Annotated in this window: 77 protein-coding genes and 1 pseudogene (2 of these 78 cut by a window edge); 26 read left to right on the forward strand and 52 right to left on the reverse strand. The window is 69.8% G+C overall.

Going from position 1 to position 115,343, the window contains the following annotated elements:
• The 6 genes from DMC61_RS17980 to DMC61_RS18005 form a co-directional block, all read right to left on the reverse strand.
• A protein-coding gene (locus DMC61_RS17980; RefSeq protein WP_125690239.1) for a cation:proton antiporter crosses the window boundary here: on the reverse strand, positions 1-316 show its 5' portion. The gene continues 1,034 nt to the left of window position 1, outside the view; the window shows 316 of its 1,350 coding nt (coding positions 1-316); it begins with the start codon at positions 314-316; the stop codon falls past the left edge of the window.
• A gap of 31 nt (positions 317-347) precedes the next feature.
• Positions 348-1,427 (reverse strand): alpha-hydroxy acid oxidase, encoded by a 1,080-nt coding sequence (locus DMC61_RS17985; protein ID WP_125690240.1) that lies wholly within the window; start codon positions 1,425-1,427, stop codon positions 348-350.
• Positions 1,424-2,476, reverse strand: a complete 1,053-nt coding sequence (gene hppD, locus DMC61_RS17990) for a 4-hydroxyphenylpyruvate dioxygenase (protein WP_125690241.1) — start codon at positions 2,474-2,476, stop codon at positions 1,424-1,426. Before hppD ends, DMC61_RS17985 begins: the two co-directional genes overlap by 4 nt.
• Positions 2,477-2,576: 100 nt before the next feature.
• Positions 2,577-3,767: a cytochrome P450 gene (locus tag DMC61_RS17995; RefSeq protein WP_125690242.1), complete on the reverse strand. Its 1,191-nt coding sequence runs from the start codon at positions 3,765-3,767 to the stop codon at positions 2,577-2,579.
• Between the two features lie 14 nt (positions 3,768-3,781).
• Complete coding sequence (locus DMC61_RS18000; RefSeq protein WP_125690243.1) at positions 3,782-5,518, reverse strand: amino acid adenylation domain-containing protein; 1,737 nt, start codon at positions 5,516-5,518, stop codon at positions 3,782-3,784.
• A complete protein-coding gene (locus tag DMC61_RS18005) occupies positions 5,515-6,345 on the reverse strand; it encodes an alpha/beta fold hydrolase (protein WP_125690244.1) in 831 nt (276 codons plus the stop codon). The genes DMC61_RS18000 and DMC61_RS18005 overlap by 4 nt, the downstream gene beginning before the upstream one ends.
• Before the next feature lie 248 nt (positions 6,346-6,593).
• On the opposite strand from DMC61_RS18005, the gene DMC61_RS18010 reads away from it, so the two are divergent.
• On the forward strand, positions 6,594-7,880 hold the full coding sequence (locus DMC61_RS18010) for a PLP-dependent aminotransferase family protein (RefSeq protein ID WP_016331884.1): 1,287 nt from the start codon (positions 6,594-6,596) through the stop codon (positions 7,878-7,880).
• Here DMC61_RS18010 and mpaM read toward each other — a convergent pair.
• The 20 genes from mpaM to DMC61_RS18110 all read right to left on the reverse strand — a co-directional run bounded on the left by mpaM (position 7,861) and on the right by DMC61_RS18110 (position 55,459).
• Positions 7,861-8,715 carry a daptide-type RiPP biosynthesis methyltransferase gene (mpaM, locus tag DMC61_RS18015; RefSeq protein ID WP_125690245.1) on the reverse strand — a complete coding sequence of 285 codons (855 nt, stop codon included), beginning with the start codon at positions 8,713-8,715 and terminating at the stop codon, positions 7,861-7,863. The two genes, DMC61_RS18010 and mpaM, sit on opposite strands and share 20 nt — an antisense overlap.
• 52 nt (positions 8,716-8,767) lie before the next feature.
• Positions 8,768-9,577: a PIG-L deacetylase family protein gene (locus DMC61_RS18020; protein WP_125690246.1), complete on the reverse strand. Its 810-nt coding sequence runs from the start codon at positions 9,575-9,577 to the stop codon at positions 8,768-8,770.
• A gap of 5 nt (positions 9,578-9,582) precedes the next feature.
• Complete coding sequence (locus DMC61_RS18025) at positions 9,583-10,809, reverse strand: class I SAM-dependent methyltransferase (protein ID WP_125690247.1); 1,227 nt, start codon at positions 10,807-10,809, stop codon at positions 9,583-9,585.
• 25 nt (positions 10,810-10,834) lie between these two features.
• A complete protein-coding gene (locus tag DMC61_RS18030; protein ID WP_125690248.1) occupies positions 10,835-12,061 on the reverse strand; it encodes a glycosyltransferase in 1,227 nt (408 codons plus the stop codon).
• Between the two features lie 52 nt (positions 12,062-12,113).
• A complete protein-coding gene (locus DMC61_RS18035) occupies positions 12,114-13,340 on the reverse strand; it encodes a glycosyltransferase (protein ID WP_125690249.1) in 1,227 nt (408 codons plus the stop codon).
• A gap of 55 nt (positions 13,341-13,395) precedes the next feature.
• Complete coding sequence (locus DMC61_RS18040; RefSeq protein ID WP_125690250.1) at positions 13,396-14,871, reverse strand: tryptophan 7-halogenase; 1,476 nt, start codon at positions 14,869-14,871, stop codon at positions 13,396-13,398.
• Positions 14,872-14,915: 44 nt separating this feature from the next.
• Entirely contained in the window at positions 14,916-16,136 is a 1,221-nt protein-coding gene (locus DMC61_RS18045) for a cytochrome P450 (RefSeq protein WP_125690251.1), read from the reverse strand.
• Positions 16,137-16,262: 126 nt separating this feature from the next.
• Positions 16,263-17,459: a cytochrome P450 gene (locus tag DMC61_RS18050; protein ID WP_125690252.1), complete on the reverse strand. Its 1,197-nt coding sequence runs from the start codon at positions 17,457-17,459 to the stop codon at positions 16,263-16,265.
• Positions 17,460-17,916: 457 nt separating this feature from the next.
• Positions 17,917-19,092 carry a cytochrome P450 gene (locus DMC61_RS18055; protein WP_125690253.1) on the reverse strand — a complete coding sequence of 392 codons (1,176 nt, stop codon included), beginning with the start codon at positions 19,090-19,092 and terminating at the stop codon, positions 17,917-17,919.
• Positions 19,093-19,179: 87 nt separating this feature from the next.
• Positions 19,180-19,389 (reverse strand): MbtH family protein, encoded by a 210-nt coding sequence (locus tag DMC61_RS18060; RefSeq protein WP_007034149.1) that lies wholly within the window; start codon positions 19,387-19,389, stop codon positions 19,180-19,182.
• Complete coding sequence (locus tag DMC61_RS18065; protein ID WP_125690254.1) at positions 19,386-24,962, reverse strand: non-ribosomal peptide synthetase; 5,577 nt, start codon at positions 24,960-24,962, stop codon at positions 19,386-19,388. Before DMC61_RS18065 ends, DMC61_RS18060 begins: the two co-directional genes overlap by 4 nt.
• Positions 24,963-24,982: 20 nt before the next feature.
• Positions 24,983-37,138, reverse strand: a complete 12,156-nt coding sequence (locus tag DMC61_RS18070; protein ID WP_125690255.1) for a non-ribosomal peptide synthetase — start codon at positions 37,136-37,138, stop codon at positions 24,983-24,985.
• A gap of 287 nt (positions 37,139-37,425) precedes the next feature.
• Positions 37,426-46,878, reverse strand: a complete 9,453-nt coding sequence (locus tag DMC61_RS18075) for a non-ribosomal peptide synthetase (protein ID WP_125690256.1) — start codon at positions 46,876-46,878, stop codon at positions 37,426-37,428.
• Positions 46,879-46,880: 2 nt separating this feature from the next.
• Positions 46,881-48,839, reverse strand: a complete 1,959-nt coding sequence (locus DMC61_RS18080; protein WP_125690257.1) for an ABC transporter ATP-binding protein — start codon at positions 48,837-48,839, stop codon at positions 46,881-46,883.
• Between the two features lie 139 nt (positions 48,840-48,978).
• A complete protein-coding gene (locus tag DMC61_RS18085; protein ID WP_125690258.1) occupies positions 48,979-49,824 on the reverse strand; it encodes a prephenate dehydrogenase in 846 nt (281 codons plus the stop codon).
• 151 nt (positions 49,825-49,975) lie between these two features.
• Positions 49,976-50,950: a ParB/RepB/Spo0J family partition protein gene (locus DMC61_RS18090; RefSeq protein WP_125690259.1), complete on the reverse strand. Its 975-nt coding sequence runs from the start codon at positions 50,948-50,950 to the stop codon at positions 49,976-49,978.
• 984 nt (positions 50,951-51,934) lie between these two features.
• Entirely contained in the window at positions 51,935-52,543 is a 609-nt protein-coding gene (gene vanX, locus DMC61_RS18095) for a D-Ala-D-Ala dipeptidase VanX (protein WP_125690260.1), read from the reverse strand.
• Positions 52,533-53,579 carry a D-alanine--(R)-lactate ligase VanA-Ao2 gene (vanA-Ao2, locus tag DMC61_RS18100; protein WP_125690261.1) on the reverse strand — a complete coding sequence of 349 codons (1,047 nt, stop codon included), beginning with the start codon at positions 53,577-53,579 and terminating at the stop codon, positions 52,533-52,535. Before vanA-Ao2 ends, vanX begins: the two co-directional genes overlap by 11 nt.
• 1 nt (position 53,580) lies before the next feature.
• A complete protein-coding gene (gene vanH / locus DMC61_RS18105; RefSeq protein WP_125690262.1) occupies positions 53,581-54,612 on the reverse strand; it encodes a VanH-AOV family D-lactate dehydrogenase in 1,032 nt (343 codons plus the stop codon).
• A 121-nt stretch (positions 54,613-54,733) separates the two neighbouring features.
• Positions 54,734-55,459 (reverse strand): alpha/beta fold hydrolase, encoded by a 726-nt coding sequence (locus tag DMC61_RS18110; RefSeq protein WP_125690263.1) that lies wholly within the window; start codon positions 55,457-55,459, stop codon positions 54,734-54,736.
• 69 nt (positions 55,460-55,528) lie between these two features.
• Here DMC61_RS18110 and DMC61_RS18115 point away from each other — a divergent pair, with 69 nt between their 5' ends.
• A complete protein-coding gene (locus DMC61_RS18115) occupies positions 55,529-56,188 on the forward strand; it encodes a TetR/AcrR family transcriptional regulator (protein ID WP_125690264.1) in 660 nt (219 codons plus the stop codon).
• On the opposite strand, the gene DMC61_RS18120 is transcribed toward DMC61_RS18115, so the two are convergent.
• Positions 56,109-56,573 carry a hypothetical protein gene (locus DMC61_RS18120; protein ID WP_125690265.1) on the reverse strand — a complete coding sequence of 155 codons (465 nt, stop codon included), beginning with the start codon at positions 56,571-56,573 and terminating at the stop codon, positions 56,109-56,111. The two genes, DMC61_RS18115 and DMC61_RS18120, sit on opposite strands and share 80 nt — an antisense overlap.
• 141 nt (positions 56,574-56,714) lie before the next feature.
• Positions 56,715-58,067, reverse strand: coding sequence for a hypothetical protein (locus tag DMC61_RS18125; RefSeq protein WP_125690266.1), 1,353 nt, complete (start codon positions 58,065-58,067; stop codon positions 56,715-56,717).
• A 207-nt stretch (positions 58,068-58,274) separates the two neighbouring features.
• Here DMC61_RS18125 and DMC61_RS18130 point away from each other — a divergent pair, with 207 nt between their 5' ends.
• On the forward strand, positions 58,275-59,438 hold the full coding sequence (locus DMC61_RS18130; protein ID WP_125690267.1) for an AI-2E family transporter: 1,164 nt from the start codon (positions 58,275-58,277) through the stop codon (positions 59,436-59,438).
• A 9-nt stretch (positions 59,439-59,447) separates the two neighbouring features.
• On the opposite strand, the gene DMC61_RS18135 is transcribed toward DMC61_RS18130, so the two are convergent.
• Positions 59,448-61,928, reverse strand: coding sequence for a LuxR C-terminal-related transcriptional regulator (locus DMC61_RS18135; protein ID WP_125690268.1), 2,481 nt, complete (start codon positions 61,926-61,928; stop codon positions 59,448-59,450).
• A 113-nt stretch (positions 61,929-62,041) separates the two neighbouring features.
• Positions 62,042-62,503, reverse strand: coding sequence for a hypothetical protein (locus tag DMC61_RS18140; protein WP_125690269.1), 462 nt, complete (start codon positions 62,501-62,503; stop codon positions 62,042-62,044).
• A 200-nt stretch (positions 62,504-62,703) separates the two neighbouring features.
• On the opposite strand from DMC61_RS18140, the gene DMC61_RS18145 reads away from it, so the two are divergent.
• Positions 62,704-63,210 (forward strand): DUF1269 domain-containing protein, encoded by a 507-nt coding sequence (locus DMC61_RS18145; RefSeq protein ID WP_125690270.1) that lies wholly within the window; start codon positions 62,704-62,706, stop codon positions 63,208-63,210.
• Between the two features lie 23 nt (positions 63,211-63,233).
• Here the strand turns inward: DMC61_RS18145 and DMC61_RS18150 are convergent, their stop codons facing one another.
• Both DMC61_RS18150 and DMC61_RS18155 read right to left on the reverse strand, forming a co-directional pair.
• Positions 63,234-63,488 carry a hypothetical protein gene (locus tag DMC61_RS18150; protein ID WP_233594849.1) on the reverse strand — a complete coding sequence of 85 codons (255 nt, stop codon included), beginning with the start codon at positions 63,486-63,488 and terminating at the stop codon, positions 63,234-63,236.
• Positions 63,485-63,829 (reverse strand): hypothetical protein, encoded by a 345-nt coding sequence (locus DMC61_RS18155; RefSeq protein ID WP_125690474.1) that lies wholly within the window; start codon positions 63,827-63,829, stop codon positions 63,485-63,487. The genes DMC61_RS18150 and DMC61_RS18155 overlap by 4 nt, the downstream gene beginning before the upstream one ends.
• 172 nt (positions 63,830-64,001) lie before the next feature.
• On the opposite strand from DMC61_RS18155, the gene DMC61_RS18160 reads away from it, so the two are divergent.
• The gene (locus DMC61_RS18160; protein WP_370456416.1) at positions 64,002-66,596 is read left to right on the forward strand and encodes a LuxR C-terminal-related transcriptional regulator; all 2,595 of its coding nucleotides are present in this window, start codon (positions 64,002-64,004) and stop codon (positions 66,594-66,596) included.
• A 186-nt stretch (positions 66,597-66,782) separates the two neighbouring features.
• Positions 66,783-67,022 (forward strand): annotated as a pseudogene (locus DMC61_RS41665) (potassium channel family protein); the annotation flags it as partial.
• Positions 67,023-67,109: 87 nt separating this feature from the next.
• Here DMC61_RS41665 and DMC61_RS18170 read toward each other — a convergent pair.
• Complete coding sequence (locus DMC61_RS18170; RefSeq protein WP_125690271.1) at positions 67,110-68,417, reverse strand: MFS transporter; 1,308 nt, start codon at positions 68,415-68,417, stop codon at positions 67,110-67,112.
• Positions 68,418-68,555: 138 nt separating this feature from the next.
• Here DMC61_RS18170 and DMC61_RS18175 point away from each other — a divergent pair, with 138 nt between their 5' ends.
• The 4 genes from DMC61_RS18175 to DMC61_RS18190 all read left to right on the forward strand — a co-directional run bounded on the left by DMC61_RS18175 (position 68,556) and on the right by DMC61_RS18190 (position 74,427).
• Positions 68,556-70,370, forward strand: coding sequence for a glycoside hydrolase family 15 protein (locus tag DMC61_RS18175; RefSeq protein WP_125690272.1), 1,815 nt, complete (start codon positions 68,556-68,558; stop codon positions 70,368-70,370).
• Between the two features lie 18 nt (positions 70,371-70,388).
• A complete protein-coding gene (locus DMC61_RS18180; RefSeq protein WP_125690273.1) occupies positions 70,389-71,267 on the forward strand; it encodes an AraC family transcriptional regulator in 879 nt (292 codons plus the stop codon).
• A gap of 160 nt (positions 71,268-71,427) precedes the next feature.
• Complete coding sequence (locus DMC61_RS18185) at positions 71,428-73,608, forward strand: RICIN domain-containing protein (RefSeq protein ID WP_125690274.1); 2,181 nt, start codon at positions 71,428-71,430, stop codon at positions 73,606-73,608.
• Positions 73,609-73,758: 150 nt separating this feature from the next.
• Complete coding sequence (locus tag DMC61_RS18190; protein WP_125690275.1) at positions 73,759-74,427, forward strand: VCBS repeat-containing protein; 669 nt, start codon at positions 73,759-73,761, stop codon at positions 74,425-74,427.
• 82 nt (positions 74,428-74,509) lie between these two features.
• On the opposite strand, the gene DMC61_RS18195 is transcribed toward DMC61_RS18190, so the two are convergent.
• The 4 genes from DMC61_RS18195 to DMC61_RS18210 form a co-directional block, all read right to left on the reverse strand.
• Positions 74,510-74,806 carry a DUF1540 domain-containing protein gene (locus tag DMC61_RS18195; RefSeq protein ID WP_016331847.1) on the reverse strand — a complete coding sequence of 99 codons (297 nt, stop codon included), beginning with the start codon at positions 74,804-74,806 and terminating at the stop codon, positions 74,510-74,512.
• Positions 74,807-74,890: 84 nt separating this feature from the next.
• Complete coding sequence (locus DMC61_RS18200) at positions 74,891-75,847, reverse strand: alpha/beta hydrolase (RefSeq protein WP_125690276.1); 957 nt, start codon at positions 75,845-75,847, stop codon at positions 74,891-74,893.
• 10 nt (positions 75,848-75,857) lie between these two features.
• Positions 75,858-76,745 carry a PDR/VanB family oxidoreductase gene (locus DMC61_RS18205; protein WP_125690476.1) on the reverse strand — a complete coding sequence of 296 codons (888 nt, stop codon included), beginning with the start codon at positions 76,743-76,745 and terminating at the stop codon, positions 75,858-75,860.
• 13 nt (positions 76,746-76,758) lie between these two features.
• Complete coding sequence (locus DMC61_RS18210) at positions 76,759-77,388, reverse strand: MSMEG_1061 family FMN-dependent PPOX-type flavoprotein (protein WP_125690277.1); 630 nt, start codon at positions 77,386-77,388, stop codon at positions 76,759-76,761.
• 67 nt (positions 77,389-77,455) lie between these two features.
• Here DMC61_RS18210 and DMC61_RS18215 point away from each other — a divergent pair, with 67 nt between their 5' ends.
• Together DMC61_RS18215 and DMC61_RS18220 are read left to right on the forward strand one after the other, a co-directional pair.
• Entirely contained in the window at positions 77,456-78,073 is a 618-nt protein-coding gene (locus tag DMC61_RS18215) for a TetR/AcrR family transcriptional regulator (RefSeq protein ID WP_125690278.1), read from the forward strand.
• Positions 78,074-78,114: 41 nt separating this feature from the next.
• Positions 78,115-78,357 (forward strand): hypothetical protein, encoded by a 243-nt coding sequence (locus DMC61_RS18220; protein WP_233594850.1) that lies wholly within the window; start codon positions 78,115-78,117, stop codon positions 78,355-78,357.
• A 1-nt stretch (position 78,358) separates the two neighbouring features.
• On the opposite strand, the gene DMC61_RS18225 is transcribed toward DMC61_RS18220, so the two are convergent.
• On the reverse strand, positions 78,359-79,174 hold the full coding sequence (locus tag DMC61_RS18225; RefSeq protein WP_125690279.1) for an oxidoreductase: 816 nt from the start codon (positions 79,172-79,174) through the stop codon (positions 78,359-78,361).
• 120 nt (positions 79,175-79,294) lie between these two features.
• On the opposite strand from DMC61_RS18225, the gene DMC61_RS18230 reads away from it, so the two are divergent.
• Entirely contained in the window at positions 79,295-79,969 is a 675-nt protein-coding gene (locus tag DMC61_RS18230) for a helix-turn-helix domain-containing protein (RefSeq protein ID WP_125690280.1), read from the forward strand.
• Between the two features lie 47 nt (positions 79,970-80,016).
• Here the strand turns inward: DMC61_RS18230 and DMC61_RS18235 are convergent, their stop codons facing one another.
• Positions 80,017-80,835 carry a peptidoglycan-binding protein gene (locus DMC61_RS18235; protein ID WP_125690281.1) on the reverse strand — a complete coding sequence of 273 codons (819 nt, stop codon included), beginning with the start codon at positions 80,833-80,835 and terminating at the stop codon, positions 80,017-80,019.
• Between the two features lie 255 nt (positions 80,836-81,090).
• On the opposite strand from DMC61_RS18235, the gene DMC61_RS18240 reads away from it, so the two are divergent.
• The 3 genes from DMC61_RS18240 (at position 81,091) to DMC61_RS18250 (ending at position 85,881) form a co-directional block, all read left to right on the forward strand.
• Positions 81,091-81,852, forward strand: coding sequence for an NBR1-Ig-like domain-containing protein (locus tag DMC61_RS18240; RefSeq protein ID WP_125690282.1), 762 nt, complete (start codon positions 81,091-81,093; stop codon positions 81,850-81,852).
• Positions 81,853-82,171: 319 nt separating this feature from the next.
• Positions 82,172-82,723: a YbhB/YbcL family Raf kinase inhibitor-like protein gene (locus DMC61_RS18245; protein WP_125690478.1), complete on the forward strand. Its 552-nt coding sequence runs from the start codon at positions 82,172-82,174 to the stop codon at positions 82,721-82,723.
• Between the two features lie 32 nt (positions 82,724-82,755).
• Positions 82,756-85,881 (forward strand): BTAD domain-containing putative transcriptional regulator, encoded by a 3,126-nt coding sequence (locus tag DMC61_RS18250; RefSeq protein WP_125690283.1) that lies wholly within the window; start codon positions 82,756-82,758, stop codon positions 85,879-85,881.
• Here the strand turns inward: DMC61_RS18250 and DMC61_RS18255 are convergent.
• Both DMC61_RS18255 and DMC61_RS18260 read right to left on the reverse strand, forming a co-directional pair.
• Positions 85,865-86,608, reverse strand: a complete 744-nt coding sequence (locus DMC61_RS18255; protein ID WP_125690284.1) for an ABC transporter permease — start codon at positions 86,606-86,608, stop codon at positions 85,865-85,867. The two genes, DMC61_RS18250 and DMC61_RS18255, sit on opposite strands and share 17 nt — an antisense overlap.
• Entirely contained in the window at positions 86,605-87,537 is a 933-nt protein-coding gene (locus DMC61_RS18260) for an ATP-binding cassette domain-containing protein (RefSeq protein ID WP_125690285.1), read from the reverse strand. Before DMC61_RS18260 ends, DMC61_RS18255 begins: the two co-directional genes overlap by 4 nt.
• A 133-nt stretch (positions 87,538-87,670) precedes the next feature.
• Between DMC61_RS18260 and DMC61_RS18265 the strand changes: the two genes are divergently transcribed.
• Positions 87,671-88,888 carry a cytochrome P450 gene (locus DMC61_RS18265; RefSeq protein WP_125690286.1) on the forward strand — a complete coding sequence of 406 codons (1,218 nt, stop codon included), beginning with the start codon at positions 87,671-87,673 and terminating at the stop codon, positions 88,886-88,888.
• Between the two features lie 51 nt (positions 88,889-88,939).
• Here DMC61_RS18265 and DMC61_RS41670 read toward each other — a convergent pair whose 3' ends face one another.
• Entirely contained in the window at positions 88,940-89,359 is a 420-nt protein-coding gene (locus tag DMC61_RS41670; RefSeq protein ID WP_233594865.1) for a hypothetical protein, read from the reverse strand.
• A gap of 523 nt (positions 89,360-89,882) precedes the next feature.
• A complete protein-coding gene (locus tag DMC61_RS18275; RefSeq protein WP_125690288.1) occupies positions 89,883-90,788 on the reverse strand; it encodes an EamA family transporter in 906 nt (301 codons plus the stop codon).
• A gap of 93 nt (positions 90,789-90,881) precedes the next feature.
• Between DMC61_RS18275 and DMC61_RS18280 the strand changes: the two genes are divergently transcribed.
• Positions 90,882-91,388, forward strand: a complete 507-nt coding sequence (locus DMC61_RS18280) for a MarR family winged helix-turn-helix transcriptional regulator (protein WP_125690289.1) — start codon at positions 90,882-90,884, stop codon at positions 91,386-91,388.
• 11 nt (positions 91,389-91,399) lie between these two features.
• Here DMC61_RS18280 and DMC61_RS18285 read toward each other — a convergent pair whose 3' ends face one another.
• Both DMC61_RS18285 and DMC61_RS18290 read right to left on the reverse strand, forming a co-directional pair.
• The gene (locus DMC61_RS18285) at positions 91,400-93,931 is read right to left on the reverse strand and encodes a phosphocholine-specific phospholipase C (RefSeq protein ID WP_125690290.1); all 2,532 of its coding nucleotides are present in this window, start codon (positions 93,929-93,931) and stop codon (positions 91,400-91,402) included.
• 428 nt (positions 93,932-94,359) lie between these two features.
• On the reverse strand, positions 94,360-94,773 hold the full coding sequence (locus DMC61_RS18290) for a hypothetical protein (RefSeq protein WP_125690291.1): 414 nt from the start codon (positions 94,771-94,773) through the stop codon (positions 94,360-94,362).
• Positions 94,774-94,958: 185 nt separating this feature from the next.
• Here DMC61_RS18290 and DMC61_RS18295 point away from each other — a divergent pair, with 185 nt between their 5' ends.
• From DMC61_RS18295 to DMC61_RS18305, 3 genes are read left to right on the forward strand one after another with little or no spacing between them, the layout of a single operon-like run.
• A complete protein-coding gene (locus tag DMC61_RS18295; protein ID WP_016331829.1) occupies positions 94,959-95,672 on the forward strand; it encodes a Crp/Fnr family transcriptional regulator in 714 nt (237 codons plus the stop codon).
• A gap of 58 nt (positions 95,673-95,730) precedes the next feature.
• Complete coding sequence (locus DMC61_RS18300) at positions 95,731-95,946, forward strand: hypothetical protein (RefSeq protein ID WP_125690292.1); 216 nt, start codon at positions 95,731-95,733, stop codon at positions 95,944-95,946.
• Entirely contained in the window at positions 95,946-97,748 is a 1,803-nt protein-coding gene (locus DMC61_RS18305) for an HEXXH motif domain-containing protein (protein ID WP_125690293.1), read from the forward strand. Before DMC61_RS18300 ends, DMC61_RS18305 begins: the two co-directional genes overlap by 1 nt.
• Before the next feature lies 1 nt (position 97,749).
• Here DMC61_RS18305 and fxsT read toward each other — a convergent pair whose 3' ends face one another.
• The 5 genes from fxsT to DMC61_RS18330 all read right to left on the reverse strand — a co-directional run bounded on the left by fxsT (position 97,750) and on the right by DMC61_RS18330 (position 107,064).
• On the reverse strand, positions 97,750-102,102 hold the full coding sequence (gene fxsT, locus DMC61_RS18310) for an FxSxx-COOH system tetratricopeptide repeat protein (protein WP_125690294.1): 4,353 nt from the start codon (positions 102,100-102,102) through the stop codon (positions 97,750-97,752).
• Between the two features lies 1 nt (position 102,103).
• On the reverse strand, positions 102,104-103,186 hold the full coding sequence (locus tag DMC61_RS18315; RefSeq protein WP_125690295.1) for a MoxR family ATPase: 1,083 nt from the start codon (positions 103,184-103,186) through the stop codon (positions 102,104-102,106).
• 13 nt (positions 103,187-103,199) lie between these two features.
• Positions 103,200-104,993: a hypothetical protein gene (locus tag DMC61_RS18320; RefSeq protein ID WP_125690296.1), complete on the reverse strand. Its 1,794-nt coding sequence runs from the start codon at positions 104,991-104,993 to the stop codon at positions 103,200-103,202.
• Positions 104,994-105,163: 170 nt separating this feature from the next.
• Positions 105,164-105,880: a trypsin-like serine protease gene (locus DMC61_RS18325; protein ID WP_125690297.1), complete on the reverse strand. Its 717-nt coding sequence runs from the start codon at positions 105,878-105,880 to the stop codon at positions 105,164-105,166.
• Between the two features lie 149 nt (positions 105,881-106,029).
• The gene (locus DMC61_RS18330) at positions 106,030-107,064 is read right to left on the reverse strand and encodes a CdaR family transcriptional regulator (protein ID WP_125690298.1); all 1,035 of its coding nucleotides are present in this window, start codon (positions 107,062-107,064) and stop codon (positions 106,030-106,032) included.
• A 96-nt stretch (positions 107,065-107,160) separates the two neighbouring features.
• Here DMC61_RS18330 and DMC61_RS18335 point away from each other — a divergent pair, with 96 nt between their 5' ends.
• Genes DMC61_RS18335 through DMC61_RS18350 form a run of 4 tightly spaced genes read left to right on the forward strand, consistent with a single transcriptional unit; the run spans position 107,161 to position 112,727 of the window.
• Entirely contained in the window at positions 107,161-108,063 is a 903-nt protein-coding gene (locus DMC61_RS18335; protein WP_125690299.1) for an alpha/beta hydrolase, read from the forward strand.
• Positions 108,060-109,802 carry an ABC transporter ATP-binding protein gene (locus DMC61_RS18340; protein ID WP_125690300.1) on the forward strand — a complete coding sequence of 581 codons (1,743 nt, stop codon included), beginning with the start codon at positions 108,060-108,062 and terminating at the stop codon, positions 109,800-109,802. The genes DMC61_RS18335 and DMC61_RS18340 overlap by 4 nt, the downstream gene beginning before the upstream one ends.
• Positions 109,799-111,499: an ABC transporter ATP-binding protein gene (locus DMC61_RS18345; RefSeq protein WP_125690301.1), complete on the forward strand. Its 1,701-nt coding sequence runs from the start codon at positions 109,799-109,801 to the stop codon at positions 111,497-111,499. Before DMC61_RS18340 ends, DMC61_RS18345 begins: the two co-directional genes overlap by 4 nt.
• A gap of 31 nt (positions 111,500-111,530) precedes the next feature.
• Positions 111,531-112,727 (forward strand): GNAT family N-acetyltransferase, encoded by a 1,197-nt coding sequence (locus DMC61_RS18350; RefSeq protein WP_125690302.1) that lies wholly within the window; start codon positions 111,531-111,533, stop codon positions 112,725-112,727.
• Here DMC61_RS18350 and DMC61_RS18355 read toward each other — a convergent pair whose 3' ends face one another.
• Positions 112,728-113,900, reverse strand: a complete 1,173-nt coding sequence (locus DMC61_RS18355; protein ID WP_125690303.1) for an MFS transporter — start codon at positions 113,898-113,900, stop codon at positions 112,728-112,730.
• Between the two features lie 177 nt (positions 113,901-114,077).
• A complete protein-coding gene (locus tag DMC61_RS18360; protein WP_125690304.1) occupies positions 114,078-114,572 on the reverse strand; it encodes a MarR family winged helix-turn-helix transcriptional regulator in 495 nt (164 codons plus the stop codon).
• Between the two features lie 186 nt (positions 114,573-114,758).
• Here DMC61_RS18360 and DMC61_RS18365 point away from each other — a divergent pair, with 186 nt between their 5' ends.
• Positions 114,759-115,343, forward strand: the start of a protein-coding gene (locus DMC61_RS18365; RefSeq protein WP_125690305.1) for an acyl-CoA dehydrogenase family protein. 621 nt of this gene lie beyond the right edge of the window; 585 of the gene's 1,206 nt are visible here — the first part of the coding sequence; the start codon lies at positions 114,759-114,761; its stop codon lies beyond the right edge, outside the window.

Below are 115,343 nucleotides of genomic sequence, written 5' to 3' on the forward strand. Positions count from 1 at the left end.
GGCCCATGTCCATCTGCATACCGGTGAAACCGACCAGGAGGATGACACCGATCTGCCCGACGGCGTCGAGAAGGTGGTACTGCTCGGTGACGGCGGGGAAAAGCCACCCGTGCAGCCCCGGTGCGGCCCATGCCAGCAACGACGGGCCGAGGAGCACCCCGACCAGCAGTTCGCCGACCACGGCGGGCATCCCGAACCGGGCGGCCAGCCGTCCGAAGACGACGGCGAGCAGGAGCAGCGAACCGACCTGCAGCAAGAACAGCAGGAGACTGTGGGCGGCGATCGGGGCGACCGGCGCCGGAAGCGAGAGAAGCACCTTCCTCCTTCGGGTAAGAATGGCAACGGCGTCAGCCGCGGCGGGAGACCCTCGTGCCCAGCCGCCGGGCCGCGTCCACCGAGTCGCAGCCCGCGAGGCCCAGGGCGTTCCGGAATTCGACGGTGAGCAGGTCGAGCACCTGCCGGACGCCGTCCTCCCCGCCCGCGGCGAGTCCCCACATGGCAGGCCGTCCGACCAGGACACCCGACGCCCCCAGCGCGATCGCCTTGAGGATGTCGCCGCCACCGCGGATCCCGCCGTCGAGCAGCAGTTCGCCCGGCCAGCCGGAAAGGGTGGCGGCGATCTCGCCCAGCATCTCGATCCCCGGCACGGCGCCGTCCAACTGCCTGCCTCCGTGGTTGGACACCACGATCCCGGCGGCGCCCGCGTCGACGGCGCGGCTCGCGTCCTCGACCGCCAGGATTCCTTTGAGCACCACCGGGAGATCCGTGTGCGCACGGACCGCTTCGACGGATTCCCAGGTCGCCGGGGCGAATTCGCGCGCGGTGTGCTCCGCCACCGCCGACCGGCCGTGAGTGCGGCGGTGCGCGGCCGCCCCGGCGTCGAAATTGGCCGCGGTCACGGAATCCGGCAGCGCGAAGCCGTTCCGCATGTCCCGAAGCCGTCGTCCCATCCACGGCACGTCGACGGTGAACACGATCGCCTCGCAGCCGGCGTCCTCCGCGCGGCGGACGAGGTCGAGCGAGCGTTTCTCGTCCCGCAGCCAGTACAGCTGGAACCACGGCCGTCCGCCGACGGCCGCGATCTCCTCCAGCGGGACACTGCTCAGCGTGCAGATGGTGTACGGCACACCCGCGTCCCGGGCGGCGCGTGCCGCGGCGAGTTCGCCTTCGGGGTGGAACAACCGCTGGTACGCGACGGGCGCGACCGCCAGCGGCAGCGCGGCGCGACCGCCGAGGAGTTCGGCCTCGACGGTGCCGCCGGTCAGCTCACGCAATACCCGGGGGATCACGAAGATCCGCTCGAGCGCGGCGCGGTTGGCCTCCAAGGAGGCTTCCGCGCCGCTGCCCCCGGCGAGAAAATCCCAGTTCTCGCCGGAGAGGACATCGCGTGCCGCGCGCTCGAGGTCGTCGAGACAGACGTGGGTCATCGACGGGCGGGGCCGAGCTTGCTCTGCCCGGTGCGCTCCAGCTCCACGGCTTCGTACAGGGCCTTGATGTTGGAGCTGCCGAAGGTCCCCGCGCCTTGGCGCTCGATGATTTCGAAGAAGATCGTCTTACGCGGATGCGTGGAGGCGGTGAAGATCTGGAACAGCTGGCCGCCGTGGTCCTCGTCGGCGAGCAGCTTCGTCTCGCGCAGATCGTCCAGCGAGTGCGTCTCCAGCTCGATCCGCTCGCCGAGCAGGTCGTAGTAGGCGTCCGGGGTCTTCAGGAATTCCACGCCGCGCGCGGAAAGCTCCTTGACCGCGCGGACCGCGTCCGGGCTGGTGAAGGCGATGTGCTGGACGCCGGATCCGTGGTGCTCCTTGATGAAGTCGTCGATCTGGCCGGGGTCGGCGGTCTTGTCCGGCTCGATCAGGGTGAGGGTGACCGCGCCCGACGTGCTCTGCACGACGGTGGAGTTCATCGCCTGCGCGCCGACCACGATGTGCTCTTCGAAGATCTGCTTGAAGCCGAGCGCGCGCTCGTAGAACGCCACCGTGGGGCCGAGGTCGCCGGCGTTGAGGCAGACCGCGAAGTGGTCGATCACGCCCAGCTCCACGCCGCCCTTGCCGCGCGGGGTCTCCTCGGCGGCGTCGCTCTGGATCAGGGTGTGCACGACATCGCCGAAACCGCTGACGGTGGCCGTGACGACCGAGTCCGCCCGCTTCTCCGGCTCGCGGACGGGTTCCGCGCCCGCCTTCACCGCGGCCTCGAAAGCGGCGGCGACGTCGGGGGTGCGCAGCGCGATGTCGGCCACCCCGTCACCGTGGGTCTGCAGGTAGGTCGCCCCGGGGTGCCGGTCCGACAGCGGCTCGGTCAGCACCAGCGCGATCGCGCTGTGCCGCAGCGTCACGCTCCGGTGGTCGGCCGACCGGTCGGTGGCGGTGACGGAGAAGCCGTACTTGTCCATCCAGCCGGACGCGGCCGCCTCGAGGTTGGCGACGTACATTTCCACATAGTCGATCTCGAAATTCTGCGTGCTTTCCTGAGAAGACAAGGCATTCCTCCGTGGAATAGATGTAACCCTCGATCAAAGGATGACCCGCATCCTTTTGCGCATCAATGGTGTCCGTTTGACACTTTCGTCCACATAGGACTCAGCGTCCGGTGAACCGCACCGGGAGTTCCCGGTACCCCTGCACGACGATCGCGCGCAGCCAGGCCGGTTCCTTCTCCAGCTCCACACGTGACACCCGGCCGGCCACCTCCCGCAGCACGACCGCCAGCTCGATCCGCGCGAGCGCGGAGCCGAGGCAGTGGTGCATGCCGTGCCCGAAAGCGATGTGCCGGTTGGGTTTCCGCCCCGGCCGGAACGTGTCCGGTTCCTCGAACACGGCGGGATCCCGGTTCGCGGCGGGCAGCCACGCGACCACCGGCGTGCCGGCTTCGAGGTCACGGCCGTTGAGCGTGACTTCGCCGGTCGTCACCCGCAGCACGTGCATCGCGGGCGAGGTCCAGCGCAGCACCTCGTCCACGACGGGGTCGACGTCGAGGTCGCCGTCCCGCACCCGGTCCAGAAGTCCCGGCACGGCGGCGAAAGCGTGCACCGCGCCGGTGATCGCGTGCCGGGTGGTCTCGTTACCGCCGATCAGCACGTTGTCGCAGTTGAGCACCACGTCGTCGATCGAGAGTTCGCCGTCGGACAGCAACGTGCTGACGAGGTCGTCGCCGGGGTTCGCGCGGCGAGCGCTGATCAGTTCGTCGAAGTAGACGAGGATCTCGGTGTGCGCCTGACGCGGCGTCATCCCGTCGAACAGCTCGTCCTCGCCGCCGAACGCGTGATTGGTCAGGTCGATGAGCATGTCCTGGTCCTCGGCGGGCACGCCGAGGATCTCGCAGACGACCGCGGCGGGGATACGCGGGCCGATCTCCGCGGCGACGTCGCACACCTCGCCGTCGAGCACCCGGTCGAGCACGCCGCGCACCTCGGTCCGCACCCGGTCCGACAGTTTCCGCGCCGCCGCCCGGGAAAGCAGCGGTCCCACCAGCTTCCGCAGTTTGCGGTGCTGGTCCTGTTCGGACACCACCATCATCTGGCCCCCGGAATTGTCCGGGTGCTCGCGGTCGAAGCCGATCATCATCCCGTACTCGGAGGTGAACGGGGCGGACGGGCCGAGCACCGCGGCGCACGCCCGGTGCGAGAACACCGACCAGAAGCCGCCGGGTGAACTGCCCGGCTCACTCCACACCATCGCGTCTTCCGCCGCGTACTCGCGCCAGCGGGCGTGCCGGTCGAGGGTCGTGTACAGATCGGGATCGCCGAGGTCGACGGTTTTCGTCGTCTGCATGAAGGTTCTCCAGGTCAGGTGAGTGCGCCGTCGAGCACCTTGGCGAGCTGTGCCACGGTCGGCGCGTCGAAGAAGGCCTGCACTCTCAGCCGGATCTTCAGGCTTTCGCGGATCCGGCTCACCACCCGGGTCGCGAGCAGCGAATGACCGCCGATCTCGAAGAAGCTGTCCTCGACCCCGACGCTGGCGACACCGAGCACGTCGGCGAACAGTTCGGCGAGAAGGATTTCCGTCGGTGTGCTCGGCGCCCGTCCCGACGCCGCGCGTTCGGCGCTCTCCTCTTCCGGGGTGGGCAGGGCGGTCCGGTCGACCTTGCCGTTCGGCGAGACCGGCAGTCTCGGCAGGCTGACGACCACGTCGGGGACCAGGTAGGACGGCATCCGCTCCCGCAGGGGCGGGAGGAGCTCTTCGGCCGTCACGCGTTCGCCCCCGGCGCCGACGACGTAGGCGACGAGCCGGTTGTCGTGCGCGGTCACCACCGCCTGGGCCACCTTGTCCACGGCGAGCAGGGCGGACTCCACCTCGCCCGGTTCGATCCGGTGACCGCGGACCTTCACCTGGTCGTCGACGCGGCCGACGAAGACGAACTGGCCGTCCGGACGCCGCCGCACCCGGTCGCCGGTGCGGTACATCCGCCCGCCCGGTTCGCCGAACGGATCCGGCAGGAACCGCTCCGCGGTCGCGGCGGGCCGCCTGAGATATCCGCGGGCGAGGCCGGGACCCATCGTGTACAGCTCGCCCACGTCCCCGTCCGGGACGGGCCGCAGCAGTTCGTCCAGGACATAGGTGCGCACACCGGTGATCGGCCTGCCGATCGGCGGGGTCTCCTCACCGGACAGCGGTTCGCTCGCGGTCACCGCCACGGTGACTTCGGTGGGGCCGTAGGCGTTGATCATCACGCGGTCCATGGACCAGCGTTTGGCCACCGGTGCCGGGCACGCCTCGCCCGCCACCAGGAGGGTCAGCCCGGCGGGCAGGCCGCCCGCCTCCTCCAGCGGCGCCAGCGCCGACGGCGGCAGCGTGATGTGGGTGATCCCCTGCTCGCGCACCAGTCTCCCGAGCGGCTCACCGGGGACCAGGTCCGGCGCGGAGGCCAGCACGAGACAGCCACCGGCCTGCCAGATCGGCCAGAACTCGGCGACCGCGGCGTCGAAGCTCGGCGAGGCGAAGGCCAGCAACCTGCTGTCCGGCACCAGTTCCTGGCGGCGCACGTAGTCGTCGGCCAGGTTCGGGATGCCGCGATGCGTGACCAGCACGCCCTTCGGTTTCCCGGTCGAGCCCGAGGTGTAGATGACGTACGCGGGATGGTCGTGCAGCAACGGGCCGAGGCGGTCCCCGTCGTCCAGGTTCGGCTCGGACAGACCCGGTTCCCGTTCCACGCTCAGGACGACGCCGTCCCCGGGCACGTCCTGCCCCGGCAGGCACAGCACGAGCTGCGCCGCCGTGTCGTCCAGCATGTGGCGTTTGCGTTCCTCCGGATAGTCCGGGTCGACCGGCACGTACGCGGCGCCCGCCTTGTGCACGGCCAGGATCGCGATGACGAACTCGATCGACCTCGGCATGGCCAGCGCGACCAGCCGCTCCGGGCCCACGCCGTGCGCCACGAGCCGTCGCGCGAGCCGGTTGGCTTCGCCGTTGAGTTCGGCGTAGGTGAGTGTGGTGTTGTCCATCGCCACCGCCGGGCGATCCGGCAGCACGGCTGCGGTCGCCTCGAACAGGGCCGGTGTCGTGGCCGCCGAAAGGACGGTCATGCGGTCTCCCCCAGTGTCTCGCGGGATTCGGTGCGGAGGAACCGGATCAGCTCCCGGTTCACCGCCTCCGGGTTCTCCAGGTAGCCGAAATGCCCGCACCCGGGAATCGTGCGGTGGGTCGCGCCGGGGATCGCGTCCGCCAGCTCGCGTCCGGCGGACGGCGGCGCCACGAGGTCGTGTTCGAACGAGACGACGTGACACGGCACCTTGATCGAGCGGTAGGCGTCCAGCCGGTCGGGCAACGCGCTCAGCAGCAGCTGCTGCCGCACACCCGGCCCCCAGGATCCCGCCGCGGCGAACAGGTCGAGCCAGTCGCCGGCGAGGTCGTCGTCGGCGAGGGTCGCGGGCCCCAGGTTGTGCATGGCCCGGACGGCGGCGAGGAAGGCCGGTGGCAGCTCGATACCTTGCTCGATCAGCTTCGCTTCGCCTTCCGCGAGTTCCCGCTGGACGAGGCTGCTCTTGCCGCAGGCCGCCATCAGCAGGACCGAATCCAGCAGTTCCGGGCGGGCGAGTGCCAGCTCCTGCGCGACGTACGAACCCATCGACGTGCCGATCACGCGGCACGGCACGGCGTCGAGGTAGTCGATCAGGGCCGCCACGTCCGCGACGAGGTCGTCGACGGTGAACCCGTCCGTGCCCTCGTCGCTCGGCGGGATCCCGCGGTTGTCCATGGTGATCACGCGGAATCCGGCGGCGCGGAGCACGGGAACCTGGTGCAGATCCCAGACGGAACTCGGCGCGCCGGTGCCGGTCAGCAACAGGACGGCCGGGCCGTTGCCCTGATCGTGGTAAGACAACCGGATCCCGTTCTCGGTTGTCATCAGCATGATGGTCCTTCCCCGCTCACCGCACAGCCACGGCGCGCAGCGACATGGCGGCCGCGAATCACCCGGGCCACCGGTTTCCGTCTGATGTGGAACGTGCGATCCCCGGCTACGCGGCGCACTGCGGTGACCGTACCTTCGGAGATCCGTTATCCGGAAGGAATCGGTACTGGACATGAAGGAAAATCGGCGCCGAATCGCGTCCACACCCTCGCTTGACACTTCGCCACCGGGTGGAAATCCTAGCATTTATGGATTCGAACGTTTTGTCCACCCATTTGGACATGGAAACGCTGCACGGATCGCTCACCGATCCGGCCATCTCGTCGATGAATCTGCTCAATGAACTGATCGACGAATACCCTGTGGCCATTTCCATGGCGGCAGGACGGCCATACGAAGAGTTTTTCGACATCCGGCTCATCCACGATTATCTCGACGCGTACTGCGAGCATCTCCGGCGCGACCGGAAAGTGGACGAGGCCGGCGTCACCCGCGCGCTTTTCCAGTACGGCACCACGAAGGGCATCATCGCCGACATCATCGCCCGCAACCTGGCCGAGGACGAGAACATCGACGCCGCCCCGGAATCGGTGGTCGTCACCGTCGGCGCCCAGGAGGCCATGTTCCTGGTGCTCCGCACCCTGCGGGCGAACGAGCGGGACGTGCTGCTCGCCCCGGCGCCCACCTACGTCGGCCTGACCGGGGCGGCGCTGCTCACCGACACGCCGGTCTGGCCGGTCCGGTCCGGCGAGAACGGCATCGACCCCGAGGATCTCGTCCTCCAGCTGAAGCGCGCCGACGAACAGGGCATGCGGGTGCGGGCCTGCTACGTGACCCCCAACTTCGCCAACCCCACCGGCACCAGCATGGATCTGCCGTCCCGCCACCGGCTCCTCGAAGTCGCCGCGGCCCACGGGATCCTGCTGCTGGAAGACAACGCGTACGGGCTCTTCGGCGCCGAGCGCCTCCCCACGCTGAAAGCGCTCGACCGGTCGGGGAACGTGGTCTACATCGGATCCTTCGCCAAGACCGGCATGCCCGGCGCCCGGGTCGGCTACGCGGTGGCGGATCAGCGGGTGGCGGGCGGCGGTCTGTACGCCGACCAGCTCTCGAAGCTCAAGGGCATGCTCACCGTGAACACCTCGCCCATCGCGCAGGCGGTGATCGCCGGGAAGCTGCTGCTCAACGACTACAGCCTGACCAAGGCCAACGTCCGGGAAACCGCGATCTACCAGCGGAATCTCCAGCTGACGCTGAGCGAGCTCGACCGCAGGCTCGGCGACCGCCCCGGGGTCCGCTGGAACACCCCGACGGGCGGGTTCTTCGTCACCGTCACCGTGCCCTTCATCGTCGACGACGAGCTGCTGGCGGACGCCGCCCGCGACCACGGTGTGCTGTTCACCCCGATGCATCACTTCTACGGCGGGAAGGACGGGTTCAACCAGCTCCGGCTGTCCATCAGCCTGCTCACGCCGGAGCTGATCGAGGAGGGCGTGAGCAGGCTCGCCGCGCTCATCACTTCGCGTCTGCCGTGACCTCTCGCGGGATCGCCTCCACCAGCACCATGTCGTCGCCACCCCCGCCGGCCTCGGTCGACGCGAACGTACTCTGGGCGTTCACGTCGAAGCCAGCCAGCTTCAGTTCCTCCACGACCCGCTCCACCGCGGTATGCCAGATGCGGTGCGTGCAGACGAGGAAGGGATCTGCCGTCTCGTCGGCGGGGTGGATGGTGATCTCCTGGGTCTCCTCCGCCGGGATGTCCCTCGCGTGCAGCACGTACCGCCTGCCGCTCCGGCCCGTGAACTCCTGCTTGCGCTCCAGCGACTCGGGACCGGGCCGGGCGGGCGGCGGCTTGGGCACGCCGAACAACAGTTTTCCGCCGGGCTCGAGATGGTCGCGGACCGACGCGTACAGGCCCGGTCTGCTGGAGCTCGCCAGGACGTTGACCGATCCCGCGCTGATGACCACCGTTCCGAAACGCTTGCCCAGTGAGAAGGCGCTCATGTCGCCCTGAACGATCGTGCACCGGTCCCGGACGTCCGACGGCGCCTCGGCCAGCCGGTCCCGGAAGGCGGCGATCACCGCGGTGGACAGTTCCAGTGCGGTCACCTCCCAGCCGAGATCCAGGAACGGGAACGTCAGTCTGCCCATACCCGCCGCGAGTTCGAGCACGGGTCCGGATCCCGGGCGGACGTGGGCGGCGATCGCCCGCGCTTCCAAGACACCGTCCCCGTCCTGCACCAGATCCCGGTAGATCTCCCCGGCGACCTCGTCGTAGAAGTCGCACAGCACGCCTCGCTCGCCCGCCGAAGCCAGCAGGACGTCGGCGTACGCGGTCCGCAACGGGCCACGCGTCAACTGATCACTCATGAGGACAACCCCCCTGATCGATGTACTTCTCCGGATTGGTCCGGCCCTTGTCTCAGCGAGAGACGACAGGCCAGGTCGTTTCGCCGTACCCGGACCGCACCCCGTTCTTCCCGGCGTGCCCGTCCAACTGCGCGAAAAGATCCTTGTCCGGCCCGTGGAGCATCCGCATCTGCGTCGGATAGCGCAGCAGGGCCTCGAATTTCCGCGCCCGCGCGTCCGCCTCGACCGAGGCGAATTCGGGAGCGCCGAGCCGGAACCCTTCCGGGAGTTCGGCTTCCCCTTGAGCGAACATCGCGTGCGGGAGGTCTTCCCACAGCCGCACCGGGATTTCCCTTTCCCGCGCGACGAGCAGCGTGGCGTCCCGGGTGATCTCGTTGTCGATATGTCCGCTGGCGGCCGCGCAGGTCAGGATCAGCGTCGGGTCGCACTCCTGGACGACCGACGCGATTTCCTCCTGCACCGCGGAGAACAGCGGATCGGCCTGCGATGACAGCCGTCCGATGGCCAGTTTCTGCCGTCCTGGCACGTTGTCGGCCATCCACCGGCCGTCCGCCGCCTTGCGATAGATGGCGTCGAGGAACCGGCTGTGCCGGTACTCGGCCCCCAGGTGGCCGAGTGCGGCGATGTCTTCGTCACGGCGGCGCAGCGACGCGTCCTCGTCCGGCGACAGCCCCCAGATCGAGTGCAGCCGGTCCGCCGCCGGTGAGAACGGGGGCGTCGCGGTACCGGCGAACACCGTGTGGACGGTCACCTTCGCGCCGTCCCGTTCCGCCTGGGCGAGGCCCGCCCCGAAGGACAGGACCGCGTCGTCCAGATGAGGGGAGATCGCCAGGATCCGGTCCGCGCCGAGGTCTCGGGTCATGGCGATCAGCTCACGTGCACGTTCGGCACGTACCGGATCCACTGCCCGCCGGCGTCGCGGAAGGCCTGCTCCGCGTTCATGATCTCGTCGGCGTGGTTCCAGGCGAACAGCAGCGCGTAGTCCGGGTGGTCGCCGGCGAACGCCTGGTACTCGCGAACCGGGATGTGCTGTCCGGGGCTGAGCCTGCCCTGCTTGGCCGGGGTGGTGTCCGAGATGAACTCCACCAGATCCGGGGTGATGCCACAGAAGTTGGTCACCGTGGCGCTCTTGGCCGTCGCGCCGTAGCCCACGACGCGCTTGCCCTCGGCGCGGAGCTTGGTCAGCAACGCGATCAGGTCTTCCTTGATCTGCTTCACGTTGGCGGCGAAGCGTTCCAGCGTGGCGTACTCCGCCAGCTTGCGCTCGGCCTCCCACGCCAGGAGTTCCGCCACGGCCGCGGACGGCTTACGGGCCCCGGCGAGGGCGAGGGTGTACCGGACCTCGCCGCCGTGCACCGGGATGCGCTCGACGTCCACGAGTTCGAGACCGTTGCGCCGCGCCATCTCCTGGACCGAGCGCGCGGTGAAGAAGAAGAAATGCTCGTCGTAGATCTGGTCGAACGACGTGCGCTCCACGATGTCGCCGAGGTACGGGTCCTCGAACACGAACACGCCGTTCGGGCGCAGCAACGTGGTGACGCCCTTCAGGATCGAGTCCATGTAAGGGATGTGGCACAGGGTGTTGGCCGCGTAGATCACGTCGGCGGGGCCGTCGTTCTCCCGGATGTCGGCCGCCGTCGCCTCTTCGAAGAAGTCCTTGCGGACGCGGATTCCCTTGGCCGCGGCCAGATCCGCGACGCCGCCGGAAGGTTCCACACCGAGCTGGCGTACCCCCGCTTCGGCCACGGCCTTGAGCATGATGCCGTCGTTGCACCCCAGCTCGACGATGAACGGGTCCTCGCCGGTCAGCTCCGTGGTCAGCAGGCGCTTGGCCAGTTCCTGGAAATGCGTGCGCATGACCGACGATCCGGACGAGTGGTAGGGGTACGCCTCGTGGAACATCAGGTCCCTCGGGACCTCTTCCATCAGCTGCACCATCGTGCAGGACTCACAGATCCCGGTGGCGAGCCGGAAGAAGAACTCCTTCTTCTCGTCGCCGGGAACCACGAACGCGTCCGAAAGCGGCTGGCGTCCGAGATCGATGAACTCGGTGACGGTGCCGTCACAGATGCGGCACCGGGAAGTGGTCGACATGCGGTCTCCTCTGTACTGGTGATGATCAGGCGGGAACGGCGGGCTGGTTCCCGGTCACCGCGGCGAACAACAGGTCCGCGGCCACCGCGGCCCCGTCCGTCTGGACCGTTTCCGCTACGGCTTCCGCTCGCACGCGCGTTTCCGGAGCGAGGGCCGTGGTGAGCGCCGCCGACAACGTGTCGAAGGTCGGGGTCGGGCCGTCATGCGCCACACCGACCCCCAGTTCGGCCACCCGGGCGGCGTAGTAGGGCTGGTCCGCGATCTGGGGAACCAGGATCTGGGGGACGCCCGCCCGCGTGGCCACGTGGGTCGTGCCCGCGCCGCCGTGGTGGATGACGGCGGCCACCCGGCGGAACAGCACCTGCTGATTCACTTCGCCGATGGCGAAACAGTCCTCCCGGTCGTCGGGCAGGACCAGATCGGCCCAGCCGCGGGAGAGGATCACCCGGTGGCCATGGGCACGGATCGCCTCGATGGCCACCTTCGCGGCGTCGGCGGGGGCGCGCAGGCTGCCGAACCCCAGGTACACCGGCGGTGGGCCGGCGTCCAGGAACGCCTCCAGCTCAGCGGAAATCGGTCGTTCGTCGGGCAGGATCCACGCCCCGGTCTGCACGGCGTCGAGATCCGTGGGTTGCAGCGGGGCCAGTACCGGGTCCGCCGCCATCCACGGGTGATCGGTGTAGCCGTGGCCGAAGATGTCCTCCACTGGCGGCAGGCCGATGGCGGCGCGCCTGCTGTTGAGCGGCTCCCCGTACCGCCGGTAGGCGCTCTGGTTGTTGCGCTCCCACAGCGCCTGGATGTCGGTCCCGTCCGGTGCGGGCGGCTCGCCGAGGGGCGGCGGAGGCGCATAGTACGGCGACGGCACATAGCTCGGGCAGTGGAAGCCATAGAAGTAGGGGATGCCCAGCTTTTCGGCCACCGACCGCACGCCGATGGCGGCGGCCAGCAGGCCGGTCGTCACCACCGCGGCGCATCCTTCGGCGGCCGCCGGAATCCGCTCGAACTGCGTGGCGATCGTCTCGGTCGTGAACCGGAGCATGTCCTCGGCCGTCAAGGGTTTCGCCTGCCCGGCCGACGGGCGCGCCGACGCACCGAGGGGCAGATGCGGCACGTCGACTTCGGCCAGCCGGTCCGCGCAGTCCGGCGGCGCGCACATCCGCACCTCGGCGCCGCGCTCCCGCAACCGCACCGCCAACGCCACCAGTGGTTCGACGTCCCCGCGGCTACCACACGTCGCCAACAACACACGCATCACGTATTTCCCCGTTTTCTCCGGTTCTGGCCGGCGTCCGGTCGCTGATGGTTCACGCGGGAACGGCGGGCTGGTTCCCGCCGACGGCGGCGAGCACCAGCTCCGCGGCCGCCGCCGCGCCGTCGGTCTGGGCCATGGCCGCCACGGCCCGCGCCCGCGCGCGCGTCTCCGGCGCCAGGACCGTGGTGAGCGCGGCCGACAGGGACTCGAAGGTCGGCGTCGGGCCGTCGTGCGCCACACCGATCCCCAGATCGGCCACCCTGGCGGCGAAGTACGGCTGGTCGGTGTTCCGGGGGATCACGAGCTGGGGGACGCCCGCCCGCGTGGCCACGTGTTCCGTGCCCGCGCTGCCGTGGTGGATGACGGCGGCCACCCGGGGGAACAGCGCCTGGAAGTTCACCTCGCCGATGGCGAAACAGTCGTCCCGGTCGTCGGGCAGGAGCAGATCGGTCCACCCTCGGGAGAGGATCACCCGGCGGCCGTGGGCACGGCTCGCCTCGACGGCGATCTTCGCGGCGGCGGCGATCCCCTTCCCGGACGAACTGCCGAAACCCACATGCACCGGCGGTGGGCCGGCGGCCAGGAACGCCTCCAGCTCCGGGGGAAGCGGCCGGTCGTCGGTCAGGATCCACGCGCCGGTCTGCACGGCGTCGACGTCCGGCTGCAACGGGGCGAGGACCGGGTCCGCCGACAGGATGGGCCGGTCGCCGTGGCCGTAGCCGAAGACGTCCTCCACCGGCGGCAGGCCGATCGCGGCCCGCCGTCGGTTGAGCGTGTCCCCGTACCGTTCCGCGAACCGGTGGGCACGCTCTTCCCAGAGTGTCCGGTGGTCGGTCACGCCCGGGGTGGTCGGCTCGTCATAGGGCGGCGGGAAGTGCGGGGAAGCCAGGTAGACCGGGCTCGGGACGGAGTAGAAGAAGGGGAGGCCCAGCTTTTCGGCCACCGACCGCACGCCGGTCGCGGCGGCCAGATCGCCGACCGCCACCACCGCCACGCATCCTTCGGCGGCCGCGGGGATCGCGTCGAACTGCATCTCGACCGTCATGGCCGCGAGCCGCCGCTCCTCCTCCGGTGGCGGCGGCGGCATCCCCTCCTGCAGCATCATGTGCTGCGGAAGGCCGACCGGCACATGCGGCACCTCGACCTCGGCCAGCCGCTCGGCGGCGGCGGGCGGTGCGCACATCCGCGTCGCGACGCCGAGCGCCTTCAGCCGGACCGCCAGCGACACCGCGATCTCGACGTCCCCGCGGGTTCCGCACACCGACAACAACACACGCATTTCGCTACCCCTGTTTCGTGCTCGACCACCGGCGCACCGCCGGCGTGCGGAGATTTCAGGCCGGGTGGTGAGGCAGCCACTTCATCCCGTCGGGCGAAGTCACCAGGCCGCCGGGGAACAGCGGCAGCTCGGGTTCGGCGTCCTCGCCGAGCAGCGCCTTCATCTGGACCTGGCCCGCTTCCTGCATCGCCTGCTTGACCACGGTCGACTTGAACATCGGCACCATGTCGTCGCCGTCGCCTGTCGCCATCTTGTCGACGGCGGCGGCGAATTCGGCGCTGTTCGCGGCGATCCGGTCGGCGGCCGTCAGCGCGGTCTCGCCGGACGACACCCCGCCGATCAGCTCGACGAACGACTCGATGTCGGTGCTCTGGTTCTGCGTGACCTTCTTGGCCTGCCAGAAGTACGATTCCTCGTTGACGTTCATCTGATAGAAGGAGACGAGGAACTCGTAGAAGACGCCGTACTCGCGGCGATAGCGCGCCTCGAACTCGTTCAGCGCGGTCTTCTCGTCGAGGTCGCCCGCGAGGACGCTGTTGATCGACCGGGCCGCGAGCAGCGCGCTGTAGGTCGCCAGGTGCACCCCGGAGGAGAACACCGGGTCCACGAAGCACGCGGCGTCGCCGACCAGGACCATCCCCGGCCGCCAGTAGCTGTCCTGCTGGTACGAGTAGTCCTTGCGCACCCGCAGTTCGCCGTACCTGCCGGTGGTCACCCTGGTCGCGTTCGAGAGGTACTCCGAGATCAGCGGGCATTCGGCGATCAAGGTGTTGAGGGCCTTCTCGCGGTCGCCCTGGATCTTGTCGGCGTCCTCCCGGCGCACGACCGCGCCGACGCTGGTCAGCGTGTCGCTCAGGGGGATGTACCAGAACCAGCCGCTGTCGAAGGCGACGCTCAGGATGTTGCCCGACACCGGCTCGGGCAGCCGTTTGCCACCCTCGAAATAGCCGAACAGCGCGAGGCTGCGGAAGAACTCCGAGTAGTTCCGCGAACCGCCGACCTTCGTGTAGAGCCGGCTCTTGTTGCCCGACGCGTCGATCACGAACCGGGCCGAGACTTCGTGCGCGTTGCCGTCCGCGTCGGTGTAGCGCGCGCCGGTGACCCGCTCGCCGTCCTCCACGACGTCGTTGACCGAGCAGCCTTCCCGCACGACGACGCCCTTGCTCTTGGCGTTCTTCAGCAGGATGTCGTCGAACTTCGCCCGCTCGACCTGATAGGCGTGCGACGTCGAGCCCGCCATCTTGGCCGAGATCCCGAAGTGGAACGTCCACGGCTCCGGACGGGCGCCCCAGCGGAACGTGCCGCCGCGTTTGATCGGGAACCCGGAATTCGCCAGCTCGTCCGCGACGCCGAGCATCCGGCAGACCCCGTGCACCGTGGCGGGCAGCAACGACTCACCGATCTGGTACCGGGGGAAGACCTCTTTCTCCAGCAGCAGGACCCGGTGTCCCTGCATCGCCACCAGGGTGGCCACCGTCGAACCACCCGGCCCGCCGCCCGCCACCACAACATCGAAATCTTCGACCGACATTTCCCACCATTCCTTTGTCGAGTGTCACTTCGCCGGGCCGGTCGTCACCAGGTGACCGGTACTTGATCGGGGCAGTCAACGAACGCGCTGCGGTACTTCACTTCTTCGACGGGCACGGCCAGCCGCAGCCCCGGGAATCGCCGCCACAAAGTCTGATAGGCCGTCCGCAGCATCGACCGGGCCAAAGCGGCACCGACGCAGTAATGGATTCCGTGCCCGAACCCGACATCTGAAACAGCGGTTCGGTTCGCGTCGAAAACGTTCGGATCGGGGGTCAGCGCTTCGTCCCTGTTCGCCATGAGAACCGAGCACAGGACATAATCCCCCGCTTTGATCAGCTGCCCGTCGACGACCACGTCCTTGATGGCGAGCCGGGGATTCGGCGCCTGCACGGGCGACAGATAGCGCACCAGTTCGTTGACGACGCGGTCGGCCTTTTCCGGGCCTTCGAAAAGCAACGGTATCTGGCCGGGGTGCTGGAGGAGGGCGAGCACGCCGAAGCCGATCATCCCCGCGACGGTTTCGACACCGCCGAGGATCAGCGCCGTGCACAGGCCCCGCAACTCCTCGTCCGTGACGTTGCCGCCGTACTCTCGCACGATCGTGCCGAGGAGTCCGTCGTCGGGCTCCGCGCGCTGCCGGGCGATGAGGTTGTCCAGGTACCGGTTGAACGCCGCGCTGTCGGCGGCCCGCGCCTTGAGGCCGCGGCTCAGATCGGCGTTCCGCCTGATCCGCCGGACGAACTCGCGCTGGTCGTCACGGGGGATGCCGAGCAGTTCGCACAGGGCGTGAGCGCCGACCGGATCGGCGAACAGGCCCTGGAGATCCGCGGGCGATCCCTCGGCCTCCAGCATGTCGAGACGATCGTCGACGAGGCTCTGGATCGCGGGCTCCATCCGGCGGATCCGCCGGACGGTGAACTCCGGCGTCAGCATCTTCCGCAACCGGGTGTGCTCGGGCGGATCGTAGGTCGAGATCTGCCCGACGAACTGGGCCTCGACATGCGCCCCGGATTTCGCCTGGGTGAATTGCGGGCGCGTCGTGAAATTCTCGTGGTCACCGAGGATCCTGCGCACGACGTCGTAGCCGTGGGCCTGCCAGACGAAATCCCGGCCGAGCTGGGCCGAGGAATCGCCGGCTATCCGGACGAGCGGGCCGTGCGCCCTCAGTGCGAAATTGTCCGTATGCGGATCGCAGTTCGTTCTCAGCTGAAAGTTCGCGGGCTCCTCCAGGAGTGGCGCGACCTGTTCGATACCGTGCCCCATCCGACTGGAACTCCTTGGTAGACCGGGAAAGTGTCTTTCGGCTTCGACCGCCCGAACACAGCGACGCCCAATTTGACCGGTAATCGGGCGGCACGTCCAGCGACCTCGCGTGGACGGAGCCGCCGATCACCAGGCGACCATCAGCTCGGTCAATCCGTACGCCGGGGTGGTCAGGCGGAACTTGGTGTCCTGCGCGGGATCCGCCAGCCTCAGCTCGGGAAAACGCCGCCACAGCAAGGTGAACACGGTACGCAGTTGGAGCCGGGTCAGCGCGGCGCCCAGGCAGTGATGGACACCGTGCCCGAACGCGACATGCGGCGCGGACTCGCGGGTGACGTCGAGGCGTCCGGGCTCCGGCACCAGCGCGGGATCCCGGTTGGCCGCCGGGAGGGAACAGATGACGCTATCGCCCTTTTTGATCGCCTGGCCCGCGATGGTGATGTCCCGCATGGCGATCCGGGGAGTCGGGGAATACGGGACCGTCAGGTACCGGATCAGCTCGTCGACCGCCCGTTGCGCCTGCTGCTCGTCGCCTTGGAACGCGGCGATCTGCCCGGGGTGCCGCAGCAGGGCCAGCGCACCGAGGCCGATCATGCCGGAGATGTTGTCGTCACCGGCCAGCATCACCTGCACGCAGAAGCCGCGCAGTTCCTCGTCCGTGGCTTCGTCGCCGTACTCGGCGACGACCGCTCCGATCAGCCCTTCGCCCGGTTCCTTGCGTTCCCTGGCGATCATCGCCAGCAGGTAGCGGGAGAACGCCTCACCCGCCACCGCGCGTCTCTTCTGGCTGCGCGAGGCGTCGAGATGCGCGTGACACAACTGCAAGAACGTGGCGCGGTCGTCCCTCGGCACACCGATCAGTTCGCACAGCACGGCGCCGGGGACCTTGTCGGCGACGATCCCCACCAGATCCGCGGGAGATCCCGCCTGCTCCAGCTCGTCGAGCCGTTCGGTCACGATCTGTTCGATGTACGGCCCCATCCGCTGCATCTTGCGCAGCGTGAAACCCGGGTTCAGCTTCTGCCGCAGCCTGGCGTGCTCGGGCGGGTCGTAGTCCATCAGGTTGCCGACCAGTTCCCGCGGCCGGAAGATGCCCTTCCCGCCGATCTCGTCCCGCGGGTCCCAGCGACGCCGGGTGCTGAAACTCTTGTGATCGCCCATCACCTGCCGGACGACGGCGTGCGCGGTGGCCATCCAATGCGTTTCGGCGTCCGCTCCGGAGCCGATGGTGACCCTCGTCAGCGGCCCGGCGGCGAGCAGTTCGGGTGCCGGGTCCAGCCCCTGTCTGCGAATGTGCAGCGGGCGCGGGTCGTCCTCACTCAACGGGAACTCCTTTGCGAACGTGTCATGCGCTTTCATGGGCGGGCCGTCCGCGAGCGTGTCGCGAAAGCCACTTTCGGGACATCACACGTCGCGAAAGTGGCTTTCGCGACACGCTCGGCTCCCGTCGTTGAGAGGGAAGGCGAAAAGGGTGACGTGCCGGGGCCGGCCGTCCACTGAGATGGTGATTTCCCGTGACTGGCCGGACAGCACCTGTGATCCAACGGACGACACGCGTGACTGGAGGGACGGCATCCAACACGGCCGATCCGTCCGCCTGAACGTGCTTGTCGTCCATCCAGTCACCTGTGTCGTCCCTCCAGTCACACGACAGCGGGCCGGCCCGACATTGCGAAAGCCACTTTCGCAACGTTGAAGGTTGCGAAAGTGGCTTTCGCAACGCAGTCCGCGGACCGGGCCGGCGCCGGCTTCGCCTTACCCGGCAACGGAACGGCCCGGGCTACCAGTCGAGCAGCAGGGATTCGACGTCGAACGGCGGCGGGCCCAGTTTGATCTCGCGGTCCGGTTCGGCCAGCCGGAGCTTGGGAAAGCGGTGCGCCAGGCCCGGGATCGCCGCCCGGAACACCATTTCGGCCAGCGGCCTGCCGAGGCAGTGATGGATGCCGTGCCCGAAGGTGACGTGCGCCGGCTTTTCCCGGGTGATGTCGAACCGGTCCTCCGGGTCGGGGAACTTCCGGCGGTTCGAAGCCAGCAGCGAGCAGGTGACGGCGTCGCCCTTCTTCACCAGCTGGTCACCGATGTACACGTCCTCCCGCGCGATGCGCGGGGTGGTCTTCTCGTCGCTGGTGAGGTACCGGGCCACCTCGTTCAGCCAGTCCGGGACGGTTTCCGGCTCGTCCCGGAGCACGGCGAACTGCTCGGGGTGCTCGACCATCAGCCACGCCCCCGCCGCGAGGAACCTGGCCACCTGGTCCCCGCTCGCCCCCATGACGAACGCGGCCACGCCCAGCAGTTCCGCGTCGGTGATGTCGTCGCCGTGCTCGCGCACCACGGCGCCGAACATGTCGTCACCGGGATCGCGGCGCGTCTTGGCCGCGATCTGGCCCATGTACGTCCAGTACTTGTTCCCCGCCGCCACACGCCGTTTGCCCGACCGTTCGGCCCGGCTGGCGTGCAGGGCGCGGGACAGGTCGGCCTGGTCGTCACGCGGGATGCCGAGGAAGTCGCAGATCACCGTCGTCGCCACGGGCCACGCGAACCGCGGCACGAAGTCCACCGGCCCGCCGGTGGCCTCGATGTCGTCCAGCGTGGCCTCGACGATCGCCTCGATCTTCGGCCGGAAGTCCTGCATGCGCCGGAAGGTGAACGCCGACGCCACCATCCGGCGCAGCCGCGTGTGTTCCGGCGGGTCGTACTGGTTGAGGAAGCCGGGCCAGATCCGGCCCGCCGCGGTGCCGCCGAAGAGCAGCTTGGCGCTGAACTTGTCCGAGCCGAGCACCTGGCGGGTTTCCTCGTACCCGGTGGCGAGCCACCCGGTCCGCCCGTCCGGGCCGTCTTCGGACTCCATCACGGACATGCGGCCCTCGGCCATCAGGGAGCGCAGTTCCGGCCCCGGATCGAAGCGCTCTCTCCGGTGGATCTCCGTGCCCCGGAGGGCGTTCTTCTCCTCGAACACTGCACAAGGTCCTTTCGCCTCATCCAGCCGGTGATCGAAGGTCGCGGCGTGTCCAACCGTCCGCGTTGAGCGGCTGGACACGCGCCCTCAGGCGCCCGCTTCCTGGATGAGGCTCTTCGGCCGGAGGTCGGTCCAGTTCTCCTCGACGTAGGCGAGGCATTCCTTGCGGCCTGCCTCGCCGTGCACCGTGGTCCAGCCCGCGGGCACCTCGGCGAAGGCGGGCCACAGCGAGTGCTGTCCCTCGTCGTTGACCAGAACGAAAAAGGAACCGTCTTCGTTGTCGAAGGGGTTGGTCATCGTTGTGTCCTTTCACCTTCCGGACGCTGCCGGAGTTTCTCGGCGACGATGGCTCCAATCTGGCCCAGCGCCGCGGTTTGCACCATGTCGTAGTGGTTGGACGGGACGTCGTGGGTCTCGATGGTCCCGCTGGTGAAGTCCTTCCAGCTGGCCTTCGCCACCGAAACCGGCAAATGCTCGGGACGGTCCACAGTGGCCACGAAGAGCAGGATGTCGCCGGCGAAGGGGGAAGAGACGTGGCGTGGCCCGACGTCCCAGAGGTTGCGCATGACCGCCTCCAGGCGGGCACGGGCGGCCTCTCCCTTGACCAGCTGGCCCGCGAGGTCGAGGTCCGCCTGGTTCCGCTTCGACAGCGCCTCTTCCTCGCTCGCCGCCCCGGTCGTCTTCCGTCCCATGTAGACGGGATAGGCGTCGAGCAAGGCGAGCAGGCCGACCTTCTCCCCTTCCTCCTCCAGCAGTTTGGCCATCGCCTGGGCGATACGGCCGCCGAGCGACCAGCCGAGCAGGTGATACGGCCCTTCCGGCTGCACGGCACGGATCTGCGCGAGGTAGTCGGCGGCCATCTCCTCGACGCTGCCCGGCAGCGGCTCGGTCCTGGCGAGACCGCGGGCCTGGACGCCGTAGACCGGCTGGTTCGGCGGGAGGTGACGCAACAGCGGCTCGTAGTTCCAGCTCAGCCCGCCGCTCGCGTGGACACAGAAGAGCGGGGGCCGGTCCCCGGCCGTCCGGAGCGGCAGCAGGATCTCGAAGTCGCCCGTCTTCACCGAAGAGCTCGTCCGCCGCCGCTCGCCGACGACGACCAGGGTCTTGGCGGGCGTCTTCCTGGCGAGCAGACCGGTCCGCAGCATCCGGTGCCCCTCCTCCCCGAACGGACACGGCACGGTCGGGAGATCGGCCGGTCCCTCGTCCACCGCGGGACCGGTGACGTAGAGCTCGCCGACGGTGCCCGGGGCGACGGGGCGCGACCGCTCGTCCAGTACGAGCGCGCCGAGCGGCCCGTCCCCGGCCACGCCGGCGACCACCTGCGGGACGGCCCCGGCCCAGCGCGCCGGCGCGATGGGCGGACGGGAGCGTTCGAAGTCGTCCAGGAAGAGGTCCAGCTCGCTGATCCGCCGCCCGGGATCCTCCGCCACCTGTTCGAGGACGCGGACCAGCCGCCGGGCCACCGACTCGGCCGTGGCCTCGTCGAACAGGTCGGTGGCGTAGCGCAGCACGCCCTCGAAGCCGCCCGGTTCGTCGTCGTCGTCGAAAAGCTCGGTGAGTTCGACCGACAGGTCCAGCTCCATGGCATCGACCCCACCGGGTTCGACACTGGTGCGCAGGGCGGGCAGTTCCGCCGCCGTCCAGCCGTCGATGTCCTCCTCGTCCACCCGCAAACCCACCTGGAACACGGGATGACGGGAGAGCGAGGCGGGCAGTTCGAGCAGTTCGACGATGCGCTCGAAGGGCACGTCCAGATGCTGTTCGGTCGCCTGGAAGGCTTCTTGCACCCGGTTGACGACCTCCAGATGGGTCGGATCACCCGAGAGATCCGTGCGCACGGCGAGCGGCCGGGTGAACGGTCCGACCATCGGTTCGAGGTCGAAGAGTTCCTCGTCCCGGGGCAGCGCCGAGCCGATCACCACGTCTTCGCCCGCGCCGTACTTGGCCAGCAGCATGGCGAGCGCCGCGTGCACCAGCCGCGACGTTTCCACGCCCGCCGACTCCGCGGCCTCCGTCAGCCGGGCGTGCGGGCCGGCGTCCAGTCGCAGCGCGACGGTGCCCGCCCGCCGCGACGGGACGGCGGGCCGCGGCCGGTCGAACGGGAGCACCGTCTCGCCGTCGATACCGGCCAGGTTCTCCCGCCAGAAGGCGAACTGTTCGTTGATCAGGCTGCCGGGTTCGTTCTCGTCTTCCAGCAGCCGCCGCTCCCAGAGCGCGTAGTCGGCGAACTGCAACGCCAACGGCGCCCGCTGCGGGACCCGGCCCTCACGCCGCGCGCCGTAGGCGGCCGCCAGGTCGCGGAAGAACACGTCCAGCGAATCGTCGTCCGCCAGGATCCGGTGCACCTGGAGGTGCAGCACGTGTTCCTTTTCCGAGAGCTCGAACAGATCGCACCGCCACGGAACCTCACGGGTGAGGTCGAAGGCGGCCTCGCGCCGCTCGGCGAGCAACCCGGGGAGGGCCTCCTCGGTCACCGGGATCGGGACGGGCCCGGCCGCCGGGGTGTCGTGGACGAGCTGGTGCACGCTCTGCGCGTCACCGGGGAAAGTCGTGCGGAGGAGCTCGTGCCGCTCGGCGACGTCGCCGAGCGCCGTCACCAGCGCGGGCACGTTCAGCTTGCCGTGCAGGCGAAGCGCGACCGAGGTGGTCAGGCCCGCCGTCTCCCCGCCGGGATCGGCCAGCAGCCAGGCCCGCAGCTGCCGGGCGGTCAACGGCACCCGGTCCGGCCGCTTGGCGGCTTCCAGTACGGGACGGGACTTCGCGGCCAGGGCCCTGGCCAGCCCCGCGGGCGTCGGCGAGGAGAACAGCTGCCGGATGGGCAGGTCCTCGCCGAGTTCCTCACGGATCCGCGCGACGAGCCGCATCGCCAGCGCCGAACTGCCACCGAGGTCGTTGAAGGCGTCGTCGACCCCCACCTGCTCGACGCTGAGGATCTCGGCGAACAGCGCGCACAGCACCTTTTCGGTCTCGCTCTCCGGCGCCTTCTCCGACGAGCGTCCCGCGAGGTCCGGGGCGGGCAGCGCCCGCCGATCCACCTTGCCGTTGGGGGTGACCGGCAGGCCGGGCAGTGCCACGACCGCGATCGGGACCATGTAGTCGGGCAGGACCAGGCCCATCCGCCGCCGGATCTCCTCCGGCCCGGCGTCGGTGCCGTCGGACACGAAGTAGCCGACAAGGCGCTTTTCGCCCGGCTGGTCCTCACGCGCCAGCAGGACCGCCTCGACCACTCCCGGCTGGGCGGCCAGCACGGCCTCCACCTCACCGAGCTCGACCCGGTAACCGCGGATCTTCACCTGGTCGTCGGCGCGGCCGAGGAACACGATCTCGCCGTCGCGGGTCCAGCGGGCCAGGTCCCCGGTGCGGTACATGCGCTCACCGGGGAGGAAGGGGCACGCCACGAACCGGTCGGCGGTCAGGCCGGGGTTGTTCAGGTAGCCGCGGGCCAGCCCCGTGCCCGCGATGTACAGCTCGCCGGCCACACCCGGCGGGACCGGGCGCAGGAAGGCGTCGAGCACGTAAATCCGGCGGTTGGTCATCGGGTGGCCGATCGGCAGCTCGGGGCCGAGCACGGCACCGGGTTCGATCGGCAGCCAGGTCGCGCACAGGGTGGTCTCGGTCGGCCCGTAGGTGTTGCGCACGCGCAGGCCGGGCTGGGCCCGCCGCAGGTTCTCCACCGACTGCAAGGGGACCACGTCGCCGCCGGTCCCGATCTCGATGAGGCCTTCGAAGCACTCCGGCGAGGTTTCCGCCAGTGCGCGGAAGGTGCCCGCGGTGAGGTGGACGTAGGTCGCGCCCCGTCGCACGGCCTGCCGGACCCCGGCCGCGTCCAGCACGCCCGGTTCGGTGAGCAGGACCCGGGCGCCGGAGACGAGCGGCACCCACATCGCGTACAGCGACGGGTCGAAGACGTGCGTCGCGTGCATCAGGACGCCGTCGTCCTCGCCGATCTGCCAGCCCGCGTCACCCGCCAACCCGGCGACCGCCCCGTGCGGGATCCCCACGCCCTTCGGCAGGCCGGTGGATCCCGAGGTGTACATGACGTACGCCAGATCGTCCGCGTGCGGCCGGATCCCCGGTGCGGCGCACCCGTCCACGGCAGCGCGTGTTCCGGGCGCGTCGAGCACGATCGCGTCCTCCGGAGCGACCGCCTTCGTGGCCTCGGTGCACAAAACGGTCGAGACGCCGGAGTCGGCGAGGATGAAGGCGACGCGCTCGGCCGGGTACTCGATGTCCACCGGCACATAGGCGGCGCCCGCCTTCCAGATCGCCAGGAACGCGATGAGCAGCTCCGGCGACCTTTCCATGGCCACGCCGACGCGGTCGCCGCGGCCGACGCCGCGACCGGCGAGATACCCGGCCAGCCGATCCGACGCCTGATCGACTTCGGCGTAGGTCAGGTTCGCGCCGCCGGCGTCGATGATCGCCACCGCGTCCGGCGCCCCGGCCACCCGCCGCGCGAACAGTTCGACGACGGAGTCCCCCGGCACCGGCCCCGCGGTCGCGTTGAAACCGTCCACCACCAGGGCGCGTTCGGCCTCGCTCGCGAGGGTCAGCCGGCCGACGAGGACGTCGGGCTCGGCGACCAGCCGCTCCAGCACCCGTGCCATCGCGCCGACGACCGATTCGGCGGCCGCGGGATCGAACAGGCCCCGGTCGTAGTCGAGGATGAGCGGCATCCGTTCGCCCGGGCCGGTGACGAGGGTGAACGGATAGTGCGAGGAGTTGCTCCCCCGCTTCAGCGGGAGCAGGTTCAGGCCGTCACCCGACGGCCGCCCGAGTCCCTTGCGGGGGAAGTTCTCGTAGATGACGAGCGTGTCGAAGACCGCCCCGGGGCCGGCGACGCTCCGCACGTCCTGGAGCCCGAGATACTGGTGCGCCATGAGCGCCGCCTGGCCGCGCTGCACCTCGTCGAACAGGTCGACGGCCCGCTTCGCGCCGTCGAGCCGGACACGGACCGGCAGGGTGTTGAGCAGCTGCCCCACCATCGACTCCACCCCGGGGAGATCGGCGGGCCGCCCCGAAGCGGTCGCGCCGAACACCACGTCGGTGCGACCGGCGAGCTGCGACAGCACGACGGCCCACGCGCCCTGCACGACGGAGTTCAGGGTCAGACCGTTGCCGCGCGCCAGCCGGGCGAGGCCGTCGGTCAGCTCCGCCGACAGCTCGACCACCGTGGTGTGGATATCCGGCACGCGCGCCGGATCGGCGGGAACGACCAAGGTCGGGGTGTCGAGCCCGGCGAGCTCGTTCCGCCAGGCCGCCTTCGCCGCTTCCTTGTCCTGCCGTCCCAGCCAGGCGAGGTAGTCCCGGTAGGAGACGGTGGGCGACAGCCCGGACGCGTCGCCTCCGGCGGCGTAGATCTCGGCGAGCTCGCGGTGGATGATCGGCATCGACCAGCCGTCGGTCAGCACGTGGTGCAGGGTGTGCACGAGCCGGTGGCTCTCCTCGCCCAGCCGGATCAGGTGCAGTTTCATCAGCGGCGCCGTTGCGACGCTCAACCGCTCGGCCACCTCCGCCGCGGCCAGCCTGTCGACTTCGGCTTCGACGGCGTCGGCCGCCAGTCCCGAAAGATCCGTCTCCCGCCACGGGATCTCGGCGTCCCGCGCGATGACCTGCACCATCTGCGCGCCGCTGACGTAGCGGAAACAGGCCCGCAACGCGGCGTGCCGGTCCACGAGCGCCTGCCACGACGCCTTCAGCCGTCCCGCGTCCAGCGGCCCGTCGATCCCGTAGACGGTCTGCACCGTGTAGGTGTCCGGCCCGTCCTTGTCGAGGGCGGTGTGGAAAAGCATTCCCTCTTGCAGCGGCGAAAGAGGCCAGACGTCCTCCACGCTCGAGCGGGGCTTCGCGCGAGTGTCGTCTACGGTCACGATCTGCTCCTTAAGGCGGGTCATTCGCCGGACAGCCCGGCCTCGAGTAGGTCCATCTGGTCAGGGGAAAGGGCGAGTAGCGTGCCGTCGGCGGGCTCCGGTACCGCGACGGGCGCGTCCTCGGCCGGGAGTTCCTGGACGAGCGGCGCCAGCCGTTCCGGCGTCTTCTCCTCGAACACCTGCCATGGGGTCAGTTCCAGCCCCTGACGGCGGGCCCTCGCCGACAACTGCATCGAGGTGATCGAGTCGCCGCCCAGTTCGAAGAAGCTGTCCTCGGGAGCCACCTGGTCGAGCCCCAGCACGTCCGCGAACAGCGCGCACAGCGCCGCCTCCGCGGCCGTGCGCGGCTCCCGTTTCGCCGACGTCCCGGCGAAGTCGGGGGCTTGCAGCGCCCGGTGATCGAGTTTGCCGTTCGGGGTGAGCGGCATCTTCTCCAGCGACACGAACGCCGCGGGCATCATGTACTCCGGCAGGCGTTCGGCGGCCAGCTCCCGCAGCGCGGCGGCCAGCGTGCCGTTCCCCTCGCCGGCGGCCGCCGACGGCACGACATAGGCCACCAGCCGCTTGTCGCCCGGCCCGTCCCGGCGGACGGAGACCGCCACCTGGCCGACCCACGGATGCTCCGCGAGCACGGCCTCGATCTCGGCGGGCTCGACCCGGTAGCCGCGGACCTTGACCTCGTCGTCGACCCGGCCGGCGAAGAGCAGCTGGCCTTCCCGGGTCCAGCGGAACAGGTCGCCCGAGCGGTACATCCGCTCGCCGGGCGCGAACGGGCTGGCGACGAACCGTTCCGCGGTCAGGCCGGGGCGGCCGAGGTAGCCGCGGGCCAGTCCGACACCGGTGATGTAGAGCTCGCCGACCACACCGGGCGGCACCGGCCGCAGGAACGCGTCGAGCACGTAGTGCCCCACGTTGTGGATCGGTCCGCCGAGCGGGACCTGGTCGTGTCCCGGGGACAACGGGGCGCTCATCGTCGAGCAGATGGTGGTCTCGGTCGGCCCGTAGGCCTGGATCACCCGGCGGCCCGGCGACCAGCGGTCCACCAGCGCGGCCGGGAGCGCCTCGCCGCCCGTCAGCACGGTCCGCAGCGTGTCCGGCAGGTCGTCCTCGCTCGCCAGCACACTCGGCGACACGGTCAGATGCGTGATCTCCGCCTGCCGGATCGCGTCGCCCAGCGTCACCTTCGGCGGCATGCTCGCCGCGTCCGGCAGGACCAGGGTCGCCCCCGCCAGCAGGGACATGTAGAGCTCGGAGACCATGGCGTCGAAGCCGATCGCGGACAACTGCAGGATCCGTGAGGACGACGTCACCGCCATCCGCTCGATATGCGCGTAGCCGAGGTTGACGAGACCGGAGTGGGTGACCAGGACACCCTTCGGCACCCCCGTCGAGCCGGACGTATAGATCACGTACGCCGCGTCTTCCGGCGCCGGCTCGGGCAGGGCGGCGTCCGGACCGGCGGCGGGCAGATCCTCCAGCACCAGCACCGTGCCCGCGAACTCCGCGGGCACGAACAACCGGGTCGCCTTCGTGCACACCAGCACCGCGGGCGCCGAGTTCGCGAGCATGAACTCGACGCGGTCGCGCGGATAGTCCGGATCGACCGGCACGAACGCCCCGCCGGCGAACATGACCCCCAGCAGGGTCACCGCGAGGTCGGCCGAACGCTCGACCAGCACCCCCACCCGGGCTTCGCGTCGCACGCCCGCCTCGGAGAGCAGCCGCGCCAGCGACTCCACTTCGCCGACCAATCCCCGGTACGACAGGCTTCGCGCCGCGTCCTGGACGGCGATCGCGTCCGGCGTCCGCTCCGCCTGTTCGCGCAGCAGCACCGGCAGCGTCTTCTCCGTGACCGGCGTGCCGGTCCGGTTCCACTCGTCCACCACCAGGCGGCGCTGCTCCGGGCCGATCAGGCCGATCCGCCCCACCGGCGTCCGCGGCTCGGCCAGCACCTGCTCGAGTGCGCGGAGGAGGGTCGCGACCGTCTCCTCGGCCTCGGCCCGATCGAGCACGTCCGGCCGGTAGATCACTTCACCGCGGACCGGACCTCCCGCCACGGAAGCACGCAGGGACAACGGATAGTGCCCGTCGTCGTCCGAGTTCCCCGCGGGGCTCAGGACGAGCGCGTCGGGGCCGTCGAGCCGGGGCGGCGGGGGCGGATAGTTCTCGAACACCAGGATCGTGTCGAACGCCGCGCCCCGGCCGGCCGCCTTGATGATCTCTCCCTGCCCGAGGTGTTGATGCGGCAGCAGATCGAACTGCCGCTCCTGCAGGTTCTTCAGCATGTCGACGACCGGTTCGGTGCCGATGAGGCGCGCCCGGACCGGCAGCATGTTCATGAACAGGCCGACCGCGGCCTCCACCCCGGGGATGTCGGCCGGACGCCCGGCCACCGCGGCGCCGAAGACCACGTCCCGCCGTCCGGTCAGCCTGGCCAGGTGCAGGGCCCAGATCCCCTGGAAGAGCGTGTTCGGCGTGACCCCGTGACGGCGGCAGAACTCCGCCAGGCGCCTGCTCGGCTCGTCGCCGAGGGCGAACCTGACGCGTTCGGGTGCGAGCGGGGTGAGGATCGACTCCGGCGGCACGATCTGGGTCGCCTCGTCGAGCCCCGCCAGTTCGGTCCGCCACGCCTCCAGCGCCGCCGTCTTGTCCTGGTCCGCGATCCAGGCGAGATAGTCGCGGTACGACGCCGACGGGGGCAGCGCCCGGGCGTCACCGCCCGCTTCGTACACGGCCAGCACGCCGGTGGCGAGCAGCGGCAGCGACCAGCCGTCGACCACGATGTGATGCGACGTGAAGATCAGCCTGTGCCTGCGTTCGCCGAGGCGCACCAGGTGCAGGCGCAGCATCGGTCCCTTGGCCAGGTCGAACCGTTCGGCGTGTTGTGCCGCGGCGAGCCGGTCGAATTCCGCCAGCGCCTCGTCCTCGGGCAGCCGGGACAGGTCGGTCTCCTGCCAGGGCAGCGTCGCCTCACGGGAGATCGTCTGCACGGCCGTCCCGGACGGGAGCTGGTGGAAACTCGTCCGCAGGGCGGCGTGCCGGTCGAGCATGGCCTGCCAGGACGCGCGGAACCGGGCGGCGTCCAGCGGGCCGTCGAGGGCGAGGGTCCGCATGCTCGCGTAGACGTCCAGGCCGTCCTCGCCGGTGGAGTGGAACAGCAAACCCTCCTGCAGCGGGGAAAGCGGCCAGATGTCGAGCAGATCCGGCACGGCGGCCTCGATCTGCGCCACCTCTCGCTGCGTCAGCGCGATGAGCGGGAAGTCGGACGGAGTGTGTCCCCCGGCGTCGCCGGCGTCGACGTGCGCGGCGAGGCCGGTCAGCGCGGCCAGCCACGCGTCGGCGAACGACTCGGCTTCGGCGTCGCCGAGGAGCCGGCGGGCCCAGGTCACGGTCAGGCTGAACTCGGGACCGTCCGCGCCGTCCGCCACGACGGCGTCGATCTCCAGGACGTGCCGCAGAGGCGTGGCCTCGTCCGCCGCGTCACCGACGATTCCCGTTATCCGCCAAGGCTCGCCGCCACCGTCGGCTCGTGAGGAGAACCGGCCGAGGTAGTTGAACCCGATCTCCGCCTTCGGCAGCGCCGCGAGGACCGGTGCCGTCTCCGGGTTGAGGTGGCGCAGCATCCCGTAGCCGAGCCCGCCGTCGGGCACCGCGCGCACGTTCTCCTTGACCTGCTTCAGCAGACGGCCCGCCGCGTCGCCGCCGGTCACGACGTCGGCCGGGTCGGCCCCGGTCGTGTCCAGCCGGAGCGGGTGGACGTCGGTGAACCAGCCGAGCGTCCGCGACAGGTCCATGTCGCCAAGGGGCTGTCGCCCGTGGCCTTCGACGTCCACGACGACGGCGGTGCCGCCGCGCCAGCCGGTCACGGCGCCGGCCAGGGTGGCCAGCAGTACTTCGTGGACACCGCAGTGGAAGGCCGAGGTCGCCTTGTCCGCGAGCGTGCCCGCCGGCAGGGTCCAGGTCCGGCGGCCCGCGGTCGACACGGTGTCACGCCGGGGATCGAGCTCGCCGAGCCGCCGCGGTGCCCCGTCGAGGATCTCCGTCCACGTCGCCAGCTCGGCGGTCCGGTTCACCGCCTCTTCGGTCAGCGTCCGCGACCAGCGCCGGAAGGAGACGTCCGGCGCTTCGAGCGACGGACGCAGGCCGGCGATCGCGGCCTCGCAGGCCGCCTGCAGGTCCGGCAGCAGGGTTCGCCACGACACCACGTCGACCACGAGGTGATGCGCGGCCACCACGAGCCGCCCGGCGTCCGCCAGGACCGCCCGCACCATCACGCCCCCGAGGGGATCCAGGCGTGCCGCCGCGTCGCTCGCGATTTCGTCGATGTCGCCCGCGACGGCCCGCTCGACCAGCGTCGCCGCGTCGACCGTTCCCCGGTCCGCCACGACCAGCCGGGGCTCCTCGCCCTCGGTCGCGACGATCCGGCTCCGCAGCAGGTCGTGCGTGTCGAGCACCGCGCCCAGCCCGGCCGCCAGCGCGGGCACGGAAAGGTCGCCTGGCACGTCCACGATCACCCACTGCGCCATGCCGCCGCGGGTCAGCCCGAGGGGGTCGCGTTCGAGCAGCGACCGCACCACCGGTGTCAACGGGACCTCGCCGACGCCCTCGCCGTCCTCGGCCCGCGTCCGCCCGCCGTGCTCGGCGACCGCCGCGATCCCCGCGGGCGTCTTGTGGTCGAACACCTGCTTCGCCCCGAACACGAGGTTCTCGCGGCGCGCGCGGGCGGCCAGCCGCATCGAGAGGATCGAGTCCCCGCCCAGTTCGAAGAAACCGTCGTCGGCGCCGACCCGGTCCAGCCCGAGGATTTCGGCGAACAGGTCGCACAGCACCTTTTCGGTCCCGGTGCGCGGTTCGCGACCGGCCGCCGCCGGGACGAATTCGGGGGCGGGCAGGGCCGCGCGGTCGATCTTTCCGTTGATGGTCAAGGGGAAACCGTCGAGCACCAGCACCACCGACGGCACCATGAACTCCGGCAGCCGGGCCGCGAGCTGCGCGCGGACCGCGCCGGATTCCAGTCCCTGTCCCGGTTCCGCGGTCACGTAGGCGATCAGCCGCTTCTCGCCGGGACGTTCCTCCCGCGCCACCACGATCGCCTGCGCGACGTCGGGGACCTCGGTCAGCACCGCCTCGATCTCGCCGGGTTCGACCCGGTAGCCCCGGATCTTCACCTGGGCGTCGGCACGCCCGCCGAACAGCAGCTCGCCCTGTTCCGTCCAGCGTGCCAGGTCGCCGGTCCGGTACATCCGCTCGCCGGGGGCGAACGGATCGGCGACGAACCGCTCCGAAGTCGACACCGGGTTGCCGAGGTAGCCGTGCGCCAGCCCCGCTCCGGCGAGGTAGAGCTCACCGGTCACGCCCGGGGCCACCGGCTGCAGGAACGCGTCGAGCACGTAGGCCCGCCGACCCGCCAGCGGTCCGCCGATCGGCAGTGTGTCACCCGTTTCCGCCCCCGGTTCGAGGACGAGCCAGGTGGCGCAGAGGGTGATTTCGGTCGGGCCGTAGAGCTGCCGGAACCGGACGCCGGGGCAGGCCCGGCGCATCCGTTCGACGGAGGCGAGCGGGACCGCGTCCCCACCGGTCAGGATCTCCCGCAGCCCGCGGAAGGAATCCGGCGCTTCCTCGGCCACCGCGCGGAAGGCACCCGCCGTCAGGTGGACGGTGGTCACCCCGCGGGCGATCGCCTCGCGGAGCCGCTCCGCGTCGACGGTGCCCGGTTCCGCGACCACCACGCGGGCCCCGCTGACCAGCGGCACCCAGAGCTCGACCAGCGACGCGTCGAAAGCGTGCGACGCGTGCAGCAGGACGTGATCGCCGGGGCCCTGCGACCAGCCCGGGTCGCTCGCCAGCGCCGCCACGCTTCCGTGTGGCACCGCGACACCCTTCGGCACCCCGGTCGATCCCGACGTGTACATGACGTAGGCGACGTCGTGCGCCCCGACCGTGACCGGCGGCGCCTCGTGCCGTGTCCCGTCGATCGACGGCAGATCCGCGACCACCGGCTCGACCCCGTCCGGCACCGCCTTGCGGCTCGCTTCGAGGCAGACCGCGACCGACACCCCGGCGTCGGCCAGCATCCGCTCGATCCGCTCCGCGGGGTAGCCGACGTTCACCGGTACCTGCGCGGCACCCGCCTTCCAGACCGCGAGCAGGGCGACGAGGAGGTCCGCGCCGCGTTCCATCACCACGCCGACGCGGTCACCGCGCCGCACCCCGGCGGCGGCCAGATATCCGGCCAGCCGGTCGGATTCGCGGTCGAGGCCGGTGTAGGACAGGGTGCGTTCCCCGTCCACGACCGCCACCGCGTCCGGCGAGGCGACGGCCCGACGCCGGAACAACTCCAGTACCGACGTCGTGTCGGCCGCGTCGCCCGTCGCGTTCCAGCGTTCCACCACCGACTCGCGCGCCGGTTCGCTCGTCACGCCGAGGCGGCCCACCGGCAGCGAAGGCCGTGCCACCACCTGGTCCAGGACCCGCACGACCTGCCGGGCGACCTCGGCGGCCGTTCCGGCGCCGATCCGGTCGGGCCGGTAGGACACGTTGATCCGCAGGCGGCTCCCGAGGCTGACGTTCATGGTCAGCGGATAACCGGTGCCGGTGCGGGTGACGACCGAGCTGATCGCGACCCCGCCGTCGTCGCCGAGACCGTCGGCGGTGTGCGGGTAGTTCTCGATCATGACGATGGTGTCGAAGACCGCGCCCGTGCCCACCGCCTTCTGGATCTCCGGCAGGCCGAGGTACTGGTGTTCGGTCAACGCCGCCAGGCGTCCCTGCAGCTCCCGGATCAGCTCCAGCACCGGCTGCCCGCCGTCGAGCCGCACCCGGACCGGGACGGTGTTGATGAACATCCCCACCATGCGTTCGACGTCCGGCACCTCCGCCGGACGGCCGGCCACCACCGACCCGAACACCACGTCCGTCCGGCCCGCGAGCCGCGCCAGCACCAGCGCCCAGGCGGCCTGCAGGATCGTGCTCGTCGTCACCCCGTTGGCCCTGGCCAGTTCGGTGAGCGCGCGCGTCGTCTCCTCGGACAGCAGTTCGGCGTGCTCCCCGGGCATCACCATCGTCTTGCCCGCGTCGGCGTCCACAAGGGACGGTTCGTCCGCGCCGTCGAGCTCGGCCCGCCACGCCGCCCGGGTCGCGTCGGCGTCCTGGCGGCCCAGCCACGCCAGGTAGTCCTTGAAGGACGGTGCCTTCGCGGGGAGCTGCCCGCCCGCGTACGCGGCCGACACCTCACCTACGACGAGCGGCGTCGACCAGCCGTCCAGCACGACATGGTGGGACGTCAGCACGAGACGGTGCCGGGCGGCACCGAGCCGGATCAGCGACAGCCGCAGCAACGGCGGCTGGGTCACGTCGAACCGCCTGCCCTGATCCTCCGCGAGGAGCCGTTCGACCTCCGCGGCCGCGGCCGCCTCGTCGAGGTGCGACAGATCCACCACGCGCCAAGGGAGTTCGGCCTCCCCGACGACGACCTGCACCGTCTCGCCGGACCCCAGCTGATGAAAACCGGTCCGGAGCGATTCGTGCCGGGCGAGCACCCGCGTCCAAGCCTCGCGCAGCCGTTCCGCGTCGAGCGGCCCGTCGAGGTCCAGGATCCGCTGGCTCTGGTAGACGTCGACACCGTCGGTGTCGAAGGCCCGCTCGAAGAGCATGCCCTCCTGCAACGGAGACAGCGGCCAGATGTCCGTCAGCCCCGGCGCCGCGGTTTCCAGTTCCGTCACGTCCCGCCGCGTCAGGCCGACGAGGGCGAAGTCGGACGGCGTGTGCCCGCCCGCACCGGGATCCCCGGCGAGCGCCGCGAGGGCGGTCAGCGTCTCCGCCCACGCCTCACCGAGCCGTTGCACCAGGCCGGAGCCGGCGTCCCGGGCGTCGATGGCCAGCCCCAGCCGGGGTCCGGAAGGCGTGTCCTGGACCTCCGCGCTGACCTCCACGGCGTGCGCGAGGACCATGTCCGGACCGCCGCCGAGCGGCCCTTCGCCGTCCGGCTCCCACGCGGTGTCCTCCGGGGCGAGGACGGTCCGGCCGAGATAGTTGAAGCCGATCCGCGCGGACGGCAGCGCGGCCAGCGTCGCCACGGTGCCGGGGTTGAGATGACGCAGCAGCCCGTAGCCGGATCCGTCGCCGGGCACGGCGCGGATCTGGTCCTTCACCGTCTTCAGCAACGACCCGGCGGCCGCGAGGTCCACATCGGACAGATCGAAGCGGACCGGGTGGACGCTGGTGAACCAGCCGACGGTGCGCAGCAGGTCCTCGCCGTCGGCGGCTTCGCGCCCATGTCCTTCCACGTCCACCAGCAGCCCGGCGCCGGTACCGCGTACCCGCGCGACCGCACCGGCGAGCCCCGCCAGCAGGACGTCCTGGATCCCGCAGTGGAACGCTCCGGGCAGGAGCGTCACCAGGTTGCGCGCCTCGGTGCCGGTCAATCGGGTGGACCACGAATACGACTGTCCGGTGTCCTCTTCCACGGCCGGGTCCGCGCCGTCCAGCAGGGCGGCCCAGTCCTCGAGTTCGGCCACGGTGCGCTCGCTGTGCGCCTGCTCGACCTGCCTCAGCGCCCACTGCCGGTACGACGTCGCCGGTGCTTCGAGGGCGGGGGTCCGGCCGGAGTCCAGCTCGTCGTAAGCCGTCCGCAGATCCGGCAGCAGGATTCCCCACGAGACCGCGTCGACGGCCAGGTGATGCGCCACGAAGGCCAGCCGTCCCGGCTCGGCGTCCCCGGCGTCGACCCAGACGAGCCGCGCCATGATCCCCGCCGACGGGTCCAGCGTGCCCGTCGCCGTCCTGAGCTCGCGCTCGGCGACCTCGTCGAGTTCCGCCGTCCCGGCGGCCACCCGCGTGACCAGACCGGCCGCGTCCACCGCGCCCCGCTCGGGCACGATCAGCCGTCCGTCCGGCTCCACCCGCGCCCGCAGCAGATCGTGCGTGTCCAGCACCGCCTGCAGCGCGCTCGCCAGCGTGTCCTGGTTCAGGCCCGCCGGAGCGACGACGACGCGCACCTGCGCGAAACCGGGGCGCAGCGCGTCGTCCCCGAGGGCGAGCATCACCGGCGTCCGCGGGATCTCCCCCACGCCGGTGACGGCCTCGGCGCGCGGCGTCGTGGCGGTCTCCCGCGCCAAGACCGCGAGGCGCTCGGGAGTCCGGTGCTCGAACACCTGCCGCGGCGTCAGCGGGATGCCCTCACGACGGGCGCGAGCGGCGACCTGCATCGACGAGATCGAGTCGCCGCCCAGTTCGAAGAAGCTGTCGTCGATCCCGACCCGGTCGAGGCCGAGGACTTCGGCGAACACTCCACAAAGGACTCGTTCGGCGTCGGTGACCGGCTCCCGGCCCGCCGACTTCGACGCGAAGTCCGGTTCGGGCAAGGCCCGCCGGTCCACCTTCCCGTTGACCGTCAACGGCAAGGCGTCCAGCACCAGCACGACGGCCGGGACCATGAATTCGGGCAAGGTCTCGGCGAGCTGCCCGCGCAGGCGTTCCGGGTCGGCGTCCTGCCCCGCTTCGGCGACCACGTAGCCGATCAGATGCTCGCCCCTCGGGAGCACCACGGCCTGCGCCACCCCCGGCAGACCGCCGAGGACCACCTCGATCTCGCCAGGTTCCACGCGATAGCCGCGGATCTTCACCTGGTCGTCGGCGCGCCCGGCGAACGCCAGCGTGCCCTGCTCCGTCCAGTACGCCAGGTCCCCGGTGCGGTACATCCGCCCGGCGGCCGTGAAGGGATCGGCGACGAACCGCTCGGCCGTCAACGCCGGACGGTCCAGATAGCCTTGCGCCACACCGGCTCCGGCGAGGTACAGCTCGCCGGCCACCCCCGCGGGCACGGGCCGCAGGAACGCGTCGAGCACGTAGACCCGCCGTCCCGCGAGCGGCCGTCCGATCGGCAGCACCGAACCCGGCTCGTCCCCGGGTTCGAGCAGCCACCACGTCGCGCACAGCGTGGCCTCGGTCGGGCCGTAGAGATGCCGCACCCGCACGTCCGGGCACACCCGCCGCACGCGCTCCACCGCCGAAAGCGGCACCGCGTCACCGCCGGTCAGCACCTCGCGCAGCCCGGCGACGGACTCCGGAGACTCCTCGGCCAGCACGCGGAAGGCCCCCGCGGTCAAGTGGGCGGCCGTGACGCCGTCGGCGACGTGACGCGCCAGCGCCTCGCCGTCCACCGCGCCCGCTCCGGCCAAGACCACCCGTGCGCCCGACACCAGCGGCACCCACAGCTCGAACAGCGAGATGTCGAAGGCGTGCGAAGCGTGCATCAGCACGGCGTCGCCGGGGCCCACCCGCCAGCCCGGTTCCCCGGCCAGCGCCGCGACGTCGCCGTGCGACACCGCGACCCCCTTCGGCGTCCCCGTCGACCCGGACGTGTACATCACGTAGGCGAGGTCGAGGCCGCTCGTGGCCGTCGACCGGCGAGCACTCTCCTCCACCGCCCGCCGCGTCCCGGGATCGTCCAGCACGATCGGTTCGAGGCCGACGTCCAGCACGGCGTCCCGGTACGTTTTCGCGCACACCACCGCCGCGGGCCCGGAATCCGTCAGCATGAACTGCACGCGTTCCACCGGATAGGCGGGATCCACCGGCACGTACGCCGCGCCCGCCTTCCACACCGCGAGCAACGTCACGATCAGCTCGGGTGACCGGTCCAGCACCACGGCCACCCGGTCGCCGCGCCGGACTCCCTTGCCGTGCAGGTGACCGGCGAGCCGTTCCGCGCGCTCGGCGAGTTCTCCGTACGACAGCGCCCGGTCACCGTCGACGATCGCCGGCTCGTCGCGGTGGCGCTGCACCTGCGCGTCGAACAGTTCCGGCGCCGTCCGGTTCGGCGCCGCCTGGGACGACGTGCCCCAGGCGTCGACCACCAAGGCACGCTCGGCCGGGCCCGTCACCTCGATGTCGGCCACCGTGGCCTCGCCCGCGTCCGTCAGCAGACGCAGCACCCCGGTGAAGCGCTCGATGATCGCGAGCGCGGTGTCCCGGTCGAAGAGATCGGTCAGATAGTCCAGCTTGAAGTACATCGACTCGCCGGGGACCGCGACCAGCGTCAGCGGATAGTGGGCGGCGACGCGGCCCTGGTGCACCCGGATGCCGAAAGTCTCGGCGGAGCCCAAATCCCCGGAATCGTGGTGGAACTTCTCGAAGACGATCAACGTGTCGAAGACGGCGCCGGGACCGGCCGCCTGCTGGATGTCCGCCAGCCCCACGTACTGGTCGGGGATGAGCGCGGACTGCCGCTTCTGCAGCTCCGTCAGCAATCCGGCGACCGGCGCCGAAGCCTGCAAGCTCACGCGCACGGGAACGGTGTTGAGGAACAGCCCCACCATCCCCTCCACGCCGGGAAGGTCCGGCGGACGCGCCGACACCGCCGCCCCGAACACCACGTCCGTCCGCCCGGTCAGCTGCGCCAGCACCAGTGCCCACGCGCCCTGCACCACGGTGTTCAGCGTCAATCCCTTGGCACGGGCCAGTTCGCCGAGCGCTCGCGTGACGTTCTCCGGCAGCCCGGCCTCGACACTCTCCGGCTCGGCCGGCGCCCGTCCCGGATCCGCGGGCACCACCAGCGTCGGCTCCTCGGCGCCCGCCAGCCGTTCCGTCCACGCCGCGAGCGACCGCTCCTTGTCCTGACGGCCCAGCCAGGCCAGGTACTCCCGGTACGACGTCACTTCCGGCAGGTCCGCCGGAGCGCCGTCCGCCGCGTACAGCTTCGACATCTCGGCCAGCACGATGGGCAGCGACCAGCCGTCCATGATCGTGTGATGGCAGGTCACCACCAGGCGGTGCGCGTCGTCGCCGAGGCGGATCAAAGTGAGCCGCAGCAAGGGCGCGCGCGTCAGATCGAATCTGGTCGTCCGGTCCTGCTCGGCCAGTTCCCGCACGGCGTCGGCGGGATCTTCGAGCTGCGAGAGGTCGACCTCCCGCCACGGAAGGTCCACCTGCTTGGCGATGATCTGCACCGTCTCGCCCGATTTGCGCTGCCGGAAACAAGCGCGCAGCGGGGCGTGCCGGGACAGCAGCGCTTCCCAGGCCGCGCGCAGCCTGGCCGCGTCCACCGGCCCGTCCAGGTCCAGGATCCAATGGCCGACGTAGACGTCCGGCCCTTCGCCGTCGTAAACCGCGTGGAAGAGCAATCCGGCCTGCAATGGCGACAGCGGCCAGATTTCCTCAATCCGCGACTGGTTCATCAATGTCTCCCTCAATCAGCGAAGGGTGTGAAGTTCGTCGAGCTCGGCTCGAAATCCTCGATTCGGCCTCGGCCGGTTCGAGGAGTGCGCCTTCTTGTACGGAATAACCCCAGTGAAGGGATCATCCCCCGGTCCGGCCTTGCCGGACAACATGTCCAGCCGCGTCGTTCTGTTGAGCGGTAAGGCAAACGCCGCCCAGCGTTGCGAAAGCCACTTTCGCAACGTTGAAGGTTGTGAAAGTGGCTTTCGCATCATCTGGACCCGGTACGCCTCACGGCGTCACGGGCTCAGCGACCGCTTTCGAACTCCGCTTCGAATTCGTCGATCTCGTCTTGGTCCAGTTCGAGAAGAGCGACGTCGGACGTCGCGTGTTCACTCGCGACGGGAGCACTCGCCGCCCGTTCCACGACCGCCGCGATCGCCGCGGGGGTCCGCTGTTCGAACACCTCACGCGCCCCGAAGGCCATTCCCGCCCGGTGGGCACGCGCCGCCAGTTGCATCGAAAGGATCGAATCGCCACCCAGTTCGAAGAAACTGTCGTCCGCGCCCGCCCGCTCCAGTCCGAGCACCTCGGCGAAGAGCGAACACAGCAGCCGCTCGGCCTCCGTGACCGGTTCCCTTCCGGTGACGCGTCCGTTGAAATCGGGATCCGGCAACGCGTCCCGGTCCACTTTCCCGTTCGCCGTCAACGGCAGCGCCGCCAGCACCACCACCGCCGCCGGCACCATGTACTGCGGCAATCGGGCGGCCACGCCCGCGAGCACCGCGGCTTCGTCCACTTCGGACTCCCCGGCGGGGGTCACGTAACCGATCAGCCGTTTGCCGGAGGCGCCGTCCTTGGCCAGCACCACGGCCTGTCCCACCGGCTCCTGTGCCACCAGTGCCGCTTCGATCTCGCCGGGCTCGATCCGGTAACCCCGCACCTTCACCTGGTCGTCGACGCGACCGATGAACATCAGTTTCCCGTCCGGGTTCCACCGCACCAGGTCCCCGGTCCGGTACATCAGCCCGCCGTCCCCGGACGGGTCGGCCACGAACCGCGTCGCGGTCAGCCCCGGCCGCCCGAGATAGCCGCGTGCCACACCCGCGCCCGCCACGTACAGTTCGCCCACCGCGCCCGGCGGCACCGGCCGCAGCCACGAATCCAGCACGAACGCCCGCGCGTTCGTCATGGGAGTGCCGATCGGCACCACCTCGCCGGACGGGGCCGCCTGCCCGGGTTCGAGCCGGAATTCGACGCAGCCGACGGTGGCCTCGGTCGGGCCGTATTCGTTGACCACGACGGTGTTCGGGTAGGTCCGGCGCCAGTGGGCGATCGTGTCGACGGGCAACTGCTCGCCACCGAGCAGAAGGTCGCCCGCGACCGCGATCTCCCGTGCACCGGTGTCCAGCGTCTTCACATGGCTCGGCGTGGCCTTGAGGAACAGCGCCGGGGCGCTTTCCACCGTGCCGATCAGGTCTTCCAGCGCACCGACCTGAACCGTTCCGCCCACGGTCAGCGGAGTGAGCAGCGCGGTCACCGTCAGATCGAAGGCGATCGACGAATGCATCAGCGATCGTCCCCGCAGGCCCGGGTACTTCCGTCCACAGTGGAACAGGTAGTTGGCCAGGTTCCGGTGGGTGACGACGACGGCCTTGGGCCTGCCGGTGGAGCCCGAGGTGTAGATGAGATACGCCGGGTGACGCGGATCCAGCGGCCGGACGCGGTCCGCGTCGGTCACCGGAGCGCGATCCCGGGCCGCCAGCTCGCCGACGGCCACCGGATCGTCGATCACCACCGTCGTCTGCCTTCCCGCCACCACCTCACCGGCGGGCGACGCCGACAGCGCCGCGGCGGTGATCACCAGCGACGGCCGGGCGTCGTCGAGCATGTACGACACGCGCTCGGCCGGATAGACCGGATCGATCGGCAGCCAGGCAGCACCGGTCTTGGTGATCGCCAGCACCGTGACGACCAGTTCCAGCGACCGGGGCAGCAGCACCGCGACCAGGCCTTCGGGCCCGGCGCCCCGTTCGATGAGCCAGCGCGCCAGCTGGTTGGCTCGGGCGTCGAGTTCGGCGTAGGACAGCGACAGGTCCTCGAAGACCACCGCGGTCGCGTCCGGGGTGGCGGCGGCCTGCGCGGCGAACGACTCCGGGAGCGTCCGGTCCGGCACCTCCACCGCGGTGTCGTTGCGCGCCAACAGGTCTCGCTGCTCGGCCGCGGACAGCATCGGCACCGCCGGGAGCGGCGTCCGCGGCTCGGCGACCACCGCTTCGAGCACCCTCGTGAAGCGGTCCAGCACGGCGGCGGCCTGCTCCGTGGTGAACAGCGTGGGCTGGTGCTCCAGCCGCAGGCGCAGGACGTCGCCGGGGACGACCGCCAGCGCCAGCGGGTAGTGGGTGGCGTCGGCGGCGGTCATTCCCCGCACCCGCAACCGATCCGGCTCCGGGTCGGCGGTCTCGTCGGGCCTGGGGTAGTTCTCGTAGACGACGAGGGTGTCGAACAACCGGCCCAGCCCGGCGGCCTGCTGGATGTCGGCGAGCCCGACGTGGTGGTGCGCCAGCAACGCGATCTGCTCGTCCTGGATCTGCCGCACCAGCTCGGCGAAGGTCTGCTCCGGCCGCGTCCGCACCCGGACCGGCACGGTGTTGATGAACAGGCCGACCATGGTCTCGATCCCGGGCAGTTCGGCCGGTCGCCCGGACACCACCGCCCCGAACACCACGTCGTCGCGTCCGGTCGTCGCCGCCAGCACCAGGCCCCAGACCGCCTGCAGCATCGTGCTGACCGTGACCCCGCATTCGCGGGCCCGCGCGGTCAAGGCGGCGGCGAACGTCTCGTCCAGCTCGGCCCACATCTGCCCGGGCACCTGGACCGGCACCGGCCGGTCGTCCGCGACCAGGGTCGGTTCCGGCAGGCCCGCCAGCGCCTCACGCCACGCGGTGATCGACGCGTCCCGATCGGTTTCGCCGACCCAGGCCAGGTAATCCCGGTACGGGGTGACCGGTGCCAGCGCGGACGGGGCCGCGCCGTCGCGGTAGAGCGTGAGCAGTTCGTCCACCAGCAGTGGCGTCGACCAGCCGTCGAGCAGGATGTGATGGTTGGTCAGCACCAGGCGGTGGCTGTCCCGGCCCAGTGCCACCACTGTGATCCGCAGCAGCGGCGGCTTGGCCAGATCGAACGGCCGTGCCCGCTCGGCCTCGGCCACCGCCGTCGCCTCGGCCTCCGGATCCGCCGCCCCCGTCGCGTCCACAAAGGACACCGGCACCTCCACGGCGCCCGGGATCACCTGATAGGCGGGCCCGGCGGCGGCGTGCCGGAATCCGGCGCGCAGGTTCGGGTGCCGGTCCAGCAGCCCGCGTACCGACTTCCGCAGCAGCAGCATGTCCAGCGGACCGCTCAGATCCAGCACCGCCTGGGCGGTGTAGACGTCGACCCCGTCCCCGCCGTACCCGGCGTGGAACGCGAGCCCGTGCTGCAGCGGCGAAAGCGGGAGCACGTCGGCCACTCCGCCGGCGTCCGCGTATTCGGCTTCGAGGGCCTCGATCTCGGCCTGGTCCAAGGTGACGAGCTCGAAATCGGACGCGGTGTGCCCGCCCGCGGCGGGATCGTCCGCCTGCCGGGCCAGCCCGGCCAGCATGTCGAGCCAGTCCTGGGCCAGTCGTTCGACCTCGGCTTCGTCCAGCCGGTCTTCCTGCCATTCCAGCAGGAGCGTCAGTTCGGGACCGTCCGGTGAGTCCTGGACGATCGCGTTGACTTCGAGCGCGTGCGGCAGGCCCATTCCGGGTTCCTGCGCACTGCCGAGGTCGCCGACCGGCTGCCAGGCCCGCACGTCGCCCTTCTCGGCGGTGGCGAACCTGCCCAGGTAGTTGAACCCGATCTCCGGCGACGGCAGTTCCGCCAGTACCGGGCCCGTCACGTCGTTGAGATAGCGCAACATGCCGTATCCGAGCCCGTCGCCGGGCACCGCCCGCGACTGCTCCTTGACCAGCTTCAGCAACCGCCCGGCCGCCGGGCCACCGGCGAGCACGTCCGCCAGATCGGTGTCCGCCACGGCCAGCCGTACCGGATGCGCGCTGGTGAACCAGCCCACCGTCCGGGACAGATCGGCCCCCGCGGCCGGATGACGGCCGTGGCCTTCCACGTCCACCAGCACCGCGTCGCCACCGCGCCGCCGGGTCACCGCTCCGGCCAGCCCCGCGAGCAGGACGTCGTTCACCCCGCAGTGGAAGACCAGCGGAGCCCGGCCGACCAAGGCCCGTGTCTCCGTCTTCGGCACCACCCACGACCGCGAGCGCACTTCGCCCTCCGCGGCCCGGCGCGCGGACGGCCCGCGCTCCGCCGGTCCGAGGATCGCTTTCCACGCCTCGAGTTCCGCGACCCGTTCCGCGGAGACCGCCTGCTCCTTGAGCAGGCTCGCCCACCGTTTGAACGACAGGCCCACCGGTTCCAGCGCCGGGGTCCGCCCCTCGGCCGCCGCTTCGCAGGCGGACTGCAGATCCGACAGCAGGATCCGCCAGGACACACCGTCGACCGACAGGTGATGGACGCCCACCACCAGCCGGCCGGCCCGGTCCGGTCCGGCGTCGAGCCACACGACCCGCGCCATCACCCCCGCCGCCGGGTCGAGCCTGCCGACGGCCTCGCGTGCCGCGTCCTCGACGGCCTCGTCCGGCGAACGGCCGTCGAGCCCGACGCGGGTGATCCACCCGGCCGCGTCCACCGCCCCGTGCTCGCCGACCACCAGCCGCCGTCCGCGCCCGTCTTCGACGACGCGGGCCCTCAGCATGTCGTGCGTCGCCACGACGGCCGAGAATCCCGCCGCCAAAGCCTTTTCCGTCAGGTCCGGAGGTGTCGCGACCACCATCCACTGCGCGAATCCGGGCCCCGTGACGCCGTCGCCCAGCAGCGACATCACCGGCGTCCAGGTGACGTCGCCGGCACCGTCGGGCTTCGGGGAAGCAGCCTGTTCCGGCGGCGAAGACACCTCCGCCAGCTGCGCGATGCGCTCCGGGGTCTTCCCGTCGAAGACGTCCGCCGCGGTGAAACTCAGTCCCGACCGCCGCGCCCGCGCCGCGAGCTGCATCGAGAGGATGGAGTCCCCGCCGAGGTCGAAGAAGCTGTCGTCCACCCCGGCCCGCTCCAGCCCGAGCACGCCGGCGAACAGTTCGCACAGCACCCGCTCGGTCTCGGTGGCGGGTTCCCTGGCGGGCGTCCCGGTGACGAAATCGGGGTCGGGCAACGCGCGCCGGTCGATCTTCCCGTGCGCCGTCAGCGGCAGGACGTCCAGCGCCACCACCGCCGCGGGCACCATGTACTGGGGCATCCGCGACGCGAGATGCGCCCGCACCGCCTGGGTGTCGATGTCTCCCGGCGTCACGTAGGCGATCAGGCGGTCTTCGCGGACGGTCACGGTGGCCTGGGTGATCCCCGGGTACGCGGACAGCGCGAACTCGATTTCGCGCGGTTCGACCCGGAAGCCGCGGATCTTCACCTGGTCGTCGGCCCGCCCGGCGGACACCAGTTCGCCCTGATCCGTCCAGTACGCCAGGTCCCCGGTCCGGTACATCCGCTCACCGGGGGCGAACGGATCGGCGACGAACCGCTCGGCCGTCAGCGCCGGACGGCCCAGATAACCGCGCGCCACCCCGATGCCCGCCAGATACAGCTCACCGGTGATGCCGGGCGGCAACGGGCGCAGGAACGAGTCCAGCAGATAGGCGCGCACTCCCGGAACCGGTCCGCCGAACGGGATCGGATGCTGGCCCGGCGACAACGGCATGCTCATCGTCGCGCAGATCGTGGTCTCGGTCGGCCCGTAGGCGTTGATCATCCGGTGGTTCGCGGACATCCGGTCCACCAGGCCCGGCGGGCAGAGTTCGCCCGCCGCGACCACGGTGTCCACCCGCTCCGGCAGCACGTCGACCGTGCCCAGCACCGACGGCGGCGCCTTCACCTGCGTGATGTCCCACCGTGCCAGCGTTTCGGACATCGCCATCCGCGGCGGCAGCTCCTGCTCCGGCGGCACCACCAGGGTGGCTCCCGACAGCAGCGCCATCATCACCTCGGACACGATGGTGTCGAAGCCGAGCGCCGCGAACTGCAGAACCCGCGACGACGGCGTCACGGCGAACCGCTCGATATGCGCCAGCGCCAGGTTCCCCAGCCCGGTGTGGGTGACGACGACGCCCTTCGGGGTCCCCGTCGATCCCGACGTGTAGATCACGTACGCGGCACTACGCGGATCCACCCGCGGCAGCTCTTCCTCCGTCGCCGCCGTCAGTTCGACCTCGTCGATCACCAGCGACCGGTCCGCGTACTCGGCGGGCACGGTCCCCCGGGTCGACGCCGCGCACACCACCAGCATCGGATCCGCGCTGCGGAAGATCGTTTCCTTGCGCTCGTCCGGATACGCCGGGTCCACCGGCACGAACGTGCCGCCCGCGAGCAGGACGCCCAGCATGCCGACGGTCCACCAGGACGACCGTCCCACCACCAGGCCGACCCGGGACTCCGCCCCGACGCCGTGGGCGCGCAGCACGGCGGCGAACCGCACCGAGAGATCCCACAACCGCGCGTAGGTCAGCTCGCCGTCGCCGTCAACGAGCGCCACGCCGCCCGGCCGCTCGGCGGCCACCCGCCCCACCAGCGTGTGCAGCGGTTCCCCCGCCACGAGCGGCGTTCGCCAGTCGCGGACCTCGGCCGTGCCCACCCCGATCCGCCCCACCGGGCCGGCGGGGTCGGCGACCAGGGCGCCGATGGCACCGACGAACCACTCCAGCAGCGAGTCGGCGACGGCGTCCGGGACCTGGCCCTGCCAGTAGCCGAGCTGGATCTTGAACCGGTCCCCCGGGGTGATGCCGAGGGTCAGCGGATAGTGGGTCCCTTCGATCGTGCGCAGGTACTTGTACCGGCCGGCGTATTCCCGCGGGTAGTTCTCGACCACCAGCAGCGTGTCGAAGGTCGCGCCGGGTCCGGCCGCCTTCTGGATCTCCGGCAGTCCCAGGTGCTGATGCGGCATGAGGGCCAGCTGACGGCCGTACAGCCCGGTGAGCATGTCCATGACCGCCTGCCCGCCGTCCAGGGTCACCCGGACCGGCATCGCGCTCATCAGCAGGCCCGGCATCGACTCGATGCCCGGCAGTTCCGCGGGGCGGGTCGCGACCATGGTGCCGAACACCACGTCGGTCCGCCGCGTGAGCCGCGACAGCACCATCGCCCAGGCGGCGTGCACCACCGTGCTCGGTGTCAGCCCGTGCTCGCGGGTGAATTCCAGGAGGCCGTCGTGCAATGCGGGCGGCAGGTGGGTGACGCGGTAGTCGTAGTCCGTCGCGGCCGACGCCGACGCGATGAGCGCGGGCTCGTCGAGGTCGGACAGCTCCGCCCGCCAGGCCTCGCGTGCCGCGTCCTTGTCCTGCCTTTCCAGCCAAGCCAGGTAGTCGAGGTAGCCGGCGCCCTCCCGCCGTTCCGGCAGCCGCCCGCCGGGCTCGTAGGCCTCGAACGCCTCGTTGAGGATGACCGCCACCGACCAGCCGTCGACCAGGATGTGGTGGATGACGACCAGCAGCCGGTGCCGGTCCTCCCCGACCCGGACGAGCACCAGCCGGATCAGGGGCGCCGTGGCGAGGTCGAACCGATGCGCCTGCTCCTGCATCGCCAGGGCTTCGAAGGCGGTGTCGACGTCGTCGGCGCCGGTCAGATCCACCGTCCGCCACGGCACGGTGACGTCCCCGTGCACGGCCTGCACGGTCTTGCCCGATTCGAGCCGGTGGAAGGTCAGCCGCAGCTCGTCGTGCCGCCGGACGACGGTGTCCCACGCGGCCCGCAGCCGGGTCTCGTCCACCTCGCCGGTCAGCTCCAGGATCACCTGCACCTGGTAGATGTCGGGGCCCTGGTCGTCGAGGATCGATTCGAAGAGCAGCCCCTCCTGCAGCGGGGCCAGCGGCCAGATCTCGTCGGCGCCGGGAGCGGCGAGTGCCAGCTCCGCCTCTTCCGCCTCGATCAGGCTGAGCAGGGCGCCGTCGGCCGCCCGGTCGGCGGGCAGGTCCCGCGCCACGGCGGCCAGCCGGGCGGGAGTGGTCTCCTCGAAGATCTGGACCGGTGTCAGCAGCAGGCCGGCCTTGGCCGCGCGGGCCGCCAGGCGCATCGCGAGGATCGAATCCCCGCCCAGTTCGAAGAATCCGTCGTCGACACCGGCCCGGTCGATCCGGAGCACCTCGGCGAACAGTCCACAAAGGACACGCTCGGCCTCGGTGGCGGGCTCCCGGCTCGTGGCGCTCGCCGTGAACTCGGGTGCGGGCAGCGCCGCCCTGTCCACCTTGCCGTTGCCGGTCAGCGGCAACGCGTCCAGCACGAGCACGGCGACCGGGACCAGGTACTCCGGCAGCACCGCACGGAGACGTTCGCGGACGAGCGCGGGGTCGACGTCCTCACCCGCCACCACATAACCGATGAGCCGTCCGTCGATCGCCGCCACCACGGCGTCCTGGACGTCCGGCTGGGCGATGAGCGCGGCCTCGATCTCGCCGGGTTCGATCCGGAACCCGCGGACCTTCACCTGGTTGTCGGCGCGGCCCGCGAACAGCAGCTCGCCCTCGGCGGTCCACTGGGCGAGGTCGCCCGTCCAGTACATCCGCTGCCCCGGCGTGGAGGGATCCGCCACGAACCGTTCCGCCGTCAGCCCGGCCTTGCCGAAGTAGCCCTCCGCCAGGCTTCCGGAGAGATACAGGTCGCCGACCACCCCCGGCCCGACGGGCCGCAGCGACTCGTCGAGCACGTGGACCGCGCGGCCCGCCAGCGGACGCCCGATCGGCAGCACCGTCCCCAGCACGTCACCCGGCTCCAGCAGATGCCACGTCGCGCACATCGTCGCTTCGGTCGGTCCGTACATATGCCGGACCCGAGCCCGGGGGCATGCCTGCCGCACGCGCTCCACCGCGTGCACGGGCACCACGTCACCACCGGTCAGCACCTCGCGGAACCCGGCGAACGATTCCGGCGATTCCTCGGCCACCGCACGGAAACTCCCCGCGGTCAGGTACGCGCGCGTCACTCCCGCGGCGGCCACTTCCCGCAGGCGCCGGGCGTCCATCACGCCCGGTTCGGCGATCACCACCCGGGCGCCCGCGGACAGCGGCGTCCAGATTTCGAGCAGGGACGCGTCGAAGGCGTGCGGCGAGTGCATGAGCACCGCGTCGTCCGGCCCCATCTCCCAACCCGGGTCCTGCACAAGCTCCGCGACGCGGCTCTGGGAGATCACCACTCCCTTCGGCGTACCCGTCGAGCCGGACGTGTACATCACGAACGCCGGATCCCCCGGGCGCGCCGCGGCGACCGGAGTGCCGCCCGCGTCCTCGTCCGTGACGGCGTCCGCTTCGAGCGACGCCACCCCCGCCGGTACGGCGGCACGGGTGGCTGCCGAGCACACCGTCAGCGCGGCAGCCGAGTCCGACACCATGAATTCCACGCGCGGAGCGGGATAGGCGGCGTCGACCGGCACATACGCCGCCCCCGCCTTCCACACGCCGAGCAGCGCCGCCACCAGGTCCGCCGACCGGCCCATGATCACCGCGACCCGGTCGCCGCGGCGGATGCCCCGGCCTGCCAGGCAGCCGGCCAACCGGCTCGCTTGCTCGTCGAGCTGCCGGTATGTCAGCACCCGGTCACCGTCGACCACGGCCACCGCGCCGGGCGTCCGGTCCACGTGCGACGCGAACAGCTCCAGCACCGTCCGTGTGGTCCGCGCTGCGGAATTCATCGTCATCCTCCGAAGCCGATGGGTTGGATCGCCGGCTGAGGCTCGGGCTCGTCAAGCTCGGCTTCCTCGACTTCCGGCTTGGCCGCGTCGTTCGCCGGGTCGGCGAACTGCGTGTAGTACAGCTCCGCGTACAGGCCGCCTTCGGCCAGCAGCTCATCGTGCGTGCCGCGCTCCCGCACCCCGCCACCGTCGATCACGAGGATCTGGTCGGCCTCGCGGATCGTGGACAACCGGTGGGCGATCACCAGCGACGTCCGGCTCCGCAGGGCGGTCTTGAGCGCCCGCTGGACGGCCGCCTCCGACTCGGAGTCCAGGTGCGCGGTGGCTTCGTCGAGTACGACGATCGTCGGCGCCTTCAGCAGCAGCCTGGCGATGGCCAGTCGTTGCTTCTCCCCGCCCGACATGCGGTAGCCGCGGTCACCCGAGACGGTGTCCAACCCGAGGGGCAGGGATTCGATCAGATCCCAGATCTGGGCCCCCTTGCAGGCCTCGATCAGCTCTTCCTCGGTGGCGGTCGGACGAGCGTAGAGCAGGTTCTCCCGGATCGTGTTGTGGAAGAGATAGGCGTCCTGGCTGACCACGCCCACCGTTTCGCGCAGCGATGCGAAGCTGATGTCCCGCAGGTCGTGCCCGCCGACGCGCACGGTCCCGGCGTTCGGGTCGTACAGCCGGGACACCAGGTGGGTGATGGTGCTCTTCCCCGCCCCCGACGGCCCGACGAGCGCGGTGAGGGTGCCGGCCCCCACGTGGAAACTCACGTCGCGCAAGACGTCCGGCGACACTTCCCCGCGCTCCCGCTCGGTCCGCAGATGCTCCAGCGACGCCAGCGAGACCTCGTCCGCGGTGGGATAGCGGAACTTCACGTTCTCGAACTCGATGTCCGGCGCCACGTCCTTCTCCAGCGCGACCGCGCCGGGGCGTTCCTGGATGAGCGGCTTGAGGTCGAGCAGCTCGAAGACCCGGGAAAAACTCACCACGACGGTCTGCGCCAGCTCCTGCATCCCGGACAGCTGGGTGATCGGTCCGAACATCCGCCCGAGCAGCGTGGCGATGGCGACCAGCGTGCCGAGCTGGAACGCCCCCGCGAGCACGAGCCCGCCACCGATCCCGTAGACGAGCGCCGTGGCCAGCGAGGCCATCAGCGCCATCATGACGAAGGCCATCCGGCCCCAGACGGCAAGGCTCACACCGACTTCGCGGATCTTCCCGGCACGTTCGGTGTACTCGGCCATCTCCTCGTCCGGCCGGCCGAAGAGTTTGGAGAGCATCGCCCCCTGCACGTTGAACCGCTCCTGGAGCAGCCCGCCGAGACCGGCGTTCTCGTCCATCTGCCGGATGCTGCGCCGCTGGATCGCCCGCCCGACCCGGATCCAGGGCACGAGGAAGATCGGGATGATCAGCAGCGAGATCGCGGCGACGAGCCACGAAAGATAGAACAGCTCGGCCAGCACCACCACGACCATGACCAGGCTGGTGGCCGCCATGAGCAGACCGGTGAAATGCTGCTGCGCCATGATCAGTTCCGTGTGCAGCCGCCCGACCAGCACCCCGGTCTGCGTGCGGGTGAAGAACGCGATCGGCAGCCGCCGGACATGGTCGAGTGCCTGGACCCGGAGGTCGTAGGTGATCCCCTCCCCGATCTTCCCGGAGATGTAGCCCGACAGCAGCGCCAGCGCCGCGCCAAGGAAGGCGAGCCCGGCGGTGAGGGCGGCCATCCAGATCACGACCCCGAGGTCGTTCTTGACGATGCCGTTGTCGATGAGTTCCTTCAGCAGCAACGGAGTCGCGACGACGATCAGCGCCTCCAGGACGGCGACGAGCACGAAGAGCGCCACCTTGCCGACGTGCGGGCGGAAGTAGGCGAGCACCCGGCGCACGGTCCCCTTGCGGACCTTCGTCACCCAGGGGTCCGGATCGTGCTCACTCTTGTCCACCCCCTCGAAGCGCAGAACCACGTCCATACGGTCACCTCTCTCACGAGCCAAGTCGGCGTTCTCAATCGTGCTGAATCGAGTCGATGTCCACGAGTGAGTCCAAGCGAGCACTTTCCGCGCTTGGACACGTTCACGCGGGGTCGAAACGCGAGTGTTCCGTGCCGGGTCAGCCGGCTTTGACGACGCGCGGGTGTGGGATCCGGCCATGGCCCGCCACCCCGCGCCGCAGCAGATCCGTCACCTCGTCCAGATCGCCGGACCGCAACGCCGAGGCCGCCGCCGCGAGGTCGCCCGCGATCCGGTCGAGGACCCCGGCCACCGGCTGGGCGTTCCCGGCGAGAATCCTTCGCCACAGCAAGGGATCCCCGGCGGCGATCCGCGTCACGTCGCGAAGTCCCTGTCCCGACAGGCCCAGCGCGACGTCGTCGCCGCCCGCGAGACTCGCCGCCATCGCCGACGCCACCACATGCGGAGCGTGCGACACCAGCGCCACCGCCGCATCGTGCTCGGCCGCCTCCACCGTGACCGCCCTCGCTCCGCACGACGAAACCAGTTCCCGCGTCAGGCGGACGGCATCCGCGGCCGTCTCGGCGCCGGGGCAGATCGCCCACGGACGGCCGAGGAACAGATCGGCGCGGGCGGCGGACGGGCCGGACCGTTCCCGGCCGGCGAGCGGATGGCCCGGCACATAGGAACTCAGATCGCAGCCCAGCCGTTCCGCGTCGGCGATCGGGTCGACCTTGACGCTCGCCACGTCGGTGTACACCCGCGCGGCTCCTCGCCGCTGCAGGTCCGCCAGTCGCTCACCCACGAGATGCGGCGGGACGGCGATCAGCGCCAGGTCGGCTTCCTCACCGGTCCATTCCCGGCCGGCGCCGAGGTCCCGCGCCAGCCGGACGGCCCGAGCGTCCACATCGGACAGATACACCGCCACGCCGCGTTCGCGAAGCGCCAGCGCGACAGAGGTGCCGATCAGTCCCGTACCGACGACAAGCGCCTTCTCGATGGTCACCGTCACTTCTTATGCCGCCCACCTGGCGATGTCGAGCCGGTGACCTTGGCACCGCGATCCGGTGTCCAAGGTGGGGTTGGACACCGCGCACACGAAAGGGACCTTCACCGCGCACCGCACGGGAAAGTCCCCTTCGCGCCGAGCAGCCGCGTTACGCGATCGCCCCCGTGGCGAGATCGGTCGCGCGGTTCTCCAGGTGATCCGCGAACCCCGCCCACACCCGGGCGTGATCCCTGGCGAATCCGGCGACCACGCCGTACAGATGCGGCGGGACGCCGCGCAGGATCCGCTCCCATTCCTGCCCGTCGATGGAGTGCATGGTGAGCATGCGCAACAGGATCCGGCCCACCTCACTCAACCGCAGGGTGGGATCCGCCTTGAGTTTCTCCAGTACGGCGAGCCGCTCCCGGTCCAGCGCGTGACCGAGATCGGGCTCGGTCAGGCTCAGCGGATGCTGTTTGGTCCGCGACCTCCTGCTGCCGTCCGGGGTCGGGTTCTCCCCGCGCTCCAGCCGTCCCCGCACGTCCCGGACCGTCTCCGGCGAGATGCCGACCTGCTTGGCGACCTGCCGGAGCGAGAGCCCCGGATCGTTGCGGATGAGGTCGGCGGCGAGTTGCCGCCGCTCCGAACTGTCGACGGGCCGGATCCGCCCGTCTCGTCCGATCCTGGCCTCGCTTCCGTTCTCTCCACCGCGTTTGCGCAGGTCCGCCACCGTTCCGGCGGAGATACCCGTCGCCGACGCCACGCGCCGATCGGACCACTGTGGATGCGTCCCGATGATCTGGACGGCCGCTCGTTTGCGATCGGCCAGCGAAAGCGGCAGACCGTGCCGGATATTCGCCGCCACCGCCAGGACGAAGGCATCGGATTCGGTGCCGTCGATGAACCGTGCCTGGATTTTCGTGTCACCCCTGACCCGCGCCGCCTTCAGCCGGTGCTGGCCATCGACCACCCGCATCGTCGGCCGGTGCACGAGAATGGGCGGAAGTTCCCATTCCGTCGACAGCAACATCTCGACATGGTCCGGATCCTCGCCCGAAGTTCGTGGCGAGCACACGGACGACAGCCGCGACAGCTCGACTTCGACTACCGGGAGAGCGGACAGGTCTACTCTCGTCGGATCCACCTAGCCCCCACTGAATCTCTTATGCGTCATCTTCGTGACATGGCTTTGGAACCCACCGTCCAACTGCTTGGTTTCGGTGGTTGGACACCACGATCCCGTCCGGGCGCTTCTCGTCCGCGCGGCGGGCGTCCTCGACGATGAGGACTATTCGAACGCCACCACGGTTTTCGGAAGACCGATGGCGGCGCGTATTCCCCGGAACCACCGGAACGGGAAGGGTTTCCGCGCCCCGGATGAGGCTCCGATCAAGACGTACGCTCGGCGGCTCCGGTCCGGCAAGGGCTTACACCCGTTCAGCCCGAAGCAGCCGGTCCCCACCCGCAGGGCGAGTTCTCGAAAGGTTCAGATCCTGGTTCTCGACTAGGGTTCCGATCAGTGCTGCACCGGTCGGTCTAAGACTTCCTCGCAGTCGCGAGTCACCGTCGTCCCCCCCTCGATCCCCAGTGCGTGCGCGCTCTGACGATCCCCAGCGAGCCGCACACCTTTGCAGCATGGCACGATCAAACGTTGTCGGCAATTGACGAACAGCGTAATTCGCAGTGTCGAAGCTCCTCAAGATCACTATTCGCAGCTTCCACTCAGGGTATTGACTCCGTCACCCGGGATCAGTACTGGACACCCGCATACGCTGCTCACAGGGGTAACGGCCTAGGCTGTTCGCGGGCTCTTCTTAACCCATTCGCCTGTTTCGCCTCTCCGGCCGGATGACCGTGACATCCCATCACCGGATCCCGCCCTTCGACACTTATTCACACGAACGGTCGAGCCGGGCCCCCTTTGTTCGGTTCGCTACCGGATACTTCTCATCGGTACGCGGGCGCCGAGAGCAAAGCGGGGGATGCGAAAGTGAACTTCGGCCACGAACGGGTTCGCCTTCTTTTCACCCGGAGGCAAGCTCACCCCGAGCGAGCGGAGGAGCAGTGACAGCGATGCCGCGGGCACCACTCGGGGTACCCGCGGCATCAGTGTGGCCGACCGGCTCTCCTACTCGATGGGGAAATCGAAATAGGTGTCCGGGTAAGGCTCGTCCTTCAGGTTGTAGTGCCACCACTCGCACTCGTACGACTTGAAGCCCGAGCCCTCCATGATCGCGCACAGGTGCGCGCGGTTCTTCGTCGCCTCTTCCGGCACACCGTCGGCGCCGTGGTGCGAGACGACGTCCATCAGGTCGTGGTCGCCGCCCATGTCGGCGAGCTCACCGGTGTCCAGGCGGTAGAGCGTCAGGTCCACCGTGCTGCCCCGGCTGTGCCCGGACTTGGTGGCCACGTAGCCCTGTTCGAACATCTGGGGCCGCTCGATGTTCGGGTAGTGCCTGGCCTTCTTCCGGCCGTCTTCGGGCTCTTCCGCCCAGCGCATGAAGCGGTCCACCGCGCGCTGCGGGCGGTACACGTCCCAAAGGAGCAGCCCGAAACCGAGCTCCGCGGCCTTGTCCCGCGCCTTTTCCAGCGCCGCGCAGAACGCACGTGTGCCGACGACGCGGTTCACCAGGTAGCCGTCCACCGGCTTGCCGGTGAAGTTGTCCCACGTGGCGTACTTGGCGTCCCAGCGGATTCCGGAGACGACCTCGTCGACGAAGACGAAATCATCCCTCATTCGTCACGCCCGCCAGCGTCAGCTTCACCAGGCGGTCGATCACGTCGCCGAGCGAGAGGCCGGCGGCGTTCATCATCCGCGGGTAACGGCTGTACGAGGTCAGGCCGGGCAGGGTGTTGACCTCGTTGAGCACGACACTGCCGTCCTCCTTGAGGAACAGGTCCACCCGCGCGAGCCCGCTGCAGCCCAGCGCGCGGTAGATGACCTTGGCCGTCTCCTGGACCAGGTCGCGCGAGGCGTCCGGGATGTCGGCGGGGACGATGAAGCTCGAGTTCTCGGAACCGGTCTCGGGGCTCTTCTCCTGGTGGATCTTGAAGAAGCCGTGGGTCAGCGCGACCCGGTCGACCTCGCCCGCGAACAGGTCCTCGCCGTCGCCGAGGATCGAGCAGCCGATCTCGCTGCCGATGACGGCCTCTTCGATCAGGATCTTCGCGTCGTACTGGCGCGCCTCCGCCAGCGCGGCGGGCAGCTCTTCCTTCGAGGAGACCTTGCTGACGCCGAACGACGAGCCGGAGCGGGCGGGCTTCACGAAGACCGGGTAGTTCAGCGCGTCCGGGTCGACGTCGTTGTCCGGCGTGACGATGTGGAAGGTCGGCGTCGCGATCCCCGCGCCGCGGACGACCGAATAGGTGAGCGACTTGTCGATGCACATGACCGAGCTCGGGAGGTCGCAGCCGACGTAGGGGATGCCGGAGATCTCCAGCAGGCCCTGCATCGCGCCGTCTTCGCCGAACTTGCCGTGCAGCACCGGCAGCACCACGTCGAGGGCGATCGTCTCGTACTTGCCCTCGTCCAGGACGAGCAGGCCGTGCACACCGCGGTCCGGCGACAGGACGGCCGGGCGGACGTTGCCGTTCTCCCAGTCCTCGGCGGGGCCGTCGCACAGCATCCAGGAACCGCTCTGGGTGATCCCGATGTAGTACGGCTCGTACTTCTCGAGGTCGAGGTGCTTCTGGACCTCGCGCGCAGATTTGATGGAGATAGGATGTTCTTCGGAAAGCCCGCCGAACAGAATTCCGATTTTCAGCCTACCCATACTACTTCCCGCTTTCGAATTGGAGACAATTGATGATGGAGTTTTCAACAGTGTCACTCAGTGCGTGGTCCGTGTAATAGGCGGTATGCGGACTGATGAGCACGTTCGGCAGCTTTTCCAGCCGCAGCAACGTTTCACTCTCGAGCGGCTTGTTCCGGCAGTCGGCGTAGAAGATGCCTTCCTCTCCTTCGACGACGTCCAATGCCGCTCCGCCCAGTTTGCCGTCTTCCAGCGCCGAAATGAGGGCTTCGGTTTCGATGAGCGGGCCACGTCCGGTGTTGATGATGTACGCGCCGTCCTTCATCCGCTCGATGTTCTTCCGGTCGAGAAGATGATAGGTGTCTTTGTTGAGCGGCACGTGGAGCGTCACGATGTCGCTCTGCTGGAGCAATTCGTCGAGCGGAACGTAATCGGCCGAGGCGGTCAGCAGCGTGTCGTAGGCCAGCACCCGGCAGCCGAAACCACGCAGCCGGTCCAGCACCGCGACCCCGATCCGCCCTGTTCCGACCACTCCGACGGTCAGATCGCGCAGCTCTTTCCCGCGCACCTCGTTCAGCCGGTAGTCGTGCACCTCGGTGCGGCGGATGATGGACTTGGCGTCGCGCACCGCCATCAGCATCAGCATCAGCGTGAAGTCGGCGACGCTGTCGGGCGAGTAGGCGACATTGCCCACGGTGATACCGACGCTCGCCGCGTATTCCACATCGATGTGGTTGAAGCCGATGCTCCTGGTGGAGATGTATTCCACGCCCGCTTCGGCGAGGGCGAGAAGAATGGAATTCGTGACCTTGGTCTTGTGACCGATACTGATGCATCGATTTCCGGAGACCAGCCCGATATTGTCCTCGGATACCGGCTCGTCCACAATGGTCGGCATTACGCCGAAACGAGGAGCCATCTCCCGGAACAAGGCGGCCTCGTCCGATCCGCAACCATAAATCGTGATTCCCCTCGCCAAGACGGCCGAGGAGGAGGCGGACGCCGGCGATCCGGTGCGGGGGGCAGCTGATCGCGCTGGTTCGCTGTAGGTCATGCCCGACATTGTAGGCAGCGCGTTGTTGCCGCTTCTTATGGGGTTTTCGATGCCCCGACAATAAGTTACCAACTGGTAGCGCCGAGTGCATGTCGTTGTCGCTCACCTGCGGCGTACAGCTCTACCGCAGATCTTGCCCGCCCACCCCGGACGTCGAAACCGCCCCGTGACCGATGCCACAAAGCCATCCGGACACGAGGTCCGCGAGCTGTTCCGGAGCATCCCTCGCCACGAGATGACCCGCCGCCGGAACCCGGACGACGGCGACCCGGCGGTTGGCAGCGCGCAGACGGCCCACGTCGGCGTCACGCAGCGGCGACCCCTGTCCGCCGTGCACCACCAGGACCGGCAGGTCCAGGGCCCCGGCCGTGGCGAGCAGGGCGGGGCCCGAGCCGAGAACGTCGTCCACCAAGCGCGTGTACCGGCCGGTGAGCCCATGGAAGTCGAGCCACGAGCGCGCCCTGCCCGGCTCGAGGTCGGGTACGACGTCGACGAGCACGAGACCGGACGCGCGTGCCGCGACGGCGGGATCCGCGAGCGCCGCGATGGCGGCCAGGCCGCCGACCGACGCGCCCACGAGGACGACGGGCGCGGGCTGGCTCGCGATCATCCCGGCCACGTCGTCGGCCAGCGCGCGGAGCGTGGTCGCCCGGCCGGAACTGTCCCCGTGTCCGCGCAGGTCGAAGGCCACCGACCGGAAGCCGTGCCCGGCCAGTGCCGCGGCGACCGGCACCCACACCGCACGGCGTTCTCCGCCCGCGTGCAGCAGCAGCACCGTCGGACCGACGCCGGCCACCGTGCCCCGCAGGATGACTTCGCCCAGGTCCAGACTGATTTCGGTACTCACGGCATCCCCCTTACCTTGGACCGTCAAGGTAACGCATCTACCTTGGCGCATCAAGGTACGATCCCGGTCGTGACGACCTCCCGAGCCCGACGAGCGCCCGAAGAGGCCCGGCGGCTGATCCTCGACGCCGCGGCCTCCCTGCTCGGTGAGTCCGGCGTGGCCGCCGTCCAGATGCGCGCCGTGGCCGCCCGGGTCGGCATGACCGACGCCGGCGTCGCCCATCACTTCGGCAACCGCGAGAAACTGCTCGCCGAACTCCTCCGGCACGGAGGCCGCCGTCTCCGTGACGCGCTTCAGGGCCTTCTCGCCGGCTGGCTGGACCACGAGGCCGACCTGCTCGGACTCGTCGAGGCCCTCCACACGCTGTACCGAGACGGCTACGGCGAGCTCGCGGTGGCACTGCACGCGGCGGGCTGGCACGACCCGGGCAGCGGGATGCTCGACCCGGTCGTCGACGCCCTCCACCGGCTCCGGCCATCCGGCGGCTCACTCGACGACACGCGGCTCGCCGTCGCCGCCCTGCACCAGGCGATGGCCACGGAGCCCCTGTACGGGAGCGATTTCCGGCGCAGCGCCGGGCTCACCGCAGCCGACGACTCGTCCGCGCAGGTGCGCTGGTGGGCGCGCCAGCTCCACCTCGCGCTCGGGCTCAGGCCCGATACGGACCCTGGTCCCCGAGATCCGGGCTCACCCGCGGGTTCCGGCCCTCCTGCCCCGGCACCGGGGTGACCGTGGGCTCCTGCTCGGGGTCGGCACGGTCGTCCGCACGCTTCCGCCGCCGGGCCCCGACCGCCACGTCGTCCTCGCGCCGCCGGGCGAGCACGGACAGGGTGAGCACGTGGGCGACCGCCATGAGCAGCAGGAACACGCCCAGCCTGCCGACGAACGCGGCCGTCGAACCGGACCAGTCCGGGGCCACGACCGCCAGCAGCGCCAGCATCCCGATCGCCGCCAGATGGAAGACCGTCACCACCATCCAGGCCACCGACCCGCTGCCCTCCCGGGCGTCCGGCGCGGTCAGGAAGCGGCGGGCGCCGCGGTACAGGATCTGGCCGTCCGCGACGACGAAGATCAGGCCGATGATCAGGAAACCCGGAAGTTCGTTGTCGGGCATCGTTGCCTCCTCCGTTTCCCGGGGGATACCCGCGGAACGCGGCGAGACGGGCCTCTTGCCTCGATCGTGTGACCGCGCGAGTCCGTGAAGGCCTCCTTGAGGGACTCTGGGTCCCTCAAGGAGGCCTTCACGGAATTGCGATCAGCGAATACCCTGCGCCAGGCGTTGGCCCAGGCCTTCGACGTCGTCGAGCGCTGCTCGCAGCTCGGCGGCGTACTCCTCGGCCCCGGCCCGCAGGCCCCGCTCGACGACGTCCACGGCGTCGAACGTCTCGACGTCCCCTCCGCTCAGCGCCGCGACGGATTCCTTGACGACGGCGCCGAGCAGCAGTTCTTCGGGGACCCCCGGCGCCCCTTCCAGCGGCCAGACGAGATCGTCGAGCACGCTCTGCCCGCCGACTTCGCGGACCAGGCCCGCCGCGGTGATCCCCGGCACCCGGAACCCCTCCGGCAGCACCGCGCGGACGCTCATATTGCGCGAAAGCCAGTACAGCAGCTGCGCGTTCACTTCCAGCTTGACCGGCTTCGGCGCCAACCACAGCGTGAGGTTCACGTAGTACTCGGTGAGGCGATCGAGCACCTCGCCGCCCTTTTCGAAACCCCACAGGTTGATGTCGAAATAGTGGTGCCAAGTGGCGTCGGCGACGATTCGCCCGACGCCGGCGGCCGCGCCGTCGTACACACAGGACACGCCGTAGACCTGCCCGTTGCGTTTGTCGGTGCCCTGCGCGACGATTTCCGGCTTCGGCTGTCCCGAACGCCCGGACGGCCAGACGTCCGCCGGGAATTGTTCCGGAATGACCAGCTGTCCCTCGTGCATGTGATCCGGGAAGACGGTGATCGGTCCCCGCCTGCCCTGGAACAGCGCGTGCGGCCTGCCGAACCGCTTCCGCAGGATGAGCTCCTGCGGGTACGGGTCGAGATCGTTCGGGATCGGATTGTTGATGTCACTGCCCCACGGATCCGGCTGGTGGGTGTTGTGGCTGAACTCGATACTGGCGTCGGGCCGGTCGTTCCACACCCGCAGCTCACCCGCGCGCGGGACCCGGTGCCCCAGCGCCCGGCCCAGGTTCAGGTAGTCGGGCAGCGACGGATCCGCTCCCGGCGGGCGCGGATTCGAGTGGTCGCCGCAGATGAGCACGCCACCACCGGCGTCCATCCACGTCCGCAGCGCGGCGACCTCCTCGTCCACGAGCTCGTTTTCGGGCTCTCCCGGCATGTTGGACTGCAGGATGCCGAAGAACCACACCTGCTCGTACCGGCCGAGCACTTCGGTGGTGAGTTTGTTGGCGGCGTGCCCACCCTCGTGCCGGTTGATCAGATCGATCTCGAACTCGGCGAAGAAGGGCTGATTCCCCAAAAGGAGATCACGGACGATTCCCAGCGAGAAGCCGCCGTTCCCGGTGAAGCCGACGACATCGGTGTAGAACAGAATTCTGATCTTCGGTTTGGCGATCGGGCTGACTTGATCAGCGACGAGACGCGCGTCGAACATCGGTATTTCCCCCTTGCTTCAAGCGCCATGCCGTCCTCCCCGGCGGCGCCCTCCCTTCCACGTATACCGGAACTTTCGATGATCGTGCAGGCGCCGAAGCGCGACCGAAAGGGCGGCCGCGCGCGCTTTTTCGCCCGCTCCGGGTGATCTTCGGAAACCGGCGGCCTGCCACCGTGGAACACCGATCCGCCTCCTGGAAGGTGCCGCATGGTGCGAATATCGTTCGGCGATTCACCCGCGTACCGGTTCCGCCGCCGGAAAACCAGCGGGCGACAGAAAACCCCGCGCTTCACGAGACGGCCGCCACCGATTCCGGCGCCACCTCCCGCCACCGGCACACTGTTTCCCCGCGCGCTGGTGGTGCTGCTGGGTTCCGCCGCCGCGGTCGTCGTACTGGCCGGCCTGAACGCGATCGCCTGGCTCGCCGGGCCCGTGTTCCTCGCCCTGGTCATCGTGATCACCCTCGACCCGGTGCGGACCTGGCTGCGCGGCAAGGGTTTCCCCCGCTGGCTCACGGTCACCGTCCTGGTCGCCACCGTCTACGCCGCGTTGCTCGCGCTCTTCCTGGTGGTCGTGATCTCCCTCGCGCAGCTTTCGGCCCTGCTCCCCCGCTACGCCGGGCAGGCCGACGAACTGCTCCGGGACGGAGCGGCGTTCCTCGGCCGGTTCGGGGTCGGCGAACCACAACTGCGCGAGATCCTGTCCACTATGGACACGGGCAAGCTGATCGGTTTCGCCGGATCCCTGCTCGCCGGCGTCGGCGGACTGGTCACGAACCTGGCCTTCCTGCTCGCCTTGATGCTCTTCCTGAGCACCGAATCGGCGTGGGCCGGGCAACGGCTCGGCCGGATCGCGCGCGACCGGCCGTGGGCGGGCGCGGCGTTGCGGCGGTTCGCCTTCGGCACCAGGAGATACCTGGTCGTGACGACGGTGTTCGGCGGAGCGGTGGCGATACTCGACACGATCGCGCTCGCCCTGCTCGGCATCCCGGCTGCCGTGCTGTGGGGGCTGCTGTCCTTCGTCACCAACTACGTGCCCAACGTGGGCTTCGTGATCGGGGTGGCACCGCCCGCGCTCATCGCACTCCTCGACGGCGGCCGGCGCGCCATGCTCGTGACGATCGTCGTGTACGTACTGCTGAACTTCGTGGTGCAGTCGCTGATCCAGCCCCGGTTCGTCGCCGAGTCCGTCGGTCTGTCCACTTTGGTCACCGTACTCGCGCTGGTGTTCTGGACCTGGCTGCTCGGCCCGCTCGGCGCCGTCCTCGCCGTGCCGGCGACGCTGCTGGCCAAGGCGCTGCTCATCGACGTCGATCCGCGTGCCCGCTGGGCCGAGGCGCTGCTGTGCTCGCCGGATCGCCGGAAGGGCTGACCGGCGCGCTCAGGTCAGGCCGTGGTGGCGCGCGACCACCACGGCCGACCGGCGGTTGTTCACCCCGAGCTTGCCGTAGATCGACCGGACATGGGTCTTCACCGTGTTGACCGACACCGTCAGATCCGACGCGATCTCGTCGAGCGAACGCTGGGACGGCAACCGCCGCAGCACCACCTGCTCGCGATCGGTCAGTTCGCTGGGCGGGGTGTTCGGCACGAGACGCCCGCGGACCGTCTGCGCGAAACGGTCCAGTGAGCCGAAACCACCGGAATGGTCGATCAACAGGTTCCTCACCCGTGGCTCGGCGAGCGCGAACGGGCGGATCAGCCGCTGCGGCCTGGCGAGGGTGAGCGCGCGGTCGAGCGCCTGCAGCGCCAGGGTCCGCCGGTGGGACCGCAACGCGAGCGCGGTCTCGGCCAGGCGGGTGTCCACCGGGGTGGCCGGCAGCAACGCGGGAGCGGATTCGGTGGCACGCAGGACCTTCTCGGCGAGGTCGGTCTCCTCGACGGCGAGGTGGGCGCGGATCTGGAGCAGGGCCAGCTCGGCGGTGCCGGACAAGCTCTCCTGCGCCCAGGCGAACACTTCGGCCGCGTGCAGACCTTCGCCCACCACGAGCGCCGCGTGGTGCTCGACGACGGTGCACATCCCGATGAGTTCGCGGGGCAGTTCGAGATCCGCGAGCCGCCGCCGGGCCGCCCGCATGGCCTGCGAGCCCGCCGCCCGGTCGCCGCCGTCGAAGCGGACCATGCCTTCGAAGAAGCCCCGCAGCGGTCCGAGAACCGGTGCGGAGACAGGCACTTCCGCTCGTGGAGCCCTGGCCAGTTCACCCGCCGCCGCCACCGGTTCGAAGCGCATCAGATCGTCGTAAGCCAGCATCAGATGGCATTCGGCGACCCCCGGCGAGCGGCACCAGCCGTGCCGCCGGGCGACGGCGAGCGCTCCGATGCACGCGCGCCGCATCGCCGTGTGGTCGCCGAGCAGCGCCGTCGCGACAGCGAGCGCGAGTCTGCTGTGCAGGACGAGATGTTCGAGCCGTTCGCCGTGGGCGAGGCGCAGCGCGGTTTCGGCACGGGCGACGGCGTGCCGCCGGGCGCCCCGGTGCAGCGCCCGCCAGACCAGCTCGACCTTGTCCCAGGCGACCGATTCCGGTGAGCGCGTCACCGTGCTCTCGGGCGGGCCGTTCCCCGTCACCAGCGCGAGATGGGGCGCGGCCAGCCGTCTCAGTCCGTCGTCGCCGAGATCGGTGGCGGCGGCGGTGAACTCCCCACGCTGGACGTGTTCCAGCGCGGACGCCAGCCGGAGCCGGGGGCTCGCGCTCAACGCCCCCTCGCCCAGATAGGCGAGCGCGCCCCGGACGAGTTTCCCGTCGCCTGCCAGCACTTGGCGCACCGCGTGATCGCGCGCCAGGCGCAAGGCCCCCTGACGGTCCCGGCCCGCGACGGCGTGCGTCAGCGCTTCGCCGAACCGCCCTTGCCCGGCGTACCAGCGGGCGGCGATCCCCTGCAGCCGCCGCGCCCGTGCCGGGGACCGGCGTGTCAGCTCCGCCTGCAGGAAACCGCGCAGCGGCGCGGGAAGCCGGTAGGTGTCGGCCGGGGTGCGCACGACGAGCCCGGTCTCGCGCTCCAGTTCGTCCAGCGTCACGCCGGCGTCCGGCGAACCCGTCAGCCGCGCCGCGAGCGCCGCGCTCACGGTGTCGCAGACACTGACGCACAGCAGCAGATCCGACGTCGCGGGCGGCAACCGCGAGAGCACCTCGTCGGCGAAGAACCGGGCCACGGCGAGCTCGTCGCCCCCGACCGCCGCGACGAGCCCGTCCGCGTCCTCGGCCTCGCGTACCGAGACCGCGGCCCAGCCGAGCGCGGCGGCCCAGCCCGCGGTGCGCTCGGTCAGTTCGCGGACCCGGTCCTCGCCCACCGTGGCCCCGGTGGAGCGAAGCAGGTTCGCCGTTTCCTCCACGCTGAAGCGGAGTTCGGCGGCGCCGAGCCGCGAAAGCGCGCCTTCGACCTCCAGCCGGGCCAACCGCAGTTTCGGCTCGACGCGCGTGGCCAGCACCAGCCGCAGCATCGGCGGCTGGTGCCGGGCCAGCGCGGCGAGCGCTTCCACCGGCTCCGGACGGGAGATCTCCTGGACGTCGTCCAGGACCAGCCACACCGGTTCACGCAGACCGGCGAGCACGTCACCGAGATCGGCGAGGAATTCGGTGCGCCGCCCGGGTGGCGGTGGTCCGAGCCGGAACTCCGGGAGGCCGAGGTTCCGGCGCAGCGAGAGGAGGACGGCCGACCACAGCCGGCGTTCGTCGTTGTCGTCGTCGTCCAGCGACACCCAGGCCACGTCACGACGATCGCGGGCCCAGCAGGCCAGCGCGGTGGTCTTGCCGGAGCCGGCGGGCGCCCGGAGCACGGTCACCGGCCGGGTGCCTGCCCGGTCGAACAGGGCCGTGAGCCGGGCGCGCGGGACGAAGATCCCCGGCACCCGCGGCACCGTCACCTTGGCCGAAGGGATCCGCCAGGACCGCGATGTCGTTCGAGCGGGCAAGTCAACCTCTCGATCGTCCGAAGGATCGCGACCCCGGCGAGGCCACGACTGTACTGGTCAGCGGATCACCAGAGCTCGTCCGAGGTCTCGTCCCCGTGCACGAGCACCGCCCAGATCACCAGGACGTCGAGGGCGATGACGACCACGCCCCAGATCGGGTACGCGGACAGGAACACCAGCTGCGCCAACGCGTTGAACCCGGCGAGCAGGACGGTGACGACGCGGGCCCACGGCGACCCGGTGAACAACGCGCTCCCCGCGAACACGGCGAGGACCCCGACGATCAGGTGGATCCAGCCCCAGGCGCCGAGATCGAAGACGAGCAGCCCCGACGGGCCGAGCAGGTAGTAGTTCTGTTCGAACAGCGCGACCAGCCCCTCCACCGCGGTGAACAGGCCGGCCATGATGGTGATCGACGCGGCGAACCACACCCAGCCCGATCGCCGCGACGCCCTCGCGGCGTGCTCCGGCGGGGACGACGGGCCGGTACCCGCCGTGGTGGTCCAGTGATGCGCTCTTTCGCTCATGGTCCCTCTTTTCGGAAGCGGGGGCTGCGGACCCGGGCGATCATGGTCGGTCCACCGTGCCGGGGGCCTCGCCCGCGCCAGGTGAGATCAGGGCCGCATCCGCGCCGCACCGCCTCATCCGGCCCGGGCGATGCGGCGGTGGCGCCGCCCGGAGCACAGTGCGGCCTCCGAGCACCGATCCCGACCGAGGAGGACACACCATGAGTTCGCTGACCGTATGGGCCTTTCCCACCGCGGACGGCGCGGAGAACGCGCTCGCGCTGCTGGAACGACTGCAGAAACAACAGCTCATCAAGATCGCCGACGCGGCCTATGTCACCTGGCCCGAGGGCAGGAAGAAGCCGAAGACCAAGGACCTCGGTTCGCTGACCGGCGCCGGCGCGCTCGGCGGCGGGTTCTGGGGACTGCTGTTCGGCCTGATCTTCCTGGTGCCGCTGCTGGGAATGGCCGTCGGCGCGGCGATCGGGGCGTTGACCGGCTCGCTGTCCCGCGTCGGCATCGACGACGATTTCATCGCCGCTGTCCGGGCCAAGGTCACGCCGGGCACGTCCGCGTTGTTCGTGATGGCGGACGGTGCCGTGCTCGACCGGGTGGCCGAGCCGTTCAAGGAGACCGGCGCCGCCTTGGTCACCACGAATCTCACCGACGAGGAAGAGGCGCGGCTGCGTGCCGCGTTCGGCGAGTTCACCCTCCCCGAACGGCTCTGATCCCGCCCGCGGGTTTTCCCGATTCACCTCGCGATCGGGAAAACCCGCGAGGGCAGTTCACGGACCCGGTGCACGGAGTCCACGCGCATCCCCAGTGCTTCGAGCGCGCACAGAATTCGCGAAACGCTTGTTTGCTCGGTCACCGTGCCGAAGACGATCAGCTCGCCGCCGATCGGGACGACGAACATTCCCCGGAAATCGTCTACCGCCCGGTTCGCCTGTTCGGGGATTCGGCCGCTGCCCCGGAAGACGTAATTCATTCCGGCCAACGGGCTCATCGGTTCCCCTTTCCCCGGCCGGCCAGGAACCAGGCCGCCGCCAGTACCACCAGGTCGACCGCCGCCATGATCGAAGACCAGGTGTGCCACGGCAGGAAGAGCAGCCGCGCGAACAGGTCGAGACCGGCCCGCGCGGCGAGCCGGATCGAGGTCACCGAGGTCAGGGTGGCGAGCAGGACGGCGAGCGAGAAGAACCCCGCCTCGGGTCCGACCCGGCCGGTCCCCAGTAGGTCGAGTGCCGCGAACTCGACGGGACCGATCCAGAAGAACTGTGTAGCGACGAATACCGACGTGGGCCGTTTCCGGCCATTCTCTTTTCTCCGGCAATCTCCTCTGGCCATCACGCGGCACACGATTCTGGGTGCGCTCGCCCTTTTCCTCGCCCAGCGCGGGTGAGACCGCCGAATTGCCTGGCAGGATCCGCTCCGACGATGTGAAACTGGCCGCAAAGGAGGCTGGCGCATGATGCAGGATCAGCATATTCCGCCGCGAAGACGGGTCCCGAGGACAAAGGTGACCATCCCCGATCCGCCACCGGATCTCGTTTCCCGGCCACGTTTGCTCGCCGCTCTCGACGAAGCGGGAGAACACGCCTTGGTGTTCGTCGGGGCGCCCGCGGGTCTCGGCAAGACGGTGCTGCTCGCCGAGTGGGCGGCCCGCCGCCGAGGGGCGGTCGCCTGGGTGTCCGCCGACGCGGAGGACGACGACGAACGGCTGTTCTGGTCGGCCGTCCTCGAAGCACTGTGCGGCTGCGCCCGGATCCCGGCGGGGAATCCGCTGCGCTCGCTGGCGGTCCCCGCGTCCCCCGGCACGGACCTCGCCTTCCTGGCCACGATGGCCGACGCGCTGGACACGGTGGACGAACCCGTCCTGCTGGTATTGGACGACGCGCAGGAGATCACCCATCCCGGCACCTGGCGCGGAGTACGCGCGCTCCTGCGGCATCAGCCGTCGGGGCTGCGGCTGGTGATCTCGAGCCGCCGGGAGCCACCGCTGCCGCTGGTGCGCGCCCGGGTCGCGGGTGGGCTTTTCGAAGTGGGCGTGGACCGGTTGCGCTTCTCGCCGGAGGAGGCCGAGGCGCTCATCGCGGCGATCGGGCCGGGTATCCCGCGCCATCAGGTGGGGCTGCTCGTGAGCAGGACGGACGGCTGGCCGGCCGGACTGCGTCTCGCCGCCGCTTCGGCGGCACGTCAAGGAAATCTCGCCGACTTCTTCGCCGGACGGGACCGGGCGGTGCTCGACTACCTGACCGACGAGGTGCTCGCTCCCCTGTCCGCCGTCCACCGGGATCTGCTGCGCGCGATCAGCATCTGCGACGACGTCCCGGCGGGGCTGGCGGCCGCGTTGACGGACCGGCCGGACGCGGAGGCGCTGCTGCGCGAACTCGGTGAACCCGCGCGCGTGGTCCATTCCGCCGGAACCCCTCCGTGCCACCGGGTCCCACCCCTGCTGCGCACCTACCTGCGGGCCGAGTTGCTGCGCCGGGATCCGGACCGGACGAGGTCACTGCACGCCGCGGCGGCGCGCTGGTTCGCCGAACACGACCAGGCCGCCGCCGCGCTGCTGCACAGCGTCCGCTCGGGGAACACCACCCGCGTCGGCGAACTTTCGCGCCGCCACGCGGTGCCGCTGTTCCTCAGCGGTGAGCACAACGTCCTGAGGCTCGCGCTCGCCGTTCTCGGCGAGCGGCGGGCCGTGGCCTCTCCCCTGCTCTCGCTGGTCTCGGCCGCGCTGTATCTGGAACGGGGTGAGCCGACGGCGGCCGAGTCGCAACTGAGCTGCGCGGACGCGGCCTGGCCCGCCGAACCGGAGGCGGAGCTGACCGTGTTGCGGCAACTGGTGCGATCCCGGCTGGCCCAGATCGATCGCGGCCCGGCACAGGCCGTCCGCGCGGCGGAGCAGGTCGACGAGCATCTGGCGGCGGACACCGGCCTCAGCGGGCTCGCGGCCCTGCACCGGGTGGGTGTCCTGACCGCACGCCGTGATCGCGCCTCCGCCCGGGCCGCGCTGGCCCGTGTCGCCGGGTCCGCCGCGAACGCGCGGCACCATTTCCTGGCCACGCAATGCCTTGTCGCGCTGAGCGGGCTGGCCGGGTCGGACGGCGATTACCGCGAAATGGAGGCGCTGGCCCGGCGGGTGCAGGCCCGGCACGCGGCACACGACCCGCATCGCTCGCTCGAAGGTGCGCAGGTGTCCGCTCAGCTCGCTTACGGCTCCTTGCTGCGCGGCGAGGCCGCCGAATGCGTCGGACACGCGAAACAGATCGGCCGGATGCTCGGCGACGCGCCTGCCCGCGCGGCCACGAATCTGGGCCTGATCGCCGAAACCCTGCGTGGCGCGGCGGAATTCGAGCTCGGCGGCTGGCATTCGGGGTTGCGGAGGATGCGCCGCGCACGCACCCGGCTCGGCACCGGGCGGAGTTTCTCCGCCGAACACGCGGCGTGGTGCGCGGTGCTGGAACACCGTGCGGCGCTACGGCTCGGCGCGGCCGATCAAGCGCGGGAGACATTCCGCTGGGCCCAGCCGATCATCGCCGGTTCGGGCGAACTGCTGCTGATGCGGGCCCGGACCCAGCTGCGGCTCGGCAGGCAGGGAGCGGCGAGTGCGGTGCTGCGCTCGTTGTCGGAGGACGGCGCGCCGATGCTGTTGCCGTGGTCGGGCATCGAGGCGTCACTGATCGGCGTGCGGGCGGCGCTCGCGGCCGGGGCACCGGAACGGGCCGTGCGGTCACTGGACGACGCCTTGCGCGCCGCCGAACCCGGCGACGTCCGGTTCCCGTTCGTGTTCGCCCCTTCCGACGTGATCGCGTTCCTGACCGCGCGGCTGGGCAAACTCGGCGCCGGTGAGCGGTTCGCCTGCCAGGTGCTCGCCCGGCGCCGCGAGTCGCGGACCCCGCCGATGCCGGCGCCGCTGACCGAACGGGAACGCAATGTGCTGCGCCTGCTGCCGACCCAGCGGTCGATCGACGAGATCGCCCAGGATCTGACGGTTTCGCCGAACACCGTCAAGACCCATGTCCGCGGCATCTACGCGAAGCTCGACGTCCGCAGCAGGCGTGACGCCGTGGCGATCGCGCTCCGGCGCGGTCTGCTGGACACCGAGTCGTGAGGAGGGAGCATGGCGGCCGGTTGGCGGTTCGTCCATCTCGCGGTGCTGCGGCCGCTGCTCACCGTCACCGCGCTGCTGTGCCTGTACTACCTGCTCCCCGTCGACCAGGGGCCGCGTCCCTGGACGGTGGCCGCCTTCGCCTGCGGCCTCGCGATCGTGGTGCTGGTCGTCGTCGGCGAGGTGCGGATGATCCTGCGCTCGCCGTTCCCCGCCCTGCAGGGGATCCAGGCACTGGCCTTGGTCGTGCCGCTGTTCCTGCTCCTGTTCGCCGACGTCTACTACGTGCTCGGGCAGGACCGGCCCGGTTCGTTCGGCACGGAGCTGACGCGAACCGACGCCCTGTACTTCACGGTCACCATGTTCACGACGGTCGGTTTCGGGGACATCGCACCGGTTTCGGCGACGGCGCGGATCCTCGCGATGATCCAGATGGTGGCGAATCTGCTGCTGCTCGGTATCGCCCTGCGGGTTATCGTGACCGCCGTGCGGCACCGGCGTTCGTCCACAGTGGAACTACCGCGCGGGCAGCAGCAACGCCGCGATCAGGCCGATCACCCCGGTCGCGGTCACCGTCGCGAGTGCCCACGCGAAGCCGTGGCCTGCCGCCCCGGCCAGCACGGAACCCGCGAGCGCCGTCCCCACCGAAGAACCCAGGTTGGACACACCGCGCGAGACCCCCGAGATGTCGCCCTGGGCCGCGTCCGGGCTGCGCGACTGCACCAGGTTCACCGACGCCGTCAGCATGATCCCGACCCCGGCACCGAGCAGGAACAGCCCCGGCACCGTGCTCGCCACCCCTGAATCCGCCCGCACCAGCAGGAGCATGAGCAGCAGCCCGGCGATGGCGAGCACGAAACCACCGCGGATCAGACGGCGCTGCGCGTGCCGCCGGGCCATCCGTCCCGCGGCCGCCGAGGCGGCGAGGATGCCGATCGTGCCGGGTGTCAGCGTCAGCCCGGTTTCGACGGCGTCGTACCCGCGGGCCTGTTGCAGGAAAACGGCGATCACGAAGAAGGAGCCCTGCAGGATCAGCCACTGCACGTGCTGGGTGATCAGGCCGAGCCGGGTGACGCGGTCGCGGAAGAGCGCGGGGGACACCAGCGGTTCGCGGCCGCCCCGTTCCCGCGCGCGGATGTGGAGGTGGAACGCGACCAGGATCGCGGCGCCGAGCCCGATGAGGAACCAGGCCGGGCGCAGCACACCGGCCACGACGAAGAACAGGCCCACCGCCGAAAGCACCGCACCGCCGACGTCGAACGGGGTGCGGGCGGGGGTTTCCGGCGGTTCCGCGATCCGCAGCGCCGGCAGGACGATCACGCCGACGATCAGCACCTGGAGGAGGAACGAGGACCGCCAGCCCAGCCACGTCGTGATCAGCCCGCCGAGGAGCGGACCGGCGGCGGCACCGAGCGCGCCCGCGCCGGAGACCACGCCGAAGCGGCGGGCCCTGGTTTCGATGTCGGGACTGGCGACGGTCACCAGGATGTAGATCGGCGGGATCATCAGCGCCGACCCGACGCCCTGCAGCAGGGAATACCCCAGCACCAAGGCGACCGGCCCGTGCGCGGCCGAGGCGAGCAGCGCACCGGCACCGTAGACGGCGAGGCCGGCCACGAAACACCGCTTGCGCCCCAGGACGTCGGTCAGTTTGCTGCCGGGCACCATCAGCGTCGCCATGGTGAGGGTGAACAACGTGATCGCCGTCTGGACGCCGAGCACCGTCGTGCCGAGATCGGCGGCGAGCACGCTCACGGCCACGGTCATCGTCGTCGCCGCGTAACTGGCGGCGAACTGGGCGAGGGCCAAGGGCGGTACGAGCATCGGCGCGGCCTTCCGGTCGGGGTGCCGCCCACGGTGTCGTGGCCACCACCGGGCCACCTCACCCCGGGCGGATGAGGCGGCGGCCACCCGGCCGGACGACGGTGATCACCGACCGCACCCGATACCCGAGGAGACGCCATGCCCGAAACCGCGATCGCCGACCACGGCCTGATCGGCGACCTGCAGACCGCCGCGCTGGTCACCACCGACGGGTCGATCGACTGGTTCTGCAGTCCGCGTTTCGACGCGCCGTCGGTCTTCGGCGCGCTGCTCGACGACGAACGCGGCGGCCGGTTCCGGATCCGGCCGAGCGGGCCGTACACGAGCAGGCAGATGTACTACCCGGACACCGCGGTCCTGATCACCCGGTTCTCCGGCGCGGACGGGATCGGCGAAGTGGTCGACTTCATGCCCCCGCGTGATGGCGCCGCGACCGCCCGGCACCGGATCGCCCGCCTCGTCCGCTGCGTCCGGGGCAGCGTCACCTTCGAGATGGAGGTCGCGCCCCGGTTCGACTACGGCCGTCGTCCGCACGAGGCGATCCCGTTCGGGCACGGTGTCGTCTTCGTGTCGAGCGAACTGTCGCTGACGTTGCATCCGGTCCGCGAACCCGGCGACGAGCACCTGGCCGAGACGCGGCTCGAAGGCGGCGACGCGCATCTGCGGCTGAGTCTCGCGGCGGGACAGGTCCGGGGCGTCGTCCTCGAAACCGACACCGCGGAACCGCCGCGGGAGATCCGGCTCCGCGAGTTCACCGCTCTCTTCGACGGCACGGTGGGCTGGTGGCGTTCGTGGCTGGCCCGCTCCACCTACCGCGGCCGCTGGCGCGAGATCGTGACCCGCTCGGCGATCACCCTGAAACTGCTCACCTACCGGCCGACCGGTGGGCTGGTCGCCGCGCCGACCCTCGGGCTGCCGGAGGAACTCGGCGGGGAACGGAACTGGGACTACCGCTACACCTGGGTGCGGGACGCGTCGTTCTCGGTCTCCGCGCTGCTGGCGCTCGGTTTCACCGAAGAGGCCGCCCGGTTCGGTGGCTGGCTGGGCGACCGGATCCGCGAAGGCGGCAACGGGGGCGGCGGGCCGCTGGCCGTGCTCTATCGCGTGGACGGCGCGACGGATCTCCGCGAGGAGGACCTCCCGCACTGGTCCGGCTATCGCGGGTCGAGCCCGGTCCGGATCGGCAACGACGCGGCCGGGCAGCTGCAACTGGACATCTACGGCGAGGCGATGGACAGCGTCTACGCCGCCGACCGCGCGGGTTTCGAGCTGCCCCATCGCGGGTGGACCGCGGTCCGCGCGGCGCTCGACTGGCTCGGCGAACACTGGGATCAGCCCGAAGAGGGCATCTGGGAGACCAGGGGCGGCCGCCGGTCCTTCACCTACGGCCGGTTGATGAGCTGGGTCGCCTTCGACCGCGGCCTCCGGATGGCGAGCACCCACGGCCGCCCCGCCCCGGTCGAGGACTGGACGTGGCAGCGCGACAGCATCTACGACCAGATCCTGAACCAGGGCTGGCACCGGACGCGGCAGGCGTTCGTCCAGCACTACACCGGGGACGAACTGGACGCGTCGCTGCTGCGGATGCCCCGCACCGGCTTCCTCCCCTCGCGGGATCCGCTCTGGCTCTCGACGCTCGACGCGATCGGGAAGGATCTGGTCGTCGACAGCCTGGTGCACCGGTACGACCCGGCCGCGTCCCCGGACGGCCTGGCGGGCACGGAAGGCACTTTCTCCTTGTGCAGCTTCGCCTACGTCGACGCGCTGACCCGGGCGAGCAGGCTGGACGAGGCGCGGGCGGCGTTCGAGAAGATGCTGACCTACGCCAACCACGTCGGCCTCTACGCCGAGGAGATCGCGCCCAGCGGCGAACAGCTCGGCAACTTCCCGCAGGCCTTCACCCATCTCGCGCTGATCGACGCGGCGGTCACCCTCGACGCCGCTTTGGGCTGATTGCGCGAAGATGCGGGGATGGGCTACCGGACCTGGATGCGGTACTTCACACCGTCCGCCGTGCACCGACGGCTGGGCCTGGTGTGCCTCGGGGTCGGGCTGCAGCACGGCGCCCTGCCCGCCGTCGGGCCGCGCGTGCTCGACCATTACGTGGCCGTGGTGGTGTCCAAGGGGCGCGGCTGGTTCGCCGTGACGGGCGGGGAACGGCAGGAGGTCGTCGCGCCCGCGTTGCTGTGGCTCGTCCCCGGCGTCGGGCACCACTACGCGCCCGATCCAGCGCACGGCTGGGAAGAATGCTTCGTCGACTTCGACGGCAGTGCCGTGGACGCCTATGTCGAACTCGGTTACGTCACGCCCGCGACGCCGGTGGTGCCGCTGGGCGACGTCGAGGCCGTGCGCGACATCGTGAGCCGGATCGTGCGCTGCGCACGCGGTGGCAGCCCGCTCGCCCAGGTCGACGCCTCGGCGGCCGTGCATCACCTGCTGGTGGCGCTGCGGCGGGCCGCCGACAGCACTCCCGACGACGGCCCCCTGTTGGAGGCGCTGGCGCAGGACGCGCTGCTGCCGCTCAGCGTCGCGGAGATCGCGGCCCGGCGCGGGATGACGCTGCCCGAACTCCGCACCGCCGTGCGCCGGAGCACCGAGACGGGACTGAAGGATCACCTGCTGACCCTCCGCCTCAACCGCGCCAAGGAACTCCTCGCCACCACACGGATGCCGGTGCAGGAGGTGGCGCAGGCGATCGGGTACGAGGACGCCGCGTACTTCAGCAGGCTCTTCACCCGCCGGGCCGGCGTCTCCCCCGCGCGCTTCCGCGAGTCGCGCGTCCAGGCCGTGCCCGGCGGCTGGAGTTCGCGCGTTCCCCCGGCCGACGACCCGCCGCTGGTACCCGACTGACCGCCTTGGACTTCCGTATCGGACCGCTTGGACTTTCCGCGCAATAAGTGCATGGCCGACGCTTGAAGTTGACTGAAAGCGTTGACTTACGCGCAATTACGTTCATAACATCGGCGACCGCCCCGCCAACTGTGGTGCGGGTCACCCTTGGGAGAGAGTCATGCGGACCCTGCCTCTTCTCGGCGCCGCGGCCTTGGCCGTGGCGGCGACCACGGTGGTACCGGTGTCGTCCGACGCCGCGCCGCCGGACGCGACGTACACCATCACGGTCGACGCCAAGAAGTCGTTCAGCCCGACCACCGACACCCCGGCGAGTACCTATGTCGACAAGGACGGCACGTTCTACTTCCAGCAGGCGGCCGCGCTCTACGGCGCGGACCAGCCGCGGGAATGGGACTTCTACAGCGGACGCGATTTCGACAGCTTCACCAAGAACCCGATCAGCTCGGCGGTGAACCCGGCGAATCCCGCCGACCGCAACGACGACACCACCTGGCGCTGCAACAACAGCCCCACCGGCAAGGAATCCACCGACCCGCCCGCCGGTTCCGGCTACTCGCAGCGCAATTTCTGCGACCTTGTCGGCACGTGGGTCGATCCGGACACCGGCGACTGGTACGGCCTGATCCACAACGAGTTCACCCCCGAACCGTTCGGCGCGTACTCGTTCTCGCACTACGACGCGATCGACATGGCCGTCTCGAAGGACCAGGGCAGGACCTGGACCATCAAGGACCACGCGATCACTTCGCCGTACAGCACGAAACGCGGTGACACGGCGGCGTTCCCGCATCAGACGTTCGACTACGGCGACGGCGACCCGCGCCTGTTCGTCGACACCGCCTCCGGCTACTTCTACGTCTACTACGGCTCGCGCATCGTGCCGAAGGCCGGTGCCGGCGGCCCGATGACCGGGCTGGCCCACGTCGCGCGTTCGCCGATCTCGGCCAAGATGGCGTCCGGCTCGTGGCAGAAGTGGTTCGACGGCGGCTGGAGCCAGCCCGGCGTCGGCGGTCGCGAGAGCAACATGGTCCCCGTGTCCGCCGCGGGCGACACCGGCTACACACCCGTCGCGGACGACTACGACCCGGCCAACCCCGGCAACGTCACCCAGCAGATCGCCGCGGGACAGCTGCCGAAGAAGTCGGATCTGTTCATCATGAACATCGCCTACAACGCGCATCTCGGGCTCTACATCGGCGCGCCGGAGGCCGTGGACAGCGTCGTCCCCCAGCGCTACTACGTGACCGACGATCTGACCACGCAGAAATGGCGCCTCATCGGCGACACCGGGAGCTACACCAACCAGTCGTGGTACCGCTGGTTCGTCGACGCGGCGAACAAGACGAACTCGACCATCATCGGCAAGCAGTTCCGGTCGTACTGCGCGGTGGCCTGCTCGAACAACGCGGGCGGCGAGTACACCACGCAGACCATCACGTCGTCCGCGCCCGCACCGTCCCCTGTGGACACTTCCCGCAAGTACCGGATCGGCCTCGGTGACGGCCGGGTTCTCGCGCAGGGCACCGGAACCGCGACGACGTCGGTCACGACCACGACCGGATCCGACCGCGAAGCGTGGCAGTTCACCTCCGACGGCGACGGTTCGTATCGCATCGCCAACGCCGCCACGGGCCAGCTCCTCGGCGTCGACGCCGTACAGGCCGGCCGGGCGTGGGGCGCGAAACCGACCGTCACGTCGGCTTCGACGGTCGGACAGCAGTGGTTCGTCATCCCGTCCACTGTGGACAAGGGCACCTTCCGGCTGGTGAACCGCTACAGCGGCCTCGTGCTCGGCCTGTCCGGCAAGGCGTCACGCCTGGCGGAGACCACCCCGCTGCGATCCTGGACCGACACCACCGGGAACGCCGTCGGCGGCGGCCGGACCGCGGCCGAGCAGACGCTGAAGTTCACCGACGCCGGCGCGGGCACTCTCGGCGGCGTCCACACCCTGGCCGCGTCCGGCAAGAACCTCGACGACCCGGACTCCTCGACCACCGCCGGAACCCCGCTGGTCACCTGGACGCCGAACAGCGGCGCCAACCAGAAGTGGCTGTTCACCAGGCAGTCCGACGGTTCCTACACGCTGACCAACGCGCATTCGAAACTGTGCGCCGACGTCGAAGGCGGGGCCACCACCGCGGGCGCGCGCGTCATCCAGTGGACGTGCACCGGCGGGGCCAACCAGCGCTGGAACGCGACGAAACAGCCCAACGGCACCTACAAGATCGCCAGTGTCCGCTCGGGCCTGCTGCTGACCACAGCGTCCACTTCGGACGGTGCGGCCGTGACGCAACAGGCCGACACGGGCTCCGCGCTGCAAGCGTGGGCCATCGGCTGAGCCAGGGTGGCCCGCTCTCCGGGGCGGGCCACCCGGGTTGCGTTTGTGTGGCACATCACACCCTCACTGCACGTCCCTGATCCGCAACCGTCTCCCTTCATGAGAGCACTTTCGGTGAAAAGTTCACCGGAGGCTGGGAGGGAGAACACCATGAAGCACACCGGCATCATCCGCACCACCACCATCACCGGCGTCGTCGCGGCGCTGAGCCTGGCCGCCGTCGTCCCGGCGCTGGCGAGCGCGCCTTCCGCCGACCCGGTCACCACCGTGGCCGACCTCGACGGCGACGGGGAGATCGAGACCGTCACCGCGCAGCTCACCGGCCCCGGCGACCAGGTCGTCTCGGCCACCGTGCACGGCACCTTCACCTCGATCCACCTCGGCGCCGACAGCTCCGTCCCGCTCGCGGCCCCGCGCGTCACCGATCTCAACGGCGACGGCCGCGCGGAACTGATCGTCACCCAATCCGTCGGCGCCAACACCACGTTCTTCACCGCGCTGCACTACGACGGCCGCGACCTCGCCCAGGTCGTCGGCAACGACGACAAGCCGCTGTCCGTCGCCGAAGGCGGTGGCGTCGCCGCCCACCTGGGTTACCAGTGCACTCCGCTCGACGGCGGCGGCCGCACCTTCGAAACCGTCGCGGCCGAGGCCGACGACGTCGGCGCCGACCCGCTCACCTACTCGGGCACGCGCACCGTGTACACCCTGCGCGACGGCGCGCTGACCACCCAGAAGACCATCCCGATCACGAACCGTCCGGTGACCGGCCCGGTGCTGGGCACCGACGCCGCGAGCTGCGACCAGACCGGCGCCTGACGGCTTCTCGCCCCCAAGCGCGTGAAGGCCCCCTTCCCTCGGCTGAGCCGAGGGAAGGGGGCCTTCACGCGCAATTAGGCGACTAAGGCGCGTAGGTCAGGCAGTTGGCGGCGTGGTCACCCTCGCCCGGTCCCACCCGGACACTCGAAGCGGTGCATTCCAGCGCGGAATTGTGGCGGCAGTCGGACCTGGAGCAGGCTCCGACCTGCGCGGTCACCCGGTCGAGTCCGCCCTTGGTATTGAGCGGGACGAACGTTCCGCAATCGGCCGATCCGTTGCCGCCGCCCACCGTGATGGCGAAGGCGTGACAGCCGTCGTGGTTGTACGAGCATCCGCTGACCGTGCATTCGTGGACGGCGGGCATTTCGGTGGTGGTCATAACGACTCCTGTACTTCGTGGTGGTGGTGTCGTTCGGTATGACCAGGGTTACACCGGCCCGGTGCGGCGGCAATTCGGGGAAATTCATTCACGTCCGGCGAGCAGCCGGTCCAGCCAGGAATCCCGGGCGGCGAGACACGATCGGGCGACGGCCGTTTCCGGTGCCAAATCGTAGAAGCCGTGGAAAGCGCCGCCCCACACGTGCAATTCCGCCTCTCCCCCGGCCGCCCAGATCGCGCTCGCGTACGCCACGGCCTCGTCGCGGAACACCTCGGCGGCGGCGACGTCGATGAACGTCGGCGGAAGTCCGCTGAGATCCGTCGCGCGGGCCGGGGCGGCATACGGCGAGACGTCGGGGCCGCCTCGCCGGTCGCCGAGGACCATCGTCCACGCCGTCAGGTTGCTGGTCCGGTCCCAGACGCCGACGCCGTCGTACCGGCGCGCGGACCCGGTGTCGTTCCGGTCGTCGATCATCGGGCACTGGAGCAGTTGCCCGCACAGCGCCGGCCCGCCGCGGTCGCGCGCCAGCAGCGTGACCCCGGCGGCGAGACCGCCTCCGCCGCTGCCGCCGAAGATGACCAGCTTGCCCGGGTCGAAGCCCAGCTCGTCCGCGTGCGCGGCCATCCACTCCAGCCCGGCGTAGCAGTCCTCCACCGGCACCGGATCCGGATGTTCGGGTGCGCGGCGGAATTCGACGGTGACCGCGACGGCGTCGTATTTCATCGCCCATTCGACGAGCGGCCCCACCGACGCGAACCGGTCGCCCATCACCATCCCGCCGCCGTGCACGTGGTAGATCCCCGGCCCGCCGCCGCGATGATCCCGGCGCGCGATGACCGAGACGGTGATCTCCGCGCCGCCGTATCCGGGGATCGTGTGATCGGTCCAGGTGACCTGGCGGTCGCCGATCTGTTCTTCGATCGTCGGGAACGGCAGTGCCCGGTACCGCTCCAGCTGATCCGCCGTCATGCCGACCGGCACGTTCCCCTTCAGCGCGGGCAGTACGGCGGCGAGTTCGTAATCGTATGCGGGTTCCACCATCCGTGTGAGCCTAGAGGTCGACGTCCAGCCGCGAAGCCGCACGTGAGACACAGCAGTACATCCGCCCGTCCGGCGCCCCGATGTCGTCGCGGTGCTCCGGTTCCCCGCCGACGACGCCGATCTCGCAGCTCCCGCAAACGCCCTCACGGCACCCGGACGGGATCCGGAAGCCCGCGTGATTCAAGGCGTCCAGGAGCGACTCCTCCGCGGTGACCGGCACCGTCCGGCCCGAGCGGACACAACGCACTTCGAACGGCACGTCGGGCCCGAATTCCTTGACCACCGGCCGAAAGCGTTCGAGGTGCAGGCGGTCCGCGGGGAACGCCGCCTCGGCCGCGTCGAGCATCGGCGCGGGGCCGCAGCAGTAGACCAGCGCGTCCGGGCCGAGTTCGGCCGCCAGCGCGGCGAAGTCCGGCCTGCCGCCCGCGTGCAGACGCACCCGGTCGCCGTATTCCGCCTTGAGTTCGGCGGCGAACGGCATGGTCGCTTCGGACCGGCCCACGTACACCAACCTGGCCGAGTCACCCGCCGCCGCGAGCATCGGCAAGAGGGGCGTGATGCCGATCCCGCCCGCGATGAACAGGTACTCCGGGGCGGGCAGCAACGGGAAGTTGTTGCGCGGCAACGAGACGTCGAGGGTCCGGCCAGCGCGCAGGAACAGGTGGACGTACTCCGAACCGCCCCGGCTCAGCCGGTCGTGGCGGACGGCGACCCGGTAACTGCCGCGATCGGCCGGGTCCCCGCACAGGGAGTACTGCCGGGTCAGCCAGTTCGGCAGGGACAGGTCGACATGCGCGCCCGGCTCCCAGGGTGCCAAGGGGCCGTCGGCTCCGCGCAGCACGAGCGAGACGACACCCTCGGCGACCGGATCCACGCGGTCGAGCACGGTCTTCTGCATCAACGGGATCACCTCAGTACAACTGCCGGTAGCCGGTTTCGAGCATGGTCTGCAGCACCGCGGGATCGACGCCGGGACCCATCTGCTCGGCGGCGACCTCGCCGACGGACGGCAATTCGTCCGCCAGCGCCTGACTCGCGGGATCCCAGAGCCGGGACCGGATCAGCGCGCGGCCGCAGTGGAAGAAGGTCTCCTCCACCTCGACGATGATCGCCAGCACCGCCGGTTTGCCCTCGGTGCGCATCCTGGCGAGCACGTCCGGCTCGTCGGTGGGATAGGCGCGACCGTTGACCCGGAACACCTCCCGCACGCCGGGGACCACGAACATCAGGCCGATCCCGTCGTTCTCCGCGAGATTGCGGAAGGAATCGGCGAGTTTGTTGCCCGGCCGGTCGGGGATCGCCAGGGTGCGCTCGTCGAGCACCTTGACGAAGCCGGGGTAGTCGCCGCGCGGTGAGCAGTCGGGCAGGCCCGTCGCGTCCGACGTCGCCATCGCCACGAACGGGGCATGGGCGATGAACCGGTGGCCGTGCCGGTCGATCCGGTGGTGGACCTTGGCCTCGATCATGGCCTCCGGCTCCCCCAGCCGGGCACGGACCTCCTCGGGCGAAAGCCGGCGCGGACGCGTCTCTGTGCTGGTCATGGCACAATTATGAGCAATTGTTCAGTCTGCTCGCTACTCGCTTTCGCGCCGCTTCACCGGGAGTGTCATGACGTCGGAGCAACGACGGCTTCAGCCACGTAAACAGCCGCGCCAGGTCCGGGCCGAGCTCACCAGGCAGCGCATCCTCACCGCGGCTGCTCACGTTTTCGCCGAGTACGGGTACGCCGCGGGGACGACGAACCGGATCGCCGAACGGGCCCGGATCTCGATCGGTTCGCTGTATCAGTACTACCCGAACAAGGACGCGATCCTGGCCGAGTTGCTGACCCGCCACCTCGACGGCGACCGGGCGACCGAGACGCTGCGCCGCTACAAGGAGTCGCCGGAGCCACTCGAGACGGTGATCCGGGATTTCGTGCACACGGTGATCGAGAACCATCTCGACGATCCGCGGCTGCTGCAGATCATGATCGAGCAGGCGCCCCGCTCCGGCGAACTGCTGGAACGGATCACCCGGCTGGAATGGGAGATGATCGGCGATCTGCGGGACCTGCTCCACGGCCATCCCGAGGTTCGCGTGGCGGACAAGGAGACCGCGGCCCGGCTCGTCGCGTCGACCGTGGAGCTGACCGTGCACCAGCTCATCGCCGCGCCCGGCTCCATCGACGTCACGCGGCTCGAGAACGAGCTCGTGGCGATGATCACCGGCTATCTCCGCGCCTGATTTCCGGGGGTTGACCAGGCGATGAGCGGGTATCCACGGGTGTGAGCCGACTTGGGGACAGCCTGCGCGGCCTCACCGCCCGGTGGCGGCGGCGAGGCGGCGCACTCGCGCTGATCTGGACACTGATCACCTTCGGCCTGGTCACGATGCTGTGGATGTCCGGCTTCCGCGCCTGGCCGGTGTACCTGACCGCGGCGCCGGGCGCCGTCGTCACCGTCCTGCTGTGGATCGGTGTCGCGCGCACTCGCCGCCGGAGGGTCGTCGAGAAACAGCCGAGCGGTTGAGCTACTTCGTCGCGCGCATGGCCAGCTGGTCGAACTCGCGATCCGGCAGCGTCCTGTTGAGCTCCAGGAGCTGCTCGGCGAGGTGACCGACGGCGTACCGCGTCTCCGGCTTCCCGTCCTCGATGGCGCGGCGGATGGCGTCCACGACCACGGACGGGTCGGAGCCGTCGCTGAGCCCGGTTTCCCCGTGCCGCGCCATGGCTTCCGCCATTTCCCGATACGCCCCTCGGCCGGAGTTCTCCCGCAGCTGAGCGGAAGTCTGGTCCTCGAATTCGGTTTTGATGATGCCCGGCTGGATGATGACGACGTCGATGCCGAAGGGCCCGACCTCCATCCGAAGCGTGTCGGAAAAGGCTTCGAGGGCGTGCTTCGACGCGTAGTACCAAGCGCCGAACGGCAAGGCGATCTCGCCGCCGATCGACGAGACGTTGACGATCGTGCCGGATCGCTGAGCCCGCATGGCAGGCAAGACGAGCTGTACGAGCCTCGCCGGCGCGAGCAGATTGACTTCGAGCTGGTCACGCGCGCTGTCGAGCGGCACGTCCTCGACGGCCCCGTGCAGCACGGTCCCCGCGTTGTTGACCAGGACGTCGATCCGTTGCCGTTCTTCGAGAACGGTGCCGACCGCCTGGCGGAGATCGTCCTCGTTCCTGGCGTCCATCTTCAGCACCTGGCCGCCCGCCTCGCGCAGGTCGTCCATCTTCTCCACGCGCCTCGCGGCGCCGTAGACGATGTGCCCGGCGCGCAGGAGGTCCAGCGCGGTGGCGTGGCCGATCCCCGACGAAGCACCGGTGACCAGGCATACCTTGGCCGTCATTTCGGACACCCTTCTGAGTTTTTCGGTCACGACGAAACGGTAGGCTCGTTTTTCTTTCTCCTGCAACACAGAACGGGGAATCGATGCAATGACCATGCGGCTGAATGCACCGGGGGACGGATGCCCGGGAACCGCCTGACCCGCGACGAGCGCGGGCAGATCGCGGCGGGCCTGTCGGCGGGGCTCGCCTACGCCGAAATCGCCCGCCGGATGGAACGTCCCAAATCGACCGTGATCCGGGAGGTGGCCCGCAATGGCGGCGCCCACGGCTACGGGGCGGATCAGGCGCAGCAGGCGACGCGATGGCGGGCGCGCCGCCGCAAACCCGGCCCGCCGCCGGGCACCCCTCGGCCCCCGGAAACGCTGCGGGATTTCGAAACCGAATTCGCCGAAACGATGGCCGCGACCGGCGTCCCGGCCATGATGGCCAGGGTCCTGGCGTGCCTGTTCACCGCGGACACCGGTGGCGGTGCCGCCGCCGAACTGGTCGCCAGGCTGGAGGTCAGTCCCGCGTCGGTGTCCAAGGCCGTCGGCTGGCTCGAACAACGCGGCCTGATCACCCGCGAGCGTGAAGGCAGGCGGCAGCGATACGTCATCGACGACGACTTCGGCTACCGCGCCTGGCAGACGAGTCTCGAAGCGATGACCCAATGGGCGGAGGTCACCCGCCGAGGCGCCGCCCTGCTCGACGGCCCGGCAGGCGCCCGGCTGGACGCCACCAGCCGGTTCTTCCGGCATCTGCGCGAGGACATGGGCGAGGCGGCCGAACACTGGCGGCGGACCGGCCCGCGCTGACGGGGCGGGCGACCGAAGCCGCCCGCCCCGTCCGGAACGCCGTGGCGTCACCCACGCTTGAATTCCTCCCAGGTCACCTTCTTCACCTTGGGGCCGTCGTCCTTGGCGTGGCTCGCCAGGCCGTTGAGCCCCTTGAAGTAGTCACCGGCCTGGGCCTGCGCCTCCGGCGACATGTCGGTGTCGCTGATCGCGATGCCGTGGATGTGCTCCACCCAGTCGCCCTGGCTCGGCGTGCGGTGCCACGCGGCGAACCCGACCTCGCGCAGCGCCTTCACCGCGGCGGTCTTGTTCGAGATGTTGTTCACCGAGATGTCGACGGCTCCGCCACCGTCGTGCGTACCACCCGAAGCGCCGACACCGCCGGCGTTGTACGAGCCCTGCGTGATGGTGAACTTGACCCCGGCCTTCTTTTCCGCGGCCGCGATCATGTCGGCGGTGCGCTTGTTGACCGTCTTGCCGTCCAGGCTGGTCTTCGAGCCGACGCTGATCGGCGCGGTCACGGTGTAGCGGCCCTTGCCCAGTTCGGTCAGCGAGCCCTTGCCCGGCAGACCGCTCGCGGCGAGGCCGCTGTGCCCCAGCGACTTCTGGTACTTCTGGTACGCGGTCACCGTCGACGTGCCGAAGTGCCCGTCCACCTGCTTCTTGTCGAGCAGGTTCTTCGCGGCCAGCGCCTGCTCGACCACCTTGACGCTCTCACCGGAGCCCGGCGTGATCGACTGGTCGGCCTTGTACGGATCCCACATGGCCGCCTTGACCACGGCCTCCATATTGACCGATGGTGCGGCCACCGCGGGCTGCGCCGCCGTCATCCCCAGCGTGGCCCCGGACAGAGCGGCGAACATCGCGGCGGTTGCCACCTTGCGCATGACTGCTCCTTCACTCGATGGCTGCTCCCCGTGAGCAGCTCGTGACCGACACTGGCCCGGACGCGGTGTCAGCCGGAACCGCCTGTACGGAACGTCTGACGTCAGAAACCGCAGGTTGACAGCGTTTGACAACGCCCGCGGCGGGCCGATCCCGCTGGTCAGCGCGGCGATCCGGACACTCTTCGCGATATAGTCACCAAGCCGCGAAGAGTGACGAAAAGTGTTGTCACGTTGGACACGATCGCGAGGGGGAGCGTGCCGGAACCGCGAACAGGAGAACGGGCGCCGGAGCTCGAAGCGTTCATGGACGAGCTGCGGAAGCTGCGGACGCGAGCCGGGGAGCCGTCCTTCCGGAAGATGGCGGCGAAGTCCGGCGCGGTGTCCCACGCAACCCTGCACCTCACCGTCACCGGCAAGCGGTTGCAGCCCTGGGAGACGGTCCGGGAGTTCGTCCGCGCCTGCGACGGTGACGAAGAGGAATGGCACGCCCGATGGCAGGGCGTCCAGCTCGTGCTCTCCGCCGACCGCGAACCGGATCCCGCGCCGCGGTCGCGGTCCAAACTCCTCCTGGTGGCGCTCGCCCTCGTCGCCGTCGTCGCGATCGCCGCCGTCGTGATCGTCCTGCTGCCGGACGCGCAGGAGCCGTCCGGGCCGCCCCACCCCGGCGACGCGAGCAAGTTCGTCGCCGACGTCACCATCCCCGACGACACCGTGGTCAAACCGGGCAGCCAGTTCGTGAAGGTGTGGGAGCTCAAGAACACCGGCACGGTCGAATGGCGGAAGCGGTATCTGCGCCGCACCGACCTCCCGGTCGCGCCCGGCGCCTGCCGCACCCCGGACCGGATCCCGGTCAACGACACCGCCCCGCAGGGGAACGTGCAGGTGACGGTCACCGTGAGCGCCCCGCCGACCGCGCCCGTCGATTGCAAGGTCTTCTGGAAGATGGTCGACGAAGAGAACCGGGAACTCTTCCCGGCCAGCAAACCGATCTATTTCTCGGTGCTCGTGCGCGCCTGAGCCGTTACGCGTGACCCGAGGCGGAACTCGCGTGATTGAAAGCGCAACTCACGTGATTGAAGGCGGAACTTGCGTGTCCGGACGGCGATCACGCGGGCGGACCGGTTCCCGGTGTGTTCGCCGCCCAATCACGCGAGTTCGCCGTTCAATCACGCGAGTTCCGCCTCTGATCACGCATGAGACGCGCCTGAGCCCGGGGAAAACACCTCGTTCGGCCGGAAAAGTGCGCTAGCCGCCGCTTTCCGGGCTCCCTACGCTGAATTCCGCGCACGAGAACCACAAACGGCCTCGGGAGACTCCAGTGAGAGCAACGAGAATCGTGTTCTGCGCCCTGTTCGCCCTCGGCGCCGCCTGCCTTTCCGCGCCGGCGTCGGCGACACAAAACGCGTTCACCCTGTCCAGCACCGCGTTCGCCGATGGCGGTCTCATGCCCAAGGTGCACGAGTGCACCAGCGGCGGCGGGAACGATCCGGCCAAGAAGAACGAGTCGCCGCCGCTGGCGTGGTCGGGTGCCCCCGCCGCGGCGAAGAGCTACGCGATCGTCATGCGCGACCTCGACAACGCCAACCTCATCCACTGGGTCATCTACGACATCCCGGCGGCCACGGCTTCGCTCCCCCAGAACGTCCAGCACGTCTACCGGCCGCCGGTGCCCGCCGGCTCCAGGCAGGTCTACTACCGCGGCAGCGCCAGCCTCTACGGCTACCAGGGCCCGTGCTCGCCCTCGACTGTGAACACCTACGAGTTCGTCGTGCACGCCCTCGACCGGGCTTCGCTCACCGGCCTGAACTCCGGTTCGTCGACCCAGGCCGCCGCCAGGGCGATCACCGCGGCTTCGATCGGTTCGGCGAGGATCACCGGCGAGTCGTAAGTCCCCTGGTCACCCGTGGCAAAATCGGCCCAATGCGGATCGGGATGCTGGGGCCCTTCGAGGTGCACACGGACGACGGCGGGCTCGCCGACGTGCCGGGGGCGCGGCTGCGCGGGCTGTTGATCGCCCTCGCGCTCGATCCGGGCCGGGTGGTCCCGAAAGCGTCGCTCGTCGACTGGATCTGGGGCGAGCAGCCGCCGGCCGACGCGACGAACGCCTTGCAGCGCTTGGTTTCCCGGCTGCGGAAGGTGCTTCCGGACGGCGTCGTCGAGGGACAGACCGACGGCTACCGCCTGAAGGTGGCGCCCGAAGACGTCGACGCCGTGCGGTTCGAGCGGCTCATCGAGCAGGCCCGCGGCGACGACGGGCCGAGGCGGCTGCGCGAGGCGCTCGACCTGTGGCGCGGGGCGGCCATGCAGGACGTCGGCCTGCAGGACAGCGGCGCGTTCGACGCCGCGGTCACCCGGCTCGAAGGGCTTCGCCTGACCGCGTTGGAGGACCGCTTCGACGCGGAACTCGACCTCGGCCACGGCGCGAACCTGGTCACCGAGCTGACCGATCTGGTGGCCGCGCACCCGCTGCGCGAGCGGCTCGTCGCCGCGCTTATGCGGGCCCTCGCGGCGACCGGCCGCGACACCGAAGCCCTGCTCGTGTACCAGCGCACGCGGGAAGCCCTGGCCGACGCCCTCGGCGTCGACCCGTCGCCGGAGCTGTCCGCGGTGCACGTCCAGCTGCTGCGCGGTGAGCTGGGACGGCGTGAGGAGAACCGCAAGACCAACGTGCGCGCCGAGCTGACCAGCTACGTCGGGAAGGACGACGACGTCGCCAAGGTCCGCGAGCTCGTCGCCGATCACCGGCTCACCACCCTGATCGGGCCCGGCGGTTCGGGAAAGACCCGGCTGGCCACGGAAGCCGCGCGCACCGTGCTCGGCGACCTGCCGGACGGCGCGTGGCTGGTGGAGCTCGCGGCCATCGGCCCGGACGACGACGTCGCCCAAGCGACGCTCGCGGCGCTGGGCCTGCGGGACGCGCTGCTCGGTGACTCTTCGAACGCCGAACCCGTCGAGCGGGTCGTCGCCGCGATCCGCGACCGGGAAGTCCTGCTGATCCTGGACAACTGCGAACACGTGATCGAGGCGGCCGCGGCCTTCGCCCACCGGGTGCTCGGGGAATGCCGCCGTCTCCGGATACTGGCGACGAGCCGGGAGCCGCTCGGCATCACCGGCGAGACGTTGTGGCACGTCGTGCCGCTGGCCGTCCCGGACCGGCACGCGAGCCCCGGCGAGATCGAATCCTCCCCCGCCGTCCGGTTGCTGCGGGACCGGGCGAGCGCGGTGCGCAAGGATTTCGTGGCCGACAAGACCACTCTGGCCACGATGGCGCACGTGTGCCGGATCCTGGACGGGATGCCGCTGGCGATCGAACTGGCCGCGGCCAGGCTGCGCACGATGTCGATCGAGCAGCTCGCGAACCGCCTCGACGACCGGTTCCGCCTGCTCACCGGCGGCAGCCGGACCGCGCTGCCCCGCCACCGGACGTTGCGCGCCATGGTCGACTGGAGCTGGGAGCTGCTGTCCGAAGCCGAGCGGACGGTGCTGTGCCGTCTCTCCGTGTTCTCGGGCGGGGCGAGCCTGGAAGCGGCCGAGCGTGTCTGCGTGAGCGAAGCCGTCGAGGAGTACGAAGTCCTCGAACTGCTCACCACGCTGACCGAGAAGTCGCTGCTGGTCTCCGCGGGCGACGAAGCGCCGCGTTACCGGATGCTCGGCACGATCAAGGAGTACGCCGCGCAACGGCTCGCCGAAGCGGACGGAACACTGCTGGCGCGCCACGCGCATCTCGCGTATTTCACCGATCTCGCCGAGGCCGCCGAGCCGATGCTCCGCCAGGCCGAGCAGCTGGAGTGGCTCGCCAAGCTCAACGCCGAGCACGACAACATCACCGCCGCGATGCGCGGCGCCCTCACGGCGGGCGAAGCACCGGAAGCGATGCGGCTCGCGGCGGCCTGTGGCTGGTACTGGTGGCTCAGCGGGCACCGCACGGAAGGCATGGAGCTGGTCAGCGCGGCCGTCAAAACGCCTGGTGAGGTGCCGGAAGAGATCGCGGCCGTCGTGTACGGGCTGGTCTCGCTCTTCGTGAGCTCCGGTTTCGCCGACGAACACACCGCGGCGAAGTGGATCCACGAGTCGTACCGGCTGGGCACGCGCACCGAGAAGAAGCATCCGCTGCTGGGCCTCGTCGTCCCGCTGGAACGCATGCTGGCCGGCGACGACGCGCTGTCCGCGTGGGAACCGGTGCTGTCGGACGAAAACCCTTGGGTCCGCGCGCTGGGCAGGCTGCACCTCGGCAAGATGCGGGCCTCGCTCGGCCATCCCGGCCGGGAGGCGGACGAGTACCTCGCGGGGGCGCTCGCCGAGTTCCGGGCCATCGGCGAACGGTTCGGGATCTCCTTCGCCCTGACCGAACTGGCGGACCGGATCGCCACGCGCGGCGAGTTCGCCACCGCGTGCGAGTACTACGAACAGGCGGTCACGGTGGTGACCGAGGTCGGCTCCGTCGAGGACCTGATCCGGCTGCGGTCGCGGCAGGCACAGCTGTTCTGGCTGATGGGCGACGAGGAAGCCAGCGCGGCGGCCGCCGCCGACGCGGAACGGCGCGCCGAGCGGGTCACCTGGCCGGGCGCGCTGGGGATGTTCGCCCTCTCGCAGGCGGAACTCCTCCACTGGCGTGGCGAAACCGAGGAAGCGGCGAAGCAGCTCGACTTCGCGACGACCGTGATGGGCGACGAAGCGGGATTGGGACACGTCCGCGCCGTCACCCACGACCTTCGCGGCTACTTCACCGACGACCTCGACCGATCCCGTGAGCACCGGGAATCGGCCTACCAGGCGGCGCGTGAAGTGCACTTCCAGCCCTTGATCGCCCACGTGCTCGTCGGGATCGCGGATCTGGCCCTGCGCCTGGACGATCCCGAGCAGGCCGCACGGCTGCTCGGGGCGGCGGACGAACTGCGCGGGCTGCCGGACCGGTCCCGTCCGGACGTCACCCGCATCGAGACCACAGTGCTGCGCCGCCTCGGCGAAGCGAAGTTCGCGGAGGCGGCGCGAGAAGGCGCTGTGGCGGACTGGAGACAGCTCGCCGAGGTCACGCTCGCTTCTTGAAGGTCGAGGACGCCCACAGGTATCCGGCGAGCGCGATCCCGGCACACCAGCCGAGGGCGGGGAGCACGTCGCCCGCGGCGGGTGCCCCGTCGAGAAGCCCGCGCAGCGTCTCGATGATCGGCGTGAACGGCTGGTACTCCGCGAATTCCCGGAGCCCCGGCCCCATCTTCTCGGCGGGCACGATCGCGCTGCTGAAGAACGGCAGCATGACCAGCGGCACCGAGGCCATCCCCGCGGTTTCCGGGGATTTCGCCGCCAGTCCCAGCGCGACCGTGAGCCAGGCCGCCGCGAAACCGAGCAGGACGACGATGCCGACCACGCCGAGCCAGTCGAGGAAACCGGCCGCCGGGGAGAAGCCGAGCAGGAAGGCCACCCCGGTGAGCGCCGCGATGGCGACCAGGTTGGTCAGCACACTGGCGACGACGTGCCCGGTCAGCACCGCGCCTCGGGAGACGTCCATGACCTTGAACCGGTTGATGATGCCCTTGGTCATGTCGGAGTTCACCGCGGTGGCGGTGGCCCCGAGGCCGTAGCAGACGGCCAGCAGCATCAATCCCGGTGTCGCGTAGTCGATGTAGTCGACGCCGACGCTGAACGCGTCCCCGAAGACGTAGACGAACATCAGCATCATCACGACCGGCATCAGGATCGCGTTGAACACCGAGGTCGGATTGCGGACGAGGTGCTTGAAGTTACGGCGCAACATCACCGTCGAGGGGGAGTTCACTTTGCTGCCTCCGTGTCGTGGCCGGTCAGGGCGAGGAAAACGTCATCGAGATCAGGGGTGTGGACGGAGAACTCTTCGGCGGCGATGGAGTACTCGTCGAGCCGGTCGAGCAGCGCGCGCAGGGATTTCGTCCCGGCGTCGCTGGGGATCCGCAGGGCGAGCTCCTCGTCGTCGCGGGCGGCTCCGGGGAAGATCCGCGCCGCCGCGTCGAGTTCGGCGACGGTGGTGAAGCGGAGCCGGACGTGCGTGCCGGGCATCCGGCGCTTGAGCTCGGCGGGCGTGCCCTGTGCGACCAGGCGGCCCTGGTCGAGGACCGCGATCCGGTCGGCGAGCTGGTCGGCTTCTTCGAGGTACTGGGTGGTGAGGAAGACGGTCACGCCGCCGGCCACCAGCTCGCGGATGATCGACCACATCGTGCGGCGGCTGCGCGGGTCCAGGCCCGTGGTGGGCTCGTCGAGGAAGATGATCCGCGGATCGCCGACGAGGGTCATCGCCAGATCCAGCTTCCGCCGCATGCCGCCGGAGTAGGTCGACGCCGGCTTGCGCGCCGATTCCACCAGGTCGAAGCGTTCCAGCAGCTCGGACACGACGTTCTTGCCCGCGGTGCCGCGGCTCAGGTCCACCATCAGCTGGAGGTTCTCCTGGCCGGTCAGCAGTTCGTCGACCGCCGCGAACTGGCCGGTGACGCCGATCGCCGCGCGCACCGCCTTCGCCTCGGTCACGAGGTCGTGGCCCGCGACCTTCGCGGTCCCGCCGTCGGCCTTCATCAGGGTGGTCAGCAGGTTCACCGTCGTGGTCTTCCCCGCCCCGTTCGGGCCGAGCAGCGAGAAGATGGTGCCCGCCTGGACTTCGAGGTCTATACCGTCGAGCACGACCTTGTCGCCGAAGGTCTTGCGCAGTCCGGAGACCGCGATCGCTGTGTCGTTCATGGGCACCACTCTGGGCGGCCGCGCTGACACGGCTCCGCCACGCCGCTGACACGGGCGGTGTCAGCGCCGTGTCAGCCGGATGTCAGGCCCCGCGGGGAAAGTGGCCGTCACAACCACCACGAAAGGCGAAGCGATGACTCAGACGGTTCCCGTCCCGCAGGGCCTCCCGATGGAGCGCGACGCGGGGCCCTTCGACCCGCCCCGCGAGATCACCCGGCTGCGCGAGGCCCGCCCGGTGAGTCCCATGCTCTTCCCCGACGGTCACGAGGGCTGGCTCGTCACCGGCTACGACGAGGTGCGGCAGATGATGGCCGACACCCGCTTCAGCTCGCGCCAGGACATCGGCATCCTGCACATGCCGTACGAGACGCCGGGGATCCCCGTCCAGACCGAACCGTCCCCGCCGACGCCGGGCATGTTCGTCGCCATGGATCCGCCGGACCACGGCCGGCTGCGGAAGCGGCTCACCGGCGCCTTCACCGTGAAGCGGATGAAGCAGCTCGAAGAACACATCGTCGAGGTCACCGAACGGCAGCTGGACGCGATGGCGAACCTGACTCCGCCGATCGACCTGGTCAAGGAGTTCGCGCTGCCGGTGCCGTCGCTGGTGATCTGCGAACTGCTCGGCGTCCCCTACGAGGACCGGGAGAGCTTCCAGGCCGACTCCGCGCAGCTCATGGTCAGGGACCAGACGCTGGAGGAGAAGATGGCCGCTTTCATCGGGATGAACACGTTCCTCACCGAACTGGTCACCCGCAAACGCGAGACGCCCGAGGACGACATCCTGTCCGACCTCGGGCGCCACGAAGACCTCACCATCGAGGAGCTGGCGGGCGCCGCGTTCCTGTTGCTGTTCGCGGGCCACGAGACCACCGCGAACATGCTGGCGCTGGGCACCTTCGCGCTCCTGGAGCACCCGGAGCAACTGGCCGAACTGCGCGCCGACGCGGCGCTGCTCCCCGGCGCCGTCGAAGAGCTGCTTCGCTACCTGTCCGTCGCCGACATCTTCTTCCGCTACGCCACGGAGGACTTGGAGCTCGGCGGCGAAACCATCCCCGCGGGGTCGACAGTCATCATCTCGCTGCTGGCCGCCAACCGTGATCCGCGGCGGTTCGAAAACCCCGACGCCTTGGACCTGCACCGCAACGCCCGCGGTCTGCTGTCGTTCGGGCACGGCATCCACCAGTGCCTCGGCCAGCAGCTGGCGCGGATCGAGATGCGCGCGGGTTTCGAGGGGCTGCTGCGCCGGTTTCCGACGCTCGCGCTCGCCGTTCCGGCCGAGGAGGTCAGGCTCAAGACCGACATGAACATCTACGGCGTGCACGAGCTTCCGGTCACTTGGACGAAATAGGTGCCGGCACCGCGGCCCTCCCCTGCCTGGCGGGGAGGGCCGCTCTCGTGGTCAATTCTTGAGCCACTCCAGCAATTCGACTTTTCCGTGCCCCTTCGCGCCGGTCTTGCGGATCGACGCGTCGACCGAACCCGCGACGACGTAGGAAGCTCCGGCCCCACCGCCGCCTCCGGCCGAGTCGTTGGTGCCCGATTTGCCACCCCCGCCTCCGCCGCCGCCCTTCACCGCGTATCCCGCGCCGCCGCCACCGCCGCCACCGGCCGTCGACGCTCCCGGCGCTCCCTGGCCGTTGTCACCCTTGCCGGTTTTCGCGGTTCCCCCGGTTCCACCGTCGCCGCCGACGCCGAGCGTTCCGCGTTCGCCTTTGCCGCCGTTGTGCGGCTTCGCGTCACCCGCGCCGCCGTCGCCACCGCCGGCCACCAGCGAGCCGCCGCCGGCCCCGCCTCCGCCGCCCGCCACGATCAAGGGCACGGAGCCACGGCAGACCGCACTGGAGCCACCTCCGCCACCGCCGTTGCGACCCGAGTCGGTTTCCCCGGAACCGCCTCTTCCGCCGATGGTGAATCCGAAACCACCGGATCTACCGGCCTGTTTCCCGACATGGACTATCAGTATCTCGCCGCCTTTGACCGGCACCGTCGCCTCGACTTCGGCCCCGTGACCGGGACCGCCGGAATCCGCGTTTCCGTGTCCTCCTTGCCCGCCTCGCAGTTTGAACCGGCCACGCTTCGCGTCGTCGGGAACCGGGAGTTTTTGTCCTTCTTCTCCTTCAACGGCTTCGAAGCTGCGGCTGGTCACGGTCTCGGTCATGATTCCTCCTGGATTTCCGCCGGACTCCCAGTCTGGAATGCGCGATTCACTGGCCGATAGTGCACGATCGGGCACGAAAAGACTTCGCTGCGTTCGCGATCGCGTCCTTTTCGTACCAGCGTGGAGCAGCGCGGCTATACCTTCGGGTAATTACCGGGCTGCGCAAGGAAATCCGCCTCCCCCTTCAGTTCTTGGGGCGGGCGAGGGTCTGGCTGAGCGTCAACGCGATGAGCGCGACGGCGAATCCGGTGAGCTGCCAGCCGGTGAGGGTCTGGCCGAGCACCAGGAATCCCGCCGCGGTGGCGACCAGGGGGTTGGTCAGCGTCAGCAGGGAGACCGACGCCGGGGCGAGCCGGTCGATGCCGCGGAACCACAGCGGATAGGCCAGCGCGGTGGTGACGATGCCGATGTAGCCGTAGCCGATGACGTTCGCCATCGTCAGCGAGCCCGGGAGGCCTTCGAACAGCAGCGTCGCCGGGGCGAGGACGATGCCGCCGAGGGTCAGCTGCCAGCCGGTCATCGCCAGCGGATGCCCGGGGCGGCCCCATTTCTTGGTCAGGATCAGGGAAACGGCCATCAGCCCGACGGCGACGAGCATGGCGGCCAGTCCGAGCGGGTCGAGCCGGGCTTCCGACGTGAGGGTCAGCAGCGCGACCCCACCGGCGCCGGCGGTCGCCGCGAGCAGGATCGGCGCCGGGGTCCGGACGCGGAGCATCGGGAGCGCGAGCAGCGCCACCAGCAGGGGTTGCAGGGCGCCGAGGGTCGCGGCGACCCCGCCGGGAAGGCGGTACGCGGCGAAGAAGATCAACGGCAGGAAGGCGCCGAAGTTGAGCATCCCGAGCACCGTCGTCTTCCACCACCACGACCCGTGCGGGAGCCGCCGGGTCAGTGCCAGCAGGAGCAGCCCGGCCGGGAGCGCCCGCAGCGCGGCGGCCAGCAACGGCCGGTCCGGGGGCAGCAGGGTCGCGGTGACGACGTAGACGGTCCCCCAGCTGGCCGGGGCCAGCGCGGCCAGCCCGGCGTCACGCAACGTCGGTTTCGCGGCCGCCGGTTCCGCCGGGACGACGGGCCGCTCGGCGATGATCGCCATGATGTCTCCTCACTGATAATCTCAACGTTGAGATAACACCAGCGACTTCTGTCAATGTCAAGTCTCTTAATGTTGAGACGATTGGAGGGCGTCATGGCCGACGCGGTGGACGCGGTGATCGCGCTTTGGCGGCACGAGCGGCCGGACCTCGAAGACAAGCTCTGGCCCGCCGAGGTGGTCGGTCGCGTTCAGCGGCTTTCCCGGATCCTCGACCGGAAGCTCAAGGAGTTCAACGCCAAGCACGACCTGGAGTCGTGGGAGTTCGACGTGCTCACCACGCTCCGCCGCTCCGGGGAAGCCGACGGCCTGACACCCGGCGCGCTGCTCAAGGCCGCGATGGTCACCTCCGGGGCGATCACGAACCGCATCGACCGCATGGAGGCGAAAGGCCTGGTCGAGCGGGTGCGCGACAGCGACGACCGCCGTTCGGTCAAGATCCGGCTGACCGGCAAGGGACGCCAGGTCGTGGACGAGGTCTTCGTGCTCCACCTGGAGAACGAAGCCGACCTTCTGCCCGATCTGAAACCGGCGCAGTGGGCCGAACTGATCGGCGGTCTGCGGCTGCTGCTCGAACACTTCGGAGACACGTCACTGGAGTGACCCCGGGCGCGTCACGTCCAGCCGAGCGGGGTGACCTCCGCCGCCGACGTCCACGGTCCGCGTCCGCCCGCCTCGGTGAGGGCGCGGAACCGCACATACCGCGCCCTGGCCGGCCAGAACCGCAGGGTCTTCCGGGCGGCGTCGTCCGCGAAGGTACCCGCGGCGACGGGACTCCCCCAGGCCGAGCCGTCCGCACTCAAATGGACTTCGTAGCCACCGACGCGCCCGTGGTCGGAACCGTCCTGACGCGGCAAGTAGGTCAAACCCGTCACGGTGCGGGCGGCACCCAGATCGAGTTGCAGTTCGTGCGGCAGCGGGTCTTCCCCACCGGACCACTTGGTGTGCCAGTGAGTGGCGGGGTTCCCGTCGACGGCGTTCGCGGCGGCGCCGTTCTCCCCCACGGCCTCCTGACTGTCGGCCGAGCGGACGGTGACGGTGAGCGGCCCGGAGCCCATGACCGGGTCGCTGATGGTCTCGGCGCCCGTCTCGACATGGCCCGCGAAGCGGCGAAGGAAGCCATCCGGCCCCTGAACGGTCAGGTCGTACCAGCCGCCCATGCCGCCTTCGGTGCTGAACCAGTCCTCGACCGTCGCGCCCTGGGCGACCGTGTACGTCCACGGTCCACCGCCCCGGTTCCCCGTCCGCACGGTCAGTTCACAGGCGGCGCCCGCGTTGGTCATCTTCAGGTACACGACGCCGGAACCCGGCCGCAGCACGACTTCCGGATTCGGCTTGCCGCCGGTGGTCGCGGTGATCCGGTTTCCGGCGAACCGGCGCAGGAAACCGTTGGGGCCGTGCGCGGTGAGGTCGTACGCACCGTTCGGGGAACCGGCCTGCCAGTAATCGGCAAGCGTCGCGTTCCCGCCGACGGTGTAGCGCCACGGCCCGTCGGTCCGGTGCGCGTTGGCGTACACGGAGAAGTGAGCGCCCGCTGTTCCGGTATTGGCGAAGTCGATCCAAAACCGTTCGGCCGTCACCCGCCCTGAAGCCGCCAGCCGGTAGGGCAACGGGCGCGCGGTGCGTACCCCGGTCTCCGCGACGGGAAGCTTCTGCACGGACGGCGGCTGCGGCTGGGTGTTCCACGGCCCGCTCGTCGGCACCGGTTTGGTCAGCACCGGATAGCTCGCGCTCGGCGACGTCGTGTCCAGCGCCGAAGTCAGGTCACCGCAGACGGTGCGCCGCCACGGCGAGATGTTCGGCTCGGCGACGCCGCTCCACTGTTCGAGGAAGCGCAGCACGGAAGTGTGGTCGAAGACCTCCGAACACACCTTCCCGCCGCGGCTCCACGGCGAGATCACGAACATCGGCACCCGTATGCCCAGCCCGATCGGCTCACCGGAGACGAATTCGTCGGTCGTGGCGACGGAACTCTTGCCCGCGTCGTCGGAGGCCGGCGGCGCGGGCGGCGGCATGTGGTCGAAGAAACCGCCGTCCTCGTCGTAGGTCAGCAGGAACAACGTCTTGTTCCACACCTCGGGTTCGGACGCGATCGTGTCGAGGATCGACTTCACCAGATCGGCCCCGGTGTTCGGGCCCCACGCGGGATGTTCGGTCTGGGATTCCGGCGCGACGATCCACGACACCGACGGCAGCCTGCCCGCGTCGACATCGCCCTTGAAAGCACTCAGCAATTGTTTCGGCGCGACCCGGGCGAGTCCGCGGTCGTACAACGCGCGTTCGGACGCGGTCAGTGTCGCCACACCGGCCGCCAGTCCGTCGAGCAGCCGGGCGCGCTCGGCAGCCGAAGCCGAATCGAGGGCGTAGTAGAAGTACTCCAGCTTCGGAAAGGCTTTGCCCGCCGAGTCCTTCACCTTCGACAGTGCCTTGGTTCCGACGGCGAGGAAGCTGCTGAAATAGTCCAGCGAGTTGTCGCCGTAATTGTCCCATTCCTGATAAACGCGCCAACTGCGGCCGGCGGCCTGGAGCCGCTCGGCGTAGGTCTTCCACGTGTAGCCGGTGTGGCCGGGGTTCTGCCAGGCGTCGTTGCCGATCGCCCGGGTCGTGCCGTCCGGCTCGTAGCCGAGTTTGCCGGTGAACAGGTAGAGCCGATTCGGGTTGGTGGGCCCCATTTCCGAGCAGTGGTAGGCATCGCAGAGGGTGAACGCGTCGGCCAGTTCGTGGTAGAACCGCAGTGCCGAACGGGTGTGATAGGTCAGCGACCGGACGCCCTTGGCCGCACGCCACGCGTCGTGACGCCCCTTGTTCCACGCCCGGTGCCCGCCGGACCAGCTGTGGTCGACGTCGGCCATGAACTGATCGTCGATCGCGTACGGGAGCAGAGTGCCCGTGCCGTCGGGTTGCTGGAAGACCGACGCCCCCGACGGTAGTTTGATCGCGGCTGGATCGTTGAAACCCCGTACGCCGCGCAAGGTCCCGAGATAGTGGTCGAACGACCGGTTCTCCTGCATGAACACCACGACATGCTCGATGACGTCGAGCCCGCCCGTCGGCGCCTCGGCGGCGAGCGCCTGCCGGACGCTCGCCGGAAGCAAGGTGAACGCGGAAGCCGCACCAGCGGCCTTCAGCAGGGTACGACGGCGCACGGAGCCCTCCAGGAATTGCGTTGAACCCGTTCGATCGTGTTCGAAACTGCACCTTTGCTCGGACTATCGAGCAGATAGAAACATAGGTGCCTGATCGGTTCAAGGGTTCGGCCCAGGGGCTGCATGATCGGAGCAAGATGACGCGACTTTCGGAGGGTCGCGACCCTCGTGAGTGGTGGGGACGGTTGGAGCCAACCGTGTCCTAGTACCTTCTGATCGAAAGTCCGTGAACACAGGCGTGACTCGCGTGATCGGGCACGTAACTCGCGTGACTGAAGGCGGAACTCGAGTGTTCCGCCCCTGATCACGCGAGTTCCGCCTTCAATCACGCGAGTGCGGCGCCAGGCACTCACGAGGGGAACCGCGGTGGGGGCCGCCCCCCTTGAGCGTCCCCCACCGCGGTCATCCGGCCGGAAACCGGCCGGACGTCATCTCCTGTCGTCGTCCGGACGCCCGGACAAGGCCGCCAGGGAAAGCACCACGACGACCGGCCAGATCACCGCCACGAGCGCGGCGCCGCCGAAGGTGATCGCCGTGACCGAGACCGCCGTCGCGATCAGCCCACCGACGGATGACACGTAACAAAGGCCCAGCGGGCCCAGGAACAGTGCCCACAGCAACGCGGCCTTCGCCGATTTGGCGGGTGGACGGGGAACCGGATACCGCCCGGGGCCGACGACCTCGTGGTCGTCGCCCTGATACCACCCGCCGGACATCAGCGGCGGGTGCGGCGCGAAGAACGCCGGTCTTCGGCCGAACGCCTTGGGCGTCCGCGGGTTCTGCCCGACCGGCACGTTGCGGTGATCCTTCGGCCGTCCCATGACACTTTCCGCACTGCGCATGACACCCTCCCCCGTCGCCGGCCCGAGGCCTGGTGAAGTCACCCCGTGCCTGGCACAATTACCGGTCGCGGTTCGAAACTTCCGGGTCGTTCTGCCCACTGACCATGCTGACGAGTCGGGGGAGTGGCTGATGCGTCATATGGAACACAGCACCGATCCGGTTCCCGGGGAACCGGAGGGCCACGATGACCGGTTCCCCCGCGGCTGAAAACGGGAGTCTCGGCACCTGGCGGCGGCTGACCCCGGCCGAACAGTCCGCCCTCCGGCGCGCCGGCCACCTGAAAGTGTGGCGCCCCGGCCAGATCCTCGCCCTCCAGGGCAGTCCGCCCACCAGCATGTTCGTCGTCCTGCACGGCTGGGTGAAGATCAGCGCCACCAACTACCGCGGCGAGGACGCCCCGCTCGCCGCCCGTGGTCCCGCGGAAATCGTCGGCGAACTGGCCCCGATCAGCGGACTCCCCCGTTCCGCCACGATGTCGGCGATCGACGAGGTGCACACCCTCGTCGTGCCGAGGGACAAATTCCTCGGTGTATTACGCGACCAGCCGCGTATCGCCGAGGAAATCTTCCGAACCGCGGCGATCCGGCTGCAGCAATCCGACCGGCTGCGTCTCGAATCCGGCGGTCCGGATTTCCCGCAACGCCTCGCCGCCGTTCTCCTGGAACTCGCGTTGCAGCACGCTGTCGACTGGACAGCCGGGAAACAGATCGATCTCCGCTTCAACCAAGGAGAATTGGCGGGCTTCGCGCGCGTCTCGCGCAGCACCCTGATCCGTGGCCTCGACGAACTCCGGCGACTGGGCGTGGTGCGCACCGCCCGTCAGCGCGTCACCATCACCAGCCCTCGCGCACTACGGGAATTGGCGGCCGGACGGCCTCCACCGGCCGCCGAGGCCTGATCCGGCGCGAAATCTCGGCTATCCTGAGCGAGGTTCAACTCTCGCAACCGTTTCACGGGTGGAGGGAATCGGCACGATGAGTTCTTTCTCGGCAGACACGGAACCGGACATCGAATCGGCGTTGCTCGATCTCGACGCGGTCTCCTTCACCGCGTTACGGGAGCTGGACGGCGAAGCCTTCCGCCATTCGGCTCACCATGTCGTCGAACGCACCACCCTTGTCCGCGCACGCTACAGAAGCGGCACCGGGAACAACGGTGAGCGGATCGACTGATGCCGCCATCGGCCGGGTCGCGTCCCGCGTTCCACCGGTTGTCTTGGCGGGACTTCGATGCGCTCGCGCGTCTCGACGGCGACGAGGACATGGCACGACGGCTGCGACGAGCCGAACGAAGCCGTCGCAAACTACTGATCCACGCCTTGCTGACCGAAGCCGCGAAGACACCGGATCATTCAGGCCCGTTACCGCCGCTGGATTCCGCTTGGGAACTCCTCGCCCGTGCCGAGGCACGAGCACCCCGTTCGGTGAACAGGATGCTCACCAATCCGTATACCGGAAGCTGGGCGGGCTATACGATTCGCCTGCTCCGCAACGGAATCGACGGCGTTGGTCCTTTGTGGATGCACCTGGGGCACGCGCACGCGATCGCGGCGACCGCGGCGATCCGGGCGGAGCTCGACTTCGAGACCGTCATCCCGGCGTGGCACGGCAACGCCATGCTCCCTTCCCTCGGGATGGCTCGATTTCCGGACACCGAAACGTTTTCTTCGGTCGTCGTGCGTGGCGTGAACGGCCGGTACTCCGTGTCGAACGCCGGCACGACGGTTCACCTGCCGGACGCACCCGACGTCGACGCCCCGGGTTGGTGGGGAATCCGACGGGTACGGAGTCACGTCGGCGCTCACCGGTTCTCGTTGTGGCTCGACGACCTCGATCCCTACCGTGGACTTTACGAACCGATCCCGCCGGAACGGCTACCAGGAAAAGACCTGGCGAATTGGCAGCGGCTGATCGATGAAGCCTGCCGCCTGGTCGCCACCCATCTGCCCGGTTTGGCCCGCATCATGCCGGTGGGATTGGCGTCCTTGGTTCCGAAACCTCAGGTGCTCTTCCGCAATCCGAGCGCGTCGACCGGGGAGGCGTTCGGCAGCGCGGTCGTCGGACTGCCCACCGACGGAGCGTCGCTCGCCGAAACCCTGATCCACGAATTCCAGCACATCGTGCTCGGCGGTCTGCTGCATCTCGTCGAGTTGTACGAGCCGGACCCTCGAGAGCGGATCTATGTGGCCTGGCGAGACGATCCACGTCCCCTGAGCGGCGCTCTTCAAGGGGTCTACGCCTTCTTCGGCGTCACCGCCTTCTGGCGTGCCTTGGCCAGGGACGGGACGAGTCCCCTGCGCTCCGGCTTCGAATTCGCCTACTGGCGTGAGCAAACGTGGCACACCCTGCAAGTGCTGCGCGTGGACTCGACGCTGACCGACGCCGGCCGACGGTTTCTCGACGGCGTCGCCGAACGCCTCGGGCCGTGGCAGAGCGAGCCGGTCTCGGCGGAGGCGAGTGAGCTTGCCACCGCCGCCCGCCGCGATCACCGCGCGGGTTGGCGAGCCCGGCACCTGCGTCCGGACCCGTCCGTGGTCGCCGAACTCGCGGCGGCGTGGCTCAGCGGAAGATCGAGGCCTCCCGCGAGTCTCGACGCGACAAGCCTTCCTCCGACGCCGATACCGGACGGAGCCTGGTCCCCGGCCAGGACGGACCTCATCCGGCTCGCGCTCGGCGGCGCGGGGCGACCGCTGACGGTACCCGGCGCCACCGCGGCCGACATCGCCTACACCGCCGGCGATCACCTCGAAGCCGTCGAGGGCTACCGGCGGGAGCTCGCCGCGGATCCGGACCGGCCGAGCTCCTTGGTCGGGCTGGGCCTCGCGCTCTCCGCCCGAGGCCTCCACCCTGCCGCCCGCGCCCTGCTGCACTGTCCCGAACTGGTCCGCGCGGTGCACCGGTCCTTACGATCCGGCACGCGGCCGCCGACCGTGGAGGAACTCGCCTCCTGGATCGGGCAGCTCGTGCCGGCTTGACTCACATCAGGATCGGGTCGATGTCGCAGTTGGCCCGGGCACCGCGACCGGCGGCCTGCGTTCCCGGGTGGGCCTCGCCCAAGATCCGGCGGTACCGCGCCAGGATCGGGTCGCGGAACGGTGCGGCCTCTTCCGTCCGACCCAGCGCGGCCAGATCCAAGCCGAGGTTGAACGACGCCGCCAGGACCGTGGGGTGATCCTCGCCGAGCACCTGTGTGCCACGTTCGATCGCGTCTCGTCCCAGCTCGACCACGCGGTCGAGCTCAGCCACCGCGGCCAGGTCACTCGCCAGGTTGATCGCGGCGGTGATGGCATAGGGATGGTCCGGGCCGATGGTGGCGCGGAACTGCTCGAGGGCACGCTCGTCGAGGACGCGGGCGGCCGTGGGGTCGCCCATCAGGCGCAACGTCACCGCCAGGTTGACGTTGGCCGCGAGCGTGTGCGGATGATATTCGCCGAGACCGCCGCGGTACCGCTCGAAGGTGCCCTCACCGAGCTTCTTCGCCGCGGCCAGATCACCCGAGTGGCGAAGATCGATCGAATGCGCGAGTGCCGTGGCCATCGTCGTGCCATGGTCGTCGCCATAAGCGAGCCGGAACCTCTTGAGGGCCTCCGTGGACAAGCTGAGCGCCCCGGGGTGGTCGCCGTCCTTCCGCCTGGTCACCGAAAGCAGGAACGAGTTGACGGTCGCGTCCAGCTGTTCCCCGCCGAAGCGGGCGACGAAATTCTCCGTCAGCCTCTCCTGCTGAATCCGGGCCTGGCCGTATTCGCCCGCTTCGCGCAGATCGACGATCACCGAACTGTTGACGCTGAAGGTGCGAACGTGATCGCGGCCGAGAACCTCGATCCGCCGCCGTAGGGTGTCCTGATCCAGTTCCAATGCCTCCCGGTAGGCACCGGCCAACCGCAGGCTGATCGCGTGTTGATACGCGGCGTAGAGCGTCTCCGGGTCGTCTTCACCGAACATCCGCTTGGCCTTGTGATAGATCTCTTCGCTCAGTTTGGTCGCCGCGGCGAAATCACCCTGCGCCCGGAGATCGATCGTGATGTTCCGCTGAAGCGCGAAGGTCTCCTCGTTCTCTTCACTGGAGATCTGCAAACGCAGGGCGAGAGTGCGCTGGTTGAGTTCCGCGGCTTCGGAGTACCGGCCGATCGCCCACAGGTAGAGCCCGAGCCTCGACGAGACTTCGAGGGTCTGCGGATGTGTGGGGCCGAGGACGTCGGTGAACCGCTTGCGCGCTTCGAGGCCGAGCCGTGCCGCTTCTTCGTGATCGCCGTACTCGAAGAGGTAACGCATCAGGTTGATGTAGAGCTGACGCGGCCAGTCGTTGTCGCAGTCCAGGACGTTCGCCGCGTAGGCGTGCGGCAGCAGTTCGCGATAGCGCGACCAGTGCCTGCTGGACTCGGGGTCGTTGGGGTCCAGCGCGGCGAGCAGCTGGTGGGCACCGTGCTGCATGCGCGCGTGCACCTGCCGGGCCATGACCCGGTTGCGCAGCACCAGCTGCACCAGCCGGTGCAGCTGAAGGGTGTTGTTCCCGTGGTCGATCTTGGCGAGGCCATAACGGTTGATGTCACGGATGGCGCGCGCCAGCTTGATCGGGTCACGGAGCGCGGCGTCGAGCTCGGGCGAGATCGACACCCGGTTGACCCCGGTCAGCAGGTCACGCGAGATCGGTTCCGGGGAGAAGAAGGCGCAGATGTGCAGGATCTGGTGCGCCGCCGGGTTGCGGGTCTTCAGTTCCTCGAACGAAACGTTCCACGCGGCGGCGACGGATACCTCGTTGTCGGGCGCCGAAGCGGTGTCGAGGATTTCCTCGACCGACTCGTCGAACAGGCGCAGATATTCCTGCACCGGCATCCCGGTCACCGCGCGCCAGGCCGCCGCCTGCTCCACGGCCAAGGGCAGGTCGCCGAGCTTCTCGGCGAGCTGGTCGGCGTCGGCAGGGTCGATCTCCGGACCGCGGCGGCCGAGCAGCTCGACGCTTTCCTCTCTCTTGAACACCGCGAGTTCCAGCGGGCGCGCGATACCCGCCCAGTCGGAGTTCCGCGAGGTGATCAGGATTTCGCCGGGACCGTTGCGCGGGAAGAACGGCAGCACGGTCTCCGGGCTTTCCGCGGCGTCGAAGACCAGGAGCCAGCGGCGGAAGGGGCGCCCGGTCCGGAGTGCCTCGATGACCGCGGGGACCGCGACACTGGCTTCGGACGCGCCGTGCAGGCCGAGGATTCCGGCGAGTTCGGTGAGACCGGCGCGGATCTGGGTGGTGTGCGCGGCGTCGATCCACCAGACGAGGTCGTAATCCTGGAGATGCCGGTAGATGTACTCGGCGGCCATCTGCGTCTTGCCGATACCACCGAGACCGTGCAGCGCCGAAGGAAGCACGGCGGTGGTACCACTGCTCAACCGCTTCGTGAGCTGGTCGAGCAATTCGTCGCGACCGGTGAAGTTGGGGTTCCTCGGGGGGACGTTGCCGAAGACGAGCGGCGGGTCGTCGGGCTGGCGGGTGGGGAAGCTCCGGGAGGTTTCCGACGCCGAGGGATGCACGATCCGGGTGGTCGGCTCGTTCGCTTCGGGCTCAGTGAGATAAGGCGAGCGTCCCTGTGTCACAGGCGTCGAGGCAGGTGGACGTTCGGCCGTCTCAGGCATCATCGAGCTCTCAGTCTTTGATTCAGATAGGTGTTTTTGGAGGACTTGGCTTGCCGCCGCGTTCCGCAGCCGGTCCGCCCGGGACAGGTACGGCCCGGAAAGGGCTCTCATGAGCGCGGTTTCCAGCTCCACATCGGCCGGGGACTCGCGGGTGAGGTCTGGGTCCGGTGTGTTGTTCGGGTCGGCGATGGCGTCTCGGAGGTGTTTGATCAGCCCAATCCGGTCCCCGAAATGGGTGGCGGCCACTCGGACGACCTTGGCCGTTTCCGACCGCCGCGCGCCGCTGAGCAGCAGTTCCCGGACTGCCTCGGGAAAAGCGAAGACCCCGTCTGTGTCCCAAGTGGACTCGCCCTCCCTGAGTGCGGGAGCGTACATCATCCCCGAAAGCAAAAGTTCGAGGAGGTGTTCCGGGCCCGCTTCCGGAACGAATTCCTGTCCCACCAGCTTCGCCACATCGAGACGGACCGGTACCGCCGCGAGCAACTGCGCCAAGCGTAGCGCCGGCGGCGACGCAACACTGCGGAATCGTTGCACTCTTTCGGCGGGTGACAAAGTTACCGGCGGGTCATCGAAATCGGACTCGGAAATCCGCTCCGAGGCGAGGACAACGGTCCCTTCCACGGCTTCGTCGTTTTCGCCGGTCATCAGTCCGGCCCACCAGCCCAGCGACCTCGGCCGCAGTTCGAGGACCGGCACCGGGACGAGGTGGTCCGGCACTTTCGAGCCTGGTTCGAGCCAAGCGTCCGCGAGGTCGCATTTCCAGCGGCCGTTGGGCGCCACCGCGTTCGGCACTCTCAACCGCGCCTTGTGCGGACTCATACCGCACCGGCCCCACAGCCATTGCGGGAGCAGGTGCACGATGCTCACCGGCATCTTCCTGCCCCACCGCGCCAGCATCGGATAGAGGGCGTCCTTCTTCTGCCAGGCGTCACCCACACCGTCGGTCAGCAGCAACACCACACGCCGCCCCGACGAATCCACGATCTCGTCCGGATCCCGGGCGGGCGCGCCGGGCGTGCCACCACGAAGAACGAGATCCTCTTCGGTGTCCTTGGCGGTTTCCAACAGCCGGACCTGAATGGTGCGGAAAGCACCCACCTGTCCGAGCAATTCGACGAACGCGGACACCCTGGGGCGCCACAAGGCCATCGACGGACCGTTGTCGAGGACGAGCGTCAGGTCCAGCCAGCGCTCTTTTCTCGATCGGGTGACCGGCCACCACCGTCCGGTCTCCGCGACCCGGACGGCGGTCGCCACTTCGTCCAGGACCACATTGTTGTGTCGCCGCGAAGCCATCTCCCGTTTCAGGATTCTCAGCGCACGGAAGTACTCCAGCGATTCGAGGAGTACCGCTCCCCCGGGCCCGTCGCCGTCCACCGCGGGTTCCGGCAGCTCACCGGGAACGGCCTCGATCGCGACGACCTGACCGTCGGCGGCCTCCTCCGGTGGGACGTCGACGAGCCGGGACGGCTCCGGTTCGGGAAGTTCCGGAATTTCCCCGCGTTCGGAAGGCGCGTTGCGGATCCGCACGTCTTCGTGCGTCCGTTCGGGCTCCTCGGGTGGCGCCGATGCACCGCCGGCACGCCGTGGGGAGATGGCCGCGGCCAGCCACACGATGTCGGCGACGTCGGTCCAGTTCAGGTCCTCGAAGCCGAACCGCTCCGCCACCGGGGCGGAACGCGAGTCGGACACACCGCCCGGCCCCTCCATGTCACCGCACCGTCAGTCGTTGCCACAGAGCGTCCACCAGCCGCGGCCATGCCTCCTGATCCGGCTGGTACGCGCCCGACGTCGCGAGATAGACGGCGTCGAGCAGCCTGTCGGTGGGGAGCCCGCCTTCCGCCTTGCTCCGTTCGGCGAATTCCCGGATGAGCCTGTCCCGGTGTTCTCCGTTTTCACCGACCAGATGACCGGCCACGATCGCGGCGAGCTGCTCCTCGTCCGGGTTCTCGATCCGCAACTGCAGGCAGCGGCGCAGGAACGCGGGCGGGAATTCCCGCTCCCCGTTGCTGGTCATGATGACGATCGGGAAGGCGTGGCAGGCGATCCGGCCGTCGCGGACCACGGCGGTGCGCTGCGGGTCGGCGGTGTGCACGGTGACTTCGGGATGCCGGTTGCGCACGCGCGTCAATTCCTCGATGGAGAATTCGCCGTCCTCGAAGATCGAAAGCAGATCGTTGGGCAGATCCGCCTCGGATTTGTCGAGTTCGTCGATCAGCAGGACGCGCGGCAGCCTGCTGGGAAGGAAGGCGGTGCCCAGCGGGCCCAGCCGGACGAAATCACCGATCGGGGGTTCTTCGGCCTCGCCGCCGCGCTGGGCCTGGCTGGTCGCGGCCGCCTGGACCCGGCCGATCGCGTCGTAGCCGTACAGCCCGGAACTCAGCGCGGTATGACTGGTGATCGCCCAGCGCAGCACCCTGCCCAGCCCCAGTTCCCTGGCGATCCGGTACGCGAGGCTCGATTTCCCCGTTCCCGGGTTTCCCGTGACCAGCAACGGACGCCGCAAGTACAGGGCGGCGTTGACCATGTTCAGCTCGCCCGCGTCGGCGTTCTGCTCCGAAAGCGTGAACGCGGTGCCGAGACGACGTTCCACCTCGCCGTCGTCCGGCGGCGGTACGTCGTTCTCCGGTGGCGGGTCACCGCGATAAGACCGCCACGGTGGCGGGGCGGGCAGAAGCTGCGCGAGGTCGATGTCGTGAATCGGCATACCGGTGCCCCGGTAGATCCACCAATCGGGTGCGTCGAGCCGAGGAGTCCGGCCGTCCACGGCCGCGTCCTGATCGTTCCCGCTCATCCGCGGCATCCCCTTACAGTCGAGTCGGGATCAACGGCTGGTCCAGAACGATCACGCGTTTGGGGTCGTCCCACATTACCACCAGATCGTGAGCCAGAGAATTCTTGAACGGTACCGCCATACCGGAATTCGCCAGTTTGCGGCGATCCGGAAGTTCGTTGAAACCGCTCTCCGCGGCCAATACCCAGTCGAGCAACTCGCGCAGGGTCTCCGGCTCCGCGTCCGGATGCCACAGCACGACCGGCAGCCCACTGCGGAGCGCGCTCGTCAGTTCGTCCGGCGCACCGTCCGGTTTCGCTTGGGGCGACGGCGGTTTCGCCAATACCAGACCGACCCAATGTTCGTCGCTCAGTATTGCGTCGATCGGGTGATCCTCGACCTCGGGGCGACCGGAATAGTGCAACCGGTCGGCGGCGGGGTCCTTCACCATCGAATCCCAGCGAACGTGCCATGCGCGATGCCAATGCCTCGCCCGCATCCTCTCCAAAGACCGTATTCCGAGACGGTACCCGTAGCGCAACGGCTGAGGCTGACCGGTGTCGTGTTCCTTCGCCCATCGCTGCACCGGCAAATTGATCAACGTCCTCGGCAGGAGGAATTCCACCGACGCGGACATGCTCTGGCCGGACCAGACACCCTCGGTCTCCAGGATGACGTCATCGACCCTGAGCTCGACCTCGTCGATTCCGATTTCGCGCACACCGCCGAGCGACGGCGGCCAGACCTCCGGATCGTCCTGCCGCCAAAAGGCGAGCGTGCACCGCGTCGGATCCGCGGAAACCGGTTCGAGCATGATCAGCAAATGCAGGTGCGGGCGATCCGGAATGGGCGGCCTGGTCAGCCGCTGATTCCCCAGCGCCGGGGCGAGCCGCAGCGACCTGGCCTGGTTCGCCAGCCAGCCCTCGATCATCGGATTCGGCTTGCCGCCGGCGTTTTCGGCCAGCAGCCCGAGAAAGGTCAACGCGGGCGGGATCCCGTCCGGTCCCGCGTTGAAGTCGGTGAGCAGCTGGAAGATCTCCCAGGCGTCGGTGACGCCGTCCAACCGGGGCGCCGGGACCGCGGGCCCGAGCGCACGGCTCACCATGACCGCCGGATTGGGGATTCGCATTCCGGTCAGATGACGGCACAGGCCCACCAGATCCTTGCGGGGGATCAACTCCAGAACGGGACCCGCCAGGTCGGCAGGGAGGAGATCCTCGGCGCGCACCACCGCCGAATCCGCGATGACTTCCCCGTGCAGCCGTAAATAAGCCATTCCGGTGAACGTCTTCACCGAAACAGGTAGCGGAGTGTACAACTCGGGCAACAAGCCCGGGTCCTTCTCGATGACGTCCGCGAAAAAACGCTCCGAAGAGATGAAAGCGATCATCCGACCGGATTCGGCGAAGGACTCCTTCACCGGTTGCGCGTCGAGAATGCGGAAAGCGATATCGACCGCGTCCCCGACCCAGCCGTTGCCGTCGCCGATCACCTCGCCGGAGTTGAGGCTCACCCGCAGCCGCATCTGGGCCTGCGGGGTCCGCGTGTGGTTGTACCGGCGGAGGGCGACCCCGAGGCGATCCGGGAGCAGGTCCGCGACCAGGCTTTTGGTCGTTCCGGGCGGAAGCAGGATCAAGACGCCGTCGCCGCGGTCCTCGTGCGCGCAGGAATCGAAGTCGATACCGCTTTCCGCGAACGCGATCTTCAAGACCTCGTACATGCCCTGGTGCACGGCGAGCCGGTCGAGACGGTTGCGGTCCGGCGCGGTGAACCCCACGACGTCCACCACGACGATCGTGCGATCGAGAGCCCGCGTCGGTCGCGCCACTGGCCCCCTCCCAAGGTCCATGGCGCCGACCCACCGGCGCCGACCGCCACATTATCGCGTCGATGGGCCCGGAGTTGAGTGTCAATTGACAAATAGGGTGCGGTGGATCGGTGTTAACGCTCGTGAGTGGTGAGGACTGTTCCAACCGTCCTCACCACTCACGAAGGCGGTCAGACTCCGGCGATCTGCTGGATCCAGCTCCGGTAGCGGGTGATGTTGGTGTACGCGGTGTTGTTCGACCGGTCGCTCGTCGAGGCGACGCCGACCTGGCGGCCACCGGAGAACATCGGGCCGCCCGAGTCACCGCCGGCGGTGATGCCGTCGACGCGGTTCGCGCAGACCGCGACCCCGCCGTTGTAGTCGCTGCAGCTGACCGAGTTGACCCGGACGGTGGCGACCTTCAGGTAGCGGGACTGGCAGTTGATCTCCGAGCCGCACTGGCTCGTCGCACCCCAGCCGTACACCTGGACGTTCTGCCCGACCGCGACATTGCTCGTGGTGCCGAGCGGCGAGTAGGTGGCGTTGACCGAACTGGTCAGCCGCACGATGGCGAGGTCCGCGCCCGAGTGACGGGTGATGCTCGCCGCGGTGGCCATGGTGCCGCCGCTCTGCTGGTCGAGGCTGCCGATGCGGAACGTGTAGCTGCCGCTGCCGGCGACACAGTGCTTGGCGGTGAGGATGTACTGCGGCGCGATGATCGTGGCGGTGCAGTTCTGCTGGCCGTTCACGAACAGCCTGGCCGCCCAGGGAGCGTTCTGCGCGTACTGACCACCGATGATCATCGGCTGCACGCCCGAGGGCTCGGCGGCGGTCGCGGCGGGGGCGGTCGAGCCGAGCAGCGCCATGAACGCGGTGCCGGCGACCAGGACAAGAGAGCGCAGTCGCATGTTCCGACTCATTTCTGCGGCGGGGATCCGGCCGCTTCAGTGGGGACGAACGCGCTGATTCTGTGTCGTGCCAAGGGAAGCCGGAAACCGACGAAAGTTCGCGTGGGCTACCTATTTATTTCGACGGCCCGGCGAAGATCATTAGGTAGTCACTCGCCTAGCAGGCGCCAAGCGGTGAGGGCGAGCCTCACCCGCGTCAGGCCGAGCGGGTCGGTCAAGTCGACGGACAGGCTTTTGCCGATCTGGGTCAGCCGGCGCGCCACGCTGCTGTGGTGCAGGTGCAGGGAATCGGCGGCCTGGCGCACGGAACCCGTGGCGCAGTAGGCGTCCAGCGTCCGCAGGTCCTCCGGATCCGCGGCCAGTTTCGTGATCGCGACGACGTCGGCGTTGGCCCGCGTGTCCTCCTCCGGGATCCGCGCGAGCAGCGCGAGGGCCCCGAGGTCGCGATAGTGGATCACCGGACGGCGCGCGGTCGTGAACCGCAGCGCCGTCGTCGCGTCCTGCCAGGACCGATGCGGGCATTCGGCATCGCCGATCCCCGCCCGGACGTCTTCGGGGAACCGGGCCGGATCCACCGCGGCGGCCAGGATGATGCCGACGTCGCCGAGTGACGCGGCCTTGACCGGGCGCCCTTGGCAGATCAGGCCCCCGATCTTCTCGAGCGCGAGGCCGGACCGGACGGCGACCACGCGGATCGGCGCGTCGCCGGGGAAACCCAGCAGCCGCAAGGCCCGGTTCCTGGCGGCGTCGTCGCTGGCGGAGCTGATCACGAGTTCCACCAGCGCCGGATCGGCCATGGTGGTGCGGGCGGGCCCGTACCGCTCGACGACCGTCGCGACGGCGATCGCGAGGCGGTCCAGCACCGCTTCGTCGAGGGCACCCGGCTCGCCCTCGCGTTCCAGCCAGACCGTGCCGATCTCTTCGTCGTCGAGGGTGACCACCGTCGTGATGGACACGGGCACGGAGGCCGGAGCGGCTTCGCGTCCGTCGGGGGCCATGCGGATGGTGCGCCCGGTGCTGTGGAGCCGGATGCCCGCCGCGCATTCCGCCAGCCCGGCGGTGGCGCGGGCGAGGGCGGGGAGATCGACCCGCCGCCGCATCAGGGTGTCGTAGAACATCACGACCCGGATCACGCCCTCGACGTCGGGATCCAGATGCGACAACCGCGCGGCCAGTGCCTCCATGCCGGCGAGCCTACGCGGCGATCGTCGCACGGAGGGGCGATCACACGCGACGGATGGCGGCCGCCCTCCAAGCCGGAAGCCGGAAGGATCATCGTCATGGATCCCGAACTCGAAGCCTTCATCGCCCTGTTCCCCGCGGCGAATCTCGACGACCCGATCGCCGATCGCGAGAAGCTCGCGAAGCTGGCCACGTCGGTGCCGCGGCCCGACACGTCGGCCATGGAGGTCGAGGACCGGACGGTGCCCGGCGACCCCGGCGTCCCGATCCGGATCTACCGGCCTCGGGAGGCGCAGGGCGCCATCATCTGGCTGCACGGCGGCGGCTGGGTCATGGGCAACCTCGAGACCGAGCACCCTTGGGCGGCCCGGCTCGCCGAAGCGTCCCAAGCGGTGGTGATCTCGGTGGAGTACCGGCTGGCGCCGGAGAACCCGTTCCCGGCCGCGTTCGACGACACCTACGCCGTGCTGAACTGGACGGCGGACCACGCGGCCGAGCTCGGCGTCTCGCCCGACCGGATCGCGGTCGGCGGGCACAGCGCGGGCGGCGGGCTCGCGGCGGCGACGGCCTTGCGGGTCCGCGACGAAGGCGGCCCGCGGATCTGCTTCCAGCTGCTCAACCAGCCGGGGCTCGACGACCGGCAGGAGTCGTGGTCGGCGCGGAACTTCACCGACACGCCGTGGATGAACCGCGCCAAGATCACCGCCGCGTGGGGGCACTACTTGGCCGGGAAGCCCGCGCCTTCGCCGTATGCCGCCCCTTCGCGGGCCACCGATCTCTCCGGGCTGCCGCCCGCGTACGTCGCCGCCGCCGAGTTCTGCCCCAACCGCGACGAGAACATCGAGTACGCGCTCCGTCTGCTGCAGGCGGGGGTTTCGGTCGAACTGCACCACTGGCCGGGTACCTTCCACGGCTCGCAGGCGATCCTGTCCGCCGAGGTGTCCCGCCGCCAGATCGACGAACTGGGCGGCGTCCTGCGCCGCGCGCTGGCCGAGTCATGACGACGCCTACGACAGCCAGGTTGCTGCGCCCGTTCGCCGGAAGTTTCGCCGCCGTCGTCGTCCTGCAGATCGTCGGCGCCGTCTCGGGGTTGGCGCCGCTGCTCGCGGTCGTCGAACTGGGCAGGGCGCTGCTGGCGCCCGGCCCGGTCGACGAGAGCCGGGTCTGGACCGCGGTGATCGTCGGTGCGGCAGGATTGTTCGTCCGGCTGGTGCTCACGGCCGCGTCGTCCGGGATCGGGCATCTGCTCGACGGCCGGGTCCAGCTCACCTTCCGCCGTCTGCTCGCCGATCGCCTCGGCCGCGTGCCGATCGGCTGGTTCTCCGGGCGCCGCACCGGCGAGCTGGCCAAGGTCGTCGGCGAGGACGTCGGCGCAGTGCACCCGTTCATCGCCCACACGCCCGGCGAGCTCGTCTCCGCCTTCGTCGTCCCGCTGGTGTCGCTGGGCTACCTGCTCACCATCGACTGGCGGCTCACCCTGATCACGCTCATCCCGGTGGTGCTCGCGGTGGCGCTGGTCCCGTTGATGATGACGCCCTCCCGGCTGCGTGAGCAGGAGGAGTTCGACCGCGGCATGGCGGGGATCTCGGATTCGGTCGTCGAATTCGTCCAGGGCATCGCCGTGGTCAAGGCGTTCGGCGGAGCGGGCCGCGCCCATCGCAGGTTCCGCACCGCCGCGGACGATTTCGTCGCCACCTTCACCCGGTGGGTGCGAGGGATGGCCGGTCCGGCGGCGGGGATGCAGCTCGCGCTGTCGCCGCCGTTCGTCCTGCTGGTGGTCCTGATCGGCGGCACGCTGCTGATCACCGGCGGCGGCCTCGCCCCGGTCGATCTCCTGCCGTTCCTGGTGCTGGGCCTGGGCTTGACCGCCCCCGTGGCCGCGCTCGGCCACGGCTTCGACGAGCTGCAGGCCGCCCGGCGCGCGACCGGCCGGATCCGCGACGTGCTCGCCGTCCAACCCCTGCCGGAGCCGGAGAATCCCCTTGTGCCGCAAGGGCATCGGGTCGAGCTTCGCGACGTCCGGTTCGGCTACGAGGCCGATCGCGAAGTCCTGCACGGTATCGATCTTGTGCTCGAACCGGGCACGGTCACCGCCCTCGTCGGGCCGTCCGGCAGTGGAAAGTCCACTTTGGTCACTCTGCTGCCGCGGTTCTTCGACCCCACGGAAGGAAAGGTCCTGCTGGGTGGCGTCGATCTGCGCGAGATCGGCAGCCAGGAGCTGTACCGCAAGGTCTCCTTCGTGTTCCAGGACGTCCGGCTGCTGCGCGCGTCGGTCGCGGACAACATCGCGCTGGCCGTACCGCACGCCGATCTCGACGACGTCGTCCGCGCCGCCCGGCTGGCGAACATCCACGACCGGATCCTCGAACTGCCGCGTGGCTACGAAACGGTGCTGCACGAGGAAACCGGCCTGTCGGGCGGGGAAGCCCAGCGGATCTCGCTGGCCCGCGCGTTGCTCGCCGACACGCCCGTCCTGGTGCTCGACGAGGCCACCGCGTTCGCCGACCCGCAGACCGAACTGGCCGTGCGCCGGGCGCTGGCGACGGCGCGGGAAGACCGGACGCTCCTGGTCATCGCGCACCGCTTGGAGACGGTGGTCGACGCCGACACCGTCGTACTGCTGGAGAACGGCACCATCGCCGAACGCGGCAAGCCCGCGGATCTGCTGACCGGCAACGGGAAATTCGCCGCCTTCTGGCGTTCCCGGCACGCCGCCGAACCACAGGGGGAACCTCGATGATCCGGATGTTGCTGAGCGTCCTCGGCCCCGAACACGCCCCACCCGTGCGGCGGACCGTGGCGCTGATGACGGTGACCGGGATCGTCGAAGGACTGTCCTACGCGTTGCTGGTCCCCTTGCTGCGGGCGCTGCTCGGGGACACTCCCGGCGACGCCGTCCCGTGGCTGATCGCGTTCGGCGCGGCCTTCTCGGTGTTCGCGATCCTGCGCTACCGCGCCGATCTCTCCGGTTTCCGCGCCGGGACGACGTTGCTGCGCGGGATGTACCACCGGCTCGGCGACCATCTCGCCCGGCTGCCGATGGGCTGGTACGGCGGGAACCGCGTCGGTGAGGTTTCGGCGCTGGCCGGACCCGGGGTGCTGCAGGCGATGGGCGTGATCGCGCATCTGCTGGCCCCGTTCGTGGCCGCGTGCGTCACCCCGCTGACGATCGTGCTCGTGATCTTCGCCTTCGATTGGCGGCTGGGGCTGGCCTCGCTGATCGCCGTCCCGGTCGTGGTGGCGATCCAGGTGCGAACGGGCCGTTCGACGGCCGCCGCCGACGAAGAGTCCTCCCGGCGCGGCACCGAGGCGACCGGCCGGGTCATCGAGTATCTGCAGGCCCAGCCGGTGCTGCGGGCCGGTGGGCGGGCCGCGGAACGATTCCGACTGCTCGACGACTCGCTACAGGACCTCCAGCGGGCGAACCGCCGGTCCATCCTGTCGGCGCTGCCCGGTGTCGTGGGGCTGACGTTCACGGTGCAGGCGTTGTTCACCGTCCTGCTGACGCTGGGCGCCTTCCTCGCGCTCGGCGGGGAGATCGGGGCGGCCGAGGTCGTGGCGATCCTCGTCCTGGCCACGCGCTGCGCCGATCCGCTGCTCTCGCTGACGGACATCGGCGGCAAACTCCGCGGCGCGCGTTCGGTGCTGGTGCGGCTCGACGCGCTGCTGCGCACCGAACCGCTGCCGGAGCCGCCGGAACCGGTCCGGCCGGAGCGGCACGATCTGGAGTTCGAGTCGGCCGCCTTCACCCGCGGCGGCCGCGCGGTGCTCGACGGCCTGTCGCTGACCGTCCACGAAGGACAGAAGCTCGCCATCGTCGGCCCGTCGGGTGCCGGCAAGAGCACGGTGCTGCAACTGCTCGCCCGGTTCCACGACGTGGATTCGGGCGCGGTGCGGGTCGGCGGGGTGGACGTCCGCGCGATGAGCACCGATGACCTGATGTCCCGGATCGCGATCGTGTTCCAGGACGTCTACCTCTTCGACGGCACGATCGAGGAGAACATCCGGCTGGGCCGTCCGGACGCCGACGACGCGGACGTGCGGGTCGCGGCGACGGCGGCCCGCCTCGACGAGGTGATCGAACGGCTGCCCGGCGGCTGGTCCGCGCACGTCGGCGAGGGCGGCGCCCTGCTGTCCGGCGGGGAACGCCAGCGGGTGTCGATCGCGCGCGCACTGCTGAAGGACGCGCCCATCGTGCTGCTCGACGAGGTGACCTCGGCGCTGGATCCGGTCAACGAAGCGGCCGTTCACGAGGGCATCGAGCGGCTCATGGCGGGCCGGACGGTGGTGATGGTGGCGCACCGGCTGCGCACCGTCGAACGTGCGGACCACGTGGTCTTCCTGGACGGCGGCCGGATCGCGGAGGAAGGGAGCCACGGCGAACTGGCCCGGCTCGGCGGCCGGTACGCCGGGTTCCTGGAGCCGCAAATCGCTTGACGCCGCCGGGGTACGGCAATGCACTGTGCCCATGAAGATCCGTTCCACGACCGCCGACGACCGCGCCGTCTTCGTCGACACCATGTTCACCGCGTTCGCCCGTTTCCCGGACACCGCGGGCGAGACCTGGTCCGCGCTCGAAATGGACCGAGGCCTGCTCGCGGTGACCCAGGACGGGCGGCCGGTCGGCACGGCCGCCGCGTACTCCTTCGAGCTGACCCTGCCCGGTGAGGTCGTCGTCCCGGCCGCCGGCGTGACCGCCGTCGGCGTCCTGCCCTCGCACCGTCGCCAAGGCGTGCTCAGCGCGATGATGCGGCACCAGCTCGCCGACTTCCGGGCCAGGGGCGAGTTCCTCTCCGTCCTGCTGGCGTCGGAGGCCCTGATCTACCGCCGGTTCGGCTACGGACCGGCGACCTACACCCGGCGCCTGACGGTGCAGCGCCACCGGGCCGCCTTCGCCGTCCCCCGGACGGCCGGGGTGACCGCCGGCTCGATCGAAGTGCTGCGCCGGGCCGACTGCGGCGAAATCCTGGAAACCGTCTACGACCGGTATCGCCGCTCCCGGCCCGGCGCGCTGTCGCGCCCGCACGGCTGGTGGGAGGCAGGGGCCGGGCAGCCCCCGATCTCCCGGGCACAACGTCATGTCGCCGTGCATCGCGACGCCGACGGAGTCCCCGACGGCTACGCCTCCTACTCGCTCACCGAACCCTCCACGCTGACCGTCGACGAGACCATCGCCACCGACGACTCGGTGTCCACGGCGCTGGCCAGGTTCCTGCTCGGGCACGACCTCGTCACCGAAGTCGTGTTCAAGCACCGCCCGCTCGACGATCCGCTGCGCTGGCAGCTCGAAGACTTCCGCGCCGGGGAACTCGGCGGCGACACCGACTGGCTGTGGGTGCGGCTGCTCGACATCCCCCGGGCGCTCACCGCCCGCGGCTGGCCTGCCGACGGCGAGCTCGTCCTCGACGTCGGCGACCCGGCGCTCGGCGAGCACGGCCGTTACCTGCTCACCGTCCGGGACGGCGAGGCGGCCTGCGTCCCGACGGAGCGGGAACCCGACCTGTCCCTGGACGTGAGCGATCTGGGCTCGATCTATCTCGGCGGCACCACCCCGAGCACCCTCGTGCGGGCGGGCCACATCCGCGCCCATCACCCGGAGGCCGCCGCGCTCGCCGACGCCCTGTTCGGCACCGAGCGTCCTCCGCACTGCCTGCACTGGTTCTGATCAGGTCCGGCGGGTGCCGACCGTGAACAGCAGCGACGCCGCGGTCAGCACCACGCCGAACCACACCACACTGGTGATCCCGGCGTGGTCCGCGAGCAAGCCCGCGAACAACGCCCCCAGAGCGATGGAAGTGTTGTAGGCCAAGGTGTTGAGCGACATGGCGGCCTCGAACGTGTCGGGCGCGGACCGCTGCGTCATGGTGAGCTGACTCAGCTGCACCACGCCGTAGGACAGTCCCCAGAGCACGAGCGCGATCAGCGCCCCCGCCTGCGCGTGGCCGACCACGAGCAGCAGCACCAGGGACGCCACGAGTCCGGCGGCCCCGACCGCGAAGCTGACGAGCACGTTCTTCGCCACGAAATGCCCCGCGACGAAGTTCCCCACCGCCCCACCGGCACCGAAGACGATCAGGCACACCGTGACGAAAGCGGGCGACGCCGACGAAGTGCCTTCCAGGAAGGGACGGATGAAGGTGTAGACGCCGAAGTGCCCGAGCACGAACAGGACCACGGTGATCAGGACCGACCGCAGGCGCGCGTTCACCCGTGGCAGGCCGAAGACCTCGCGGACCGGGACCGCGTTCGCCGACGGCAGGGACGGGACCAGGACGAGCACGGCGAGGAAGACCAGGACGCTGAGCCCGCTCCAGATCAGGAACGTGCCCTGCCAGCCGACGAGGCGTTCCAGGATGGTGCCCAGCGGCATCCCCAGCACGGTGGCGACGGAGATACCGGACATCACGACCGCCGCCGCCCGGTTGGCGTGTCGGCCGGGGACGATCCGCATCGCCATCCCCACGCCGATGGCCCAGAACGCGCCGTTGGCGAAGCCCATGACGAGCCGGGTCGCCAGTACCAGCGGATATCCGGGTGCGAGGGCGGTGATCAGGTTGCCGGCGGTCAGGATGGCGAGCAGCGTGGAGAGCAGGACGCGCCGGTTGATCCGCCGCGTCCACGCGACCACGAACGGCACGCCGAGCCCGGCCGAGACGCCGTAGAGCGTGACCATCAGGCCGGCGGCGCCGACCGAGATGTCCAGGCTGGTACTCACCGGGGTGAGCAGGCCGACGGGCATCAGTTCGGTGGTGAGGAAGACGAACAGGCTGGCGGTGATGGCGGCGACCCCCGCCCAGCCCTTCCGGGTCGAGTGCGCGTTTTCGGTTCGGGTGACCATTTCTTCTCTCTCGATTCACGAGCATGACGAAGAAACCCCTGCGGGCACGGCGATTCCGGCCCTGGGATGCTTCGCTCCAGAAGGATCGACGGCGCGCGGGACAACCCCGCGAACCTCTTAGCGCTAAGCTATTCGATGCTTAGCGCTAAGTCAAACGAGTACTCGAGAGGGCGTGCGTCAGTCGTCGAGAGCGACATCTCCCAGTGACTGCAACAGGTTTCGCAACAAGACGGCCAGCTCGTCCCGCTCCTCGGCGCTGACCGCGCTCAGGAGCCGATGCTCGGTGTCGACGTGATCGGGCAGGGCACGGTCGATGAGTTCGCGGCCTTCCGTGGTGAGGTCGACCAGCACGCGGCGGCCGTTCGTCTCGTCGGGCAGACGGACGACCAGGCCGCGTTGTTCGAGGCGGTCGAGCCGCTGGGTGACCGCGCCGGAGGTGATCATCGCCGAGCGCATCAGGTCGGCGGGAGTCAGCGTGCCGGCCCGGCGCAGGGTCGCCAGGACGTCGAACGACGACCGGTCGAGGTCGTGACGCGCGAACGTCTTGCGCAGCTCGCCTTCCAGGACCCGGGTCAGCCTGGTCAGCCGCCCGATGACGCCCATCGGGGAAACGTCCAGGTCGGGACGGGCTTCGGCCCACTGGCGAAGGATGTGATCAACGTGATCCGGCACGACCGGAGATTACCCCGGTCTCAGAGCGCGGACGTTCGTTGACACCCCGTAACGCCACTGCTCTACTCGGACGCATGCGCTGTCCGGCCTGAATCAGTGTCCGCTCATTTCGGAAACACCCGGGAATTCCGGGCGCCGCGTGCTGCCCGGAAACCCGTTCGCCCTCGCACAGAACGGAATTCACCCATGACCACGACCGAGAACCGCGTCCGATCCGCCAGTGAATGGCTCACCACCGCACGGGAGGTCGCCGCCGAACTCGCGGTGGACGCGGCCGAACGCGACCGGAAGAACGAGACGCCTCACGCGGAAGTGCGGCTGCTCAAGGACTCCGGTCTGGTGACCCTGCTCGGCCCGGTCGAGCACGGCGGTGGCGGCCAGAGCTGGGAGACCGCCTACCGCGTGATCCGCGAAGTCGCGCGCGGCGACGGCTCGATCGGCCAGCTGCTCGGCTACCACTACCTCTGGGCGTGGGCCGCGCGCCTGGTCGCGACCGACGACCAGATCGCCGCGGTCGAGGAACTGTACACGCGGAACAACTTCGTGTTCGGCGGCGCGGTCAACCCGCGTGACTCCGACCTGAAGATCACCGAGGACGGCGACGAGATCGTCTACAACGGACACAAGTCGTTCTCCACCGGCAGCAAGATCTCCGATCTGACCGTGCTCGAAGGTGTCCTGGAGGGCACCGAGGAGCACGTCTTCGCCATCGTTCCGTCCGAACAGGACGGTATCGTCTTCCACGACGACTGGGACAACATCGGTCAGCGG

The sequence above is a fragment of the Amycolatopsis sp. WAC 04169 genome (assembly GCF_003947535.1).
Taxonomy (GTDB): Bacteria; Actinomycetota; Actinomycetes; order Mycobacteriales; family Pseudonocardiaceae; genus Amycolatopsis; species Amycolatopsis keratiniphila.

What these genes read in the sequence shown, in the direction of transcription:
- DMC61_RS18275 (WP_125690288.1), bottom strand. Translation starts at nt 90,788, where the DNA reads ATGGCGATCATCGCCGAGCGGCCCGTCGTCCCGGCGGAACCGGCGGCC.
- DMC61_RS18140 (WP_125690269.1), bottom strand. Translation starts at nt 62,503, where the DNA reads ATGAGCGAAAGAGCGCATCACTGGACCACCACGGCGGGTACCGGCCCG.
- DMC61_RS18225 (WP_125690279.1), bottom strand. Translation starts at nt 79,174, where the DNA reads ATGACGGCCAAGGTATGCCTGGTCACCGGTGCTTCGTCGGGGATCGGC.
- fxsT (WP_125690294.1), bottom strand. Translation starts at nt 102,102, where the DNA reads ATGGAGGGGCCGGGCGGTGTGTCCGACTCGCGTTCCGCCCCGGTGGCG.
- DMC61_RS18060 (WP_007034149.1), bottom strand. Translation starts at nt 19,389, where the DNA reads ATGACCAACCCCTTCGACAACGAAGACGGTTCCTTTTTCGTTCTGGTC.
- mpaM (WP_125690245.1), bottom strand. Translation starts at nt 8,715, where the DNA reads ATGAGTGATCAGTTGACGCGTGGCCCGTTGCGGACCGCGTACGCCGAC.
- DMC61_RS18250 (WP_125690283.1), top strand. Translation starts at nt 82,756, where the DNA reads ATGCGGATCGGGATGCTGGGGCCCTTCGAGGTGCACACGGACGACGGC.
- DMC61_RS18190 (WP_125690275.1), top strand. Translation starts at nt 73,759, where the DNA reads ATGAAGCACACCGGCATCATCCGCACCACCACCATCACCGGCGTCGTC.
- DMC61_RS18045 (WP_125690251.1), bottom strand. Translation starts at nt 16,136, where the DNA reads ATGGGGCACGGTATCGAACAGGTCGCGCCACTCCTGGAGGAGCCCGCG.
- DMC61_RS18325 (WP_125690297.1), bottom strand. Translation starts at nt 105,880, where the DNA reads ATGCGACTGCGCTCTCTTGTCCTGGTCGCCGGCACCGCGTTCATGGCG.
- DMC61_RS18130 (WP_125690267.1), top strand. Translation starts at nt 58,275, where the DNA reads ATGGTGCGAATATCGTTCGGCGATTCACCCGCGTACCGGTTCCGCCGC.
- vanH (WP_125690262.1), bottom strand. Translation starts at nt 54,612, where the DNA reads ATGACCTACAGCGAACCAGCGCGATCAGCTGCCCCCCGCACCGGATCG.
- DMC61_RS18345 (WP_125690301.1), top strand. Translation starts at nt 109,799, where the DNA reads ATGATCCGGATGTTGCTGAGCGTCCTCGGCCCCGAACACGCCCCACCC.
- DMC61_RS18205 (WP_125690476.1), bottom strand. Translation starts at nt 76,745, where the DNA reads ATGCAGAAGACCGTGCTCGACCGCGTGGATCCGGTCGCCGAGGGTGTC.
- DMC61_RS18070 (WP_125690255.1), bottom strand. Translation starts at nt 37,138, where the DNA reads ATGAACCAGTCGCGGATTGAGGAAATCTGGCCGCTGTCGCCATTGCAG.
- DMC61_RS18230 (WP_125690280.1), top strand. Translation starts at nt 79,295, where the DNA reads ATGCCCGGGAACCGCCTGACCCGCGACGAGCGCGGGCAGATCGCGGCG.
- DMC61_RS18020 (WP_125690246.1), bottom strand. Translation starts at nt 9,577, where the DNA reads ATGACCCGAGACCTCGGCGCGGACCGGATCCTGGCGATCTCCCCTCAT.
- DMC61_RS18305 (WP_125690293.1), top strand. Translation starts at nt 95,946, where the DNA reads ATGCCGCCATCGGCCGGGTCGCGTCCCGCGTTCCACCGGTTGTCTTGG.
- DMC61_RS18030 (WP_125690248.1), bottom strand. Translation starts at nt 12,061, where the DNA reads ATGCGTGTGTTGTTGGCGACGTGTGGTAGCCGCGGGGACGTCGAACCA.
- DMC61_RS18280 (WP_125690289.1), top strand. Translation starts at nt 90,882, where the DNA reads ATGGCCGACGCGGTGGACGCGGTGATCGCGCTTTGGCGGCACGAGCGG.
- DMC61_RS18175 (WP_125690272.1), top strand. Translation starts at nt 68,556, where the DNA reads ATGCCCGAAACCGCGATCGCCGACCACGGCCTGATCGGCGACCTGCAG.
- DMC61_RS18340 (WP_125690300.1), top strand. Translation starts at nt 108,060, where the DNA reads ATGACGACGCCTACGACAGCCAGGTTGCTGCGCCCGTTCGCCGGAAGT.
- DMC61_RS18000 (WP_125690243.1), bottom strand. Translation starts at nt 5,518, where the DNA reads ATGACCGTCCTTTCGGCGGCCACGACACCGGCCCTGTTCGAGGCGACC.
- DMC61_RS18035 (WP_125690249.1), bottom strand. Translation starts at nt 13,340, where the DNA reads ATGCGTGTGTTGTTGTCGGTGTGCGGAACCCGCGGGGACGTCGAGATC.
- DMC61_RS17985 (WP_125690240.1), bottom strand. Translation starts at nt 1,427, where the DNA reads ATGACCCACGTCTGTCTCGACGACCTCGAGCGCGCGGCACGCGATGTC.
- DMC61_RS18150 (WP_233594849.1), bottom strand. Translation starts at nt 63,488, where the DNA reads ATGAGCCCGTTGGCCGGAATGAATTACGTCTTCCGGGGCAGCGGCCGA.
- DMC61_RS18315 (WP_125690295.1), bottom strand. Translation starts at nt 103,186, where the DNA reads ATGAGCGGGAACGATCAGGACGCGGCCGTGGACGGCCGGACTCCTCGG.
- DMC61_RS18125 (WP_125690266.1), bottom strand. Translation starts at nt 58,067, where the DNA reads ATGTTCGACGCGCGTCTCGTCGCTGATCAAGTCAGCCCGATCGCCAAA.
- DMC61_RS18295 (WP_016331829.1), top strand. Translation starts at nt 94,959, where the DNA reads ATGACCGGTTCCCCCGCGGCTGAAAACGGGAGTCTCGGCACCTGGCGG.
- DMC61_RS18080 (WP_125690257.1), bottom strand. Translation starts at nt 48,839, where the DNA reads ATGGACGTGGTTCTGCGCTTCGAGGGGGTGGACAAGAGTGAGCACGAT.
- DMC61_RS18215 (WP_125690278.1), top strand. Translation starts at nt 77,456, where the DNA reads ATGACGTCGGAGCAACGACGGCTTCAGCCACGTAAACAGCCGCGCCAG.
- DMC61_RS18290 (WP_125690291.1), bottom strand. Translation starts at nt 94,773, where the DNA reads ATGCGCAGTGCGGAAAGTGTCATGGGACGGCCGAAGGATCACCGCAAC.
- DMC61_RS17995 (WP_125690242.1), bottom strand. Translation starts at nt 3,767, where the DNA reads ATGCAGACGACGAAAACCGTCGACCTCGGCGATCCCGATCTGTACACG.
- DMC61_RS18155 (WP_125690474.1), bottom strand. Translation starts at nt 63,829, where the DNA reads ATGGCCAGAGGAGATTGCCGGAGAAAAGAGAATGGCCGGAAACGGCCC.
- DMC61_RS18350 (WP_125690302.1), top strand. Translation starts at nt 111,531, where the DNA reads ATGAAGATCCGTTCCACGACCGCCGACGACCGCGCCGTCTTCGTCGAC.
- DMC61_RS18265 (WP_125690286.1), top strand. Translation starts at nt 87,671, where the DNA reads ATGACTCAGACGGTTCCCGTCCCGCAGGGCCTCCCGATGGAGCGCGAC.
- DMC61_RS18005 (WP_125690244.1), bottom strand. Translation starts at nt 6,345, where the DNA reads ATGCTGATGACAACCGAGAACGGGATCCGGTTGTCTTACCACGATCAG.
- DMC61_RS18010 (WP_016331884.1), top strand. Translation starts at nt 6,594, where the DNA reads ATGGATTCGAACGTTTTGTCCACCCATTTGGACATGGAAACGCTGCAC.
- vanA-Ao2 (WP_125690261.1), bottom strand. Translation starts at nt 53,579, where the DNA reads ATGGGTAGGCTGAAAATCGGAATTCTGTTCGGCGGGCTTTCCGAAGAA.
- vanX (WP_125690260.1), bottom strand. Translation starts at nt 52,543, where the DNA reads ATGAGGGATGATTTCGTCTTCGTCGACGAGGTCGTCTCCGGAATCCGC.
- DMC61_RS18355 (WP_125690303.1), bottom strand. Translation starts at nt 113,900, where the DNA reads ATGGTCACCCGAACCGAAAACGCGCACTCGACCCGGAAGGGCTGGGCG.
- DMC61_RS18200 (WP_125690276.1), bottom strand. Translation starts at nt 75,847, where the DNA reads ATGGTGGAACCCGCATACGATTACGAACTCGCCGCCGTACTGCCCGCG.
- DMC61_RS18145 (WP_125690270.1), top strand. Translation starts at nt 62,704, where the DNA reads ATGAGTTCGCTGACCGTATGGGCCTTTCCCACCGCGGACGGCGCGGAG.
- DMC61_RS18260 (WP_125690285.1), bottom strand. Translation starts at nt 87,537, where the DNA reads ATGAACGACACAGCGATCGCGGTCTCCGGACTGCGCAAGACCTTCGGC.
- DMC61_RS18025 (WP_125690247.1), bottom strand. Translation starts at nt 10,809, where the DNA reads ATGTCGACCACTTCCCGGTGCCGCATCTGTGACGGCACCGTCACCGAG.
- DMC61_RS18180 (WP_125690273.1), top strand. Translation starts at nt 70,389, where the DNA reads ATGGGCTACCGGACCTGGATGCGGTACTTCACACCGTCCGCCGTGCAC.
- DMC61_RS18185 (WP_125690274.1), top strand. Translation starts at nt 71,428, where the DNA reads ATGCGGACCCTGCCTCTTCTCGGCGCCGCGGCCTTGGCCGTGGCGGCG.
- DMC61_RS18075 (WP_125690256.1), bottom strand. Translation starts at nt 46,878, where the DNA reads ATGAATTCCGCAGCGCGGACCACACGGACGGTGCTGGAGCTGTTCGCG.
- DMC61_RS18120 (WP_125690265.1), bottom strand. Translation starts at nt 56,573, where the DNA reads ATGCCCGACAACGAACTTCCGGGTTTCCTGATCATCGGCCTGATCTTC.
- DMC61_RS18210 (WP_125690277.1), bottom strand. Translation starts at nt 77,388, where the DNA reads ATGACCAGCACAGAGACGCGTCCGCGCCGGCTTTCGCCCGAGGAGGTC.
- DMC61_RS18235 (WP_125690281.1), bottom strand. Translation starts at nt 80,835, where the DNA reads ATGCGCAAGGTGGCAACCGCCGCGATGTTCGCCGCTCTGTCCGGGGCC.
- DMC61_RS18170 (WP_125690271.1), bottom strand. Translation starts at nt 68,417, where the DNA reads ATGCTCGTACCGCCCTTGGCCCTCGCCCAGTTCGCCGCCAGTTACGCG.
- DMC61_RS18330 (WP_125690298.1), bottom strand. Translation starts at nt 107,064, where the DNA reads ATGGAGGCACTGGCCGCGCGGTTGTCGCATCTGGATCCCGACGTCGAG.
- DMC61_RS18335 (WP_125690299.1), top strand. Translation starts at nt 107,161, where the DNA reads ATGGATCCCGAACTCGAAGCCTTCATCGCCCTGTTCCCCGCGGCGAAT.
- DMC61_RS18040 (WP_125690250.1), bottom strand. Translation starts at nt 14,871, where the DNA reads ATGTCGGTCGAAGATTTCGATGTTGTGGTGGCGGGCGGCGGGCCGGGT.
- DMC61_RS18195 (WP_016331847.1), bottom strand. Translation starts at nt 74,806, where the DNA reads ATGACCACCACCGAAATGCCCGCCGTCCACGAATGCACGGTCAGCGGA.